This window comes from Cohnella lupini (assembly GCF_003386205.1).
Taxonomy (GTDB): domain Bacteria; phylum Bacillota; class Bacilli; order Paenibacillales; family Paenibacillaceae; genus Cohnella; species Cohnella lupini.
The window spans coordinates 519,044-634,386 of the sequence record NZ_QRDY01000002.1 but is presented as its reverse complement, the minus strand read 5'-3'; the positions used below and the strand labels follow the sequence as shown (position 1 = coordinate 634,386).

Annotated in this window: 94 protein-coding genes (2 of these 94 running past the window's edge); 15 read left to right on the top strand and 79 right to left on the bottom strand. The window is 51.0% G+C overall.

The window, feature by feature from the left end:
* The 8 genes in view from DFP95_RS06850 to DFP95_RS06815 are tightly spaced (at most 30 nt apart) and all read right to left on the bottom strand, a layout consistent with a single transcriptional unit that may run on beyond the window.
* On the bottom strand, positions 1–1,131 hold the 5' portion of the coding sequence (locus DFP95_RS06850; RefSeq protein ID WP_115991815.1) for a UDP-glucose dehydrogenase family protein. 222 nt of this gene lie to the left of the window's left edge; only the first 1,131 of its 1,353 coding nucleotides appear in the window; the start codon lies at positions 1,129–1,131; its stop codon lies off the left edge, out of view.
* Between the two features lie 30 nt (positions 1,132–1,161).
* A complete protein-coding gene (locus tag DFP95_RS06845) occupies positions 1,162–2,376 on the bottom strand; it encodes a glycosyltransferase (RefSeq protein WP_245987412.1) in 1,215 nt (404 codons plus the stop codon).
* 12 nt (positions 2,377–2,388) lie between these two features.
* Positions 2,389–3,855, bottom strand: a complete 1,467-nt coding sequence (locus DFP95_RS06840) for an MOP flippase family protein (protein ID WP_115991814.1) — start codon at positions 3,853–3,855, stop codon at positions 2,389–2,391.
* A 9-nt stretch (positions 3,856–3,864) separates the two neighbouring features.
* A complete protein-coding gene (locus DFP95_RS06835; protein ID WP_115991813.1) occupies positions 3,865–5,157 on the bottom strand; it encodes a hypothetical protein in 1,293 nt (430 codons plus the stop codon).
* A gap of 22 nt (positions 5,158–5,179) precedes the next feature.
* Positions 5,180–6,328: a glycosyltransferase family 4 protein gene (locus DFP95_RS06830; protein WP_115991812.1), complete on the bottom strand. Its 1,149-nt coding sequence runs from the start codon at positions 6,326–6,328 to the stop codon at positions 5,180–5,182.
* Positions 6,325–7,413 carry a glycosyltransferase family 4 protein gene (locus DFP95_RS06825; protein ID WP_115991811.1) on the bottom strand — a complete coding sequence of 363 codons (1,089 nt, stop codon included), beginning with the start codon at positions 7,411–7,413 and terminating at the stop codon, positions 6,325–6,327. The genes DFP95_RS06830 and DFP95_RS06825 overlap by 4 nt, the downstream gene beginning before the upstream one ends.
* Positions 7,414–7,422: 9 nt before the next feature.
* Positions 7,423–8,382, bottom strand: a complete 960-nt coding sequence (locus DFP95_RS06820; RefSeq protein ID WP_115991810.1) for a glycosyltransferase family 2 protein — start codon at positions 8,380–8,382, stop codon at positions 7,423–7,425.
* Complete coding sequence (locus DFP95_RS06815) at positions 8,330–9,310, bottom strand: polysaccharide pyruvyl transferase family protein (RefSeq protein ID WP_115991809.1); 981 nt, start codon at positions 9,308–9,310, stop codon at positions 8,330–8,332. Before DFP95_RS06815 ends, DFP95_RS06820 begins: the two co-directional genes overlap by 53 nt.
* Before the next feature lie 220 nt (positions 9,311–9,530).
* Here DFP95_RS06815 and DFP95_RS06810 point away from each other — a divergent pair, with 220 nt between their 5' ends.
* Complete coding sequence (locus DFP95_RS06810; protein WP_115991808.1) at positions 9,531–10,805, top strand: hypothetical protein; 1,275 nt, start codon at positions 9,531–9,533, stop codon at positions 10,803–10,805.
* A gap of 78 nt (positions 10,806–10,883) precedes the next feature.
* Here DFP95_RS06810 and DFP95_RS06805 read toward each other — a convergent pair whose 3' ends face one another.
* The 23 genes from DFP95_RS06805 to DFP95_RS06695 form a co-directional block, all read right to left on the bottom strand.
* Positions 10,884–11,555 (bottom strand): CpsD/CapB family tyrosine-protein kinase, encoded by a 672-nt coding sequence (locus DFP95_RS06805; protein ID WP_115991807.1) that lies wholly within the window; start codon positions 11,553–11,555, stop codon positions 10,884–10,886.
* Positions 11,536–12,285, bottom strand: coding sequence for a YveK family protein (locus tag DFP95_RS06800; RefSeq protein ID WP_115991806.1), 750 nt, complete (start codon positions 12,283–12,285; stop codon positions 11,536–11,538). Before DFP95_RS06800 ends, DFP95_RS06805 begins: the two co-directional genes overlap by 20 nt.
* Before the next feature lie 109 nt (positions 12,286–12,394).
* Positions 12,395–13,966, bottom strand: a complete 1,572-nt coding sequence (locus DFP95_RS06795; RefSeq protein ID WP_181907296.1) for an S-layer homology domain-containing protein — start codon at positions 13,964–13,966, stop codon at positions 12,395–12,397.
* 81 nt (positions 13,967–14,047) lie between these two features.
* Positions 14,048–15,145, bottom strand: coding sequence for a glycosyl hydrolase family 28-related protein (locus DFP95_RS06790; protein WP_181907295.1), 1,098 nt, complete (start codon positions 15,143–15,145; stop codon positions 14,048–14,050).
* A gap of 301 nt (positions 15,146–15,446) precedes the next feature.
* Positions 15,447–16,808, bottom strand: a complete 1,362-nt coding sequence (locus tag DFP95_RS06785) for a glycosyl hydrolase family 28-related protein (RefSeq protein ID WP_115991803.1) — start codon at positions 16,806–16,808, stop codon at positions 15,447–15,449.
* 14 nt (positions 16,809–16,822) lie between these two features.
* Positions 16,823–18,445 (bottom strand): glycosyl hydrolase family 28-related protein, encoded by a 1,623-nt coding sequence (locus tag DFP95_RS29100; protein WP_220376339.1) that lies wholly within the window; start codon positions 18,443–18,445, stop codon positions 16,823–16,825.
* A 126-nt stretch (positions 18,446–18,571) separates the two neighbouring features.
* Positions 18,572–19,756, bottom strand: coding sequence for a glycosyltransferase (locus DFP95_RS06775; RefSeq protein ID WP_147304142.1), 1,185 nt, complete (start codon positions 19,754–19,756; stop codon positions 18,572–18,574).
* Between the two features lie 34 nt (positions 19,757–19,790).
* The gene (gene murJ, locus DFP95_RS06770) at positions 19,791–21,365 is read right to left on the bottom strand and encodes a murein biosynthesis integral membrane protein MurJ (RefSeq protein ID WP_115991801.1); all 1,575 of its coding nucleotides are present in this window, start codon (positions 21,363–21,365) and stop codon (positions 19,791–19,793) included.
* On the bottom strand, positions 21,362–22,795 hold the full coding sequence (locus tag DFP95_RS06765) for a hypothetical protein (protein WP_115991800.1): 1,434 nt from the start codon (positions 22,793–22,795) through the stop codon (positions 21,362–21,364). The genes murJ and DFP95_RS06765 overlap by 4 nt, the downstream gene beginning before the upstream one ends.
* Positions 22,796–22,820: 25 nt before the next feature.
* A complete protein-coding gene (locus DFP95_RS06760) occupies positions 22,821–23,981 on the bottom strand; it encodes a glycosyltransferase (RefSeq protein WP_115991799.1) in 1,161 nt (386 codons plus the stop codon).
* A 41-nt stretch (positions 23,982–24,022) separates the two neighbouring features.
* Positions 24,023–24,778: a YveK family protein gene (locus DFP95_RS06755; protein ID WP_115991798.1), complete on the bottom strand. Its 756-nt coding sequence runs from the start codon at positions 24,776–24,778 to the stop codon at positions 24,023–24,025.
* A 96-nt stretch (positions 24,779–24,874) separates the two neighbouring features.
* Entirely contained in the window at positions 24,875–26,005 is a 1,131-nt protein-coding gene (locus DFP95_RS06750) for a polysialyltransferase family glycosyltransferase (RefSeq protein WP_115991797.1), read from the bottom strand.
* A 21-nt stretch (positions 26,006–26,026) separates the two neighbouring features.
* Positions 26,027–26,986, bottom strand: a complete 960-nt coding sequence (locus DFP95_RS06745; protein ID WP_115991796.1) for a GNAT family N-acetyltransferase — start codon at positions 26,984–26,986, stop codon at positions 26,027–26,029.
* Positions 26,987–26,998: 12 nt separating this feature from the next.
* Positions 26,999–28,036, bottom strand: a complete 1,038-nt coding sequence (locus tag DFP95_RS06740) for a GNAT family N-acetyltransferase (RefSeq protein ID WP_115991795.1) — start codon at positions 28,034–28,036, stop codon at positions 26,999–27,001.
* A gap of 12 nt (positions 28,037–28,048) precedes the next feature.
* Positions 28,049–29,227: a glycosyltransferase family 4 protein gene (locus DFP95_RS06735; RefSeq protein ID WP_115991794.1), complete on the bottom strand. Its 1,179-nt coding sequence runs from the start codon at positions 29,225–29,227 to the stop codon at positions 28,049–28,051.
* Positions 29,228–29,241: 14 nt separating this feature from the next.
* Positions 29,242–30,303: a pseudaminic acid synthase gene (gene pseI, locus DFP95_RS06730; RefSeq protein ID WP_115991793.1), complete on the bottom strand. Its 1,062-nt coding sequence runs from the start codon at positions 30,301–30,303 to the stop codon at positions 29,242–29,244.
* Positions 30,290–30,964 carry a formyltransferase family protein gene (locus DFP95_RS06725; RefSeq protein WP_115991792.1) on the bottom strand — a complete coding sequence of 225 codons (675 nt, stop codon included), beginning with the start codon at positions 30,962–30,964 and terminating at the stop codon, positions 30,290–30,292. Before DFP95_RS06725 ends, pseI begins: the two co-directional genes overlap by 14 nt.
* Positions 30,958–32,019 (bottom strand): UDP-2,4-diacetamido-2,4,6-trideoxy-beta-L-altropyranose hydrolase, encoded by a 1,062-nt coding sequence (gene pseG, locus DFP95_RS06720; RefSeq protein WP_115991791.1) that lies wholly within the window; start codon positions 32,017–32,019, stop codon positions 30,958–30,960. The genes DFP95_RS06725 and pseG overlap by 7 nt, the downstream gene beginning before the upstream one ends.
* Positions 32,019–33,218: a UDP-4-amino-4,6-dideoxy-N-acetyl-beta-L-altrosamine transaminase gene (gene pseC, locus DFP95_RS06715; RefSeq protein ID WP_245987409.1), complete on the bottom strand. Its 1,200-nt coding sequence runs from the start codon at positions 33,216–33,218 to the stop codon at positions 32,019–32,021. Before pseC ends, pseG begins: the two co-directional genes overlap by 1 nt.
* Complete coding sequence (pseB, locus tag DFP95_RS06710; RefSeq protein ID WP_115991790.1) at positions 33,215–34,195, bottom strand: UDP-N-acetylglucosamine 4,6-dehydratase (inverting); 981 nt, start codon at positions 34,193–34,195, stop codon at positions 33,215–33,217. Before pseB ends, pseC begins: the two co-directional genes overlap by 4 nt.
* 104 nt (positions 34,196–34,299) lie before the next feature.
* Positions 34,300–35,589 (bottom strand): aminotransferase class III-fold pyridoxal phosphate-dependent enzyme, encoded by a 1,290-nt coding sequence (locus DFP95_RS06705; protein WP_115991789.1) that lies wholly within the window; start codon positions 35,587–35,589, stop codon positions 34,300–34,302.
* Between the two features lie 14 nt (positions 35,590–35,603).
* Complete coding sequence (locus tag DFP95_RS06700; protein WP_115991788.1) at positions 35,604–36,491, bottom strand: aldo/keto reductase; 888 nt, start codon at positions 36,489–36,491, stop codon at positions 35,604–35,606.
* Positions 36,488–37,273 carry a cytidylyltransferase domain-containing protein gene (locus DFP95_RS06695; RefSeq protein WP_115991787.1) on the bottom strand — a complete coding sequence of 262 codons (786 nt, stop codon included), beginning with the start codon at positions 37,271–37,273 and terminating at the stop codon, positions 36,488–36,490. The genes DFP95_RS06700 and DFP95_RS06695 overlap by 4 nt, the downstream gene beginning before the upstream one ends.
* Before the next feature lie 136 nt (positions 37,274–37,409).
* On the opposite strand from DFP95_RS06695, the gene DFP95_RS06690 reads away from it, so the two are divergent.
* Genes DFP95_RS06690 through DFP95_RS06680 form a run of 3 tightly spaced genes read left to right on the top strand, consistent with a single transcriptional unit; the run spans position 37,410 to position 41,650 of the window.
* Positions 37,410–38,738, top strand: coding sequence for a DUF4910 domain-containing protein (locus DFP95_RS06690; RefSeq protein ID WP_115991786.1), 1,329 nt, complete (start codon positions 37,410–37,412; stop codon positions 38,736–38,738).
* Positions 38,735–40,321 carry a hypothetical protein gene (locus DFP95_RS06685; RefSeq protein WP_115991785.1) on the top strand — a complete coding sequence of 529 codons (1,587 nt, stop codon included), beginning with the start codon at positions 38,735–38,737 and terminating at the stop codon, positions 40,319–40,321. Before DFP95_RS06690 ends, DFP95_RS06685 begins: the two co-directional genes overlap by 4 nt.
* A gap of 18 nt (positions 40,322–40,339) precedes the next feature.
* A complete protein-coding gene (locus DFP95_RS06680) occupies positions 40,340–41,650 on the top strand; it encodes a DUF4910 domain-containing protein (RefSeq protein ID WP_115991784.1) in 1,311 nt (436 codons plus the stop codon).
* Positions 41,651–42,287: 637 nt separating this feature from the next.
* Here DFP95_RS06680 and DFP95_RS06675 read toward each other — a convergent pair.
* From DFP95_RS06675 to DFP95_RS06615, 13 genes are all read right to left on the bottom strand, one after another.
* On the bottom strand, positions 42,288–42,890 hold the full coding sequence (locus DFP95_RS06675; protein WP_115991783.1) for a putative colanic acid biosynthesis acetyltransferase: 603 nt from the start codon (positions 42,888–42,890) through the stop codon (positions 42,288–42,290).
* The gene (locus tag DFP95_RS06670) at positions 42,887–44,158 is read right to left on the bottom strand and encodes a glycosyltransferase WbuB (protein WP_220376337.1); all 1,272 of its coding nucleotides are present in this window, start codon (positions 44,156–44,158) and stop codon (positions 42,887–42,889) included. The genes DFP95_RS06675 and DFP95_RS06670 overlap by 4 nt, the downstream gene beginning before the upstream one ends.
* Before the next feature lie 30 nt (positions 44,159–44,188).
* Positions 44,189–45,544: a sugar phosphate nucleotidyltransferase gene (locus DFP95_RS06665; RefSeq protein ID WP_115991782.1), complete on the bottom strand. Its 1,356-nt coding sequence runs from the start codon at positions 45,542–45,544 to the stop codon at positions 44,189–44,191.
* Positions 45,545–45,596: 52 nt separating this feature from the next.
* Positions 45,597–46,739 carry a glycosyltransferase gene (locus DFP95_RS06660; RefSeq protein WP_115991781.1) on the bottom strand — a complete coding sequence of 381 codons (1,143 nt, stop codon included), beginning with the start codon at positions 46,737–46,739 and terminating at the stop codon, positions 45,597–45,599.
* Complete coding sequence (gene gmd, locus DFP95_RS06655) at positions 46,736–47,773, bottom strand: GDP-mannose 4,6-dehydratase (protein ID WP_115991780.1); 1,038 nt, start codon at positions 47,771–47,773, stop codon at positions 46,736–46,738. The genes DFP95_RS06660 and gmd overlap by 4 nt, the downstream gene beginning before the upstream one ends.
* Positions 47,774–47,781: 8 nt before the next feature.
* Positions 47,782–48,735, bottom strand: a complete 954-nt coding sequence (locus tag DFP95_RS06650; protein ID WP_115991779.1) for a GDP-L-fucose synthase family protein — start codon at positions 48,733–48,735, stop codon at positions 47,782–47,784.
* A gap of 16 nt (positions 48,736–48,751) precedes the next feature.
* Entirely contained in the window at positions 48,752–49,405 is a 654-nt protein-coding gene (locus tag DFP95_RS06645) for a sugar transferase (RefSeq protein ID WP_115991778.1), read from the bottom strand.
* A gap of 24 nt (positions 49,406–49,429) precedes the next feature.
* The gene (gene galU / locus DFP95_RS06640) at positions 49,430–50,317 is read right to left on the bottom strand and encodes a UTP--glucose-1-phosphate uridylyltransferase GalU (protein WP_115991878.1); all 888 of its coding nucleotides are present in this window, start codon (positions 50,315–50,317) and stop codon (positions 49,430–49,432) included.
* A gap of 107 nt (positions 50,318–50,424) precedes the next feature.
* Positions 50,425–51,096 carry a CpsD/CapB family tyrosine-protein kinase gene (locus DFP95_RS06635; RefSeq protein WP_115991777.1) on the bottom strand — a complete coding sequence of 224 codons (672 nt, stop codon included), beginning with the start codon at positions 51,094–51,096 and terminating at the stop codon, positions 50,425–50,427.
* 199 nt (positions 51,097–51,295) lie between these two features.
* Positions 51,296–52,102: an ABC transporter permease gene (locus DFP95_RS06630; protein WP_245987406.1), complete on the bottom strand. Its 807-nt coding sequence runs from the start codon at positions 52,100–52,102 to the stop codon at positions 51,296–51,298.
* Positions 52,086–53,006: an ABC transporter ATP-binding protein gene (locus DFP95_RS06625; RefSeq protein WP_115991775.1), complete on the bottom strand. Its 921-nt coding sequence runs from the start codon at positions 53,004–53,006 to the stop codon at positions 52,086–52,088. Before DFP95_RS06625 ends, DFP95_RS06630 begins: the two co-directional genes overlap by 17 nt.
* A 258-nt stretch (positions 53,007–53,264) precedes the next feature.
* Positions 53,265–54,359, bottom strand: coding sequence for an LCP family glycopolymer transferase (locus DFP95_RS06620; RefSeq protein WP_115991774.1), 1,095 nt, complete (start codon positions 54,357–54,359; stop codon positions 53,265–53,267).
* Positions 54,360–54,376: 17 nt separating this feature from the next.
* A complete protein-coding gene (locus tag DFP95_RS06615) occupies positions 54,377–54,835 on the bottom strand; it encodes a PilZ domain-containing protein (protein WP_115991773.1) in 459 nt (152 codons plus the stop codon).
* Positions 54,836–55,082: 247 nt separating this feature from the next.
* On the opposite strand from DFP95_RS06615, the gene DFP95_RS06610 reads away from it, so the two are divergent.
* Positions 55,083–55,454 carry a helix-turn-helix domain-containing protein gene (locus DFP95_RS06610; protein WP_115991772.1) on the top strand — a complete coding sequence of 124 codons (372 nt, stop codon included), beginning with the start codon at positions 55,083–55,085 and terminating at the stop codon, positions 55,452–55,454.
* 76 nt (positions 55,455–55,530) lie between these two features.
* Here the strand turns inward: DFP95_RS06610 and DFP95_RS28835 are convergent, their stop codons facing one another.
* Together DFP95_RS28835 and gltB are read right to left on the bottom strand one after the other, a co-directional pair.
* Positions 55,531–55,668 carry a hypothetical protein gene (locus DFP95_RS28835; protein WP_181907294.1) on the bottom strand — a complete coding sequence of 46 codons (138 nt, stop codon included), beginning with the start codon at positions 55,666–55,668 and terminating at the stop codon, positions 55,531–55,533.
* Between the two features lie 266 nt (positions 55,669–55,934).
* Positions 55,935–60,539: a glutamate synthase large subunit gene (gene gltB, locus DFP95_RS06605; RefSeq protein ID WP_115991771.1), complete on the bottom strand. Its 4,605-nt coding sequence runs from the start codon at positions 60,537–60,539 to the stop codon at positions 55,935–55,937.
* 292 nt (positions 60,540–60,831) lie between these two features.
* On the opposite strand from gltB, the gene DFP95_RS06600 reads away from it, so the two are divergent.
* Complete coding sequence (locus tag DFP95_RS06600; RefSeq protein WP_181907293.1) at positions 60,832–62,097, top strand: SGNH/GDSL hydrolase family protein; 1,266 nt, start codon at positions 60,832–60,834, stop codon at positions 62,095–62,097.
* A gap of 81 nt (positions 62,098–62,178) precedes the next feature.
* Here DFP95_RS06600 and DFP95_RS06595 read toward each other — a convergent pair whose 3' ends face one another.
* The 3 genes from DFP95_RS06595 to kapB all read right to left on the bottom strand — a co-directional run bounded on the left by DFP95_RS06595 (position 62,179) and on the right by kapB (position 65,199).
* Positions 62,179–62,346: a YjfB family protein gene (locus tag DFP95_RS06595; protein ID WP_115991769.1), complete on the bottom strand. Its 168-nt coding sequence runs from the start codon at positions 62,344–62,346 to the stop codon at positions 62,179–62,181.
* A 15-nt stretch (positions 62,347–62,361) separates the two neighbouring features.
* Positions 62,362–64,620, bottom strand: coding sequence for a hypothetical protein (locus DFP95_RS06590; protein WP_115991768.1), 2,259 nt, complete (start codon positions 64,618–64,620; stop codon positions 62,362–62,364).
* A gap of 198 nt (positions 64,621–64,818) precedes the next feature.
* Entirely contained in the window at positions 64,819–65,199 is a 381-nt protein-coding gene (gene kapB, locus DFP95_RS06585) for a sporulation phosphorelay system protein KapB (protein ID WP_115991767.1), read from the bottom strand.
* A gap of 103 nt (positions 65,200–65,302) precedes the next feature.
* Here kapB and DFP95_RS06580 point away from each other — a divergent pair, with 103 nt between their 5' ends.
* Positions 65,303–66,418 carry an MGDG synthase family glycosyltransferase gene (locus DFP95_RS06580; protein ID WP_115991766.1) on the top strand — a complete coding sequence of 372 codons (1,116 nt, stop codon included), beginning with the start codon at positions 65,303–65,305 and terminating at the stop codon, positions 66,416–66,418.
* Positions 66,419–66,529: 111 nt separating this feature from the next.
* Here the strand turns inward: DFP95_RS06580 and DFP95_RS06575 are convergent, their stop codons facing one another.
* From DFP95_RS06575 to DFP95_RS06560, 4 genes are all read right to left on the bottom strand, one after another.
* Positions 66,530–67,669: a C40 family peptidase gene (locus DFP95_RS06575; protein WP_115991765.1), complete on the bottom strand. Its 1,140-nt coding sequence runs from the start codon at positions 67,667–67,669 to the stop codon at positions 66,530–66,532.
* 252 nt (positions 67,670–67,921) lie between these two features.
* Positions 67,922–68,797 carry a cation diffusion facilitator family transporter gene (locus DFP95_RS06570; protein ID WP_115991764.1) on the bottom strand — a complete coding sequence of 292 codons (876 nt, stop codon included), beginning with the start codon at positions 68,795–68,797 and terminating at the stop codon, positions 67,922–67,924.
* 296 nt (positions 68,798–69,093) lie between these two features.
* Positions 69,094–70,722, bottom strand: a complete 1,629-nt coding sequence (locus DFP95_RS06565; RefSeq protein ID WP_115991763.1) for an ABC-F family ATP-binding cassette domain-containing protein — start codon at positions 70,720–70,722, stop codon at positions 69,094–69,096.
* Entirely contained in the window at positions 70,719–71,693 is a 975-nt protein-coding gene (locus DFP95_RS06560) for an MBL fold metallo-hydrolase (RefSeq protein WP_115991762.1), read from the bottom strand. Before DFP95_RS06560 ends, DFP95_RS06565 begins: the two co-directional genes overlap by 4 nt.
* A 244-nt stretch (positions 71,694–71,937) precedes the next feature.
* On the opposite strand from DFP95_RS06560, the gene DFP95_RS06555 reads away from it, so the two are divergent.
* Positions 71,938–73,083, top strand: coding sequence for a virulence factor (locus DFP95_RS06555; protein ID WP_115991761.1), 1,146 nt, complete (start codon positions 71,938–71,940; stop codon positions 73,081–73,083).
* 48 nt (positions 73,084–73,131) lie between these two features.
* Here DFP95_RS06555 and DFP95_RS06550 read toward each other — a convergent pair whose 3' ends face one another.
* From DFP95_RS06550 to DFP95_RS06490, 12 genes are all read right to left on the bottom strand, one after another.
* A complete protein-coding gene (locus DFP95_RS06550) occupies positions 73,132–75,735 on the bottom strand; it encodes an Ig-like domain-containing protein (RefSeq protein WP_115991760.1) in 2,604 nt (867 codons plus the stop codon).
* Positions 75,736–76,289: 554 nt separating this feature from the next.
* Positions 76,290–78,335 carry a hypothetical protein gene (locus DFP95_RS06540; protein WP_147304140.1) on the bottom strand — a complete coding sequence of 682 codons (2,046 nt, stop codon included), beginning with the start codon at positions 78,333–78,335 and terminating at the stop codon, positions 76,290–76,292.
* Positions 78,332–79,171 (bottom strand): carbohydrate ABC transporter permease, encoded by an 840-nt coding sequence (locus DFP95_RS06535; protein WP_115991757.1) that lies wholly within the window; start codon positions 79,169–79,171, stop codon positions 78,332–78,334. The genes DFP95_RS06540 and DFP95_RS06535 overlap by 4 nt, the downstream gene beginning before the upstream one ends.
* A 30-nt stretch (positions 79,172–79,201) precedes the next feature.
* Entirely contained in the window at positions 79,202–80,095 is an 894-nt protein-coding gene (locus DFP95_RS06530) for a carbohydrate ABC transporter permease (protein ID WP_115991756.1), read from the bottom strand.
* Between the two features lie 108 nt (positions 80,096–80,203).
* Complete coding sequence (locus tag DFP95_RS06525) at positions 80,204–81,541, bottom strand: ABC transporter substrate-binding protein (RefSeq protein ID WP_115991755.1); 1,338 nt, start codon at positions 81,539–81,541, stop codon at positions 80,204–80,206.
* A gap of 102 nt (positions 81,542–81,643) precedes the next feature.
* Entirely contained in the window at positions 81,644–83,266 is a 1,623-nt protein-coding gene (locus tag DFP95_RS06520) for a response regulator transcription factor (RefSeq protein ID WP_115991754.1), read from the bottom strand.
* Between the two features lie 3 nt (positions 83,267–83,269).
* A complete protein-coding gene (locus tag DFP95_RS06515) occupies positions 83,270–85,054 on the bottom strand; it encodes a sensor histidine kinase (protein WP_115991753.1) in 1,785 nt (594 codons plus the stop codon).
* A gap of 543 nt (positions 85,055–85,597) precedes the next feature.
* Entirely contained in the window at positions 85,598–89,197 is a 3,600-nt protein-coding gene (locus DFP95_RS06510; RefSeq protein ID WP_115991752.1) for a glycoside hydrolase family 31 protein, read from the bottom strand.
* Positions 89,198–89,200: 3 nt separating this feature from the next.
* Positions 89,201–90,025, bottom strand: a complete 825-nt coding sequence (locus tag DFP95_RS06505; RefSeq protein WP_115991751.1) for a carbohydrate ABC transporter permease — start codon at positions 90,023–90,025, stop codon at positions 89,201–89,203.
* Positions 90,015–90,926, bottom strand: coding sequence for a carbohydrate ABC transporter permease (locus DFP95_RS06500; protein ID WP_115991750.1), 912 nt, complete (start codon positions 90,924–90,926; stop codon positions 90,015–90,017). The genes DFP95_RS06505 and DFP95_RS06500 overlap by 11 nt, the downstream gene beginning before the upstream one ends.
* Positions 90,927–91,031: 105 nt before the next feature.
* Positions 91,032–92,387 carry an ABC transporter substrate-binding protein gene (locus DFP95_RS06495; RefSeq protein ID WP_181907292.1) on the bottom strand — a complete coding sequence of 452 codons (1,356 nt, stop codon included), beginning with the start codon at positions 92,385–92,387 and terminating at the stop codon, positions 91,032–91,034.
* A gap of 109 nt (positions 92,388–92,496) precedes the next feature.
* The gene (locus tag DFP95_RS06490) at positions 92,497–93,531 is read right to left on the bottom strand and encodes a LacI family DNA-binding transcriptional regulator (RefSeq protein WP_115991749.1); all 1,035 of its coding nucleotides are present in this window, start codon (positions 93,529–93,531) and stop codon (positions 92,497–92,499) included.
* A gap of 939 nt (positions 93,532–94,470) precedes the next feature.
* On the opposite strand from DFP95_RS06490, the gene DFP95_RS28830 reads away from it, so the two are divergent.
* Together DFP95_RS28830 and DFP95_RS28825 are read left to right on the top strand one after the other, a co-directional pair.
* The gene (locus tag DFP95_RS28830) at positions 94,471–94,977 is read left to right on the top strand and encodes a hypothetical protein (protein ID WP_181907291.1); all 507 of its coding nucleotides are present in this window, start codon (positions 94,471–94,473) and stop codon (positions 94,975–94,977) included.
* Positions 94,974–95,237, top strand: coding sequence for a hypothetical protein (locus DFP95_RS28825; RefSeq protein WP_181907290.1), 264 nt, complete (start codon positions 94,974–94,976; stop codon positions 95,235–95,237). Before DFP95_RS28830 ends, DFP95_RS28825 begins: the two co-directional genes overlap by 4 nt.
* Positions 95,238–95,239: 2 nt before the next feature.
* On the opposite strand, the gene DFP95_RS06480 is transcribed toward DFP95_RS28825, so the two are convergent.
* Entirely contained in the window at positions 95,240–95,887 is a 648-nt protein-coding gene (locus DFP95_RS06480; RefSeq protein WP_115991748.1) for a TVP38/TMEM64 family protein, read from the bottom strand.
* A gap of 276 nt (positions 95,888–96,163) precedes the next feature.
* Between DFP95_RS06480 and DFP95_RS06470 the strand changes: the two genes are divergently transcribed.
* Positions 96,164–96,742: an RNA polymerase sigma factor gene (locus DFP95_RS06470; protein WP_115991746.1), complete on the top strand. Its 579-nt coding sequence runs from the start codon at positions 96,164–96,166 to the stop codon at positions 96,740–96,742.
* Entirely contained in the window at positions 96,735–97,526 is a 792-nt protein-coding gene (locus DFP95_RS06465) for a DUF4367 domain-containing protein (protein ID WP_115991745.1), read from the top strand. Before DFP95_RS06470 ends, DFP95_RS06465 begins: the two co-directional genes overlap by 8 nt.
* A 68-nt stretch (positions 97,527–97,594) precedes the next feature.
* Here the strand turns inward: DFP95_RS06465 and DFP95_RS06460 are convergent, their stop codons facing one another.
* The 5 genes from DFP95_RS06460 to DFP95_RS06440 form a co-directional block, all read right to left on the bottom strand.
* Positions 97,595–97,939: an Ig-like domain-containing protein gene (locus DFP95_RS06460; RefSeq protein ID WP_115991744.1), complete on the bottom strand. Its 345-nt coding sequence runs from the start codon at positions 97,937–97,939 to the stop codon at positions 97,595–97,597.
* Positions 97,939–98,442: a hypothetical protein gene (locus DFP95_RS06455; protein ID WP_115991743.1), complete on the bottom strand. Its 504-nt coding sequence runs from the start codon at positions 98,440–98,442 to the stop codon at positions 97,939–97,941. Before DFP95_RS06455 ends, DFP95_RS06460 begins: the two co-directional genes overlap by 1 nt.
* A 185-nt stretch (positions 98,443–98,627) precedes the next feature.
* On the bottom strand, positions 98,628–100,301 hold the full coding sequence (locus DFP95_RS06450; protein WP_115991742.1) for a ribulokinase: 1,674 nt from the start codon (positions 100,299–100,301) through the stop codon (positions 98,628–98,630).
* A gap of 33 nt (positions 100,302–100,334) precedes the next feature.
* On the bottom strand, positions 100,335–101,039 hold the full coding sequence (gene araD, locus DFP95_RS06445) for an L-ribulose-5-phosphate 4-epimerase (RefSeq protein ID WP_115991741.1): 705 nt from the start codon (positions 101,037–101,039) through the stop codon (positions 100,335–100,337).
* Positions 101,040–101,150: 111 nt separating this feature from the next.
* Complete coding sequence (locus tag DFP95_RS06440; RefSeq protein ID WP_115991740.1) at positions 101,151–102,245, bottom strand: GntR family transcriptional regulator; 1,095 nt, start codon at positions 102,243–102,245, stop codon at positions 101,151–101,153.
* Positions 102,246–102,423: 178 nt separating this feature from the next.
* On the opposite strand from DFP95_RS06440, the gene DFP95_RS06435 reads away from it, so the two are divergent.
* From DFP95_RS06435 to DFP95_RS06425, 3 genes are all read left to right on the top strand, one after another.
* Positions 102,424–102,612, top strand: a complete 189-nt coding sequence (locus tag DFP95_RS06435) for a hypothetical protein (RefSeq protein WP_115991739.1) — start codon at positions 102,424–102,426, stop codon at positions 102,610–102,612.
* A gap of 46 nt (positions 102,613–102,658) precedes the next feature.
* Positions 102,659–103,156 (top strand): YcxB family protein, encoded by a 498-nt coding sequence (locus DFP95_RS06430; RefSeq protein WP_115991738.1) that lies wholly within the window; start codon positions 102,659–102,661, stop codon positions 103,154–103,156.
* A gap of 947 nt (positions 103,157–104,103) precedes the next feature.
* Positions 104,104–105,612 (top strand): hypothetical protein, encoded by a 1,509-nt coding sequence (locus tag DFP95_RS06425; protein ID WP_147304139.1) that lies wholly within the window; start codon positions 104,104–104,106, stop codon positions 105,610–105,612.
* A gap of 106 nt (positions 105,613–105,718) precedes the next feature.
* On the opposite strand, the gene allB is transcribed toward DFP95_RS06425, so the two are convergent.
* The 8 genes from allB to DFP95_RS06385 all read right to left on the bottom strand — a co-directional run.
* Positions 105,719–107,131, bottom strand: coding sequence for an allantoinase AllB (gene allB / locus DFP95_RS06420; RefSeq protein WP_115991736.1), 1,413 nt, complete (start codon positions 107,129–107,131; stop codon positions 105,719–105,721).
* A 210-nt stretch (positions 107,132–107,341) separates the two neighbouring features.
* The gene (gene corA / locus DFP95_RS06415; protein WP_115991735.1) at positions 107,342–108,295 is read right to left on the bottom strand and encodes a magnesium/cobalt transporter CorA; all 954 of its coding nucleotides are present in this window, start codon (positions 108,293–108,295) and stop codon (positions 107,342–107,344) included.
* A 63-nt stretch (positions 108,296–108,358) separates the two neighbouring features.
* On the bottom strand, positions 108,359–109,390 hold the full coding sequence (locus tag DFP95_RS06410) for a glycoside hydrolase family 88/105 protein (protein WP_115991734.1): 1,032 nt from the start codon (positions 109,388–109,390) through the stop codon (positions 108,359–108,361).
* Positions 109,391–109,414: 24 nt separating this feature from the next.
* Positions 109,415–110,191, bottom strand: coding sequence for a carbohydrate ABC transporter permease (locus DFP95_RS06405; protein WP_425453252.1), 777 nt, complete (start codon positions 110,189–110,191; stop codon positions 109,415–109,417).
* A 70-nt stretch (positions 110,192–110,261) separates the two neighbouring features.
* Positions 110,262–111,161 (bottom strand): carbohydrate ABC transporter permease, encoded by a 900-nt coding sequence (locus DFP95_RS06400; RefSeq protein WP_115991732.1) that lies wholly within the window; start codon positions 111,159–111,161, stop codon positions 110,262–110,264.
* A gap of 190 nt (positions 111,162–111,351) precedes the next feature.
* Positions 111,352–112,704 (bottom strand): ABC transporter substrate-binding protein, encoded by a 1,353-nt coding sequence (locus DFP95_RS06395; RefSeq protein ID WP_115991731.1) that lies wholly within the window; start codon positions 112,702–112,704, stop codon positions 111,352–111,354.
* Positions 112,705–112,808: 104 nt separating this feature from the next.
* Positions 112,809–114,371, bottom strand: coding sequence for a response regulator transcription factor (locus DFP95_RS06390; protein ID WP_115991730.1), 1,563 nt, complete (start codon positions 114,369–114,371; stop codon positions 112,809–112,811).
* Between the two features lie 2 nt (positions 114,372–114,373).
* Positions 114,374–115,343, bottom strand: partial view of a cache domain-containing sensor histidine kinase gene (locus DFP95_RS06385; protein WP_115991729.1) — the 3' portion only. It continues 776 nt past the right edge of the window; 970 of the gene's 1,746 nt are visible here — the last part of the coding sequence; the start codon falls outside the window, past its right edge; the stop codon is at positions 114,374–114,376.

The following is a 115,343-nucleotide window of genomic DNA, read 5'->3' as shown; positions in this document are numbered from 1 at the left end:
GTCCGCATTCTCTGCCGCGGAAACCGCGCTATCGCACCAAATAATGCTCGAATGATCGAACAATCGGCGAAAATTAGCGGTAGCCACGGGATCGTAAGCTCTTACGAAAGCTCCTTCGGCGACCAACTCTTCTATGATATCCAGCGAAGGCGCCTCTCGAACGTCATCGGTATTCGGCTTGAACGCCAGTCCCCAAATCGCGATCGTGCGTCCTTTCAGGTCGCCGACGAAATCATGCAGCTTGCGGAGTACGTTATTCCGTTGGTCTCTGTTAACCTCCACTACAGACTTCAGCAGCTTGAAGTTATAATCCACGTTTCCGGCGATCTGGATGAGCGCTTTCGTGTCCTTCGGAAAGCAGGAACCGCCGTAACCGATGCCCGCGTTCAAGAACGCGGGTCCGATGCGCTTGTCTTGTCCCATACCTTGAGCCACCTGGCTGACGTCCGCGCCTACTTTCTCGCAAATATTCGCGATCTCGTTAATGAACGATATTCGGGTCGCTAGGTACGCATTCGAAGCGTACTTGATCATCTCGGCGCTGCGAACGTCGGTTACGAGAATGCGATCGGTCAAAGGCCGATGCAATTCAACGACGATTTTCGCGGCTCGTTCGTTATCCGTCCCGACTACGATGCGATCGGGGTTAAACGTATCCCGAATAGCGGAGCCTTCCCGCAGAAATTCGGGGACGGATACGACATGAAACGGATGGCTGGTCCGATCGTAGATCCAGGATTCGATTTTGCCGTTCGTTCCAACGGGCACCGTGCTTTTGGTCATGATCACTTTATATCCGTTTAGCGCTTCTCCGATGGCCGATGCCGCTTCTTCGATATAGCTCAGATCGGCTTCGCCGTTTGGCAGCGACGGAGTTCCGACCGCCAGGACGACGATATCCGCGTTTCTCACCGCTTCCGTCGTATTCGTCGTGAAAGCGATACTGCCGGTATCCAAGTTACTCCACAGCATTTCCTGCAGCCCGGGCTCGTAGATTGGGATTTCGCCTTGTCGAAGCTTATTTATTTTCTCCATATCCTTATCCACGCATATGACTTCATTCCCTAATTCGGAGAAGCATACCCCCGTTACCAATCCGACGTATCCTGTTCCTATGACAGCCAGTCTCATATCCGAGCTCCCTTCCATCATCTCTCTATATCACGCGCCCCGAAAGGATCGGGCTTCTTCATTGGCCAAGCTCAATCCGAAGGTCAGCAACAGCTCGGCTTTAGCCTCCCATGACTGCATTCTTGCCGCTTCTATAATCCGTTCCTTCACGATCCCGTTCGTTGCTATCTTCCGAAGTACCTCGTCGACCTGCTCGATGAATTCATGCTTCTCCTTGTAGAAGAAGAGAAAATCCTCCGTTCTTCTTAGAAGTTCCGCCGTCGCGGTGACGACCGTCGGCAATCCGGCAGCCGCGTATTCGTACAGCTTCATCGGACTCCTGCCGGCGTTAGCGGCGTGATCGGACATCGGTAGCAGAGCCAGATCGGCATGATGCAAGAAGGAAGGCAAACTAGCATACGGATGGGCGCCCATGAAAAAGAGGTTGGACAAGGTTGCCGTGCTTTTTGAAGTGGTATGGGGTCCGATAATAATGACGCTAAGCTCGGGACGAGCAACAGCTAGTTCCCTGATGGCGTCCAGATCTAGCCTATCGTCTACCGCCCCGATATAAATCGCCCTCGGCCTAGGAATATCCTTAAGCTCCGTCGGCTCTTCGCAAGATTTCGCGAAATGCTCGAACTCTACGCCGTTTTCCAGAATCATGCCCGGTAATTCCGGTCTATATTTTCGGATATTCTGATAAACCGGCCCGGAGGTGGCCACGATTCCATGCGCCCGGCCGACAATGTCTTTCTCCGCCCACTCCACCGTCCCATCGCCGAGCATGTCAGCGTAATTATCCGTCGGTCTGTACACGATAGCCTTGGCATTCAAATAACGATCGATTCCGGCGAAACAGGGCTGATCGATGAATAGCAGATCCACGTCTTGAAACCGGTGGAGCTTGAACATTTTCGATAAGCTTGGAAAGGCCGTGAAGGAGACGAACCAATTCCGTCCCCGTCTTCGGAGCAGATTTCCAGCTAGCTTCCAAGGAACCCAAGTGAACGGAACGCAATGAATAATCGATTGCTCGCCCGCCGTTTTCCCGGTGTTCAACCAATGCTTGAACCGGCTCTTAACCGACTTCTTGTACATTTGAAGCAAGTGGAGCGGCGTTACGGAGGTGCTCAGATGCAGCACCCGATGTCCCCTCTTAGAAAACTCTCGCGCCAGATGATGGGACCCGACAACGAACGGTCCGCCGATGTACGTGTGGCTGACGAACATGATGTTCAGCGGTTTCTCTCTTTTCTCCAACACGACCAGTCCTTCCTAGGCTTGTTTCTTGGAATACTTCAGCAGCGCTTTTACGACCAAGCGCCTGACCTGTTCGCGGTTAAAAAAATAGAGGATCAGTCCGTAAAGAACGGCGCCGAATACGATCTGCAACCCAAGAATGACTACTTGCGCATAATGAGCGGAAATGATCTGCCCTATTCCTAACACTCCAAGCGACATAATCATGCTATACGAGATTCCCGGAAGCAGACTTCGAGCGTAATCCGACAAGCAAGCGCCCAATAAACTTCTGATAGACAGTCTGTAATGTATTCCGAAAAGTATGATTTGAGCGGATAAGTAGGCGATAGCGACCCCTAAAGCTTCCCCGTAATAGGCTCCTAAAGCTAATGCTGGAAAAATAACGGTCAAACTGACGACCGTGTATTTAAAAGCGATATCCGCCCTGCCTTTGGCTAGCAGCAAGCTGGATGTGTACATAATAATGGAACGAATAAGCAGCATTCCCGCCAGTATTTGAATAATCGGAATGCTCGGAGACCATTGGGAACCGAACGCGAAAGGGACTAGATAGGGAGCCGTAACGATCAACCCTAAGAAGATAGGAGCGTTTACGTAGCTGACCACGCTCGCCATCCCAAGGAATCCTCTCTTTAACGCGTCGACCTGATCTTGCATCTTCGCGAGGAGAGGCAACGAGATTTGCGAAAATAGAGGATTCAGCTTCTGGACGGGCATCGAGCAAATCTGAAAAGCGAATGTATAATAACCGAGTTTTTCCGCGCCTAGCATTCGGCCTAAAATAATATAGTCTAGATTGGAAATGATCGTTTGAACGAGATTAGAACCCATTTGATACATTCCGAAGCTAATGTATCCTTTAAGATCTTTGCGGGAGAAATGCCAGCCGGGCTTCCACCGGCGCCAGCCTACGGCCGCTAAACAAACGGATTTCAACAGGGCGTTAGCCAGATGAGACCACACTAACGCGTATACCCCGTACCCTAAGTAAGCGCCTGCTAATACGACGAAGAATCCGATCGAAAAAGCGGCAATATCCACCTTGGCGAGATAGTCGAACTTTAGCTCTTTTTGAAACAGTACCTGAAACTGCTGGCCGATCGCCGGTATGAAGCACAGGAATGCCATGAGGTGCATAGGTCCGACTAGTTGGGGTTCTTGATAGAAGCTGCTGGCCACCGGAGCAAGAAACCATACAGCTAAGCAGGCAGCCGCTCCCGCGACCAAATTTAATAGATACAAGCTGGACAGTTCATTGCGCGTTACGTTCTGCCTGTGGATGATGGCGTTGGAAATACCCAAGTCGTTCATGGATAACGCAAGAAAAACGAATACCATGATCATGCCCATCAACCCGTAATGTTCCGGCTCTAACAACCTGGACACGATGACGATCTGCGCAAGCTGAATGACGATAGATATTAAAGTGGAGAAGCTTGACCACTTCATGGCCGTAATTCCCTTGATTCTTAACGACATGTCATTCCCTCATTCGGTTTTAAGTAATCTATTGAACCCGATTTTCTTGAATAATAGAAACAACGGATGGGGAATCCAATCTAAGAGCAGCTTCTTAACGTTTGTTCTCTTCGAGAACGACGGGATATCCAATCTCTGAAACCAATCGAAAAATTCGCGTGCCTCCGGAGAAATTAGCGATTGATTCTGAATGCTTCGCAAACGGATTTCATTCCAATATTCGATCTTAAGCACGTTATGCGGAAGCCAATGAGGCAATCTCTGCCGAATATCGCCGAAAACTTCGGGGTGAATATCGAATCCCGCGCGCCGCGGGTCGGTTCCTTCCGCAAGTAATGCGACGATCGTTCGATAACATTTCTCGCATCGGCAGCAATTGCCGTACTCTTTATTCATCCAACAGACCCTGATGCACACCTGTCGATCCGAATTTCCGATATATTCGGCTATCGAGGATACCTTCTCTTGTCTGGTGAATTCCTCGCCGTCCAATTGCACTTGCGTTCCCGCCCAACGGATATGGTTATTGATCATCGTATTGGAACCGTCGGGAAAAGATCTTGCCAGCTTCGGCGGCAACGCCGAAGGAACGTATAACCGTCCAATGCCGAGCAGGTGAGCGAGCGGCGCCACCAAACCGACCATTCCGATTCCGTGCTGAACTCCCGGCCACCACCCGTGCGTAAATCGACCGTAAGAATACGAGATTTGCTCTTCGTTCAGGAAGGTATGCAGGTTGGATTTAATAAACAAGCTTTGAATGCCGTTGGATTGCGCAAACTCCTCGTTATACTGCCTGACCCTTTGCCACATCTCTTGCTGATTAAATTTGATGTCGGCTCCCCATACCGTTATGAAAAAAGGATATTCCTCCTTCCTGTTTATGAACGTCCCCATGGAATCTACGCCTCCGCTAAAGAAGGTAGCCGACCTTGAGGACCGGGATGGCGACGAGCCGTTCATAAGGTTACTCACATGAATGTCTCCCGTGAACTTAATCCTGGGATACATCTTAGCGAACGATTGCTTAGCTATCATCAAGCTTTCGTGAAAGCCTGAATCCAATTGCTCGACGTAAACGTCCGCCCCCGTGATCCATGCGACCGGGCACAGGTTTGAAAGTAAAGGAATGACTAGAATATGTTGCGGAACCTGGCTGATGTCCTCGCCGTATTCAACGAAGAAATCTTCTCCGGAGAAAAATTTATTGGCATTGGAGCCGTACTCTACCGAATAACGAATCGTGTTCTTGTTCTCGACGATAACGTTTCGGATGTGAATTTGTTTATTTTCTCGTTTCATGGTTCATTCTCCCTTTTCCAACTCAACGGATTTCAAGAATGGCCGATTCCGAATAGAAGTATCTCTGTTGCTCACGAACGTGCCGGCTGAACTTCTCGCGGAACTCGGAAGCCGAGAACCGCAAAGCATTATGCCGACATTCCAAAGAGGAAATGCGATGATTGTTCTTCTCGAAATCGGAAATGGCTTCAACGAGAGACGAAACGGTCTGCTGGTTAAAAAACACTCCCGTAGGCTTCTCATGATCCAGCCCTCGGATCGTCTCCAAAACTCCCCCTTTGCCGTATGCGATCACGGGAGTACCGCAGGATTGCGCCTCTACCGGCGCTATTCCGAAATCCTCTTCCGCGGCAAACACGAACGCTTTGGCTTCTTGCATGTATTTTCTTAGCTGCTCCGAAGGCTGGTAGCCCAATAAAGTGACGTTCGCTTTCGCTTTCGCTTTGATTTTCTCGAAGTCGGGTCCATCCCCGATCACGAGCAATCTTTTATCCGGAAAAGCGGAGAAGGCTTCGACGATTAAGTCCATTTTCTTATAGGGGACCATTCTTGAAGCCGTTAAATAATAATCCTTTTTGTTTTCCTCCAATAGAAAGCGTTCGACATCCACCGGCGGATAGATTACCGTCGATTGCCGGCGGTATACCTTCCATATGCGATTGGCGATGTATTGAGAATTCGCGATCAGCGAGTTAACTCCGTTGGCCGTGCGACTGTCCCAAAGCCTCATGCGATGAAGCATCCACTTGGCAACGCTGCCCTTGAAGCCGCGAGTAAGGCCCGACTCCCTCAAGTATTGGTGCTGCAAATCCCATGCGTATCTAATAGGGGTATGCACGTAAGATATGTGCAGTTGATCCGGTCCCGTAATGACTCCCTTCGCTACCGCGTAAGAGCTTGAAATAATGAGATCGTATTCCGAAAGATCGAATTGCTCGATGGCGTACGGCATTAGAGCCAAGTAATGACGAAACTTATTTCTGGCAAAAGGAAGCTTCTGAATAAAGGATGTATTCACGGACTTGTTCCGTATAAACTCCCGCTCCTTGGCTGGGAGAAAATCGACTATGCTGTATATATCAGCATCAGGGTATAAGTGCAACAGCTGCTCCAAAACCTTCTCGGCGCCTGCATAGACGACTAACCAATCGTGAACGATCGCAATTCTCACGTATGCACAACCTCCTTTACCGCCTCCCAGGTTTCCTTAGCGCATTTGTTCCAGCTGAATTGAGCCGCGCGCCGCAATCCCTTGAGCCTAAGACTTTGGCGCAACTCCGAACTGGCCATGACCTGATCGATTTTCTCGGCGATATCCCTAGGATCGATTGGGTCGCAATATAGCGTAGCTTCCCCGCAGACTTCGGGCAGCGAAGCCGACCGGGAAACGATAACCGGCGCTCCGCAAGTCATCGCCTCCAAGGGCGGAAGACCGAATCCTTCGTAAGTGGAGGGAAAAATAAAACATGCGGCTCCGTCATACAAAGCTTTGAGTTGCGGGTCCGTAACGTAACCGACCCACTTCAGCTTATCGGAATGGGGAACATTAGCCGTTCCGAATACCTTGCCGTTAGTGCCGCCCGCGATCACGATTTGGTAATCGACCTCGTTCAGCATTTCGATCGCGCGTACGATATTAGGAAAGTTCTTGGTCGGGTTCATGCTGCTTACCGCCAAAACGTACCCTTTCGAAACCAATTCATGGAGACTCAACATCTCCCGATCCGAGTCGAGCTTCTGCATATGCTCCATCCCTAAGCTCACGACCCTTATCTTGTCTTCCTTGATCCTGCAATTGGCAATCAGACGGGATTTGGAAAATTGAGATACGGTCAGGACGCGTTGCGCTCTCTTTCCCAGGCTTTTCTGAATGAACCTGTACAGGCTTCGGAATAAAAAGGAATAAGCTTCGGGATGATCGAAGACTGCCGTATCGTGCATGGTAGCGATTTGTTTTCTTTTCCATATCGGTCCCGTATTGCACAAATTGATCAACAAGCCTTTTCGCGCATAATAAGGCAGGATAAGCTGTTCCCACGCGTGACCTCCGAACGACCCCACTCTTCTCACCTTAATGTGCTTAAGGTCTAATTCGTGAATTGCGCCCGGAGGCGATAATAGAGTGATGGAATAAAAGCGCCTATCATCCGGTTCTTCTTCCAATAGCTGATCCCACTGCTTGATCAGCTCGATCGCGTATCGCTGTACGCCAGTAACCGTCTGAGTCAGAAACCGCGCATTAACGTAAATATTCATCGCGTGTCCCTACGTCTTTCCCTGTTCTCGCCTATGTTCGAGGACATTCCCATCGGTAAACCTCCTACTTTGACTCTGGAGCAGGAAACGAATTCCCCTCCAATAACCGAATGCTTTGCCACGGTGCTTCTTTCTTAAGAGAGACCTGACCAGAAATCCGAATGCCGTCCATAACAGGCAGGCATGCCTCCAACTTTGGTCCCCTATCTCTTGCAGTAGATAATAATGGTTTACGATGTCCATATAGGCGACTTGCTCTACTTTGTCCCGGGACAGCGGCGATTGATGATGGATAACCGTTAGACCCGGATCTATCCACACAGGTCCATGACGTCTCGCGCAATGGGTCAAATAGTGATCTTCGCCAACGCTATAGCCGATCAGCCAAACCGCGGGCTGCAGATCTCTCAATGCTTGCTTCCTAAAAGACATATTACATCCCGCTAAATACTGCGTCTGGAACGGCTCGTTCATGTCGACCCAAGTCGTCATGGAGCCTCCGTACCCGCTCATAGACAATTTGCCGGGTTTTCCGGAACCGTAAAGAAATATCCTGCAAAACAGCCTCCATATGAAGCTTGTTCCCAGAAGAATATCTCTGCCTCCGATCCCTGCGGCATCCGGAAATTTAGCATATATATCGGACAGCCTGCAGAGATATCCGGTTGCCATCTCCACGTCGTCGTCGATAAACAGGATGATGTCGTGCTTTGCCTCGCTTAACGTTTCGATTCGCGAATTCAGCAACCCCGGAGAACGCTTTTTGTAATACCGAAACTTCACCGAGGGCGATTCTAGCATATCGGAGAATTCTTCCAATAACTTGCGCGGTATATCTCCGTCGTCCACGATCAGCACCTCAAGCGGGAAGTCGGGCTTTTGCGCGGCAACCGTGCGTAAGCAACGAGCTAAGTCGTCATGACGATTGCGGGTACATATCGCCAGAGTGATTCCCTCCCGACTTGCCATTGAATGATTCCTCCTCCAATCGATGAGTCCAAAGCCGCGAATAGCTTTTATTTTTCCCGTAGCTGTTATCAAGCAACAGGTTCGGTTTATCCATGAGGCAAGAAAGAATATGCCCGTGTAATCTGGAGGTCAGTATTCGATCGTATTGGTCGAAGAGAGCCATCGCTCTTGCGATATACTTGTCCGCCAGAAAGTACCATACCGGCCTCAACGGAATTTTATTCTTTAGCCGCCGATCAAGAGAGTAACTCGCTAGAATAAGCTTTAAGAGCCAACGATCCCACTTTGAGAATAATTGCGGCCAGTCCGCCTTATGATCGAATGATACGGAGCTCTCTTTCTGGCCGGATTCCTTGTCCGTTCTGAGCAAAGCCAGATTACGATGATTATTGGGAGGATTGGAGGGGAGCGGATATAATTGGTGGGCCATGTCGGGAGCCAAATAAACGTGGTTAATCTTGCTCTCGGCCTTCAAATACGAGGTTTCGTCTCGGACGAACAAGTGTAAATCCGGATGCTCGCTTAATTTCTTGAATGCACGTTGCTCCTCTAGGGGATCGTCGAAATGAATCGTCTGCGGCAAAATAACAACTCGGTTGCGTCGATAAGCTTTAACCGCTTTCTCCCTAAGCTGCTGATGGTGAGGATATAGGTCTCCGAAGTTTCCTCCTCCATGGCAAACAACGATCCAATCTTCTGGAATTATCGAGTCAGCCCGAAAGTTAACGTAGGAATACCGTTTCCGGACCGTAATCCCGTAATCTCTAAAAAAAGCTTCCGTCCCCTTCATGATTAGAAGATCTCCGATATTGCCATGAACGGGGTAATCCAAATAAACCACTTTCGAGCCCGGCGCTATGACTTCACTGACGATAGATAGTTTATTTTTTATTTCCTCCATCGAATGCAACTGTCCCTCTTCCTTCATTCGAAACCTCCTAACCTATCGAACGATACAATTTGTATCCTTATTACGCTCTAATTTACGATACAATATGTAACTTGTCAAGCAATACAAACATTTGTTTTACCCAAATGAAATAGTAAATCTCTCTTTCTTCATCTATCTTGACAATCAAGTGTTACGAATTGTATCATAAACTCAAATTCATTCGGCTTGATATTAATAACGGAACGGTGATGATCTCATGCAGTCGTTGCTCAATAAATACTTCAATATTTGGGCTCTGTTTCTACCGATTACTTCCTTCGTACTAAGCCCGTCGGTGCCCGGTACAACGCCAGGTCTAGTCATGGGGATCGCTTCTATCGGTTACCTGTTCTTTTTATTCTTATTGCCGAAATACCGATTTGCCTATGAAAGGATGGAGAACGGGGGATTCTTTCGGGACTTAGCGAATTTCTGCTTGATATTCATCGGTTTAGTCGCGGCCGCTCAATTAAGCTTATCCTTTGCAATAGATAACGGTGCCCATTTATCTTTGGAAAAATTGAATTTGGTATCTACGGAAAACGTTTCTTCCCTAATTCTCAGATCCTCTTTATATACCCAATCTTTTTATTTGGTCGCGGCGGTCGTTTTGGCCGTTTTCGTTAAAAACTTTTATGTCCCCTCCTGGAATCGATACATTCTTTGGGGCGCGATCCTGCTCTCGGCGTACGGGTTATACGAGTTCGTTTACTATTTAACTTTCCATGCGAACGGAGATTTCTTGTCCAATAGAATTTTTAATGCCGGGGACGAAGAGGATGCGCATGCCGGAAGCTTATTTCAAAGGATGACCCTTTTCGGGATTGAATTCATGCGATTAAAAAGTTTGACCGGAGAACCTAGCATGTATGCCTTTACCATGTTGCCTTTATGGATTTACTCCATTCACTTGCGAAAACCGAAAATTCAGATCTTCCTATTGCTCAGCTTGATTTTAACTTTCTCCACTACGGCGTTCGTCGGAATACTGCTCTATTTCGTCTTGCGAATTCTGTTCTTCAGGTTAAAGGATAGATATATGCAAGTCACGATCTCCGTTTTCGTTATCGCAACTCCTTTTCTATTCGGATACCTTGCGACTCTGTACAATTCCGTAATCGGCAAAAAAGACCAAACCTATTCGGGAATGGAACGGCAATCCCTAATGGATACCCATATGGAGTTCTTTAATCAGCTACCCCTGTTCAACAAGCTATTCGGAATCGGATTCGGGTACGTTCGATCGGCGGATCTCTTGTCCACGTTTCTATGCAATGTCGGAATAATAGGCACTTCATTATTCACGCTTCTATTCTTAGTGCCCCTGTTGAGGTTGAAGAACGACTATGAGAATATCGGTATCAAATGTATTCTTATCGTTATCTATACAACCGCTATGATTTCCGTCTCGGAGTTTGCCTATTTAACGGTTTGGCTGTTCGTGGGGCTTGCATACGCTAAGGCAAGAAAGACGAAGCCCTTTGCAAGCTAGGAACGAACGGTTAAGAGGCTATCCCGGTTAAACTGGGATAGCCTTTTATAATGATGCGAATTGAAGAAGGAGAGCCTTCTAATACGAGCTATAATATTGAGAATTCCTTGAGTTCGAGTTATTCATCACCGCGCCAATGAACCTGGCACCTACGAGCGAAAGCTTTTCCTTTGCTTTAATCAAGGACTCCCTGCTCGCTTCGCCGGCTTTCACGACCAACAGCACCCCATCGCAGCGGGCGGCGATGATTTGCGCATCGGCAACCGACAAGATCGGGGAAGTATCCAAGATGATAACTTCAAAGCTTTCTTTCAACTCCCCAAGTAGAGCCGTCATACGATGCGATGCCAATGCTTCCGGCGGATTCGGTAGAATCTGGCCCCCGGGTATAAGACCGATATTATACGCGCTTAAGTTGATAATGGCGTCCTTCGGCTCGCAACGGTCGCTCAGCAACGCCGACAATCCTAGAGAGTTCGGCACGTTGAATATTTTATGTTGAGATGGATGACGCAGGTTCGCATCGATTAGGAGCACCTTTTTGTTCGAGAGGGCGTAGCTTATCGATAGATTCGCGGCGGTAATGCTTTTCCCCTCCCCTTTGATCGAGGAGGCTATCATAATCGTCTTAATGTCCGAATGCTGGCTTGAGAATTCGATATTCGTTTTTAATGCTTTATAGGCCTCGGCAGCTCCTTTACTGCGCTTTTCTTCGCCGACCAAATAACTTTTAGGCGTTGATCGTAGCATTCGTGCTCCCCCTAACGGAATTCTCCTGATCCACGTGATTCTGATTCCTCGGAGCGTTCGCTCCTTTTATTCTCGGAATATAAGCCAAAGTAGGCAGATCGAGAATTTGCCTGATATCGCCTTCGGATTTGGCCGTATCGTCCAGATAATGAAGTAAAAAGATAAGACCTATTCCTATGAAAAAGGAAACGACAACGCTAAGAACGAGATTGATCGACGTATTCGGGGCAGTAGGATTTGGCCTAGCGCTCTCGTCGGCTTCATTAAGAATGTTCACGTTGTCTACGTTCATTAACAATGGGATTTCGCGTTGGAAGACTTGAGTGACCGCGTTCGCCACTTGGGCGGCTCTATGATAAGAAGTATCCTCGGCGATCACGGACATGACCTGGGTTCCGTTAACCGTGGAGACGCTCACTCTATCGATTAGATCCGCTACCGATAGGTTCAAATCCGGATATTGCTTCGTTACGGTATTCATGATGCGCGGAGTCTTGATGATTTCCTTATAAGTCTTGATAAGATTGATGTTATAATCGATGGCTCGCGGATCCTGAACGACGGCCTCCGGATATTCTTTCTGATTAACAATGATCTTCGTAGAAGCCACGTACTGTTTGTCCACAAAAAACTCGGAGTATATTCCGGATAACGCCGTTCCGAAAATAACGATTAACATAAGTACCCACAACCGTTGCCGGATTATGGACCAATAGTGCTTCAATTCCAATTTTTATTCCCCCTAATAAAAAAGATAATCAACGAATTCATGATACTAATTGTAACATTAACACTAACTTTAAGTTACATTTAGTATCATGTCAATAGTTGATTTTTGATTACATAGGGTTTGATTCGATAAAACTCTTCATCGTTCGATAGCCGGCTTTCTTCGTTATACCGTCGTCTTTTATCAATCCGTAATTCCCGTCTCCGCCATATTTCTTGTCATCGTACAAACTATATTGAACGACGCTTTGGATTCCGTATTCTTTGGCTAACGCTACGTATTGTCCAAGCATTCTATCCCCGATAAGATATTGAGCCACTTGTTCGTCGTTGCCGACTTGCGGACGAACCCCGTATTCCGTAAGCCATATAGGTTTACCGAACCGTTGCTTAAGTTCCAGAAGTACGTTGTAACATCCGCTGCCTCCGCACGCATTCGTAATGTCCTTCATATCCGAATACCAATGATACGAGGTAATATCCCACCTCACTGTTTTATCTCCTATCGTTCCATCGGGTTGGCTCCCGTTCCAGAGCATATCGATGAAAGCGAAATGCAGCCAACTGGTCGACGTGATAATGATCTTGCTGGTACTATCTTCCGATTTGATCCCTTCGATCATCCCTCTTATCGATCCCCTGGCTTTAAGGAACTTCGCATTATCGTAGTCTTTCGGCTTGACTCCGTCTTGGCCGGTTATAATGACGCTGTTCTCCATCTCGTTTCCGACCTCGTAATACTTCACTTTGCCCGCCAATGCCTTGGCAACGGCTTGACCTAGCTCGAATCCCTTTTGGTATGCGTCGTTCTCATCGCTCCGCGCTTGGGCGTTCGGCGTCAGTACGGGGAAAATTTGAACGCCGGAACCCGCGAAGAAATCGGCCATTACCGCAAGCTGGGAAGCGGTTGTCCCATCCCATACGTCATTTCGGTATACCGTAATGCCTAAGTCCTTCAATTGGGAAAGTTGGGTCTCGAAGCTGGAAAGCCGGTAAGCTCCGCCCTGGCTAAGGTGACCGTTCGTTCCGTAGAACAGCTTTTCCGATTCCAAGTATTTCAGTACGGATTCGTTGTAAATCCTGTTCTGCATTCGGACTTTCAACTCTTTGGTAGGTAAATAATCAAAGAGAAGTTTCAGAAACAGGACCGCTTCGGATCTGGTTAAGTTCTTGGCAGCCTCATACCCTTTGATCGTTTTCCCGGTTCTTCCGTTAGAGAGTCCCCTATCGAATAGAAACGCGATCGATCCATCCGTATCGTAGTTATAACCGAAGGTGCCTGCCACGATCTCCGCGACTTTCCCGCGGGTAATTGGCAGGCTGCGTTGCGCCGGCTGCGTTAAACCTTCAAGAGGCATATTGAAAAATAAACCCGTTGCGTAGTAAGGCTCCGTCCAATTCGAGATATTGAGGGTGTAGTTAGAAACCCTCTCCATCGAGTTCGTATATAGCCGAAGCAGCATGGCAAGGAATTCTGCTTCGGTAACTTCATTGTTGGGTCTAAACGTTCCGTCATTGTAACCCTTGACTAGCTGCTGGTTAACGGCCCAAACGATAGTCGATTCTGCTTGGTGCCCCCCGATATCTTTAAATAAACCCGTCGCATTGATCGATGAGACGGGCAACAGGAGTGTCAAAATCAATGTTAGCTTGATGATCAATTTTCGGCTTAATCGGAGCATGGATTTAGATCCCTCCAGATTATTGTGTGTTGTTACTATCATACATTTAGTTACATTTTGTATCAACGGACAAACACCTTATTATTCCGGATATGCATACATATTTCGAATTCTTGCTTCGTACTCAGTCCGCGAATAAGTAATCGGAATATTCGCGCTGATATCCCGAATGAACGCATCGGATTGCCGCGACGCAACGACCACGGCTTCTCCGCCGTTATCGGTCAATCCTACCTGAATACGTTGCAAATAGAGGTTAGCCTCCGGGCCGTCGGAGTGGAACAACTGTAATTTCGCCGCGTTGTCCGAGCTCCCCTGGAAGGACAAATTATCGACGCTAAGAGAACCGTTGGCGATATAGAATAAATTCGCGGTTCCGCCTTCGTCGAATACGTGATGCTCCGCATGTACATGCTTGACTACGTATTTGGGTCCCCCGATTCCGTAAAATATCGTATCGTGCCAACCTTCGATATCCAGATGCTCAATCTCGGCTTCCACGGCGGCAAATACGAATGCTTCCCCTTGGGATGCGATTCCTTCATCTCCCGTATTGATTACGCGAAGGTTCTGGTAGACGTGCATCGGCATCCCGATCGGCGTCGGCGGGTTAAAATAGACGATATGCTTGCTTATCGAATAGAACGAGCTATCCGCCACCTTGATATTCCATACCGTCTGCGTGCCGACCTCCTGATTGATTCCGATGCCTACCGCCGCCCCCCGAATGGACAGCCGCTCGAAGTTCAAGTGATAGAATCCGTTCGCGTTGCTTTCCGCGGAATGAAATCCGATACCGTAGGAGTCGACGTCTTCGGGGAACTGTTGGTTGGCGTAGGATATTCCAATGTCGTGCATATAGATGGTATGGGTATCGGGATGCGCAAATTGAAACACCGGTGTATTATCGGTATATTGCTTAACGGTGCTCTGTAGCGAGGTTGCACCTCGGATTTCCTTGCCTTGCATGTAAGGTATGATAAGAGGAGAAGTAATCTTGTATGTGCTCGGGGGGAAATATAGAACGGCCATTCCTTCGTTAGCCAGATCGTTTAGCGCCTTTTGGATAGCCTTCGTATCATCCGTTACATTATCGCCGACTGCTCCGTAATCCATGACGCTGATTTGACCGATATCTTCTTCGGATACTTTTATGGCCTCTCTTATTGGCTTGTCCACTATTCGGCTAGGTATGCTTTCGCTTATCGTTTCTCGAGCGTTGAAATGAAACCATTCATAAGCGACAAAAAATCCGATCGCGAACGATAAGCAGGCGATAACCGCACTTCCTCTATATCCTTTAACGAGTCTCTCCTCCTTACTTTCCGTTTGCGACATTAGAATACGTATATTGATATAAGTCTTTTCACAATGATACATTATGTATCAAAAATTATCTACATTCTTTCTCTACCGGCAAGGACGCCGCTATATCGATAGGATATGGCGGCTCCGCCTGTAAAAGGAACTTTTCATTGCGTTAAGGTAATAAGCTGTAAGAGATAGGCTGCCAATCCGTAGCGGAAGTTGCCGTGAAAGTTACGGTGGCTTTAGTGCCGGCCGGAAGCACGACATCGTTGTTGCTCGATAGCGCATCGTTGACGGTCAGGGTAAAATTTGCCCTGCTTGCCTTAATGATCGTGAATTCCAAGCCTGCGTATACGCCCGCGCTCGGCAAGGTAATCGTTCGGTTTGCCGCCAGCGTTTTGAATCTTTGATTTTTCGCATCCGCCGCCGTTAAAGTTACGTTCGTATCCGATCGGTCCGTCAAGTTCGGACGCTGCAACTGATCTACGTCCAATCGGGGTCCGCTTCCCGCTGCATACCTAGTCACCGGAGAGTTTGCTCTTAAATTGCAAGCCATCAGGTAATCATCCGCTCTAGTAGCCGTCACGGTTCCTCCCGCTCTCAGCTGAGCGTCCGTCATCAACCCGCTTACCGTCAATTTCCCGTTCGTGCCCGCATTGACCAGATAGGTCGTTCCGCCTCCGTTAATGGGAATATTCGTCAGTGTGCAACCGATGAGCTGAACGCTCGCGTTAGGGAAAGTCCATAAGGACATCGTGCTGCCCTTCGTATCTAACGTGACCAGCTCCGACCTGCAATTTAAGAGCGTGACGTTGTAGCAGCTCGTGATTTCCATTTGAGGAGTACCGGCGAAGCTGCCTTTATTGAATTCTACCGAATCCAGCAGAACGGTATCGCAATAGCCGATGAAGATGGCCCTTTCCTTCATTCCATCGCAATGGACATAACAGTCCTCCATCTTGATAATCGGCTGACCGACCGCCGGATCGGGAATCAGCTTCACCGCTCCGCCCGACATTTCCCCGAAGGTGCATTTCCGGATCGAGACGCCCCAAGCGGCCAACTGAATTTTAGGATTCAGAAGTATTCCGTAATAGGCATTCCTGAACGTACAGTTATAGATCTCGAAGTTAAAGAATCCGTCGGAAGTTCCCGACAACAGGTCGAAGTAGATCGGAGCCGACCTCGTATTCGCCGGGGGCTGCGCCGTATTGTAGTCCAAGGTCATGTCCGATATTGTCCATGAATGAGTCAAAGACGTTCCGAAAATAAAAATCGGCTTGTTATTCGTATATTGCCTGATGATCGTTCCGCCTTTGGAGTCGCCTTGAATGCGGAAACCCGTCATAAACGGAATTACGATTTGATCCGTAATCTTGTATATTCCCGCGGGAATATACAATTGCCCGTTCTGGATATTGCCGTCGCTCTTCAGCTTGGCGATCGCCGCGATAAATGCTTTCGTACAATCCACCGAACCGCCGGGCTTCGCACCGAAATCCGTTACGTCGATTACCGTTCTGTTTATCGCCATTACCGATTCCTCCCTCAGTCGATTTGTTTCCAATCATAGGTGTTGTCCGCGAGCTTTTTACAGATATAGGTCATATCGGCCACGTTAGTCGCTCCGAGCAACAATACGAGTTGTCCTCGGTTGGCAGAGCTTGCCGTCGGCAAAGAGGTCACAGATTGCGCTATCGTCGTAGAGCCGCCGCTTCCTCCGTCGATATTCCATTTTGCCTTTTCCGCGTCCGTTACGAAACGGCGAGAGGGATCTTCCACGATCATCGTAGCCGGATGAGTAGCGGGATGAACGTAATTGTTGGCTTTCGCTTCGATTCCGTCCAGCTTCGTTTTATCGGCGGAGGACATCAGCCCGGATTTCCCAGTCGTATCCGCGTTCGCTATAACGTCGGTTCCGCCGGTAATATGAGTCGACGCATGCGGACTAACGCCGTCTCCGCCGTCTCCTGTGCCATCCAAGTCGATTTTACTCCAGGCATACGAGTTATTCGTTTCCAGCGTGCATACGAATAGCTGGTCGCCGTTCTGCTTCGATTGAACATAGAACATCCTGCCCCGGTATTCCCCGCTTGCCGCGGGAAGGGAATAACCATCCTGAATGACGGGCGGCAATCCATCCAGAGAATAAACATTCCATACGTCATTCAAGTAACCGGCATACGCTTCAACGGGATCGACGTCGCTTCCCTTCTGCAAGCCCGCGGCCACGATTTTTTTGAAGGTCCCCAGAATAGACATGCTTCCCTGGACGGCGCCGGCGCCGGTATCGACCCGTATATTCCTTGCGTTGAGGGTACTGTTAGCATTCCCTTGAAGCAGCTTATGCTGGCTGCTCTTCCAAGCGACGATATTCGCGTCTATCGCGCTAACGTCATAAGCTCCGTCTTGAAGAATGAACAGGGAACAGAAGTCCTTGGTTATGGAGTGACCGTCTACATTCACGTAGCGAATGACGCAGTTGTAACCCCTATCGTTGATCAGAATCTCGTTCTTCCATCCGCCGATATCGAGCGCGTCGATCAAGAATTCGCATTGCAGGTCGAACGCGTACGAAGGATTGGCATTAGCGTCTTGAATAATCTTAACGTTCGCGAACGTATTCATCGGCCTGTCAATAGGTTGTCCCGAGCGAATTCTGAAGCATGTCGTTCCGATCTTTGAAAGGATAATGTCTTCCCATTTGAAACCCCATATCGGAACTATGCCGGTCGTATTCACGTTAAAACCATAAGTCGCGAACGTAATCCTTATTTTCGTGTATATATGATTGTTAAACCCGCTCTCGCCGTTCGCCGCGCCCGAGTATTCGATCGCGCTGCTATTCGGGTTCGTCTCTTTCACTTGCTGGGTTTTGTACTGCAAGTGAAGGTTCGAGAGGGTAACGGCATTCGTATCCTGGGCGATAAATTTAACAATGGGTTTGTTATTGGCATCCATGATGACGGCGACGCCTTCCCAATTCTCTCCATCGATCGCTAATCCGGGATAGTAGTCTATAAGAAGCGAGTCCGTAATACGATATTTCCCTTCGGGAAAAAACACGTTTCCTCCGGGGCCGGCAGCGTCGATTGCTCTCTGTATCGCTCTCGTATCGTCGGTTATTCCGTCTCCGACGGCTCGATAAGGGCTGCCTTTGATATTGATCATAATGTTCACCAGCCTTTTATTGGGGTTACTCCTTCATATGCGCCGTTAACGGCTAATGCGTGTACGATTTACCAATTTATACATAAAAAAAGCCCCTCTTTCCATTAGAGGGGTACAAATAGGGCATTAGCCGATTGATAAGATTTCCCGATATTGCTTAAGCAATCGCTCTCCGAACAAACCCGGACGCAGCTCTTTGATGCTTTCTCTTCCGCGTTCCCCTATACGCTCGGCTTCTGCCGCGTTAATCATTAAATAGCTCAAGGCGTCCGCCAGCTCTTCGACGCTCCTTGGCTCCACCAGCATTCCGTTGCTTCGATGGGATACGAGATCTCCGATCCCTTCTCCTTTGCAGCCGATCACGGGAATGCCGTAGGACATCGCTTCCGCGTAAACGACTCCGAAAGCTTCGTCCCAGCTAGGCAAACAGAAGATAGACGCGTCGGACAACTGCTCCATAGCCTCCAAGTGGCTTAGAATTCCTTCGAATTTGACCCTGCTTTGAAGGCCGAGTCGTGCCGCAAGCCTCGTCAGCTTGTCCCATTCATATCCGTTCCCGATAACCACGAGCTCGTATTCCTCGTCGCATAAAGCTACCTTATGGAATGCCCGAATCAAATATTCGATGCCTTTTCTTTCGATAAGAGATGCGATTGTCACGATTTTCTTGCTTTTCCCCGTTTTCCGGCCGTGGTCGTTATCCGTCCAGAAAGTGTTGTAAAGCAAGTCGATCCGTTGCTCGGGAACTTGCGACAATATATGGTTCTTTACTCTACTGCTAACTCCGAATACCTTTTTCGCGTGGCCGAGGATATGCCTGGACAAGGCTTTAAGCATTCCTTTATCCGCGATGCTGTTGTATTTATCCACGTCGTGAAGCGTAATGACGTACGGAATGCCGTACTTTTGGCTGAGCAAATACGCGGTCGCGCCGTCGGGAAACAAATTGTGCGCGTGAATGACTTGGAACTCCCGAATTTCCAGGGCCTTCTCCAAATTCGAGATAACCATCCTCGACTGCCATCCCGTCACCTGGAAAAGCAATCTGTCCAGCATCGAGCCCGGCACCGCCCGGAGAAATTTCGGATGATAGACGGTTACCCCGTCCAGCGTTTCCCGCTTGGGAATTTGCGAATATTTCTTGATCTTCGCGGATATCCGTCCGGCGACTTTAGGAATAAACGGCACGGTGCTCACGACTTCCACTTCCGCGCCAAGAGCGGTTAACGCCAATGCTTGCTGATGCGCCCATATTCCCAAATAGGGAGTGTTGCCCTTCGGATAAGCCCAGGAAAGAAACAATATTTTCACCCTTACAAAACCTTCCTTCTCCGCCCGGAATCTACTAGCTCTTGCCGACAACGGCTGCTCCGCTCTTTCGAAGCTTAAACCTCGATGCCAACTTCTCGTATACGTAATCGATTTCTTGGATCTTGAACAGCTTGATGAGAGCGAGATACAGAGCCAAGCTCAAACAGATCGATAAGATGACCAGAACGAAGTCCATCATCTGGTGGTTCTCCATTGAACGCGAGCATACGTAATAGAAACCGTAACCCGCGCCGGCTCCGACCGAAGAGGATATTCCGATTTTAGCGAAATACAGCGAGGATACGCCGGAGCGTATGCCGGAATCCAGCTTGCGGTAATGGTAGAGCAGGAACAGGAACGAGCTTAGAGAAGCTACCGTACTGGCCGTGGCGATTCCCGTATATCTCATTCCCGGAACCAGAACAAGGCAACTGACTATAAACACGGCAAGATAGAGAGTAGACGTAAGAATCGGAATTCTCATGTTCTCTTTGCTGAAGAAAATTTTATTAAAGAAATCGCGCATCGGTATGATGACGATTCCCGCCGACAAGATCATGAAAGCCGTGGCCGTCATATGCGTTGCTCTTGCGTCAAAAGCCCCTCTTTCTAGTAAAATCCTTATGATATTCTGGGAGAATAAGATGCAGATCAACATGATCGGCGTTAAAATAAGCGCCAAACTCTTGATGCAATTCATAACGATCGCATTAAAGTCTTTCATCTTCTGTTCCGCCAGCATCTGGGTGGCCGCGGGATAGCTCGCGCTGACCAGAGCAGTGCCGAACAACGTAACCGGAAGCATGATGAATCGGCTGGCGTAATTCAAGGACGAAGCGCTTCCCGGATCCAAATAAGCCGAGAAATATCGGGTAGCGAACATCACGCATTGCGTGATGACGACCAAGCCGACGATCGGCAAGGACATCGCCAACAGCTTGCGCATGTCTTCGTCCTTCCATCTCATGTACGGCCTATATTTGACGCCGAGCTTACGCATGACGGGCCATTGCACTGCGACTTGAAGAATGGTCCCGATGACGAATCCCCATGCCATGGAATCGATACCTAACCATCTGTGGAATATCACCATGAACAGAATGATGACAACGTTGTTCATAACGGTCAGAAACGCGGGCGTCGCGAAATGATTCATGCTGTTCAGCACGGATGTTTGGACGTAGGAGACGCTGAAGAATAGTACGCCCGGCAGCAGAATCCATAACAGATGCTCGATTTGCCCGTGAGCGATTTCGTTGATGGCGAAAAATCCGGACAAGACGTGGCTGAACGCGTAACAGACCGCCATTATCGCAAGTACCGCGACAATGAGCCAATTCACCATATTACTGAGCATTAACGACGCTTCTTCCGCGCTGTGATTCACTTTCTTCTTAATGAACAAGGGAATGAAACCCGCCATCAGAATGCCGTCGATGAAGGAAAGCAGGATTGAAGGAACCGTATTCGCGAACAAGTACGAATCCATCTGCATATCGGCCCCGTAATAGGCCGCTGAAATCACTTCCCTGGACAGTCCAAGCACGCTGCTCAATAAATTGCCTACCAATAAAATAAATGCTCCCGAGAAGATGACTTTAGAATTCATATGTTGCTCCTAACCGCGGTCTGGTAGTTAAAACCCATTTCCGTCTTCTCTAGCCTCGATCCGGTGGCGTATTCTGCTATGGGATCCCGCTCGTCGTGACGAACCATTGCGAATGAAATGATGAAGATGGCATAGAAATTACCGATGATATCGATCGTGGAATATGCTTGGAACAATAAGCCGACGCTGCCTAAGAAAGCATAATCGTAGACGAAGCGATAGGGCGTCTTCTTCAACAATCTCACGTTCCGGTTGACGAGATAGATGATGTAGCCCAGCAGAAGGATGCCCATGACTCCGAAAGCCGACAGGAACGTAAATACGAAAGCCCCGGATCCCGGCCACCCTCCCTCTCCGTAATAAAGCTCCGTGGATTCAACGGATTGGAAGCCCCAGTTGGGAAAGTATTTAATATAATAAAAGCCCTGTATTCCGTTCCCGACCCCGAGCAGCGGGTAATCTTTCAACGACTGCATATTCGTATAGATGGAAGTCGTCCGATGCAACGTGGACAAATTTTCGGTATCGACCGCCTTAAGAAACGTTCTTTCGAAAAAGTCGGAGCCTTTAATGGCATTGAAATTGATCGTCGCGATAAGAAGCGTAGACAAGATAAGCAAGATTCGAAGGTTCCATATCGGTATACGCTTGCGAAACGGAAGCAAGTAGAGGAAGCAGGCGATGCAGATAATAACGCCGAGAAACCCGCTGCTACTGTTGTTAAAGATGATGATTGGAATATATGCCGCGATAAGTCCGATTCCTAATCCCCTGCCGATTTTCTTGTGTTTCGTTAGCGATAACAGCAACGGGAGGATGAAGCAGGCAATCTGCGCTCCCGCCGTGGAAGCTTCCGGTGTCAGCAAATTCAATTTGGGCACCCTTAGAACGTATACTTCGTCCATTACCGTAAACCGCGTTACCATCTCGGCGATGGCGGTCGTCAACCCGTTGCCCGTAAGGATCGTGATGATTTGCGAATAACCGACGATCCCTACCGTAACGAAGGAGAAGATGATAACCCGAACGACCTTCTTGAGCTCGAGCTGAGAAAAAATATAATCGTTGTATACGAGCGCCAATATCATCTGAACGTAATACATGATCTGGGGCGAGGCGGCGATGATCGTATTCCTTCCGAACAGCGTGCCCAGCTCTTTGAACTGAATAATCGCCATGATCAGAGTCGATAGGTTGAGCAGCAAGATGATGAATGCCACTTTCTTAACGACCGCGGAAGGCCGGTAATCCCGCTTTCTGCTAAAGATCAGCACCGCCATCAACGCAATCCCCAGCAGATGCGGAATGAAGGAAACGGAGGAGGATAGGGAGTGCAAGGAATCCTTCATAATGCCGCTATTGAAAGGCAATAGGAATAAATAAGCGTACATGATCGCGACCTCTAACCTGTTGGATGGCTTCTTTTCCATTACGACTCCCCCTCTCCCTATCCGCCTAACCTCCGCTGAAAAATTGCGCGTATCGCTTCACGAACCGATCGATATTGATCAGAGGGGCATAAGCGTTAGCGTTCTCCGTCGCCGGGCGCGGTTCTACGCTTCTTCCTTTTCTGACCGAATTTACTTTTTCGATCGTAATCGCAAGCTTGTCCGTTAAGTCCTGCTCGTTCTCGGATTCGAACGTCTCGCCCAGCTCGTAGGTGCGAATCGTATGCCCGATCTCTCCATGACCCGGACCCAGAATATACTTATTGCGAGCGGCACCCTCCGTCAGCGGACCGCTTTGACCGGAGAAGAGCTTGCGGTAAGGCAAGACGACAGCGTCGCATAAGTCGAAGTAGTACTCCATCGCATCGTCGGGAATAAACCTGAGATCCGCGAACAATTTATCCCGAATTCCGTATTTCCCCGATAATCGCCTAATGTCCTCTTCCTTGAAATCTCCTTCCGAACCGGCAACGATTAAGGTGAATTCCCGATCCCTTAGAGATGACATAGCTCCGAGAAGGAAGTCGATTCCCTTGTCGTGCCGCAATCCGCCGAAGCAGAGAAGATAAGGGCGAACGTATCCGGCCAACCGCGCTTCGATATGCTTAAGACCGACTTCGTCCCTTCGTACGGATGCGGGAAAGTTGGGAAAATGAATGTTAACGATCTTGTTTTCATCCCCGGTGCCCAGAAGCTCGATAAACTTCCGTTGCGTATAATCGCCATGAACGACCATCTTGTTGACCAAGGATGACTTAAGCAGCAAAAGGAGAAACCTCCGCTTCCACTTGCGCGTAGGCGACCAATGCAGCGTACCCGTCAATTGAATGCCCAACAGTAACGGCGCTAGGAAAATCAACGATACGATATTGCTGTCCAGATGGAATAAATGAACTCTCTTAAATCCCCGAATTCTTGCGAACATCAGCATACGCAGCAATAGAATCGTTCGGCGGCCTACGCTCAAATACCGATTCGGCTTTCGTTTAATTTTGATATTAAGAACTTCGATTTTATTTTCTTGGAGCCCTTCGATAATTTTCTCGTCATCGGTCGCCGTATAGTAACAAGCTCTATCGTACTGATTCTTAATTTGGTTCATAACCGTAGAATTATAGACGTAATGATGACCGTCATTGGAAAGATCATATAAGAGAATGTTTTTCATGGGTAATATACAACCTTCTCTCCCTGCTCCAAGTTTTCTATTTATGGATTGATTCCGATCTGAAACGCGTCGCTAACCGATTTTTTCTTAGAGTTCCTCGTATCGCCGATCAAGTCGTTTTTCTTAATCCGGGAAATAATCGCCAAGGTGGGGACGCCGATTTCCAAAATATCCTTTTCCGTCTTGATCGTATCGTCGAGGTACTCCCAAATGAATATGATGACGATGGATAAAATCAAGGCGAGCACGAAAGCGATGATTACTTTGAATAACACGCCAGTCGAGACTTTCACCGGCGGATCCGTAATATCCGCTTTGCTCAGAATCGTAACATTGTTGACGTTCATGATATTAGGAGTCTCCCTTTGGAAGACTTCCGCGATTCCGTTAACCAGTTGCACAGCCGTGGCGAAGGAGCTATCCTTTACCGTTATGGACATGACTTGGGATCGGGAAGTGGAGCCGATGCTTACTTTAGAGCTTAACTCGTTAACCGCGGTCACCAGGTTGGGGTACTCCGCCGCCACCTTCTCCAAGATGGTTCGGGATGTAATGATCTCTTTATAAGTTTCGATTAACAAGAGGTTGGAAGTGATCTGATTAAAGTCAGGCCCCACCGTCCCCTCTTGGCGATCGGAAGTATTCACGATTAACTTGGAGCTTGCTTCGTAGACCGGAACGTCCGTTAAATAGCTATAAACCCCGGTCCCGCTGCAAAGCAACAAGACCATTCCGACGATTACCCACGCCCGCTTCCACAAGACCTGGAAGTATTCCTTCATTTCGGATTCCATCATAAGCCTCCCAGCAATTCTAGTTTCGAAACACTTTGTATCACCTTTACGTCCAATTTATGATACGATATGTAACATTGTCAAGCTATTTTTTCCGTTTTATAACGTTTGAAACCGAATTTGATGCTTTTCGGCCAAGTCTACGAACCGCGTCGCGATTAGCTTGACGTCTTCCTGCATGCTCATGCTGTCGATGATAAACACGGACATGCACTCGTCCGCCCTGCACAGGTCGTATAGATTCAAAATCGCCGTGCTCCCGAAAGAGACCAGATTGATTTTGCGGATTTTATTTTTCTGGATTATCAAGTAAAGGAGCTCGATCGGCAATTTCTGCGGAAGAATCGAGATTTGATCGTCGACTATATCGATGGGCTGAACTTCGCCCGGATGCTGCTTGAAGAAGATCGGATTGTTGTCGTTGCCGGTCGCCGCGTTGATTTTGTCGATGATGGTGCGGAAATAAGCGTTCCTATCCTCGACATCGTCGACGAATTGATCGGTGAGCACGACCGAAAGCTCCTCGTAACCCCGTACAAGCGCGTCCACGTCGTGTAGCTCGGGATAGATTTCGTAGCATTCCTTCTCGATTTCGGGCGACTGCATAAAATGTTGAAATGTGACGGGGAGTCCTCGAGTTTTACGGTATATCGGATTATTTCTATTTGAAGTGATCAATTCGGGCCGTTGCAGCCAAATGGAATCGATCCATCTCAGACTGCCGAAATAACCTCCCGGCAATCCGAACCAAGGGGCCATTTTTTTCAACATTCTCATATACCATTTCTTATGCGTGCTATTGTTGATGTAATTACCCGAGCCTTCCTCGTACAAAGTCGTTTTTTTTCCTTCGCTGCTGAACTTCCGGATAACCGCATACTCCAATGCCACGAAATCGTGGGCGACGAAAGCCTCCGAATAATCCGATATGTCTTTGAACGCAGCCGGAATAAACCTTCTCCAAGAATGATAGAAGAAATATTTCTTCAACGGATTCAACTGCAGCTTCATCTGATCGAGCATTCCGTCGTCGATGAATAGAACCCGGTTCCAAACACCGGTGCTTCTTACGCGTTCGCTGAATTCTTCCGCTTTGTAGAAATGATTCAGGATCACGAGATCGCACTTGTCGAACCGGCATCCCTGCTTGATCAATCTGGCTATCAAATATTGATAAGGCTTCGTGCAGACGAATAATTTCTTGCTGTTCGCTTCAGCCCCGATCTCCACCTTAAGACTGCTCCTTTCTCGTCAACGAACGGCTTGTTTCATATAATACGCGAATTTAAACAGCTTCCCGTTCATTTTCGATATCTGGAAATACGGCTTTTGCTCCGCACCGAAAGAACGAAAGAAGCCTTCGATCGTTTCGTGCATGCCTCCGTAGAAATCGAACTGTTCGGCTACCCGCGACATATCCTGAATCGCATGCCAGATCAATAGGGAATGGGATCCGCCGTGCTCCAGATTCGGATTGGCGCCGCCGAGCAGATTATAGGCGCAGCCCGAATCCCAAACGATATAAACCGCGCTATGGGCCTGACCCGATTCGTCGACGGCGAACAAGATTTTACGACGATTATGCTTAAGCAGAGCCGCGTCTAATGCTTTTAAAGTCTCGTAGCTATAGGGAATCGGAAATGTTTTCGGATGAAAATTCTTTCGATGGAGCTCGTAGAACTTCTCCACGTCATCGCTTTCTACCACTTTAAACCGGGTCGCGGCGAGTTGGATCTCCTCTTTGACGCGATCCGCGAACCGTTGATAGATCGAATCAAGATCGCTCAAATCATCGATCACGTAGGTATACCGGGTAGTCTGCCGGAATCCCCTCCAATAGAACGTGCTCCAATTCGTAATGTGTCTGCTGAAATGATGATACGAATAATCGGCGGCAGGCAATTGGTCAATGATCTCCAGATAGATTTCGCGTTCGTAGGCGAGCCTTGTCGCATACTTCTGGTTGCTCGGATACCGAATCCATATCCCCATCGTTAACGTCAACTGCGGCATTTGAATCAAATTGAACCCGAATTTCCTCGTCTTGTAGTATGGTAAGCTGGCCACGATCTCGTTGCCTTTCTCCACGATGCACACGTCCCAATTGTTCGGACCTCCGCATGCAATATCTAGCCACCAATCTTGATCGAATAGGGGCAACTCCGGATTTCCCCGGCATAGCTTCCGGTATTTGCTCTTCGCGTCATTCATTCGATACTCCTCCTATAGGCAGTCGTATATCGTAGAGACGGTGATGACCGCCGTGATTTGACTTAAAGCTTGCTTGACGTAATAAGCTAACTTAAAGAGTCTCCCTTTGATTCGGGTCACTTGGAAATACGGCTGTTGCTTGGCCCCCAACGCACGGAAAAACCTCTCGACGGGCTCGTGCATCCCGCCGTGCAGATCGAATTGTTTCGTGACCTTCGACATTTCCTTGATCGCGTGCCAGAGCAGGAACGAGTGGGATCCGCTCTTCCTTAATTCGGGATCGGCCCCGCCAAGCAAATAATAGGCGCAATTCTCGTCCCATATCATATAGATCGCGCTATGAATTTGATTTTTTTCGTCGACCGCGAACCAAATTTTTCGACAACCGCGCTCGCGGCAAGCCTGATCCAAGGACGTCAATATTTCGACGTTATGTGGCAGCGGCACGTTCTGACGATCGAAGGTTTTCCGATTAATCTCGTTGAAGCGTTCCAAATCGTCGCTTTCGATGACCGTGAGTACCTTCTCCGCTTTGCGGATTTCCGCCCGAATGTTGTCCCTGAAGTTCGCGTATATCCGGTCCAAATCCCGAAGATCCTCGAACACGAAGGTATAACGGGTCGTTTGCCGAAATCCTTTCCAGAAGAAAATACTCCAGTTCGTAATATTCCAATTGAAGTGTTGGTAAGAGTAGTCGACTTGCGGCAGTTTATCGATAATCTCCGAATATATCTCCCTCTCGAAGGAGAGCTTCGATTCCATGCTTTGGTTATCCGGATATCGAATCCATATCCCCATCGTGAGCGTGAGCTCCGGCATCTGGATGACGTTGAACAAATACCGCTTCACGATATGATAGGGCAAACTCGCGACGATATCGCCGTTTCGCTCCACCAGACATACGTCCCAATTATCGGATCCCCCGCAAGCGATATCGAGCCACCAGTCCTGATCGAATAAGGACATATCCTTGCGGGATCCGCATAACTCCCGGTATTTGCTTTTCGCATCCTTCCCGACGACCTTGTCGGCGATCGTTCCCTTGCCCATCGTAAGCACTCCTTAAGCTTTGTTTAATTGGCGTCTCTTCGAACGGAACATTTCTTCGTATAGAGCCGCAGTTCTGCCGACGTATTGCTCCTGGGTGAATTCTTGCAAATACAACGCGGTTGCATGATGCCCCATTCGTTCGACGTCCATCGTAAAAATGCGAATGATCGCTTCCTTCAATGCCTCGCTATCGCTTGCCGCGACTAAAATCCCCGTATTACCTCTGACCATCTCCGGTACTCCCCCCACGTCCGTCGCCACGACGGGAAGCCCCATGCTCATCGCTTCGAGAATGACGGTAGGAAAAATATCGTAAACGGAAGGGAGAACGAGTACGTCGCTCTGGCTCAGCAATTCCGGCACGTCCCTTCGCAAACCGAGCATAAACACCGTCGTATCCAGCTCTAACCGTTCGATTAATCGCGCAAGGCCATCTTTATAAGCTCTCTCATGGTCGAACGCGACATCGCCCACGATAACGAACTTGATGGTCGGATCCGACACCCTGATTCGGGCTGCAGCCTCGATGAGATATTCCAATCCCTTCATTGGCGAAAGCCTCGCGATCGTGATGACGATCCGATCACCTGATGATAGCTGCAGCTGCTCGCGAAGGGACTCCAAGCGGCTCCCGCCCCGTGTATCTTGAGAAGTCTTGGAGATCCCGTTGTAGATTTTAACGATTTTGCCGGATTCCTTCCGGAACCAGCGGAACATGATCTTGCTTCGTTCGCACAGTACGATGACCTTGTCGTTGAACAAGTGATTAAGGCCGGCAACGAATTTATAAGCGATTAACGGCTTGCGGGCCAATTCGTGAACCGTTTGAATGGTGGGAATGCCTAACCACTTACCGATGATATTCGCGCCGATAACTTCCATTTTATGAGAATGGATCAGGTCGATTCGATGCTGCTTCACTATCCGGTTAATGACGGCAAGAGACTTGAAAAGCACGTATAGATTGCGGAAATAATAGCCCGGATCGGTGGGCTTGCCGAAGACGGCAAGCGGACCGAACAGAACGGTCGCTCCCAAAGCTTCGTATTTTTCTACGTATGCGGTCGGAGCCGACAGCAAGACGAAGCAACGGAATCGACCGCCGTCCAGCCCCTGTATCAGTTGTAGCAGAACGGTATCCACGCCTCCGACCTGGCTCGCGTAAGGTTGAACGAAAAGGATGTTTTTCATGTCCGCGTCCTCCCTCACACAGTCTCGAGCAGCAAATCCCATCCGACCGGCGTACCTGCCTTGATTGCTCTTGTAACTTTCTTACCGATCAACTGATTCAAGTATTTAGGAGAAAGCCCATAACCTGGGCGTATGATTCTTACGTTATCCTCGCTTAGCGCGTCGCCGCTTTCCACGTCCCGGCTAATGTATAGGGATCGGCGGAACTTCAGCGACGACTTCTCCTTCTCGCTCAATCCGTAATGCACGGAGCCCATAGCTTGACTCGCCGTCAAAGTCTCCGACACGAGGAGCTTGAGCTCAGCCGGCTCCAACGAGAAGGCCGCGTCGACTCCGCCCTCGGCTCTCGATATCGTGAAGTGCTTCTCGATAACCGATGCCCCGAGTACCGTGCTGGCAACGGCGGCTCCGATTCCGAGCGTATGATCAGATAGCCCGACCTCGCATTGGAACAGCTCCCGCATATGCGGAATGGTCAGTAAATTGCTATCGACAGGCGACGCCGGATAGGTACTCGTGCACTTGAGCAGCACGAGCTCCTTGCAGCCGGCTTCCCTTGCTGCCGTTACAAGCTCCTCCAGTTCCGCAAGCGTCGCCATTCCCGTCGATATAATGAGAGGTTTGCCCGTTCGCGCCGCATGCCTGACTAACGGAAGATCGTTATTTTCGAACGAGGCGATCTTGTAGAAGGGAGTATCGAGCTCCTCCAGGAAATCGACCGCCTTCGGATGGAACGGCGTGCTGAACGGAATGATTCCGAGCTGGCGGCAACGCTCGTATATCGGCTTGTGCCACTCCCATGGCGTATGCGCTTGCTCGTATAAGCGATAGAGCGATTGGCCTTTCCAGAGGCTGCCGGAATCGTTGATGAAGAAATCTCCGTAGTCCAGATCAAGCGTCATCAAGTCCGCCGTATAGGTTTGCAGCTTCAAGGCATGAGCTCCCGCCTCCGCGGCCGCTTCCACAATCTCGAGCGCTTTCTCGAGCGATTGGTTATGGTTTCCGGACATCTCCGCGATTATGAACGGAGGTTGGCCGTTTCCGATTGGGTAATTTCCCAGTTTAATTACGCCCATCGATTCCCTTCAGCTCCTTCTTTCTTTCCACTTTAATCTCGAAAGTGCATCCATCCAATTCGAAGTAACATGGATAACGGGCATTATCCGCTACTCGCATTAACCTGAATTGCTCGCGAATCGTGCGGTCCGGGTCAAGCTTGCTGTCGTTAGGCGTTCTTCGCGGATAATAGGTGCTCTCTCCCTGCTGGCTCTCCGCCGTGGCGATAACGGAGGGATAACCTTGCAGGAATTGATTGCATAGCGAGATCGTCGTTTTTCCAAGCGATTGCCGCATCTCGTCTATTAACTCGGTTCCGCGGAATTCGAGCATCTCCCGAAGGTAGATCGGACCGTCGTCCACTTTCTCCGCGGCTTCGAACAGCACGACCGGAATTTCGTTATCGCCCTCGAGAATCCGCCAGGTCAGGGGCGACCACCCCTTCCCCTTCGGCAGATCGCTGGCGTGTACGACAAGGTTATGTAAATTCAACGCGAGCAATCGAGGCGGCACGATCTGCTCGCAACCTAAAAAAAACGCGATATCGCCGTTCGTTAGATCGGATACCTCATGAGTCCACACGATTTCTGCCGCGTATTTCTTTAAGGAGGGCAGCCAGGGGGGAATATGTTCGTTAATCCAATTTTTACGATCGGATACGACCGTTATTTGCTTCAGCATGTCAACAGCTCCTTAAGCGTCCGCTCGGCTCCCAAACCATCTACCAAGTTCATCCCTCGCTCGGACATGTCTAGTAACTCCTCGGGCTTTTCCATGAAGCGAACGATACGAGCTTGAATGTCTGCCATACGGACTTGCTCCGAGCGTCCGATCAATGAGATGACGCCCAGTGCCGCTGCATTCTCGGACAGCTCGACCTGATTGTCCGCCGTCATGATCACGATTGCGGGAAGTCCTAGGCAGCATCGTTCCCAAGTCGTCGTGCCTCCGGATCCGATGGCCAGATCCGCTTCTCGCATCAGATCGGCCACATTCTCCGCATGGTCGTAACATTCCGCGTATTCTATCCTTCGGCATAGATCGCGAATGCGATCCGCATGCTTGTTGATTTTCCCCATGAGTACTTTGATTCGAAGCTTCCCAACGGCTTGCGCTTGAATTCGTTCGATTGCCTGCAGCGATTTGACCGTCTCTCCGGTAGAATCCGCGCCTCCGAACGATAGGAGCAGATTTCGGATCCTGCCGGATCTTGCCGATTCGGTTCTCGCGGCGAAGAAGTCCGGTCTAAGCAGGGCGTATTCCGGACCAAGCAGCATCACGCAGCCTTGACCGACAAGACCTTCGTATCGCTTGCTTCCGTTGCCGTAAGGATTCTGATCGAGCAATAGATCGCATGCGTGAGGCCTATTCGCCAAATCGTCGATAACCATCACTTTGCGGACGTGATTTCGGATGGCCGTTTCGTATTTGGCGTCTAACTCGTAATGGTCGACGATAAACCAATCCACCGGCGTTTCTACCGATTCCGCTTCCGCTTCAGAGATTAAGTCGGAAATCGTCGAATCGGCGTCGATCTCCCAGCGGCTATGGCTTAAAGGCAAGGAGCGTGCTTCGAATCCGCGGCTACCGATATAATCGATTAAATTTCCTTCTCGCTCCTGACAGAGGAAGCTCACCTCTCCATGAGCCTTCAAACGATCGGCCAATGTCAGGCACCTCATCACATGACCCGTTCCGATATGTACGGATGCATCCGTTCTTATGATGATCTTCATCACGAAATCGTCGACTTCATGCTTTGGCTTACGACTAGGCGAACCGCGTGAATAACGTCCTCGACGTCCTCATCCGTCATGGCTGGGAACAATGGGAGCGTAATCATGCTCGAGTATAGTTCCTCGGCCTTCTTGCATAAGCCTTGCGGATAGCCTAACCGTTGATAATGAGGGTGAAGATAAACCGGGATATAATGAAGGTTCACGCCGATATTCAATTGGTATAGACGCTCGAATATCTCGTCCCTTCCCGCGTTCAGCTTACCTAGATCCAAACGAATAACGTATAAATGCCAGCTGGAATCCCCCGTATCTTCCTGATAAGGAGTATGAATGGCTTCCCATTCGAGGAATGCATGGTCATACGCTTGCGCTATCCTTTTTCTTCTAGCGACGAAATCGTCCAGCTTATCCAATTGGCTTACGGCAAGAGCAGCGGATATATCGGTTAACCGGTAATTAAAGCCCAAAGACTGCATTTCGTAGTACCATCTGCCGGGACTTTCATTCTCCAATAAGATCGGATCGCGAACGATGCCGTGGTTGCGAAACTGAAGCAGCTTGAGATGAAACTCCTCGCTATCGGTCGTAATGACGCCGCCTTCTCCAGCGGTAATATGCTTAACCGGATGCAAACTGAACATCGTCATGTCGCTAACCGAACCGATCGGTCGCGAACGATAGGTTGCGCCCAGAGCATGCGCGGCATCTTCGATCACGATCAGGCCATACTTATCCGCGAGCCGCCGGATGGCGGACAAATCAGCGGGCTGACCGGTGAAATCGACCGGTATAATCGCTTTCGTTCTCTTAGTGATGAGCCTCTCGACCGCATCCGGATCGATATTGTAGGTTCGCTCGTCGATATCGGCGAACACGGGCGTTCCTCCCTGATAGAGAACGCAGTTGGCGCTGGCAGCGAACGTCATGGGAGTCGTAATCACTTCGTCGCCCGGCCCGATACCGGCTGCGTAACAGGCAGCGTGCAATGCAGCGGTGCCATTAGAGAACGCTACCGCGTAGCGCGCTCCCGCCTTAGCGGCGATTTTCCTCTCGAATTCGGGAACGAGCGGTCCGGTCGTTAAGAAATCACCCCTCAACGCGGACACTACGGAGTCGACATCCCGTTCATCGATCCATTGCCTTCCATAGGGAAGCAATGACTTCCGCATAGGTCTTTGGACGAATACCTCCGTCATGCATATTCACCGAGATATTGCCTGATTTCTTCGTCCGACAGCCAGTGGCTATTCGTGTGGCTGCTGTAGCTGAACCTCTCGTGCAAAGGAGCCCCGCCGTAGAAATCGCTCTCATGATCGTCCAGCCAGACGGGATACTCCGGCTTAATGACGAAGTATTTGTCGAACTCTACCGTCTTGCGGGCGTCGTCTTCCGTGATCATCGCCTCGTGAAGCTTCTCCCCCGGACGAATGCCAACGTAATCCATCGTGCAATTCGGGGCGATTACCCTGGCCAGATCAACGATCTTGACGCTGGGGATCTTCGGAACGAAAATTTCCCCGCCCTTCATTCGGCCCAGGCAGTCTTGAACGAATTGAACGCCCTGATCCAGCGTAATCCAGAACCGCGTCATTCTCTCGTCCGTAATCGGCAAATGCCCCGAGTCTCTTAGCTTGTGGAAGAACGGGATAACGCTTCCCCGGCTCCCCGCCACATTGCCGTACCTGACGACGGCAAATCGGGTATCCAAGTCCCCTACGTAGGAGTTGGCCGCGACGAACAGTTTGTCCGATGCGAGCTTCGTCGCCCCGTATAGATTGATCGGATTGGCCGCCTTATCCGTGCTAAGCGCGATAACCCGCTTCACTCCGCGGTTAATGGCCGCGTCGATAACGTTCTGGGCGCCGAGGATATTCGTGCGAACCGCTTCGAATGGGTTATACTCGCAAGCCGTAACATGCTTTAACGCCGCCGCGTGAACGACGATATCTACTCCGTCGAATGCCCGGTTAAGCCGTTCCTGATCCCTCACGTCCCCAATGAAAAAACGCATTCTTGGATCGGTGAACTCTTGGCTCATCTCGTATTGCTTTAATTCGTCCCTGCTGAGAACGATGACCTTACGAACGTCGTATTCCAGCATTTTTCGGACGAATTTCTTGCCGAACGAACCCGTGCCTCCTGTTACAAGAACAACTTTCCCATTGAAATCCATGAAGAAATCTCTCCCTCTTTCGATACACTTTGTTATTATAAATCAATAATATGTTACACTTTGTATCATGTCAAGCAGTAAAATGTCATTTATTGTTTCTTTATCTATCTAAGCTTGAATAATGGCTCCAGAGGCCTGCAGCGAAGCTTGGATTCCAGATTTCTTTCGATTAGGGCCGAGCTTAATTGATCCAATATTTCATCGTAAGCTATAAGTAATCGGGCGACGTCTTGGTCCGAATGGGAATAACTCATATTATGGGAACCCACCGTCAAGATGCCCCGTTCCAGCATTTCTTGTAAATAGAAGGTTTTGGTAGTCCAAGAACTGTACTCGGGCGTGTCTTGAATAACCAAGAACGACCAGGCCGGGCTTCCGGCCACGGACAGAACGCGCTCCAAGCCGTGCTTGCGGATTCTTTCGCGTATTCCATCCATAACCTTGGTTCCTTGAACAAATAAAGTCTCCAGCACGGGCTCCGTTTCCATTCGCTGCATAGTCGCCAGCGCCGCCGCAAGAGATAAAGTTTCCCCCCCGAAGGTAAAGGAGAAGAAAATATCCTCCATCCCCTTCATGATTTCCCTCTTGCCGACGACGGCCGAGATCGGATAACCGTTGGCCATTCCCTTTCCGAATGTCGCCAGATCCGGCGTTATTCCGTAGAGCTTCTGGGCGCCGCCCAGATGGAACCGAAATCCCGTAATCGTCTCGTCGAACACCAACAAGGCTCCATTCTGCCCGCACAGATCCCGAACGCCCTCCAGAAACCCGGATTCCGGCGCGACCATGCTCATCGGTTCGAGAATAACGGCCGCGAATTGCCCCGGATACTCGGTAAATAGCTTTTCCAATGTATCCAGTCGATTGTAGGCAAAGGCATGCGTCAATTCCCTAACGGCTCGAGGAACGCCGAGATGCCTTGCCGTAGACCCGATATACCAATCCTGCCATCCATGATAGCCGCATACCGCCACGCGCTCTTTGCCCGTATACGCTCTAGCTAACCTAATCGCTCCCGACGTGGCGTCCGAACCGTTCTTGCCGAACCGTACCATCTCCGCGCAAGGAATCAACTCGACCATTTTTTCCGCAACCAACATCTCGAGCTTATGAGGCAAGCTGAAGGAAACTCCGTTATCCATCTGGCTTCTTACGGCGGCATCGACGGCATTGTCCCGATAGCCCAGCGTCACCGCTCCGAGGCTGTTGACGAAATCGATATATTCGTTGCCGTCGGCGTCCCACACATGGCTGCCCGCTCCTCTTTCGATAAAGTAAGGCGATACCTCGAGCGGATATTGGGTTTTGCTTTTGCTGAAGGTCTGGCTTCCTAATGGAATCGTGTTCAGCGCTCTCTCTAACAGCTCTTCCGATCTGGCATATCTAGTGGACATATCGATCACCTTTTTCAACTGATTTTCCATAAGGATGGATTGAGAAGCGATGGTTCCGACGACGCAAAATCCGAGTAATCGAACCCGTGGGAAGATTTGCTCGCTAAAGCAATCAACTGAAGCAATTGTTCTTGACGGTTAACGCCGCAGACGAACGTGTCGATGACGGGCAGATCGTTCACGTAAGACATAGCGGCCTCGACGGGGCTCATCCCTTTCTCCTTCACGAAAGAATGGAATCTTAGTATTTGTTCGGTATGCGGCCGGAAATAGGCGGGCAATTCCAGCGGATCCATGCACAGTAAACCTTGCAGAAATACGGATCGAGCGTGCACTTCTATTCCTAGCGACTTGCAACGCGATAACAATCCGTTCTGGACGAGTCGCTGATCGAAAAGATTAACCGGCACTTGAATGAGGTCTATCGGATATCGGCTGATCAATTCTTCAACGCGGTCCTCGGCATAGACGGAGATACCTATCTTGCTCGCGAGTCCTAACCGTTTGCACTTCTGCAGTCCCTTCATGACTTCGTCTCCGTATACGGAAAGCAAATCCTCCGCACGGTGCAGAATGACACCGTACACGCCCTCTTGCCTCAGTCTGAGCAGCGATTCCATGAGCCGATTAACGACTTCGTTCGATGAAATACCCGAACCGTCTTGCGGAAGGAGTCCGGGTAACTTCGTAATAATTCGGAAGGTATGCTGATGCTGCTTAGGCAATAACATCCCGAGTACCCTCTCGCTGTCTCCGTATACGGCCGCCGTATCGATGACCGATATTCCGTTCAGCTCCGCCGCCCACAATATTTCCCTCGCTTCCGCCATCGAGGTTTGTCCGTTCCTGTTCGCGACTCCGTAATCCATTCCGAGCTGTGCCGTCCCCAATCCAAGCTTCACGGTTCTCTCCCCCCTTCGACTTCGACTCCGGCAACGATTTTCGATCCTTCGTTTCGCTCGATGTCGCGAATAATTTCCGGAAGGTCGGGATTCCGTTCCAAAATATCCAGCCAATGCTCGAATGAGGCCATCATCGGGTCGATGCCATGTTCGACGGCTTTAGCGACGAGCGCGGACAGGAAAGCGTAATCCCTCTCCTCGTCCAACGTCCACCGAAGCCCGGAATAATCCCTGGTCGATTCGATATTCGCTTGCGGAAACGAATGGGGTCGTCCGCGAATGAACGGAGTGACGTGTTCGCGCTCGAAACGGGAATCCGATTCTTTCCAAGCTCGCTCCAATGCATCGTAGGAAAATACTTCAACGTCCAGTCCGTCGGGAAAGGTCGGAGGATGGATATTCGACGCGTAGCGGATCGACGGATACCGTTCGACGAATTCGTCCACGACGGCATCGACGATTTCGGGGTCGATCAAGGGACAATCGCCGGTAATCCTGACGACGACATCCGCCATGGTCAAACTTGCGACGCGATAATACCGGTCGAGAACGTCATGCTCGTCGCCGCGGTAAACCGGGATCTTCAATCGTTCCATCGCTTCGGCTATGGCATCGTCGTTGTTCGACAAGCTCGTGGCGATGATGATTTCATCTAACGTTCGGCATTGCGAAAGACGCTCGTGTATCAGCTCCAGCACCGTATTTCCATTCAATAATCGCAGGACTTTGCCGGGCAGTCGGGATGAACCCATGCGGGCTTGGACGATCGCTACGACTTTCATTTTTCTCACTCCTAGTCTAGTAATCGAATAACAAAACCGGGATTGACTCTCCTTGATTTGTAGTATAAAGTAAAATTATTGCCGATACAATATGTAACATAAATAAACCAAAACGTATACAAAAGGAGGTCTTCACATGGAGCTTTCCATGTTAAGCCGACAAAGAATGAGAGAATTAATCGAGCCTTACTTTATGCTGAACCGAGTGACCGTCGGAGACGATACGACCTTATTCGCGCGGGGTTTGGCGGAGCTGCTCCAGGTGGACTTGCTGTCCGTTCCCTCCGGAACGAAGTGCTTGACTTGGACGATTCCCGATAAATGGGTCGTGAGGGAAGCGTATATCGAAAGCTTGGACGGGGAAAGAATCGCGGATTTTGCCTGGAATCCCCTCTATTTGAACTCCTACTCGGCTCCGTTTATCGGAATTCTCTCCAAGGAAGAGCTGTTGACGCACATATCCTTTCATCCGGACCATGAAGATCGCTTGATCTATCTCAACCGTTGGCAGTATCACAAAAATAACACGAAGTGGGGATTCAGCGTTCCGAGAACGACCGTAAACGGCTTATCGGATGCCTATTACCGGGTTTGCGTCGATACTTCTTTCGAACAAGGCCAAATGGAAGTCGTCGATTGGATATTGCCGGGAAGGTCTCCCGAGACCGTCTTCTTCTCCGCCCATACTTGTCATCCGGGTCAAGTGAACGACGGGATCGCCTGCATCGCCGTTCTCGTCGAGTTATTCAAGTATTTGGAATCCGTTCCCGACCGTCATTATACTTACCGCCTCATTCTAGGTCCGGAATATTACGCGGCAGCCGCGATTTTGGAGCATGGCAAAGACGTCCGGCAGCTGAAATACGGCTTCTACCTGGACATGATGGCCAATTCCTTGCCCATCAGCTTCTCCCGCTCCTTCCATGGGAACAGCTATGCGGACCGGATAACCCGCAGCGCGCTGAGCTTGTATGACACGGGTACGTTAGATGCGCCTTATCGCAGCTTGTACGGCAACGACGAAATGTTCTACGACGGACCCGGCTTCGATATTCCTACGGTTTGCCTAAGCCGTCATCCCTATACGTACTACCATACGGACTGGGATAATCTCGACAATTGCGATTTTGATAAATTGGAGGAATCGTTAGCCATGCTGAAGGATATCGCCGAAATATTCGAGACCGACGTCATTCCGGAGCGCAATTACGAAGGACCGCTTTATCTGACCGACTACAATCTGTATATCGATCCAAAGCTCGATCAGCGGGGCTATACCGCACTGCAAGAAATTCAAATCTTGATGAACGGCGAACGTAGCTGCCTAGATATCGCGGAGAGCATCGGAGTAGGCTTCCTCTTCGTTCGAAGCTTCGTTAACGAATTAAGCAAGCACAGACTGGTTACTATCAAGCACCCGGCTTCATCGGCAACATCCTTAACCGTAGCGGAGGCGATCAAATGAGAAGCTACCGCAGTCATCTTCTTCATGCCGCGCCGTCTTCGGCTGCCTCTATCGTTCGCAAGCCGACGTTTCGTTCCTCCGCTATTTTCCCCGTGTTTCGGACGGCGGGAATAAAGACGCGCATCTGTTATCTCGGTTATTGGATGGTCAAGCGAAGCATTCCGGAGATACAGTCCGTCGTCACGCTTAGATCCAAAGAAGGCACGATTCTCTTTCGGACCTCCGAACGCATTACGCAGGCCAGAGCCTACCGGGTAGAACTGGACGACTTGCTGGTTGGAGCGGGTAAGCAGGATCTGCCTGAATTCACCGGAAGCTTGGAGGTTGAATTTTTTTCTTCCCGCGACCTAGTATTCTCTTATCCCGCGGTCGTCGTTAATTATTACGGCGCCGAATTCAGCAGCCTCGTACATACCGCGCAACGCGTGTATAACGATTCGGAAGACCGCAACAGCAACCAAGAAGCGCTAGTCGCGGAAGCGGGATTTAACGTGTACGCGGATGGCGACCGCGAACCTTTCTTCTCTTTCATCAACGGATTCGAGCCGGTAAGGAACGGGCGAATCTCGATGAAGTTCTTTAACGCCAAGAAAGAGACGATGGACTTCCCTATCGAAGTTCCCTATCTCGCTCCATACGAGACGATAGTCGTTTACCCAGCCCGGCATACCGATCTGCAGGGCTTTCTGGACGGAAAACCAGGAACGGCCAGAATCGGCTTCGACGTGGATTGGGTATTTCCCCGGATTATCGCGGGAAATCTTCAGCGCTCGAAGGAAGCGATCAGCGTGACGCATACGTATTACGATTGCTCTTCCAGGTCCGGTAAAGACGATTATTGGCAGGATCCTCAGCCCGGCTGGCATTCGGCTAGCATGCTTATCCCCGTATCCCTCCAAGGGGATCGTTACACGCACGTGAATTTCTATCCGATCTATTCCCCATGCGAGCTAGAGATCGATGTGGAGCTCTATGATTCGGACGGCAATCTGCTAGGCACGAAAAGCAATGCCCAGACCATCTCGCCTACGGATAACAGACTTCAGACTCTCGATATTCGCTCGCTCTGCCTGGAGCTCGAGATCGCCGCATCCGAGCAATCCATGAGCGCCAATCTCGTCGCCCGTCCGATTCGCAGCAGCAGACTTCCGACCAGACTCAAGGTCGGCTTAGATTACGGATTAAACGCGAGCTCGCTGTCCAGCAACATTTGCAAAAGCATGGATGTCTTCAATCCGGCGCTCGAACAAAAGAAGAGCAGCTTCCATTGGGCTCCGATCGTAACCGACCAAGAAGACGGCATCGTCTGGATCATGAACAGCGGGCCGATGAATCCCTATACGCGCTTGGCAACCGTTACATTAACCTTCTACAGAGAACAAGATACGGAAACCCTGAGCCGCCGATTGACCCTGTCGCCTAACGGCAGCTATTGCTTGCGGGTAAGCGAAGAGCCCGAGCTTCGGGATTTTTTCGACAATCGAATCGGCTGGTACACATGCGTTTCGGATAACCCGCATATCAAAACCTACTATTTATGCGAAAGCAGCTCCGGCATCGTTGGCGGAGACCACGATTTCTAATAACGGAGGAAACGAATCATGCTTATGGATTTATTCGACCGGCTGTTCCCTATCAACCGCAGCATCACAGGCGACGGCGTCAGGCAATCGCTTCGCATTCTGGGCGAGATTGTGCCTATCAGGCAACGCGAGTATTCGACGGGCACGGAATGCTTCGATTGGACGGTTCCGAAGGAGTGGAACGCGAGGGAAGCTTACGTGAAGGACAGTCAAGGGCGCAAGCTGATCGATTTCGCGGACAGTAACCTTCACCTCATGGGCTACAGCGTTCCTTTCCGGGGAAGCGTTTCAAGAGAGGAACTGCTGGAGCATCTGCACACCCGACCAGACCTTCCTAACGCCATCCCATACATGATGTCCTACTACAAGGAAAACTGGGGTTTCTGCATAGAACATGACCGTTTGCCGGAGTTTACCGACGAACGGTACGAGGTCGTTATCGATTCCGAGCTGAAAGACGGTCATATGACGATCGGCGAGGGATTTATTCAAGGAGCCTCGGACGAAGAAATTCTGCTTTCCACTTATGTATGTCACCCCTCCATGGCTATTAACGAGCTATCCGGTCCGCTGGTCCAAACGATGGTCTACCGTTATCTATTGCAGAAGAAAGATTTGAAGTACAGCTACAGATTCCTCTACTTGCCGGAAACGATTGGCTCCTTGCTCTATCTGAGTCAACATGGGGAAGAGCTTAAGCGGCGGGTTGCGGCGGGATTCGTCGTAACCTGCGCCGGCCATGGAGAATCCTTTACCTATAAGAAGAGCAAACGCGGGGACACGCTTTCCGACAAAGCCGCCATACATGTCTTGAAGCAATCCGGCAAGCCTTACAAAGTCGTAGACTGGAACCCTTTCGGAAGCGACGAGCGCCAATATTGCAGCGAAGGCTTTAAGCTTCCGATGGGAAGCCTCATGCGCACGATGTACGGGGAATATCCGGAATATCATACCTCGCTCGATAACCGCTCGCTCATCTCCGAAGAAGCGCTATTGGAATCGGTACAGATGTACGTGGATGTCATTGAAACGCTGGAAGCGAACGAAACTTACGAATGTACCCACGTTCACGGCGAGCCGAAGCTCGACAAAAGAGGACTGTACCCTTATACGGGCGGGAACCGAACGGATGCGGAGAAACGTCGTATTGCCGCGGTAACCAACCTGATCGCGTTCAGCGACGGCTTTGCGGATTTGATCGACATCGCGGAGAAGCTTAACGTGATGGGCAAGGACTTGAGAGACCCCGCTTTGCTCCTCGAGCAGCATGGCTTGCTCCGCAACGTTAACGTTGTCGATCGATTGGATCTCGCCGCTCACTGGGGTTAAAAACGTAAAGATGCCGCCAATGAAAATCGGGCGCGCATCTTTTTTCGCTCCTATGCGTAGTACCTTACCTCGGATACCGGACAGGTAAACGGAGGGAAATTCGGCAAACGAGCGAACCCGATTATTGTGCCGGCATCCTAGAGGTTCGCTCATAGTCGGAAAAAATCGACTATCGCGCGGCATCCGTTCATCTTTCTTATCTAATCTAGTAAAACGGCTTCGCTATCTTTGGGACGGCAATATACGTCAGTATCACGCTAATCAGATTCTGATATGCTAGAGAAACGGCTTCGCCGTCCATCACTTCGAGGTTAAAGCATGCTCCGCTGTGAAACTTGAACAAAAGTAGAATGGTAATCATTGCTATTGGAGTTATCCAGCGCTTTTCCGATCAAAGAAAGATGAAGAACATCACTATCGATCGATTTTTATGAAAGGAATAGGTCAAACGGAGACCATTAGGAATAAAAAACATCTCTATCCAGCTTAATTTTTGAACGAACTTCAAAAATACATTGAAATACATCGTATTTGAAGGCTTCATGAATGTCTGATCGTTTTATCGTAGACGATTCAGGACAAGCATAGAAATTTTATACCTTCTGAATCGTTAACAAAAAAACAGCTTTATCAGCTGTTATCGTTTCAAGAGATGAAGCTTGGTTCTCTGCGGTACTTCTTCTTCCATCGTTTCGAACCTATGCTTGATGTATTTGGCCGGCGTACCGGCATGGACCTCATTGGTCGGCACGTCCCGCAATACAGTGCTTCGCGCCGCTACTACGGCCATAACCCCTACGGTCACTCCCGGATAAACGAACACGTCGCTAGCTAACCAAGCCCCGTCCTCGATTCGAATCGGATTAACGATTAACGAGAACTGCGGATCCGAAGCATCGTGGCTACCCGTGCATAGATAACCGTTTTGTGAAACTACGCAATGGTTTCCGATCGTAATGCTGTCCAAGCTATACAACTCCGCGTGGTCGCCGATCCATGAATGTTCCCCGATTTTCACCTTCCAAGGGTAAGTGATCGTGGCTGTGGGACGTACCTTGACGCCGATACCGATCTCGGCCCCGAATAACTTCAGCAGCCAGTTTCTCCATGCGTACATCGGCTGCAACGACCATCGAAACGCCGTGGATTGCACGAGCCACCACAACAAGACGATGAGCCCGCTTCTGCCTCTCGAATAGCCCTCTTGAACATACAAATCCAGGCGAACGCGATTTTTCATTCCATGCCGACCCCTATTTCGTACATAGTTTGTTGAAACTTGTTCATTACCGAATTGTAGCCTAGGTTCGCTACCGCATATTCCCTGGCGAACGTCCCGCATTGATTGCGATCGTCCGCGCTGCCCGCCAAGGACAGTAACGCTTCCGCCAGCTTGCCCGCATCTTCGGGCGGTACGATAATACCCGCTCGCGATTGCTCGATGACATGATAGACGGCGGTGGACTCCTCGGCCATTGCGATCACCGCTCTGCCGCTAGCCAGCATGCCGGTCAACTTCGAAGGCATGACGAGATCCGACGCGTTTTTCTTCTGCATAAGAAGATGGACGTCCGCCATATTCAGAAGCTCGTTGAGCTTCTCTGCCGGCTGCAGGGGAAGGAAGCGCACATGGGACAAGTTTTTCGCGAAGGCTTGCTCCATCAGCTTCTTCTTGACCACGCCTTCCCCGCACAAGATATAATGCACGTTCGACATGAGACGCAATTGCTCGGCCGTCTCCAATATCGTGTTCAGGCCTTGCTTCTCTCCCATGTTTCCCGAATAAAGCACGACCAAATCTCCATCCTTGAAGCCCATATCCCGCCTAATATCGTTTCTGATATTTTCCGGAAGCGGATGGATCTCCGAGATGTCTACCCAATTCGGGAACAGCCGGATTCTCCCCTGCGGCACTCCCTTCTTCAGAAGTCTCTTCGTCATGGGTTCGCTAATGGAGGAGACCGTATCGAATCGCCGCATTAGCCATCCTTCCAATCCGGTTACCAGCGCCTTCAATCCCCTTCGATCGGGGAGAATGCCCAAATCGAAAGCGGCGTCCACCTCGAAATCCTGTACGTGGAGCCATGTCTTAATTCTCAGAAGCTTAGACAATAAGACGACCATTGGAGACAACGCGATCGGGGGTTCGACGACTAAGCACACGTCCGGCCGCCATATCATATGCCTGATCAGCACGGGGATACTAGAGAGCGCGAACGAAAATAAGTGCAGCAACCGTTTCGTTCCCGAATCCGCCTTCGGGACCCACAGCGGGCAGCGCCACACCTTGGCCCCATTCCAATGCTCCATGCCGTATCGGTAAGCGGAGTATCCCTTCTGTATCTTCCAATGCGGATAATAGGGAGGGGCGGTTACTACTCTTACATCGTATCCATGCTCCGCTAGCCATTTCACCATCTCTCCGTTGTACTTTCCGATTCCCGTCAGTTCGGGAGCGAAGTTGATGCTATATAGTAACAGCTTGATTTTTCGTGAAGTTCGCGCCATTTGCATTCATCTCCCGAATATTCCTTAAACTTATACGGCGGCTTCTCCCCATGAGAAGGCAAATTCTACGACGTCCCCTTGATGCAAAGTTCCGCCCGTCTGGATTTCGATCATTTCCAGGTTCGTGATTGCCTTTAATCCATGCTTCGCTCGCGGCGGGATCTGGCAGATGGAGCCGGCTTCTACGGAAATCGTCTTTCCGTCCAAGTAGATTTCACCGCTTCCGCTGAGGATGTTCCATACCTCGGTCCGTTGGAAGTGAACCTCGATTCCCTTCTCCTTGCCTGCGTTTACGGATATTCGGGTCGTTAGGATTTCCTTATTCTCGTCGAGGACGTAATGATCGATCACCTTAGATGTACCCCATTGATGTTCCTCGTACATCGGCCTTTGTTCGAATAGAATCAATTCCTTCAATCGGGTGCTTGCCGCTTTGTCGGACACGAGAATGCCGTCCGGACTCGCAGCGACGACCACGTTGGATAAGCCGAGCACAGTGATCGGGATGTGCAGCTCGTTAATCACGTGCGTGTTCATCGAATCCTCGCTCATGACGCTTCTGCCGATTTGGGAAACGGCCATCTCTTCGGTTAACGTATTCCATGTCCCAAGATCTTTCCAATAGCCGTCGTAAGGCAGCATAACTATGCGGTCGCCCTTCTCGACGATCTCGTAGTCGAAACTGGTCTTCTTCAGCTCGCGATATTGCTTCGAAAGCTGCTCGTATTGCAGCGATATCCCTTGCTCGTACATTTGGGTAACCAAGTAATCGAGCTTAAACGCGAACACGCCGCAATTCCACATCGCCTGTTCGTTTTCGATAAGCTTCATTGCTTCTTCTTCCTTCGGTTTCTCGCGGAAGCACTTCACCTTCAGATACCCGTCGTTGCCGTCTTCCTTCTCGGGCACGATATATCCGTATTTGGATGAAGGATATGTCGGTTGGACTCCGATAAGAGCAAGGTTAGCGGCCGACTTATTCATCAATCCGTCCAATTGTTTTAATTGTTCGAAAAACTTATCCTCCACGAACGGATCTACCGGCAGTACGACGATCGTCTCGTCCAGATTGACGCCTTGAACCGAGTATAAGTACGATGAAGCCAGCGCGATGGCCGGGAACGTGTCTCTACGCTCCGGTTCCACGATAATGGAGGCATCCGGCCCGATCTGTTGCTTGATCATATCCACTTGGTTCGAGCTGGTAGCGAATAGAGTGCTCTCCGCTAATCCCACGTTGTTCAATTGCCTCCACACTCGCTGCAGCATCGATTCCATCTGCCCTTCCGGGCTTCTCATGATTTTCAAAAACTGCTTGGAGCGCGCTTCGTTCGATAGAGGCCATAGCCTCTTGCCGGATCCTCCCGACAGCAAAATCAATTTCATAGCCGCTTCCCCTCCCTCGCATTCCGTCCACTCCCCGTTAAATAGGAATGACTTAGCCGGTCCGCTCTGTTTCTGTAATCGAGTCCAATGATTTCCGGAAGGTCTCGAAGCTCTCCATATGATTGGCCGCCATCTTCTTAACCGTGTAATCACCCGATTTGATCATGCTGGCATCGCCGAACTCGCGACGAATCCGATCCTGCTTAAGCAAGAATTCGCAACGTAGCATGATCCCGTCCATATCGTTTTCATCCACGACATATCCATTCGTCCCGTTCTCGATCAGGGTATGCGCGGCTCCGGCCTTCGAAGTGGCAATAACCGGCAACCCGAAAGACATCGCTTCGTTAACGACTAGCCCCCATACGTCATAGCGCGTAGGCAGAACGAATATATCGGCCGCTTTGTAGAATTCGATCAATTGCTCCCTATTCATAAAGCTTTTAAGAACAACGTTTTTTAACCTCAGCTCCGCTATGATTTTACGGTATTCTTCCTTGAGCGGTCCTCCTCCGACGATGACGAGGGAAGTATCCCCTCCGTCCAGCCTCTCGAAGGATTCGATCAGCTCGGAGAAGCCCTTGCGCGGTATGAACTGGCCGACGGACAAAATGACCTTGCTCTTCAAGCTCTCTTTGAGCTTGAATTGCTTGAGCTTGGAAGGAGACATTGGAACTCTCTCTTCCTCGGAGTAAGACAAGGACGAAAACGGATATTCGTAAATATACTCGGGATTCGCTCCGTAATGCTTTAAGTATTCGGTACATTGGCTGCCGGATGAGAGCCACCCGGAAGCCGACGAAATGAAGTACTTTTTAAGCCTGAACTTCCATTTGCTCTCTTGCGGCACGAATCCTCCGTCCGAATTCAGCAGGAACGGAATACGGTTCGATTTCAGCCATCGGATCGCCGCCATTTCAGTCGGCGAACTGTAACAGCCCATAATATAAATATCGAACTTGCTCTTTTTAAGTTGCTTGATAATCGACCAATTCACGTGCTTATCCAGTCCAACGGTTATTCCCTTGAGAAATTCGCTCTTGAAGCTCATCTCTTGTTTATTCACGTTCCATTGACGGTTGGCTTCCGACTCCGCCTCGAACCATACCGTCAAGTTGCAACGCTTGCCGAGCTCATTGAAGAACTCTACTCGGTAGGGCGAAGGAATATTCGTGATGAACAAGACGTTCATCATACGACGTCGCTTAAGCTTGCCGCGACCATCGGATCAGAGAAGTCATATCCTTGATCCTTATAAGTACCGTACAATCTCGCTTGGTTATGCTGCAGATCCGAATCTACCATCATCTGAATCAGTTGCACGAATCCGACTTTACGTTCCCAACCGAGTTGTTTCTTTGCCTTCGAGCTATCGCCTAACAACAAATCCACTTCCGCCGGACGGTGGAATCTCTCGTCGTTCACGACGTAATCCCGATAATCCAGTCCGACGTAAGAGAACGCGACTTCTAGAAGCTCCCTGACCGAGTGGGTTTCGCCGGTCGCGATCACGTAATCCTCCGGCGACTCCTGCTGAAGCATCAGCCACATCGCTTGAACGTAATCTCCAGCGAAACCCCAGTCGCGACGCGCTTCCAAGTTGCCCATTCGAAGCTCCTTTTGTAGACCGAGCTTAATACGGGCTACCGCATTCGTTACTTTGCGGGTTACGAATTCGATGCCTCTCCGAGGTGATTCATGATTGAAAAGAATGCCCGAGCAAGCGAATAAATTGAAGCTTTCGCGGTAGTTGACCGTCATCCAATGCGAGTACACTTTGGCGACGCCGTAAGGACTTCTCGGGTAGAATGGCGTCGTCTCTCTCTGCGGTGTCTCCAACACTTTGCCAAACATCTCGCTGCTCGACGCCTGGTAGAAGCGCGTAGTCGGCTTTACCAATCGTACGGCCTCCAGCATATTGGTTACTCCGATCGCGGTAAGCTCGCTCGTTAGGAGCGGCTGCGGCCAAGAAGTCTCCACGTAGGATTGCGCGCCGAGATTATAGACTTCGTCCGGGTCGGAAATTTGAAGGGCCCTGATCAACGAACTGAGATCCGACAGGTCGCCGTCAATGATCTCGATTCTATCGACAATATGTTCTATATTCGTGTAATTCGGAGTGCTCGTTCTTCTTCTCAAGCCGAACACCCGGTAACCCTTATGTAATAAAAACTCTGCTAGATAGGAGCCGTCCTGTCCTGTAATTCCGGTTATAAGAGCTCTCTTCATATATCCTCCTAATATTCGCCCGTCAGCGCTAATTTTTTCTCGCTCTCCAGGTACCAGGAATACGTATTTTCGATTCCCGTCCTCAGCGGCATGCTTGCTTTCCAACCTAGCTGCGTGAGCTTTGATACGTCCAGCAGTTTTCTCGGCGTGCCATCCGGCATGTCGCCGTTGAAAATCAAGTCGCCGCCATAACCGACGATATCTCTCACTAGATGCGCTAGCTCCATGATGGTTAAATCGTTGCCGGTACCGATATTAATGATTTCGTTGTCGCTATAGCGATGCATCACGAACGTGCATGCTTCTGCCAAGTCGTCGACATGCAGAAATTCGCGATAGGGTTTACCCGTCCCCCATATTTCCACGCTTTTCTCGCCGTTCGCTTTGGCGTCATGCATTTTCCTGATTAACGCTGGCAGTACATGGGAGGTTTGCGTATCGAAATTATCGTGGGGGCCATACAAATTCGTGGGCATGACGGATACGAAATTCGTACCGTATTGACGGTTATAAGACTGACACATCGTAATGCCGGCAATCTTAGCTACCGCATATGGCTCATTGGTCGGTTCTAGCGGACCGCTCAGCAGAAACTCCTCTTTAAGAGGTTGCGGGGCATGCTTCGGATAAATACAGCTACTACCCAGAAACACCAGCTTTTTTGTTCGGTAACGATAGGCGGCGTCGATTACGTTCGTTTGAATAAGCAGGTTATCCCGGATAAATTCTCCCGGATAATCCCGGTTCGCAACGATTCCCCCTACTTTCGCCGCAGCGAGAAAAACGTATTCGATGTTGTGTTCCCCGAAAAATTCATCGACCGCGTTCGCATCCCTTAAATCGAGCTCTCCGCTCGTCCTGCACACGACGTTGGTATATCCGTCGGCTTGCAGCCTCCTTACGATTGCCGAGCCTACCATCCCTCTATGTCCGGCTACGTAAATCTTTGAATTCAAGTCCATAAATGGATACCTCGTCTCAATAAGCGTCTTTTGTTCGGATCAGAACGCTAATCGTTCTGAGAATCAATTTAATATCGAACCAAATGGAACGTTGCTTTATATATTTAAGGTCAAGCTCCACCATCTCTTTGAAGTCGATCGAGCTCCTGCCGCTGACCTGCCACAAGCCCGTACAGCCCGGAACGACTTGAAGTCTCTGCCTATCGTAGGTAGAGTAAGATTCGACTTCGCGCGGCAGGGGCGGCCGGGGACCGACCATGCTCATCTCGCCCTTCAGAACGTTAATGAATTGGGGAAGCTCATCCATACTCGTCTTTCGAATGAATTTGCCGATTCTCGTGATACGGGGATCCTCTTTCATTTTGAACATGGCACCGTCGATTTCGTTCAGATGTAAAATATCTTTCAGCTTTTCGTCCGCGTTGCTAACCATCGATCGAAATTTATACATTTTGAACGTTTTTCCGTTCTTCCCCACACGTATTTGGTGAAAAAAGATTCTGCCTCTAGGATCATCCAGCTTGATGGCGATCCCAACGACGATAAAAACCGGCAATAAAACAATCATTCCGAATAAGGCCATCGTTACGTCCAATGCTCGTTTGGCTAGCTCGTGATGTAATCCAATTCGAGGCGCGCTTATTTCCAATTCGGCTTCTCTTGAAATCATCAACCACCACTCCTATGAATCTCTTTATATTTTTTGCGTTTTCAATCCGTTCACGATTTCTTCCAGAACGTTGATCAACGGATACTTCAACTCTTCGTTGCGAAGCGCGAAATCTATCGTCGTAAGGATGAATCCAAGCTTATCTCCGACGTCGAATCTCTTCCCTTCGAACTGGTACGCGAATACTTGATCGAGCACGTTCAATTCCTGGATCGCATCGGTTAACTGAATTTCTCCGCCTGCGCCGGGCGATTGATTCTCTAGCAATTGAAAAATATCGGGCGTTAAGATATACCTTCCCATAACGGCGAGATTCGATGAGATCGTTCCCCATGGAGGCTTTTCTACGATCTGGGAGATGGAGGATAATCTGCCTTGGCTGTCTTCGGGAACTACGATTCCGTATCGATGCGTTTCGACCATGGGAACCGGTTGTACCCCGATCACTGATTTACGCGTAAAATCGTATTGCATGATCAACTGTTTGAGGCAAGGTACTTCGGCCTCCACGATATCGTCTCCGAGCAATACCGCAAACGGCTCGTTTCCGATAAACTTGCGAGCGCACCATATGGCATGACCAAGACCGAGAGGCTCGCGCTGCCGTATGTAGTGAATGTCCACTAGATTCGAAGATCGCTTTACTTCCTCAAGCAATTTCAGCTTGTTTTTCTCGAACAATGTGTACTCCAATTCGAAGTGGCTGTCGAAATGATCCTCGATCGCCCTTTTTCCTTTTCCCGTGACGATGATGATTTCTTCGATTCCCGATTGAACGGCCTCTTCCACGATATATTGGATGGTAGGCTTGTCTATAATAGGAAGCATCTCTTTAGGCATCGCCTTCGTCGCCGGCAGAAATCGAGTCCCTAATCCGGCTGCTGGAATAATCGCTTTCTTGACTCTTTTCATTTGATTCATGCGCAATCCCCTCCTCGCTTTCGACGTTAGACACGTTATGTATCGCACCAATTCAATTTATGATACAAATTGTATCATGTCAAGCATAACTTTACCGCTTACCCCCCATAACCATATTGAATTTCTCGTTTCATGTTTTTCTGATCGTTAAGAACGATTCCAAGAATATGGGCATTGGCATATTTCAGATAAGATAATGCTTTCTTGGCCATTTCCGTCTTGGTCTTTCCCGAACGGATAACGAATATGACTCCATCGCATTTAGGAGCGAGAATGTGAGCATCCGTAACGACCAAGGCTGGCGGAGAATCGATGATCACGACATCGAAGGCCGTTTTAAGCTCCTCGAGCAACTCGACCATTCGATAGGATTCCAATAGCTCCGACGGGTTGGGGGGAATCGTCCCGGAAGGAAGCAAAGTAAGATTCTCGATATGCGTATCCACCAAACATTGCTCAAGCTGATAATGACCGGCGAGAAGATGCGATATTCCGTTACGGTTCGATTTCATAAAATACTCGTGCTGCGTCGGCTTCCTCAGATCGCAATCGAGGAGAACGACTTTCTTTCCCAGCTGTGCGAATGAAACGGCCATGTTAACGGCGGTGAGGGATTTACCGGTATTCTTCTCGGTGGAAGTTACGAGAATGGTTTTTACCTCGCGATTCATCGAGGACCAATGAATATTCGTCCGCAGAGTTTTGAACGCTTCGGAAATGGGCGAGCTCGGGTTTTCGAAAGTGATGATTTTTTTATTATTGGGCGGCATATTCTCTCCTCCTGGAGTAGCGGAATTAATTCTAACTTTAAGATACAAACTGTAGCATGTCAATACGTTTTAGTATAAAAAAAGATCTTTTTGCGACATTTTGTTTCAAGAACAAAGAACCTTACAGCTAATGCTGCAAGGTTCCCATTTGTTACCGTTTTCTTTTTCCGACTTTATATCATTTCTTTACAAACCCCGTTTAAGCCGCGATATCCCTTTTCCGGAATACGGTCCAGGAAATCAAGTTAAATAGAATAAAGTACCCCGCCAGCACGGCCAAAGAGAAGCCAAGTGACATCGGGTGGTTGATAAACGGTCCTTCCTTGTTACCGATGTAAGTCGTAAGATCCAGATGCATGAATAGGATATACTCGACCCACGCCTTGTCCGTCATCGAGAACAATCCCGTGATGATCGATCCCATGAAAAGCAACGATATGGATATTCCGATCGCCAAACCGCTGCTGCGGAATGCCGAAGACATCATGAATCCGAAAGTAACGATAATCACGAGGCCAAGAAATTGAAGCAGATAATATTGCAGCATATATTCAATCGCGGACAAACCGAAGAACCTTGATAGTATTTCCGATTGATCCATGGAACCGAATACCGCCATATTAATGAGCATCGTAACGATGAACGTTACCACCGCAAATAACAAGGCGAACAACAAAGTAGACAAGTACTTCGACAACAGGATTGCCGAGCGGCTCCATGGCCTGATCAGCAATAGCTTGATCGTCCCCCACGTAAATTCTCCAGCCACGGTTTCCGAAGCGACCACGACCGTAAATATCGTGATAAGAATGAAGGAGATCATGGACTCATTAAGCATCATCTCCCAGCTCGAAACCGAATCCGACCCTGACGCGGCCACGACGCCCAACGAAATCAAGATCGGCAGGCCAACGATAATACCGAGCATGATCCACGTCCGAACCCTGCGATAAATCTTCATGTTTTCGTTCTGGACGAGCTTCCAGAAGTTAGCCAATCGTCTCACTCCCCGTCATCTCGAGGAATTGGTCTTCCAACGACTTCGTTTTCACACGAATTCCGTAGACGTTAATTCCTGCTTCTACTAACCTGCGGTTTAACGCGGCCACTCCTGCACGGTCGGAAGATAGATTCAACAAGCCATCCACGATCTTCCCGTTTCCTAGCCCTTCCAATATTCCAAGCGCGGCATCCGGATGATCGACGTCGAATGAAACCTCTTCCAACGTCTTGACATCATTATCCTGGCCTCTGATGGAGCGAACATCGATAATCTTGCCGTTCTGCAGAATCGCGACCCTGTCGCACATTAATTCCATCTCGGACAGTAAATGCGAGGATACGACCACAGCCGTTCCTTCATCCTGTGCCAGCCTGCGCAAATAATCCCTGAGCTCGCGTATGCCCGCGGGATCAAGTCCATTGGTCGGCTCGTCCAACACAAGCAGCTTCGGCTTATGCATGACCGCTTGGGCTACCCCAAGACGCTGGCGCATGCCAAGAGAATACTTCTTGACCTTGTCGTGGATGCGTCCTTGAAGGCCTACTAACTCGACTACCTCCTGAATGCGCTCCTTGGTGATCGAAGGGTTCATTCTGGCATAATGCATCAGATTCTGGTAACCGGTCAGAAACTTGTACATCTCCGGATTCTCTACGATCGCTCCAACCTGGACGATCGCTTTCGGGAAGTCCGAGCGTACGCTGTGTTCACCGATATGTATATCCCCTGCCGTCATTCCCATCAATCCGACTATCATTCTAATCGTTGTTGTTTTTCCCGATCCGTTCGGACCTAGGAAACCGAATACTTCGCCCGGGCGCACTTCGAAAGATACGCCGTCGATAATCGTTCGTTTGCCGATGACCTTGGTCACGTTCTGCAAGCGAACGACGGGTGCCTGTGACATGAGCTAACCTCCGACATTAGGATGCATACGGCTTCATTATACCAATCATAGATAAGAAAAACCGGATATTTATGTAAAATTAATGAATAGGCATCCGCCTATTGAGGCTTGCTATGATGCTCGCATTGAACGCAACAACCTAACGGATACGTAACGCGATAATAACCTGTGCGGAATAAAACACCAGCTTGCTCCATTGTTTTCAATTGGCTGCATTTTACGCAGAAGAATAGCACGGATTGTTCCATGGTTACCTCCTTATGAAGTCGCGCCGAGTCGACTCAGCAGCTCCGTTTGAATTCGTTGACGTTCCTTGGTTGAGACCGAGTAATAATAAATGCCGTTCGTCGTTTCCCCGATGCCCTTCAAGGACAAAGTTTCGACGTTTTGAATCAGCGGACGGTATTCCAATGCCAAGTCAAGCATGTTCTGCATAGTCAGATTCGTTCTTATGTTCGTCGCCAGATGCGACATCAACTTGGGAAGCTTCGCAATCGAGTTTAATTCGGTAACCCGATCCACGGCATTGGACAATACGGCACGTTGCCTTTCCGTTCTTCCGAAATCTCCCTGCGGATCTTCCTTCCGCATGCGAATGTAGGCCAGAGCTTGATCGCCGTCAAGATGTTGAGCCCCTTTCGGGAAATGATACACCGACGTAAAATCGCGATTATTCGTCACGTCTACTCCTCCTAACAAATCTACGATCTTCACATAGCCCTCCATGTTCGTTTTCATGTAGAAAGCGATAGGCACTCCGAATAATTGCTCAACGGAATCCACCGACAATGAGGTTCCGCCGAAAGCGTATGCATGATTGATTTTGTCGTATTTACCCGTATTCGGCATAAGAGTTTTCGTGTCCCGGGGGATGGATATGGCGATTGCGGAATTTTTCTTGGGATTGATCGTCAGTAGAATCATCGTATCGCTTCTTCCCCTGTCGCCTGCGCGTTCATCCACTCCCAGCAATAGCAGGCTGAAAGGTTCTTTTTTCTTCAGGCTCGGATGCCTTAACCGCTCCGCCGTTTTATTATCGATCGCTAGCTCCCTTTTAGGTTGCTCTTCTATAGAAGCATTCGTTAGTCGACTAGGCGACGGTTCGGCGTCATGAGTGATTTGGACAGGCGCGGAGTTTGGCGTACTTTCCGTTTGCGGAGGCGTGCTCTGCATTTGCGAGGCCGGTTCATTCTCGAACAGCGGCGCAACCCATGCTTTAGATGGAAGAGGCTCGTACATCGCATCCATCGTTTTGTCCATCGTATACCACACATACCCTCCGCTAAGCAAAGCAATAACCAGGAGAGATAAAAGAGAAAAGACAGCTATTTTGATTACAAGTGCCCGTTTCATCTCTAGTAGCCTCCCGTTTATGAAGTAACGTCCAGCTTCTTGAAGAAATCATCGTTATGACGATCCGCGATCTTCTTGTATAAGGTTACAATATGAGGACTCGATACTAGCACCAATCTCAAGTACTCGCTCAATCGGTACTGAAAGGCTTGCTTTTCGATGCCGGTCATGAGCCATTTCACTCCGTACGCATTGAGGCCTTCTTCTTCGCTTTCATGAAGGACGACCGCCCGTTGCTTCACGAAATAATGCCCCATCTGCAGCTTGATCTGCCACTCCACGTCATCCCGGATCGGAATTTGCAGACTCGTCGTGAATCGGCAACCTCCCAAGCTGATATTCCCGAGGAGCACCCGCTGATTCCGGCTTCTTATTTCCCTTTCGCCAACGCGAAGAAGAGACAGTTCTCCGAATAAAGGTACGTTCAAGGAGAAGCGAACATATTCGCGGCGGTTCTCTATCATTTCCTCGTCCATATTTTTACTAAACCTCTTTAAGATACGTTATGTATCGTCATATTTGAATTTAATGTACGATACATTTTGTAACATGTCAATAGGCAACTTGCCTCCCTTTAACACCCCATGTTTATGGATCTTCTAGCAAGGCAATACTATGACAATACTAAATTTGAATATTTATTTGCGACATTTCGTCGCAAATAATGCATTTGTTTGCTTTCCATATTATGATGAAATCATAGACCATCCTGGGAGGGATCTGATGAATATCGGCAGTCGTCTCGCATTTCTAAGAGACCAGCGCGGTTTAACTCAAGAAGAATTAGCATCTTCCCTCGGCATCTCGCGTGCGGCATTGTCACACTATGAGAAAAATCGGAGAGAACCCGATACCGAAACATTGGGTAAAGTCGCCGATTTATTCCAAGTGTCAATCGACTATCTAGTCGGAAGGACGCATCAATCAACCGCTACGTTAGATGCTGACGTACGGCAATTCGCGGACGAATTGGAGTTGGCGGACGATCAATTGCTGGAGCACTTCGCGCTGACGATCGACGGGCGCAAGCTGACGGCAGACGAAGCCCGCCGCTTTATCGCATTCGTTCGAGCCGAGCGGAATATGAGCAATTAAGTAAAAATTAAAATAAAACCTCCGAAAGAATAGGATGCCTGCATCCCGTTCCTTCGGAGGTTTTTGGTATGTTCGCTCAATTATGTATGGTAGATGAAGACTTCTGTACCGAATTTCCGTATTCTTCCGGCCATTTATCCTTCTGAATGCCTAGTTGTTCCAGAATCCTGCGGATGTCAATTTCCAACGGTTGCTTGTTTGCATGAGTTCCCATCGGTATATCCTTCTCCATATCCGCACCCAAACCCTCTCTTTGATTCCGGTAATGAAACACTAAATTCAGTATAGGATATAGGTCTTGCGGAGGGTGTCGAGAGTTGGGGTCTACCCAACCATTTTTTAATGGAGGTTTTGTCGAAAAGTCGATATTTTAAACGAAAGGTATGCCAATGCCCAATTAATATGGCGATCACCATAAAAAACGCCGAAAGCATGCCCACAATAAGGGACGCTTTCGGCGTTATTCGCTTTTTTGCTAGATTAGTTTCCGCCTACGCGGGACAGATCGCGCATGTTCGCCTCGAACGCGGCAAGCAAGGCTTGCTCTCCGCTAAGACCCTGCGCTTGCACTTTGGCGATCTGCTCCATCATCCTCTTATAATCTTTCGGAATGATTTTAACGATCTTGTTAACCGTATTCTTCCAATCCTCCAGAACGCGTCTGCCGAGATCGCTATTCGTATACTGAACGTGGTTGCCGATCATTCCCCGAACTTGCGCGATTTCTTCGGCATCCTCCAGGGATTCCAGTCCAACCATCTCGAAGTTGCACCGATTGACGAAGTTGCCGTCCCAATCGATGACATACGCGATACCGCCGGACATTCCGGCCGCGAAATTGCGGCCCGTCTTGCCCAACACGACGACTCGCCCGCCCGTCATATATTCGCAGCCATGATCGCCAACACCTTCGACGACGACGTTTACGCCGCTATTGCGAACCGCGAACCTCTCGCCCGCGGCGCCGCGGATAAAGGCTTCTCCGCCTGTAGCACCGTAAAGCGCGGTATTGCCGATAATGACGTTATCTTCCGCCACGAACGTGGACTTCTCGGAAGGATATATCGCGATCTTGCCTCCGGAAAGTCCCTTGCCCACGTAATCGTTGGAGTCGCCTTCAAGCGTCAACGTCATTCCCTTAGGCAAGAACGCACCGAAGCTCTGACCGGCCGTGCCTACGAAATGGAATTGAATAGTATCCTCTGCCAATCCGTCCTTGCCGTATCGTTTCGTGACTTCCGACCCTACGATCGTACCGACGACGCGGTTCGTATTCTTGATCGGGAAAGTACCTCTGACCGATTGTCCGTTCTCCAATGCCGGAGCCGCGGCCGCAAGCAAAGCTTGCATATCCAACGATTCTTCAAGCAAATGGTCCTGAGATTTGGCATTGTAACGGAAAGAGCCTTCCGGCAATTCCGGCATATGAAGCAACGGCGTCAAATCGATGCCTTGCGTTTTGTAATGTCCGATCGCGAGTTTCGTATCGAGCCGGTCGACGCGTCCAACCATCTCTTGGACGGTACGGAAACCGAGCTGCGCCATGATCTCGCGGAATTCCTGACCGACGAATTTCATGAAATTAACCGCATGGTCCGGATCGCCCATGAACTTCTTGCGAAGCTCCGGGTTTTGCGTTGCCACCCCTACAGGGCAAGTATCCAACTGGCAAACTCGCATCATGATGCAGCCGAGAACGACGAGCGGGGCCGTGGAAAATCCGAATTCTTCGGCGCCTAGCAACGTCGCGATAGCAAGATCGCGTCCCGTCATCATCTTCCCGTCGGTTTCTACGACGACGCGGTCGCGCAAGTTGTTCATGATGAGCGTTTGATGGGTCTCGGCAAGACCGAGCTCCCAAGGCAATCCCGCATGGCGGATGGATCCGATAGGAGAAGCTCCCGTTCCTCCGTCATATCCGCTGACCAAGATAACGTCCGCGCGGCCTTTGGCTACGCCCGCGGCGATCGTGCCCACGCCTACCTCGGATACGAGCTTCACGTTAATGCGAGCTCGCGGGTTGGCATTCTTCAAGTCGTGAATCAGCTCAGCGAGATCTTCGATCGAATAGATATCGTGGTGCGGCGGCGGCGATATCAGTCCGACTCCCGGCGTCGTTCCGCGAACTTCGGCTACCCATGGATATACCTTGCGCCCCATGAGTTGGCCGCCTTCTCCGGGTTTAGCGCCTTGAGCCATTTTAATCTGGATTTCTTCCGCGCTGGATAGATAGTAGCTCGTTACGCCGAAACGGCCGGATGCTACTTGCTTGATCGCGCTGCGGCGAGAATCGCCGTTCGCATCCGGAATATAACGCGCCGGATCTTCTCCGCCTTCGCCGGAATTGGATCTGCCGCCGATCCGGTTCATCGCGATGGCAAGCGATTCATGGGCTTCCTTGCTGATCGACCCGAACGACATCGCGCCGGTTTTGAATCTCTTGAAGATCGATTCGATCGGCTCTACTTCTTCGATCGGCACCGGCGGTTGATCGAAGTTGAATTGCAATAACGCCCGTAGGGTACGAACTTGCTCGTATTCGCCTTGGACTAGCGCAGAGTATTTCTTGTACGTATCGTAATTGCCGGTCCGCGTCGCCATTTGCAACGTATGGATCGTCTGCGGGTTGAACAGATGATCCTCTCCGCCTTTGCGCCACTGGTAATCTCCGCCCGAATCCAGCTCGCGCTCCGCTCCTTCTTGCTCGGAGAAGGCACGCAGATGCGAAGCGAGTACCTCTTGCGTAATGACGTCGAAGCCGACGCCTTGAATTCTCGAAGCCGTACCCGTGAAGTATTGGGCGATGACCTCCTCGTTCAAGCCGACCGCTTCGAAGATTTGCGCTCCGCGGTAGGACTGAATCGTGGATATGCCCATTTTGGACAATACTTTCACGACGCCTTTAGTAGCTGCCTTGATATAATTCTTAACCGCTTTTTCGTGCGAGATGTTGCGCATCATGCCTTGACGGATCAGGTCGTCGAGCGTCTCGAAAGCAAGGTACGGATTAACCGCGCTTACGCCGTATCCGAGCAGCAAGGCGAAGTGATGAACTTCCCTCGGTTCGCCGGATTCAAGCAAGATGCTGACTTTCGTCCGCGTACCTTGTCGAATCAAGTGGTGATGCAAAGTCGATACGGCTAACAACGAAGGAATCGCCGCGTTGTCCGCGTCTGTTCCCCTATCGGAAAGAATAAGAATATTGTGTCCTTTGCCGATCAGACGATCCGCCGCATCGCAGAGAAGCTTGAGCGCTCCGCGTAAGCCCGCTTCACCTTGTTTAACGGAGAAGAAGATCGGCAACGTGATCGATTTGAAACCGGGACGATGAACGTGCCGCAGCTTCGCGAAATCTTCGTTGGATAGGATCGGCGAATACAAACGAATTTGTCTGCAGCTTTCCGGTTCGGGATTAAGAAGGTTCCGCTCCGGGCCAACCGTCGTATAGGTCGAAGTGACGATTTCTTCGCGAATCGCATCGATCGGCGGGTTCGTCACTTGCGCGAACAGCTGCTTGAAATAATTGAACAATCGTTGAGGCTTCTCGGAAAGCACGGCCAGAGGGGAATCGTATCCCATCGAAGCTAACGGCTCAACGCCGGTCAGAGCCATCGGTTCCATCACTTTGCGGATATCCTCGAAGGAATAGCCGAACGCTTGCTGGCGAAGCTGAACCGTATCATGGTCCGGCTCCGGCAATTCCGGCGCTTCCGGTAGTTCCTCCAGATCGACCAAATGATCGTTCAGCCAATCGCGGTAAGGATGCTCCGTTACGATCGAACGTTTCACTTCTTCATCGGAGATGATGCGTCCTTCTTTCGTATCTACGAGCAGAATCCGACCCGGGCGAAGACGATCTTTAAGCACGATGTCCTCCTGCGGGATATCGACGACTCCTGCTTCGGATGCCAAAACGATCAGATCGTCCTTAGTCACGTAATAACGCGCGGGGCGCAAGCCGTTCCGGTCGAGAATAGCGCCGATCTGAACGCCATCCGTGAAGCCTACCGCAGCCGGTCCGTCCCATGGCTCCATCAAGCAAGCATGATACTCGTAGAACGCCCTTTTCTCCTCGTCCATATGCTCGTCGTTCTGCCAAGGCTCGGGAACCATCATCATGGCGGCATGAGCCATCGAACGGCCGGACAAATACATGAATTCGAACGTGTTATCAAACATGGCGGTATCGGATCCATCCGGTGCTATAACCGGCTTGACCTTCTTCAGATCGTCGCCGAACAACTCGGAAGCGAACAAAGTCTGACGAGCGCGCATCCAGTTCACGTTACCTTGCAAGGTATTGATTTCGCCGTTATGAATCAAATAATTGAAAGGATGCGCCCGCTCCCAGCTCGGGAACGTATTGGTGCTGAACCGGGAATGGACCAGTGCCATTGCCGTTTTCAACTCTGGATGATGCAGTTCGGGATAGAACAGGCCGACCTGCTCCGTCGTCAGCATCCCTTTGTATACGATCTTCTTGCTGGAGAAGCTCGGAAAATAGAACATATCCGCGCCGTCTATACCGGAATAACGAATCGCTTGCTCCGCGCGCTTGCGGATGACGTACAGCTTGCGCTCGAACGCCATGTCGCTTGCCAACTCCGCCGAGCGTGCAATGAACGCTTGACGTACGAACGGCTTAACCTTCTTAGAAGATTGACCTAACGACTCGTCATTGGTCGGAACCGTGCGCCATCCGATCAAGGATTGACCTTCCTCGGCGATAATCGATTCGAATATTTGCTCATGGTTTCGGCGTGCTTGCTCCTCTTGAGGCAAGAACACCATGCCGACCGCGTAATCGCCTGCTTCAGGCAACGTAAAGCCCAGCTTCTCCGCCTCCGACTTGAAGAAGTCATGTGGAATTTGAAGTAGAATTCCCGCGCCGTCTCCCGTGCTCGGCTCGCTTCCTTGACCCCCGCGATGCTCCATATTGAATAGCAGCGTTAACGCCTGCTCGACGATCTCATGAGATTTTTGGCCTTTGATATGCGCGACAAACCCCATGCCGCATGCATCTTTCTCGAACTGCGGGTCGTACATCCCCTGCTTGACAGGAAGACCTTTACGCATCTCTATCATATATATCAACCTTTCTTTACGCAGTGTTTGAGGAAAATTAAGCAATATCGGCTTCAAATCCCATCCCAAATGACCTAGAATATAAGATGCTGGAGAGACGCAACGGGAAACATCCGGGGATCGGGAGGTATTCGAGGACTAGTAACGGCGGAAATTCATAATTATTCATTTTATTATTCAATTATTTTACCACCCTCGCGAGAAGAATGGCAATTTAATATTTTTATGATGTCGATAAGCAATGCTATGCGAAGTGTCTAACAATGAAGAATTAAGGGAGGAAACAGCTTTTATGAAATCTCGATTACGTAAACCGCTAGTATTCATGCTATCGGCGGTTGTGGCAGTAGGTCTGGCATCTTCCGCCGGTGCTGCCGTCAACGATCCCAAGGGGCAAGAAATTTACCGCATCGTGGCGCTAGGAGACTCGATCAGCGTGGGGTACGAGCCCGGCATGGATTTAAGCTCAGTCGCTTACGGTTATGCCGATCGCCTATACGAGCAATCTCTCTTTCACTCCAGATCGGAGTTTGCCAATTACGCCATTATGGGATTGACTACGCCTGGGCTCGTTAATTTACTTAAAGGTTCAGCCGAATCCAAGCCGCTAACCGCGGTTGATTTGCAGGATTTCTCTATGTACCCGGACGGAGTGGACGATCAAGCTAATAGCGTTGCGGCGAGAGCACCGCAGCTCGCAAAGGACTTGACCAACGCGAATCTCGTCGTAATGACGATCGGAGCGAACGATTTCGGCCCGATCATAAATGCGGCCAAGGACCAGTCAGTAGATGCAGCACGTCAAATTATACAGGACAGCTTCGTTAAAACAATGAATAAATATACAGAAGATTTAGATGAAATGATGACTATTTTGCATAAACTCGCTCCGAATGCTCAAATCGTTTTGGCCGACCAATACAATCCGCTGAGAACCGAGATATCTCTATACGGGGATATAGCCAAATTGGCGGACGAAGTCGCCGAAAAGCTGGATCTGTTCAAAGATAATCTCAACAAAAAGGGAATCCCTTTGCAAATCGCGCACGTATCTTCGAAGTTTAAGGGCGATCCGTTTCTTACCCATCTCAATCCGCTCGAGATGGATACCCACCCGACTCAGGCGGGATACGAGACCATCGCGCAAGTCTTCGCCGATGTCGTCTGGAAGCAATATTTGAACCCGGCACCAAGAGCCAAAGGCGTTCCGATATCCGTCGTCATTAACGGCGCCGAATCTCCTAACAAAGCCGTTATCGTGAAGAATACGACCTTCTTGGCCATTCGGGACGTCGCCGATGCCGTGGATGCCGAATTCATTTGGAACCAGAAAACGAAAACCGCTTCCTTCTCTAAGAACGGAAGGAAAGTCGTCCTTACCATCGGAGCCAAAACGATTCAGGTGAACGGCGCCGTTCAGCCGCTGGATACGCCGGCTTACTTTCAGCAGTCGGGCAAAGAACTAAAAACCTACGTGCCGCTCGCGGTCATCAGCGAAGGTTTGGATTTCCAGGTGGTTTTCCGCAAGCAACTGCTGACCGCATTTATCAATTCCTAAACAAGTACGACTAGCATTCCCATATTAAGCAAATAAAACGGGCTTCCCTCGCGAATTTGAGGAAGCCCGTTTTTATTCGCTTTAGACTTTGATATCGAGGTTGCCGCCAACGTTCGGCTGCACGCTTTGTTGCATCATTTGAATGAGCTGTTGGCCATTGGCTTGCACCACGTCGAGGGACTTAGCAAGAACCGCCAGTCCAACCTGTTGCTTAAGACCGGCGACTCCTAATCCGCTAATGCTACTCATGATTTCACCTTCCTCCTACTTAACCGAAATGCGAATCGTCACGTATTTACCGCCGAACAATCCTTTAATGGACGCGCTGCCTTTACCGACGACCGATATCCTGCCGTCGATAACGGTGGCGACGGATGCCTTCGACGTCGTCCACGCGGCTTGCGATGCTACGCTGGCCGTCTTGCCGTTCTCGTAGTTAGCGGTGACGCTAATGCTGATTTGATCGCCTATTGCGGATTTGAACGAAGTATCGGAAGCGGTAAGCTTAGTCAGCTTTGCCGTAACGACAAAAGGAATCTCTAGCGTTTTGCCTTGAACCGTTGCGGTAAGCTTGCCGCTGCCTTCCGCAAGTCCTTTGGCAGAAGAGCCATTGATGGAAACAAGCTCTTCGTTCGAGGATTTCCAGTCGATCCGGGAACCTAACGTCACTTTCTTTCCGCTCTTCGTCGTTCCCGTTACTTTAATGGATTGCGATCGATTCAAAGTCACGCTGACTTTGGTCGGAGCGATCAGGAACGAAGTGAATTCCTCCTCGACGGTCACTTTGACTTTGACCGTTTTACCCAAATACGTTCCGGTCAGCGTAGCCGTGGCCGCCAGCAAGCCTTTAAGCTTCGTAGGTTTGACCAGCAAGTTCGGCGTCGAAGACTTCCATTCGATTTTGTCGGAGATGGGCTCTTCGTCCCCGTTCTCGTAAATTAGCTGAACGACCGGGAAATCGACTTCCTTGCCGATCACTACGCTAATCGTATCCGCGGAGGGGATCAAGGCCAATATTTTGTTGTTAACGTTGATGACGATAGTATCCAAGATAGGCGCCCCGGCTGTTTCCGCTTTGGCCGTCAAGGTTACCGAGCCGTTCTTTAACGCCTTCCATTTGCCATCCTCAATGGATACGATATCGTTATCGCTGGACGTCCATTCCACCAATTTGCCGACATCCAGCTTATCTCCGATCAACGTCTTGCCGGAAACCGCCGGGAGTGCTTCGGTGTCTTCCACGAATACATCCAACTTTTCCTTCGAAATCTCTATGGTGCTGATCGATGGCAACACGGTAATTGATATGTCTTTCGATAGCCCTTTGTAACTTGCCGTGATTTTGGCAGTGCCCACGGCTTTAGGTACAACATAGACTTTATTCGTAACTGTATCTTTTAATATGACGGCAAAGGCTTGTTCCGCATCCGCGATTTTCCAATCCGTGTTCATGGACACCACTTCTTGTTTCAAGCCGGTATATGCGGTTGCTTCCAATTCCACTTTCGATCCGGACACGGTAACGTAAATAGGCTTTTCGGGCGTAATTTTCAATGCCTCGAATTCCGTTCTCACAATAACCGTTACGGTTCCCGATAAACCGTAGCGGTTAACGGTAATGACTGCCGCTCCTGCTCCGACCGCGGTGATTTTACCTTTGTCGTCGACCTTAACGACGGGAGAGCTGCTTGTCCATGTCGCCGTCGAGGTAATATCCTCGTCCGGCTTTACTCCGGACTTCAATTCCGCTTTTGCGCTCAAATTCAAATCCCCGCCGCCGACTACCATTTCGATCGGAGCGGTATAAGCAGCTCCCGTCACGGAGTTCGTAATGAGTATTTTCGAATAAGGCGATGCTACCGTCAAAACGATGGAATCGGTTTTGCCCTTCGATTTGACCGTAATCGTTACTTTTCCTGCCGTAAGTAACTTAACGGTGCCCTTGGTCACCGTAGCTACGTCCGCATCCGAAGTCGTCCATACGGCCGTTGAAGTGATATCCAACGTGCTCCCCGCTCTGATCGCCTCTGCCGTGAACTTAATATCCGGTCCAAGATTTACGTCCAGCGTTTCTTTATCTTCTGTGGAATTTACTTTCAGCTTAAGATCGGAATAATAATATTCGGACGAAACGCTATAGGTATCCGTCTTTTCTTTATATTTGGCCGTAATCGTTGCGGAAGTGACCGCGCCGGTTGCCGTAACGACACCCTTGACTACCTTTACCGAGCTAGACGTGGATGACCAGACCGCGTCCTCGGTCACGTCTCTGGCCGCCGTAATGCCGGAAATGTCCGCATAGGCCTTGAGGATAATCGTATTGTCCTCTACGAAGAGCTTGCCGTCGGGCGAATCCGATGTGATGTCGACGTCAGTCACGACTTCGTCCGCCGCGGATACGGCTCCGGCGAACAGGGCGCTAACTAAAGCAAAAACCAAGAATATCGAGAGAATTCGATTATAAATGCTGCTGGGACGGGACGACAGTGACTGATGTTTCGCAGTATTGTTCCACATTTTCATTTGTAAACGGATCCTCCATAGATGCTTATTCTTATGATCATTCTCCTTTTATAACGGCTTTGGCGCATGAATCGTGAAGACATAATCGGAATTTCTCATCTTTCTAACTAAAAAAGGCTACCCCTTAGGTCCGATGGACTAGAAGGCAGCCTTCCTAAAATTAACCGCAACGTCCCGATAAGGAACGAACTCGTTTTATTATAATCCGTAATCTTTCCTTAACGTTTCAAGCTTCTCCAACGAGAGCTCCGACCAACGCTTTAACCTGTCGATCTTCTCCATTTCGATTCCGAGCGCCGTGTTCAATGACTGGCGGTATTCCGGAATTGCTCCTGTATACCTATGCGCGGTTTGGATCGGTACCCATACCTTCTCCGTGTAAGCGAGCGCCCTTCGTTCATGAAATATTGCCGCGTCCGGGTCGTAAGAACTGTGCAGATCGCCTTGGGTAGGATGTTGAAGCACCGCAAGCACCTTTACCAAAACCCGCCGATCATCGCGCTCGCAAGCTTCTCCGACATAATCTCCTGTTTTATACGAAATTTTCACAATTTCCGGGATGGAATCGACTTCGTCCATTGTAATCATTTCCTCCTTTAGCTAGTTTCTTCTCATTGTACCACTTGTTCCGAGTCCCGCTTCAGCGTAATATGGAAGTAGGTAAAGTGGAGGATTATTTCTTATGCGTAAAAAACGAGTTCTGCTGCTTTCCGAAGGTTTCGGTACCGGACATACGCAAGCCGCATATGCGCTCGCAGTTGGATTGCGTCAGCTCTCGCCGAGAATCCAAACGCGCGTCATTGAGTTGGGTACTTTTCTTAATCCCATTATCGGCCCCCTGATATTGTCCGCTTATCGCAAAACCGTAAGCAAACAGCCCAAGCTGGTCGGGAAAATGTACCGTAGCGGCTATCATAAATCACTGAACAGAATGACGCAATTCGCGCTGCACAGGTTATTCTACAATCAAGTAGCGGACGTCGTCCGCCAACTAAAGCCGGATTCCATCGTGTGTACCCATCCGATCCCCAACGCCGTAGTCAGCCGATTAAAAAGGCTGGGTCTCGATGTCCCTTTGTATACGCTCATTACCGATTACGATGCCCATGCCACTTGGACAAATCCCGAAGTCAATACTTATTTGGTCAGTACCCCCGCCGTTAGGAACAAACTCATCGCACGGGGCGTGCCTCCAACTTCCATAGAAGTGACGGGCATACCCGTCCATCCGAATTTCTGGCATCCGCACGATCGGGCTGAAATCCTCTCGCAATTCCAATTAAAGGACATGCCGACCGTTCTCATTATGGGCGGAGGTTGGGGTCTTCTATACGGCGAAGAGCTCGTGGAGTATATGGCTGCTTACGCGGACCGGGTTCAACTCATCCTCTGCATGGGGAACAACGAGAAAGCCAAAGAAAAGCTGCTCTCCGATCCGCGCTTTCAGCATGAGAACGTTCACGTTCTCGGATATACGAAGGAAATCAGCAAACTGATGGACGTCTCGGATCTGCTCGTGACCAAGCCGGGGGGCATGACCTGCACGGAAGGCATGGCGAAAGGGATCCCGATGCTGTTCTACGAGCCTATCCCTGGTCAAGAAGAAGAGAATGCCGATTACTTCGTGACCCATGGGTTCGGAGAGCTTATGAAGAACAACGACACGATCGACCGCTGGTTCCGCCTGATTCAAGAGCCTTACGCGGCCTACCGGCATCGCGATACGCTGCTTGCCCTGCGCAACGCGGAATATCACCCGGCTAAGTGCTCGGAGGCGGTACTGGCGTTGATGGAGTAGATCCGGCTCAGATCAGTCAGTCATGCGGAATTGAATATCGACGATACGAAAAAGAGTCCGCAAGACGCTCCTGGGTGGAGAGTCCGCGGGCTCTTTATATTAGTCACAATATTAAAGCGCGCTACCGCCGTATAGGAACCTGAACTCCCAATGCTTCCCTGCGATATTATCGATCCGGACCCCGCCGGACTCGACCGAATACGTCTGCAGTATCTGACCATTACCGAGATAGATGCCCACGTGCGATACCTTCTCGGAGAATGGCTTCTTGTCTTTGTAGCTCGATGCTTTCGTTCCCTTGTAATCCATGAAGAACATAAGGTCCCCGCGTTTCAGCGAATGCCAATCCGTCGTCACCGATTTCTTCCCGCGCACGTACGTTCCTTGCGTGCTTGAACTCGCCGGCAGCGTTATTTTAAGCGCGTCCTTGAACGCTTGGCGTACGAAGTCGGAGCAATCGAACGTCTTCGTATTATTCCGATCCGAACCGAACTCGTACGGCGTTCCCAGGTACTTGAGACCTGCCGCGATGACTAGCTCGACTTGCTGGCTCCCACTAGGCATTGGAGTTGGCGTTGGTGTTGGCGTTGGTGTCGGTGTCGGTGTCGGTGTCGGTGTCGGTGTCGGTGTCGGTGTTGGTGTTGGTGTTGGTGTTGGTGTTGGTGTTGGTGTTGGTGTTGGTGTTGGTGTTGGCGTTGGCGTTGGCGTTGGTGTTGGTGTTGGTGTTGGTGTTGGTGTCGGAACTGGGTTCTGTGGCAACGCCGCCGTTAGCTTTAAGTATTCCTTGGAACTGCTCACGAATCCGGCAACGCCCGAAGCATCCTTGGCAGCGTACCAGTAGCTATTCACTACGCTCGTAATCACGATTTGTTCGTTTTTCTGAAGATAACGAATACGCGCTCCGTTCGTCGACGGCTCCTTGCGAAAAGAAACCGAAGACACGACAACCGCGTTAGCACCGGAATTCCCTTCGTCCGGGTTATAGTCAACGTATTTATCGCTCGATGAAATATAGCCGACTGCACCTTTGCTATCCCTCACCTTCAACCAATAGCTATTCGGCTGTTCCAATACGGTTACGGATTCTCCGGCTTTCAAATATTTCAGTACGCTCGCGGACGTGCTAGGTCCTGAACGAAAGCTAACAGAGGATACGACTTCCGCATTTCCCTGCTGAGCGGCTGCGGCTAACGACGGAATGAACGCAAGCAGTAACAATGATGCCAGTAACAATAGCATTCCTTTTCTCAACTGTCTCTTCCTCCAATGGAACTTTAGATTGGGGCGTCATACGCCCCTTCTTGTCCATTATAGGAGGGATTAAGCCTACTTCCATGAGTCGCCAATCTCAGACCCTTTTCCCGCTATAGGAATAGAGTTCCACGCGGACCTAGGCACTGAGTATGGGAAGTACCGTCAATCACGGGAAAACAGGCACGGCTTCTGCGACGATAGACTTTATTTACCACGTCATACTAGGAAGTTTCACGCAGACGGGGAAATCTATTCGCGTGCTTCCTCGGGCTCCACATGGACATGGACGTTCTCGATATCGTGCTTTCTCTTCATCCGTCTTTCGATCATATCCGATATCTCGTGGCTTTCAACCAATGATATAGACGGATTAACGACGACTACGACATCTACTAGAACCGTGCTGCCGTGAATTCGCGCCCGAATGTCCTTGATGGCTTTCACGCCCTTCGTCTGCTCGATCGTCGTCCGGAGGCTCATTAACTGTTTGACGTCGAAACCGTCGGTTAAAGCTAACGTCGACGTCGTGAAGATGACCCATGCGGTTCTGAGTATGATGAGGCCGACGGCGATCGCGGCTACTCCGTCCAGCCAGGGAATGCCTAGCTTGGAGCCGAAAATGCCGATTGCCGCCCCGATGCTGACGAGAGCATCCGAACGATTGTCTTGCGCCGCCGCCAATAACGCTTGGTTGTTAATGCGTCTGGCGAGTCTGACGTTATAGGCGTATATGCCGAACATTATAGCGGCTGCGCCGATAGCGACCCAACCGGCGTTTAAGTCCGGGGAGACGAACTCCCCTTTCCATAAGTTTTTCCCTGCCGCGATCAATACTTGCAAGCCGACCGTACCCATGATGAAGGATGCGATTAACGCGGCTATCGTCTCCGCTCTCAAGTGTCCGTACGGATGATCCTGATCGGGAGGTTTGCGAGAGATTCGGAGGCCGATAAGCACGGCAACGGAAGCCACGATATCGGTCGTGTTATTGAACCCGTCCGCGGTTAACGCCTCCGAAGAGAACAACCAGCCTGCGGCCAGTTTCAAAGAAGAGAGGACCAAATAAGCCGCGATGCTAACCCAGGCTCCCTTTTCCCCTTGCTTGATATCCCCGTAGACATCCATAACCCAAACCTCCTTATTTCATTAAAGACGGACGCTAGTCGTTTCTATCATCGCAATAGTTTAACCTTAGATTATGAACGCGAAACGTATCCTGCGATTAGAATGTGCTATGAGGTACGATCTGATCAAAGAGCTGTCAAAGGTGAACCCAAGGTAAATAGAATGATAATCATCGTTATTGGAGCTAATGGCTTAATTTCTATTACCTACTTCGCCGTCTTTGGGATAGTACTTCATACTTCTTCCGATAATACAAAAAAAACGCCTGCCGATTAGCCGGCAGGCGCGATCAAGACTTATCTATCTTCTTCGGGTATCATTTTGGCGCGTAGAGCCTGCACTTCAGGATGCTCCAAGTACTCGTCGAAGGTCATCATCCGATCGATGACTCCGTTCGGAGTAATCTCGATGATCCTATTAGCGATCGTTTGCATGAACTGATGGTCATGGGAGGTGAAGATGATCGGCCCGTCGAAATCGATCAGTCCGTTATTGAGAGCCGTGATGGACTCCAAGTCCAAATGGTTGGTAGGCTCGTCGAGAAGAAGCACGTTTCCGTTCGTTAGCATCATGCGGGAAAGCATGCAACGCACCTTTTCTCCCCCGGACAGGACCGAGCCCTTCTTCAGCGCTTCATCGCCGGAGAACAGCATCCGGCCAAGGAATCCGCGGATGAAGGATTCGTCGGGATCTTTGGTGTATTGCCGCAGCCAATCTACCAGATTCAAGTCTACCCCGTCGAAATAATCGGAATTTTCTTTAGGGAAATAAGCTTTAACCGCCGTAACGCCCCACGAAACTGAGCCCTCTTCGGGTTCTTTTTCTCCGATGAGGATTTGGAACAGCAATGTTTTCGCGTGGCCGTAAGGTCCAACCAATGCGATCTTATCGCCTTTATTCACGACGAAGTTGATACCGTTTAATACCTTCGCTCCGTCGATGGACGCGGATAAGTTCTCTACCGTTACGACTTGTTTGCCTACTTCGCGCTCGGGCTTAAAGTTAATGAACGGATATTTGCGGTTGGAAGGACGGATATCGTCGAGCGTAATTTTGTCGAGCGATTTCTTACGGCTGGTCGCTTGCTTCGCTTTGGATTTGTTCGCGGAAAACCGCTGAACGAACTCCTGAAGCTCTTTGATCTTGTCTTCTTTTTTCTTGTTCTGGTCGCGCATGAGCTTCATCGCCAATTGACTGGACTCGTACCAGAAGTCGTAGTTACCCACGTACATCTGAATTTTGCCGAAGTCGATATCCGCGATATGCGTACACACTTGGTTCAGGAAATGCCGGTCATGGGATACGACGATAACGGTGCCTTCGTAACGGGAGAGAAACTCTTCCAGCCAGTTGATGGACACGAGGTCCAAATGGTTGGTAGGCTCATCGAGAAGCAGAATATTAGGGCTGCCGAACAAGGCTTGCGCCAACAATACGCGAACCTTCTCGTTGCCGCTAAGCTCAGCCATCTTCTTGTCGTGGAGCTCCGTCGTGATACCGAGACCGTTCAGCATGCCTGCCGCTTCGCTCTCCGCTTCCCAGCCGTTCATTTCCGCGAAATCCGCCTCGAGCTCGCCCGCGCGCATGCCGTCTTCGTCGGAGAAGTTTTCCTTCATATAGATAGCGTCTTTCTCTTTCATTACTTTGTATAGGCGATCATGGCCCATAATGACCGTCTCGAGCACGTTGAACTCATCGTACTCGTAATGGTTCTGCTTCAATACCGCGAATCGTTCTCCGGGCGTGATGTGTACTTCTCCGGAACTGGACTCCACTTCTCCGGAAAGAATTTTGAGGAACGTGGATTTACCCGCTCCGTTCGCGCCGATCAGGCCGTAGCAGTTGCCTGGCGTGAATTTGATATTAACATCTTCGAACAGGGGGCGTTTGCCGAAACGCAGGCTAATGCCGGATACGGTAATCATGAGTCTAATCCATCCTTTTCTTTGGGGGTTTCTGAATTATGGCTTTCGAAACGCATTGTCTCGCCGTGCTGAAGCAACAATAATTTCTCCTCCGGAATGCCGAGGCTTGCTCTAGCCGTTTCCAAGCGTTGCAAGGCTTCCGCCGGCGTGTCGTCCGAAAGCTTGAATGCACCGTAATGCATGGGTACGAAATACTTGGCTTTAACATCCAAGAACGCTTGAAGCGCTTCTTCGGGGCTAACGTGCTGGGAGGCCATGAACCACTCGGGATCATAAGCACCGATAGGAAGCAAGGCGACGTCGATGTTGAATCTTCGTCCGATCTCGCTGAACCCGCGGAAATAACCGCTATCGCCCGCGAAATAGATCGTCGGACCGTGATCGATTTGCAATACCCATCCGCCCCAGTGGGAAGTATTCATGTCCCAAGGATTGCGACGCGTCCAATGCTGCGCGGGAACGAAGGTGAACTTCACCCCGTGAAACGACGTATCCTCCCACCAATGAAGTTCTTGCGACTGCAAGAAGCCTCGCAGCATGAGTTTGCGACGCAACCCGGCGGGCACGATCATTTTCTTGGGACCTCTTAGCCTTCGCAGGGAGGAGACGTGGAGATGGTCGTAATGGGCGTGAGAGATGAGCACGACGTCTACCGAAGGCATGTCCGATAATTCGATGCCTGGCGGTGCCAGCCTCTTCTGAAATGCCATTCGACGCGCCCACACGGGATCCGTGACGATGTTCAGGCCCGCCATTTGTATAAGAAACGTCGAGTGTCCGATCCAAGTTATGGACGGCTCGCTTCGGTTATGCTGAAGAAATCGTAAGTCTGGCGCCACGCTGGGAACGCAATTATCGTAGCCCTTGTTGCGGAGCTTGCGGAAGCGATCCTCACGCCAACGGTCGAATTGATCCTTAGATGCTTTGCCCGCACCAATGGAATCCAAGTTGCCGAAGCGTTTTCTAAGCATGAAATCCCTCCGATGATGTGTTCATGTATACTATATCAGGAAACGCCGAAATGTACCAAGGACTTGAAGAAAAAAAGCCCTGCCCGCATGGGCAAGGCGTCCGTCGACGCTTCCATTAAACTATTTACCCGTATTCGGCAGAGGATAACCCCCTTGGTTTCATTTCCCTTCTAGGAGCACTTTTTTGGTATTTCGGTCGAGTTGCGGTATTGTGGAATTAAGAAATATTGCGAGGAGTGATCCCATGAAATTATTATCCATCGAGCCGACCCCAAGCCCGAATACGATGAAGCTGAACGTGGACGTTCGGCTCGATCCTGGCGTTCAGTTGAATTACGGCGGTAAAGACGCGACGACGACGTCTCCTCCTCCGCTGATCGCAAGACTGCTTGAGGTTCCCGGCGTCAAAGCGATTTTCCATACATCGGATTTTCTTGCGCTCGACCGTAAAGGAAACGCGGATTGGGCTACGATATTAGAAGGCGTAAAAACTGCGTTCGGAGTCGCGGCGGGAAGCGGCTCGATCGCGTCGACGGTTCCCGAGGCCGAGAGCTTCGGAGAGTCTCACGTGCGCGTGCAGATGTTCCGCGGCATTCCGATGCAGATCCGAGTGCGTAGCGGAGGGCAAGAGTTTCGTGCGGCAATGCCGGAACGCTTTACCCATGCCGTATCGGAAGCCGCAGGATCCACGATGATCCGCGAGCGCATGCTGGAGGATCTCGGCGTTCGTTACGGCGACTCGCAGGACGTGCTGGACGAGGTGCAACGGGAACTGGAAGCCGCCTATTCCGAAGCGCGGCTTAGGGATTTGATCGAGCAGGCGAAAGCTGCCGGCCCCGAAGGCGCGCCGCCTGCGCCACCGGCACCGCTGACGGGCGCCGAAGTGATGCAGGCGCTTGATTCGCAGGATTGGCGAGAACGGTTCGCGGCGCTGGAACGTCTGAAACCGAAAGCCGAAGATTTACCAGTATTGGACAAAGCGTTGACGGATAGCCAAATGTCGGTCAGGCGTCTCGCCGTAGTCTATCTCGGAGATCTCCGTACGCCTGAATCGATGCCGCTTTTGTTCGCAGCCCTCAAGGATTCCTCGGGATCCGTTCGGCGGACCGCCGGGGATACGTTGTCCGATATCGGAGACGTCGCCGCTATTGGGCCGATGATCGAAGCGCTGGAGGATTCCAACAAGCTTGTCCGCTGGCGCGCCGCGCGGTTTCTCTACGAAGCGGGGGACGAGACGGCATTGGACGCTCTGCGGAAATCCGCCGCTAGCGAATCGGAATTCGAGGTCAAGCTTCAATCCGAGATGGCGGTCGCGCGTATCGAACGCGGCGAAGAAGCCGCCGGCTCCGTATGGCAGCAGATGACTCGGATGCGGGAGCAAAGCGAATAGAAAAAAGGCTGTCAGTTAGGTCATGGAGACCTTTCCGACAGCCTTTTTCTACAAGTAGGGAATTGCTATTTCTACGTCGAATCTGTAGCTCTTCCGATGGCCTAACGTATCGGTTAATACGATAAAGTAATGGTAAATCATGCTGTCGTTTCCGTGAGCGAATTCTAACCGATACTCCCCATCGGCTGTCTGAATGATCTCTTCGTTTTTGTCGAAAAGATCGACGCTTGTTCCCTCCGGAAGCCCGACAAGATTAAGCGTGGCCGAATCTCCCGTTGGAATACCAACGAATCTCCTTGGCCCGACGGAGTCTATGTCTGAAATTATTACAATAGCTTGGGAGTCGTGAACAAAGGAAATATTATTATTTATCAGCTTCAAGCTAGTATTTTGCTCCGATGTTTCTAAATAGATATGAATAGGCATGATTATGACTTGACCCAGCGAATCCTCTACCTTGAGCTTGTAGACATTATCGAGAGAGTTCACGATAATTGGAATATAGGTCGCGCCGGAAACGGAAACGTACTCCCCGGAATCATTCGTCAGGGAATAGGTATATTCGAAATCGTTGCCGAATATTTCAAGCCCCACCGAGTGTGATCCAAACGCCAGAGTATCCCAGTACGATTTGGATTGGCGTACTGCGTTAGATCCATAAATCGTACCCTGCGTTCCCTCGTCTTGGGATTCGACATACACCCCGACATCCTCGAAAAGATGATTGTTCCGCGCAACGGTAAAATTCACGTATCCCACGTAGGATTGGGCGTTTCCGTCGGAGACGGTGTAATTAAAGGAATCCGGGCCGCTATAATTCTCCTCGGGAGTATACGTATACTCTCCCGTATTCGGGTTGAAATCAAGCGCTCCGTGAAGAACGTCCTGCTCAAGCCCGAACGTATACGAATCTCCGTCCTCGTCGTATCCGGTAACCGCAGCCGATAGGGAATGATTTTCCATTAACTCTTCATTCTCTCCATCTGTATACGGCGGCCTGTTCAACCGAACGGAATAAGTCTTCTGCGCCCCGTTCCCCGCCGTGACCTTCAACGAAACCACATTGCTCGAATCTGCTTCCAGAATCACCTCGCCGCTGTAGCTGCCGCTGACCACTGGTCCTTGATCTAGGACCTCGACCGTGGCCTTGGCGTCCTTCACGGTCGGCTTCACCTTAACCGAATGAATCGTTCCGCCAACGTTCGCGACATATTGCACGACCGAAGGCTGAAACGACGGGCTTAGTTCAACCGGAATAGGGTCTCCCTCCTGCTGTACGATACTCGAAGTATGAACCTCGCCCGAGCCTTCCCCATTCAAGCCTACCACCATGGCCAATCCCTCTATTTCTAGTCCCGACAAAGTAGCATCGTCGGATTGGACGGTTTCCGACGGGACTTCCGTCGAACTCCCGGTATTCGAGCTTGGCGTCTGCCCCGCTGCCCCGTTCGCTTTCTTATCCGCTTCGAAGCGTTGTTTCTCGGCTTCGCTTAGTTGCTTGTAGTACTCCTCTTCCGCCTTCTTCTTAGCTTCTTCCAGAGCCTTCTTCTTAGCTTCTTCTGCTTTCTTCTTGGCGTCGTTCGTCTTCTTGACGACATCCTCAGGGGCTTGCCGGGCTTCTTCTTCTTTCTTGCGCCTATCCAGCGCGCGTTGCTCGCCTTCGTCCATCTTCCGCGATTTGATTTCTTTCTTCTTGCGATCCTCTTCGCTTAATTCCAGCTCGCGCTTGGATAGATCGATCGAGGAGCCGTTCCCGTTCTTGATCGCTTGAATGATTTCCAGAACTCTTTCAGAGGATATCAAGCCTTCTTGAATCGCCTTATTGGCTAACACTCCGATCAGACTCTCCGTGTTCTTTTGAAATTTAACCAAATCTTCGTCCGTATCCCCGAGCTCGGAAGGCAGCCCTTGCGAATCGTATTTTTTCACGAACTCGCCGTTCTCGTCGTTAATGTCCGCCGCGCTTTCCAAAATCGTCTTCGCGATGGAGGCGTCGCTTTGGTTAAACAATCTTTCCAGATCAAGCAGGGCGATCGTGATTTCCTTCTCGCCTTCGGCGTTTGTCCCGATATAAGCGTTCTGCGTCGGATAAACGTCCTCCTCTTTAGGATTGTCCGGATCGGTCGTCTTCGTGTTCACGACGCCAGCTGCGACGACCAGATGCGTCGCTCCGGTAATCGGATCGACCTTGACGAGCAGATGCGTTCCGCGGACGCCCATGACGGCCGTCGGCGTCTCGAGCGAGAATTCGTCTTCCTTGTTCACGATCGATTTCACGTCGACCCATGCCGAGCCGTTGAACATGCTTACTTTGGTTTTCGTGCCGTTCCGGTCCGACAGCTTGGAGAACGAAAGCGTCGTGTTCTGCGAGACGGTCATTTGGTCGTCGGTCGAAGTTCCGTTCGCGAACTGCAGCACCGCCGAGCTCTTCCCTCCCGTCATCAGCAGGTCGCCTTCGTTCAGGCTCATTTTCGCGAACGCGGTGAATTCCTTGGTTCCCCCGCTCTTCTTCACCTTAACGGCGCCGCTAACTTCCTTGAGAACGACGACACGAGAAGTTGCGGCCTCGGCCGTCTTCGGCCCGATTACCAGAACTGGCAATACCGCCAGCAACAAAGCTATGAACGGTATGAATGATTTCTTGATCATCATTTCGACTCTCCTGTCTGTTATTCGCCAAAAATTGCCCTGCAAGAAAATCTTTCCAACCCATTATAGACGATGAAATGGCCCAACTCTATCAATTCATGTAAAAAAATGTAGTATACCAACTGGCCGCTTCCATCCCTACAGCCAAATCGAAACGTAATGTAACGAGAACGTAATATCCCCTTCATCTTCTCTTCATGTTCAAAGGTTAAGATACATACATGACCCCCCTTTGAAATATAAAACTTGAGGCATGCGGCCCGTAGCCGCATGCCTCCCTTTTTTTTATTCGACCGTATCCATGCTCGGCTTGACCTCGGCTCCCGCGCCTGAATGACGGACGCGACTCCGGGACTGCCCGTCACGAAAGCGAGGATTTACATATGGAGGCGATGGAGTCCATGATACCGCTTTCGCGATTGTAACGGAACCGTAATATGTCCTTCATCTTCTCTTCATGTTCGAAGGTTAAGATACATACATGACCCCCCTTTTCAATAATATATCTTGGGCTTGCGGCTCCGTTGCCGCAAGCCTACTTTTTTTGTCCGGGAGTTTCAGAGCTTCGAACGGAACTCCGCCAAAGAAGCGGAAGCGGCCCCGCAGCCCCAATCGAAGATCGTGAATTCGCCAAGCCCGTCTACCGGAGTTCCGTCATGGTGATTGAAATTTTCCATGTGGAAACCGTAATCCCTCTCGTCGAAGTGAGGATGCACCCTCTCGTAAATTTCCTTGACCGCCGGATTCTCGGGGCAATACATCATATAGAAGGATGCCTTCATCGCCCATAAGGAGCGCGCGCGATAGCTTTCGTTGCCGGTCAAGCGGTAATAGTCCCAATACGTTAATGCGAACAAGCTCTGCCTCGCGTCGTTCCATTCGTCGTCGCTGTTCATGACCCCGAAGCCTCCGACGGTAGGGATCGGAAAATAGGAAGGCTGCCATATTTGCTGATACAGCGACGCTTCCGCGAGCACTTGTTCTCCGTGATCGAGCCATGCCATATTTCTGGTGACGGAATATAAATCCTTCAACGCCTCTGCCGTCCAATACATTCCGAAGTTGCATTGGTTGTATAATCCGCTCCGGGCATCCGTCTGTCCGTATTGCTTCCCTTCCCATTGCTTGGAACAGGACCAATACGTTTCGAAGTCCTCCCAGCGGCCTTCCGGCACGATGTTCCCGACGACGAACCGGGCGGCGTCCTCCGCCGCGGCCACCAAAGCGGAATCCGGACGCATCTGATGCAGTAAGCACATCAGCAGCACATGAACGGACGATTCCGGACTTGCGAGCAGAAACGGCGATATTCCATCTCCCGACGGATCGACCCAAGCCGGGAACGATCCGTCGGGCCGCTGCAGCTCAAGCAGCCTCTTCGCATACTTGCTCACGTAAGGCAAGATTCTCGCATCGGGATTTACGTCCCTATACCATTTCAGCAGCCAATAGCAGGTCCACGAGGAATCCAGAAGATGAACGTAAGTCTCGTGACCCGCCGGACGGCGCGGGCCGGACATCAGCCATCCGCCCGTCTCCCAACGATTGTCCTCTCCCGCTTGGTAGTACCCCGGGAACAATCCGTTCGTCTGCGGCGCGGATAATGCGAAATTCAAAGCCAGCTCCGCCTTCTCCACCCAATCGGAGCGCCCTTTCTCCCGGCCCCATAGAGCGTATCCGTAAGCCGTCCGCAGACTGCAGAACCACGCTTGGTTCCACAAGCTCTTCGGCTCCCGCCATTCCTCTTCGCTACCGAACCCGGGCTTCTGCTTCGCCCTCGCAAGGAATACGACTCCCCCGACTTCCGTGCCGTCGTCCGTCTTGAACTGCTGCCAGGTTACGTCCTTCCACCGATCGAGCGCCCATTCGTAAGCATGGTTAGCGTACGGCTCAAGCGCGGACAGTTGATTTTTCGTGTCTTCGACCGCAGGTACCGCCATTCTTTCGGCCCCGAACCGGTTCCATAGAAAACTCTCGACGTCCCGGTAATCCTTGTCCCGTTGCCCGCTTTCCTTCTTCCACTCCACCATGTAAAACCGGAAGTCGAGCGCTTCGGATAGCATTCTGGGCGTAGGGGTCAGTTCGTAATAAACATGGCCCGTTTCCGCGTAATCGCACAGACCGTATATCAGAGTTCGATCCTGCGAGGAGTAATCCATCATTTGCGGAACGCTTCTGCGATTCTGAATATGGTCCAAATCCGGTACGAGGGCAGCCATGCTCTCGCTATCCTCGAATATCATCGCGGGAGAACGAAAGCTCTTATCCCCTACGACCGTATTCTCTACAGGGGAGAGGTGCGGCTTCCAGACGCAGCGAAGCGGAGAGTCGTTGAGCAGGTATAATTGGACGCCGGCGAATTCCCCGCCCCCTCCTATCGGGGTTAACGAAACCTCGAAGGAAGCGACTTTGCCATCCCTCTCCCGACCCTTCGGCTCCCAATCCAACTTAACCTCTATGCGAAAGTCCCCCGCGTCCGCTGTCCAGATCGCCTTGTCCGCCATGTATTGGGCTTTGTCGAACTCCAGCTCGTTCCAACGCCCCTCTCGATGCCATCGCATTCCGAGCTTTTCGTTCAACCATTCGGGAAGCATTCTTGTCACCCTTTCACTCCGGACATCGTGATGCCTTGCACGTAGTAGCGTTGCAGAAACAGGAATAGAACCAGAACGGGAACCGAGCTGATCGACGTCGCCGCCATGATCTTGCCCCATGAGATGTTGCGCAACGATTGGAACGAGGAGATCGCGACCTGGATCACCTGCTTCTTCTCTTCGTTGATGACGACGAGCGGCCACAGGAAGGAATCCCATTGGTTAAGGAACGTCATAATGCCTAGCGTAATCATGGCCGGTACGGCGGTAGGGAGCACGATCTTGCCGAAGATGCGCAACCACCCCGCGCCGTCCATTCTGCCCGCGTCCAGAATGTCCCGCGGAACGTCCGAGAAAAACTGGACTAGCATGAATATGCCGAACACCCACACGATCTGGGGAACGATGAGCGCCGTAAACGTATTGATCCAGCTCAAATCTCGCATAAGCAAATACTGCGGAATCATGATGACCTCGTACGGAATAACGAGAGAAGACATGAATATCGTCAGCAGGAGCTTCTTGAAGGGAAACCGCAGCTTCGCGAAAGCGAATGCCGCCATCGCGTTGACGACGAGCCCGCATGCCGTGACGAACGCGGCCACGAACAAGGTATTGAGCATGTACCTGCCGAAAGGCTTGCTCGGGTCTAGAAAGATATCCTTGTAATTTTGCAGCGTCCACCTAACCGGCATAAACAATTCGGGACTCAGGGTCGTATATTTGAAAATTTCTTCATGCGTACGAAAAGAGCTCATGACCATCCAATAAATCGGAAATAACGCGACTACCGCTATCGCGATCATGACGACCGTACGCACGATGACGAGTAAATTCTTGTTCATTGCGACCGCCTCCTTGCTAATCTTATCGTTCTAGTACTCGACGTCCGTACGGAAAATCCGCAGCTGCACGACGGAAATCGCCAATACGAGGAAAAAGAACAGGAATGCGGCGGCTGCAGCGTAGCCCATGTTCATTTGCTTAAACGCCGTTTCGTAAATAAAATGGACGACCGTGCTCGTGGATCCCGCCGGCCCGCCGCTTGTCGTGATATAGATCGGAATGAATATTTTGAGCGCGTCCATCGTCGTGATGATGACCACGAACGCCATCGTGCGTTTCAGCAGGGGAATCGTGATCAGATAAAATCTTTGCAGGGGATTCGCCCCGTCCACGTGAGCCGCTTCGTACAACGATTCCGGGATGTTGTTAAGTCCCGCCAGAAAGATGATCATGACGAAGCCCATCGCGCGCCAGATGCACAGGATGATGATTCCCCACATGGAAATGTCCGGATTGGACAGAAAATCCACCCCTTGCAGCCCTATCCCCTTCAAAATCACGTTCAGCATTCCGTAGTCCTTGTTGTACAACAATTTGAATATCGTCGACGCGATCGCGAAGGACACGACGACGGGGATGAAGTATACGGTACGAAAAAACCCGACTCCCCTGAATTTTCTCTGAACGAGCAGCGCGAGCCCGAGAGAGATCGCGGTTTGCACGGGGAGGACGACGAGCGTGAAGTAAAACGAATGCCACAGGCTGGCTCCGAAATCGCGGTCGGTGAACAGCTTTGCGTAGTTGTCCAAGCCGGCGAAGGCGGACCGCGTCGAGATTAAGTTATAGTTCTGAAAGCTGATGAGCAGCGCCCGGAACATCGGATAGAAAATAAACAACGCAAGCAAGAGGAACGCGGGGAAAATAAACAGGTAAGCTGCCCGAGATTCTTGCTTATCGTAAGCGGCGAACTTCAGCCGTTTCACAGGAAATCCCTCCTTGTTTTCCGTTCGGAACGCGATTTCGGGAATAGCAAAGGGGAGTAAGGATTTTGGCTTCCCTCTCCCCCGCCATAACCTAGCTATGATCGAAACTTATTGTTTCTGCAACGCGATCCCGTCTTCTATTTTTTTGACGGCTTTGGCCAGCGATTCGTCTACGTCCGCGTTGCCTAAGCCCACGTCCTCGAACAACAGGCGAATGGCTTCGCTTATCGCGGGATAGGCCGGCGTTACCGGACGAGGATGTCCGTACTTGGCAAGCTGCTCGGCGTAAATATTCATCGGATATTCCTTCAATTCGGCGAAGGAATCGAAAGTCGACTGACGCGCGGGCAGGTTCTTCGTTTCCTCGTACCACACTTTGGAGCCTTCGACGCCCGTAACCCAGTTCACGAACTGCCACGCTTCGTCCGGATGCTCGGATTTGGACGTAATCGCCATGCCCCAGCTTCCCGTCGTACCGATCATGTTCTTGTCTTTCCACAACGGGGCAACGTCATAATCCGTGCCCATCTTGAAATCCGGGAAGTTCTGCTCCTGATAGGAGAAGGCGAACGGACCGTCAACGTGAATAGCCACCTTGCCGTTCCAGAACGCGTCCTGCGGCAGCTCCTTCGGCGATACTTTCTCCGTGTTGTATAGCGACTTCCAGAAGGTCATCGCTTTTTTCGCTTCCGCGGAATCCAGATATCCCTTCGACGTCGTCAGATCGGGGCTCAGTATTTCCGCGCCGGCCTGCCAGAGGAACGCCATTTCCGAATAAGGAGCGCCTTCGTGTCCGGCGAATCCCCACGGTGTCGGACTCCAGCCGTAGACGCCTTTCGACGGATCGTTCAGCTTCCGCGCCGCGTCCAGAACTTGATCCCAAGTCCAAGCTTCGTCAACGTTCTTAGACGGAAGGGGAATTCCCTTCTCCTCGAACATCTTCTTGTTGTAGAACATGACGATCGTGCCTTCGTTATTCGGCGCCGCGTACATCTTGCCGTTAAACGTCAAGCCTTCGATGACGGGCTTAAGCAGATCGTCCTTGTTGCCGTCCTTCGCGAAATAATCGTCCAGAGGAATGATGGCTTCCTGATTGGCGTACGAGGCAAGAGTTGGCGCATCCAACGCCATAATATCCGGCGGATTGCCTCCGGCCAGCGCGGTGCGGACTTTCGTTTCGTACTGGTCGTTAGGGATCATCTGAAAGTCGATCTTGATGTTGGGGTGCTTTTCCTCGAAAGAAGCGATCAGCTTCTTCAGCGCTTCGGCTTCGGGAGCGTAATCGTGCCGCCAGAAGGAGAGCGTAACGGTTTCCGCTTCGGGCTCTCCCGCCGCTTCCGATCCCGAGGCCGAATTCGTACCCGAGCTCGAGTTCGAGTTCGACGAACAAGCAGCCAACCCGATCGCTACCAGAATAGCCAACAAAAGCAACAAACTCTTTTTCATGTAACCCCTCACCTTTTCGGTTGATTTGTTTGCTTCTCTAAGCTAGCATCCGGAAGGCGTACCGCGGAATTCAATCGTTTTGGAAGTAGGCATATAAAATAATCAGGTAGGCGGATCCGCCGGATGATTACGATATTCGTTCGGACTCACTCCGTAGTGCTTCTTGAAGACGATGCTCAAATAGCTCGCGTTGGCGAAGCCGACCAGCTCCGCGATGTCGGACAACCTCAGCTGCGGGTTCTGCAACAGCTCCGCGGCGCGGCCGATGCGGACTTGCGCGATATATTCGCTGAAGGTGCTGCCCGTCTGTTTCTTGAACAGCTCCGATAGGTAAGTCGGGTTAATATGGAACCGATCCGCCAGCATCGTTAAGCTGATCTCGTTCATGTAAGAAGCGTCGATATAGCGGCGCATCGCTTCGACGGCTTCCACGCCGCCCGACACCTTCGAATTCTTGATCCGCTCGATGACCTTGGCCGCCGTACCCGTTAGATAGGCGAGCACGGAAGCTTCGGATCGATGCTTCCAGAGCATGTCCGGGAACATCCAATGCTGCGTCTCGGGAACGTCCAGCCGGTATTTCCCCGCTACTTTATCCATGAGCAGAATCACCCGCAATAGGAAGGAAGCCGTTCCTTGGATCGGCGTATTGCCGGAATGGAGGACGGACTCCAACGCGGCGGAGAAGCGATCCAAATCCCCGTTCTCCAGCGCTAACGTCAGCCGTTTCTCGGCCTCCGGGAAAAGCTCCGCGAAGTCGTCTTGGCCGGAATGGGAAAATACGACTTGGGTACCGGAACCGGAATGGCTCTGGCTCCACGCCAGCATCGCGGATAGGAAGCCCTGCCTGACGGAAGCGAGCCCTTGAGCCGACGCGCCTATGCCGATAACCGCCTCCGCCTTTAAGTAGCGATGAATATGCATTTGTATTTGCCCGCACAGCATTTCGCTCAGCGAAGCTCCCTCTTCCGCGGTCGGAGCAGCTACGAGAAAATGCATCATCTGCGGGTAGCTGCGATGGTAGAACGCGAATGCTCCGCGCTCTATCGCCGGATCCTCCGCCGTCTCGCGGCATACGAGCTGAAACGCGAGGAGGAACAGATGGTTGCCCTCCTCCCGTTCCCCGAGCCTTCCGCGCGGAACTCGAATCTCTACGCTTAGAAACCTGATATGAAGAGTTTCGTCGAGCCACCCTTCCATGCCCAACCGATGGATCTCGCTTCCGAGCGACGGTACTTTCTCCGGATCGTCGTTATCGATCCATTCCAGCACAAGCTGCTCTTGCATCACAGAATGGCTCTTCTTGAGCTGATGCTGCAGCGAATGCTTATGGAACATCGCTTGTTTCTCCGAATCGAGCTCTATGCGAAGCTTACCGAGAATGCTGGACAATTCGCTTCTTACGACCGGTTTAAGCAAGTAGTCCCTCGCGCCGGATTGCATGGCCGCTTTCACGTAATGAAAATCGTCGTGTCCCGACAGCACGATGACTTTGAGCTCCGGATAATTTTCCGCGCATTGCTTCAAGAGCTCCAATCCGCTCATGATCGGCATACGGATATCGGTCAGAACGAGATCGTATCGCTCGTTTTCCAGCAGTGCCAGAGCTTCCCTTCCGTCCTGGGCTTCTCCGGCAACCTCGAAGCCCAAAGCCGTCCATTCGATCTTCAGCTTTAAACCGCTGCGGACCTCCATCTCGTCATCCACCAACAATACCCGATACATCTCTCATTCCTCCTTCAACGGGAGCTCGAACCGAATACGGGTACCTTGATCCGGCGCGGATTCCATCCGGACGACGAATCTCTTCCCGTAATGCAAGCAGCATCTCGCCAGTACGTTGCGCAAGCCGACCCTGCGACCTTGGGCTCCAAGCACGTCCGTCATGTCGCCTTGCGACATTTCCCTTTGCAGCTCGTCGATGAGATCCGGGGACATTCCGCTGCCGTTGTCCGATACCTCTACGATAAGGGTGTTTTCGTATCCGCTAGTACGTATGGCTACGCGGGCGCCGCCGGGATTTTCCAAGCTGAATTTTATCGCGTTCTCGACGAGCGGCTGCAGGATGAACTTTACGATTTCAGCCTTCTCAAGCTCTGGGCGATCTTGAATTTCGATCGTTAGCCGTTCTCCGAAACGGATTTTCATGATCGAAACGTAATATCGGATATACTGCATCTCTTCCCCGAGCTTGACCAAATCGCTGTCCACGCGGAGAGAATAACGCAGCATTTGTCCCAACCACTCCGTCACGTCGATAACCTCGCCGCTTCTTTTCTGGGCGGACAAGCTGCCGATCGCTTCCAGCGTGTTGTATAGAAAATGAGGATTGATTTGCATGAGAAGCGCCTTGTATTCCGCGTCTTTGCGGCGCATGTTCGCTTGAAATTCGGTTTCGATCAAGAAGCGAAGGCGCTTCACCATATTTCGGAACACCTTGACGACGTAACCGACTTCGTTGCGGGGAATCGGCATCCTCGCCAACGCCTCGTCCTCTTCCTGGTTGAAATCGCCTCTTTCCACCAAACGCATCGAGCCCGCCAATCTCGTCAGCGGACGGGCGATTCCCGACGACAGCCAGAATGCCGCGGCTATCGTCATGAGAAGAAGAACGGCGCCTACGGCCATCATCGTCTGCTGAACCTTCTTCATTTTCTCGAACAGCTCGGATTCCGGAACCTCGCCCACGAGAACCCAATTCGCCCGTTTGATCTTGCGGTACAAAATACGGTGATCCTCTTGCTCCGCCGTCAGCTTGCCGCCGGAATGCTTGTCCGTCCGGATCGACGGCATAAGGGAAAGGAAGCCCGACATATTGTCGTCTATTCGCTGCTCTAGCACCGGATTTCCATCCATGTCGAGCAAGTATACGCGTCCGGTTTCGCCGAATTTTATTTTCTCGAGAGAGGTTTGAATGAGCGAGGTTTGAACGTTCAGCTTCAGTACGCCGATCTTGCGGAACGAGCTTAGCTGCACAAGATTGTAGACAAGGCTATTCATGCCGATCGATTGCAAATATCCCGGCTGGTAGGCGTCCATGTGCGCGGGCACCCAGCGTATGCCGTCCTTTTCGAAAGTCCTGTACCATGGGCTGTCCAGGAACGACGGATCGTTGAATACGTTATCCCTTATGCCGACGGCGGTCCCGTTTTCATTGAATAAAGTAATGGATGATATCGAGGAATGATTTAGCGCGATGGAGGATAGGAATTTGCGTATTTCCGAATCGTGGGCGATCCTTTTTTCCTGGGGAAGATCCTTGTCGAGTTGAGCGGCCACCCATTGCTGCGTAACTTCGTTGCTAAGCACCTGGTTTGCTACGTCTTCGACTTGGGTCGTCAACGTATTGACGAACGACGCGTATTGATCCATCGTCTGCGACGTGGATTCTTCGATCGAGGTACCGATGACGGAATTGGACACTTGCGTCAGAACGACGACCATCGTAATAAAAGGAATAATGAGCAGGATAATAAAGGTGACGGACAAGCGGGTTCTTAGCGAGTAGAACATAGGCGCCCCTCCGGATATGGAAATACTCCCTCCGGACGGAGCCTGAAGGGAGTATTGTGAATAGTCATTATGGAAGTCCGAAACCGATAATGCATCTATTACTTTACCAGTTATGGATGGGCTAAGGAATATATTTTTTTCGGGTCGAGGCCTTTAAAATATTCGGATTTTTCCGAGGGGCAGCGCGGACGGCAGGGGGTGCCTCCGTCAGTTTGGGAAGAGAACTGCATAAGGTGATACGAGAACTTTATTTGTTGCTCTACTAGCTCGCTTATCCTTTTAGCGTCTTGCCATCGCTTTATTTCCTGGATTGAAGGCCACTTGCAGTGAATTTCGCAAAGATAACGTTATCGCATCATCTTAATCGCTACGTACACCTTCATTCAACCGAAATAGAGCGATGGCATAACGCAAAGAGCTCCAATTGAATAGCGATCATACGCAACCAATGTTCAAGCTTCCACTTCCACGCAATAACAGCTAAAAACCCGGTCTCGAGAACCGGGTTTTCCATGCTTTATCTTGCAAGCCGCCGAAATGACGCTACAATCCGAACCCGATAGCCAGCTTGCCGCTGCTCGCCGGAACGACGATTACGACTTCGTCGCCCTTCCGTCGCAGCCATCGTCCGGCTGCCAGCTCGCCGATTCCGTCGACGCGATCCAAAGCTTTCCCGTTCCAAGTCGCGCTCGAGGCATCGCGGCTCAATCCCCGGAAGAGGAGCGTTATCGGACCGTTTCCCTTCGCCTCGACGTCCGACTCGATTCTGTCTTCATGCTTCGCGGCGGATATGGCGACATCGTAACCCAAGTCGTCCACGAACCGATAGTGCAGTTCGCTCGTCAAGAAAATCATCAAGCAAAGCCGTTCGTAACGATCCGTCCGGTTTCCGACATCGTCGGCAAGCTCGCCATTCGCGCCCAGATTCAGCGGGATGACGCTGTTCTCCTTTAAGTAAACCGGAATATGCGACAACTCGGCAGCGACTTCCCTCCACTCCCCGCCTTCCATCGTTTCCGGCTCGAATAACGATAACCATTGCCCTTCGGGAAAATAAACTCGTACCCTTGTCGTGCCTTCTTCCGTCACTGGCGCCACGAGCATGCACTCGCCGAATAGGTACTGCATCGTCAAATCGCGGCAGCGCGCAGCGTCCGGATACGCTAGCAACATGGCTCTCATCATAGGAAAGCCCGTCTCGGAGCTGATCCTTGCCTGTTCGTAAATGTATGGCAGCATATTCATCCGCATATCGGCGAACCGCTTGTAGATAGTCAGAACCGACGGCTCGCCCGTCCGTTCCGCGATATTCCACGGCGTTCGATCCATATTGAATTGTCCCTTGCTCTCCGCATGGTACTGCATGACGGGACAGAACGCCGCCATTGCCGCCGACCGAACGAACAGCTCTGCCGTCGGGATATCCCCGGAGAATCCCCCCAGATCCCACCCCCAGAAAGGAATTCCCGACATCCCGCAGCTTAATCCCGCGATGATCGTCGCGCGGAAAGCTTCGAAGGTCGACTTCTCGTCGCCTGCCCAGTGCAACGGTGCGCTTTGCGCTCCCGTATATCCGGCTCGGCTGAACGTGATCGCCCCTCCCCGCACGTACCGGTCGGCGTATTGCTGGAAAGCCCCGACGTAAACGTTCGGATACTCGTTGCGCATCTCCGCGCCGGTTCGTCCGTCATGGAAAATCAGATCCGAGCCGTATATGCATTCGCCGCCATCCGTTTTGAACCCGTCGATATTCATATCTTCCAGCAAGTATCGTCGTTTGCCGAGCCACCATTCCGATGCCTCCGGATTCGTGAAATCCGGTACTAGACTTCCCCTGAACCACTCGTAATTCGGAATGCGGTACAGACTGCCGTCTCCTTTGCGAACGCCGTAACCCTTATCGACCATAAAAGCCTCGTCCTTGTCCCGTTGCTCGTGCGCGATTCCGTCCATGAACTTCATGACAGGAGCTTGCCAGAGGAGGACGCGGATGTTCCGATCATGGATTCTCTCCACCAGTTGCTTCGGATCAGGCCACCTTCCCCATGCCGGGAACGTAAAATCGTCGTACGTAAAACGCGACTCTCCCGATTTGCCCTCGTAACCCGCATCGTTGAAAATATAAAAGGAAGACTCGTCGCTCCATTGCTCCAGCACCATTACGGTCGACGGAATGGCATGCTTGGACGTTTGGTCCAACTGCGCGTCGACTTCCTTCTCGCTGTCCCAGTTGTTGCTGGACATCCATGGGCCGAATGCCCATTTCGGCGGCAGCTTCGGCTTGCCGGACAAAGCGGCGAAAGTACCGACCAGTTCCATAGGCTTGCCGGCAAACAAGCTAAAATCCATTTTCTGATGCATCGGATGGACGTCCGCCTCGATCTGCATCAATTCGGGAATCGTCGTTGATCCAAAACGGAACACGGAGTAAAGACAGCTTTGCAGGAATAGGCCATAGCCGTCCGAGCTGTATACCACCGGAACCGGCATGTAAGTGCGATACCCTTGGTCCTTATATTGGTTGAATACGTAATTGTCCAATTCGCAGCCGCGAAACTCCATACGCGCGAATCGCTCGCCCATTCCGTAAAGCCTCTCGTCGGCCGACAGCTCGAAATTCAGTCTTAGCTTCGATATCGTCCCGTCTTGATTCGCCAGAAACTGGAGGAACGGAATGTCCGCCGTCCCGAAGCCGCGGCCAACCCGCTCGCCGCTATCGTTCAGCAAGCCCGATTCCATCTTGCCATCAGTTACGCGAAATGACGCATGACCGACGCGAAATTCCCCGCTTACCGCTTCCGTCCGGCTTGCATTATCGGAGTATCCCTCGTCATTCTCGCTATGCGTCATCGTCAAGCCGAAGCCGATCGCTCCGCTATCGTGAACGGCGAGCTTAAGAACGGGATCAATCAACCCGCCTCCAGCACTGAGAGCTTCGAACCTTACGGTTAGTTCTCCCTCCTTGGAGCCTCCTACTTCCTTAACGCGCTTAATGTTCTCCCAGCGAAATACGTCGAAGCCGAACCAATCCGAGGTCGTCTCGTGCTCTCCGGAATCTCTCGCCGCAAACCGATATCGCACATGCTCTAATTGCAAGATCGGCTCAATCGAAGCTTCCCAATACCGCTCCCCTTCGTCCGTCTGCATGGCCTCCATGGGAATAAGGATCGGCGCTGCCCGACCGATGACGTATTCCAGCGCAACCGATGCTCCCGGCTGAAAGGGAGAGGAATACGTCCGAAACGCAACGGGATCCCCGACCGTAACTAGCCTAGGATACCGTTCGTTGTTGGCAAAGCGATAGGGACTCTCCCCTCCCGTCGGATCATGGATGAACCGTATCCCGCGTTCAACCCGTTCGTCCGATTCCGTCTCTTCCATAACGAATCCCGGCGACTTCATCTCCAACTGACCGGATGCCCACTCCAAGAACGCCGAACTATCCGCTTGCCCTTGCCGTTTCTCTTCGTCCCAAGTCGCTATCGCCCGGTCCCGGAGCGTTCTCGCGCGGGCGAGCGAACCGATCTCGCTATAATAACCCGACAGAAGCGCCGCCGTCTCCGCGCGAACGTTCTCTTCCTTCAAACGATCGATCGCCTCAAGCATGGCAAGGTCTCCCGCGCTGACGAGCCCGAACGGAACGGCCGCCGCGAATATATCCTCGCCGACCTCGTCGGAACCTTCCCGGCTAACGAAATGCTTGCCGCGCATGAAGGAAGCGAACGTTTTTTCCCGGATCAGCTTGCATAACATCTGGGCATTCTCCGAGCGGTAAACATTATTAATCGATCTCAACGCCGCGTAATGGAGCGCTAAATTGCTGAAGAAAACGCCCGGCCCTTCCTCCCACAACCAATGCGAATCCGGCTCGTTCCAAGCCCTCTCGATTTTTCCGACGCATTCCTCGATTAACCCGGAATTATCCGTCAATATCGAACGGTCTCCGCCGCGGTTGGCGAATTCTCCTAATATCCATAACCAGTACGATCCTTGCCGGGCATCGTATCCGTCGACCGCAAACCCGCGTGCCGCTCTATCCAACCACGGCTGCGAATCACGCACCCTTCCTCTTTTTAGACGGCCGAATAGAAGGATCGCGGTATCCCTTATCGAATCCTGCGCGAGCTGTCTCGTCGAGTTCATGGATTATTTGATTCCTCCCATTTGCAGACCTGTTTTGAAGAACCCCTGCGCGAACATGTAGAGAATGATAATAGGAAGCATGGAAATGAGACTGCCGGCCATGAGCGTGTTGTATTCGCTGCCGTACTGGCCGTTCAACGAGCTTAACGCTAGCGGGAGAGTCATTAAATCCCGATCCGATAACACGATCAGCGGCCAGAAGTAGTCGTTCCAGGAACCCATGAACGTGACGATTCCGAGCGTCGCGATAATCGGCATCGAGAGAGGAACGATGATCCGGAGAAAAATATTCGGTTGGGAAGCTCCGTCAATGAACGCGGCGTCCACGAAATCGTTATGGATCGTCTTGATAAATTGCCTGAGCATGAAGATCGCGAACGGATTGAAGACGGTCGGCAGCAGCAAACCCGTGAAGGAATTGAGCAATTGGAACTCCTTAAGCACGAGAAACACGGGAATCATCGTCACTTGCCCGGGGACCATCATCGTCGCCAAGAAGACGGTGAACACGATCTCTCGGCCTTTGAACTCGATCTTCGCGAATACGTAAGCGGCCATCAAAGCCGATGCAAGCACGAGCATCGTACTGGCCACGGAGATGAACAGGCTGTTGAAAATCGCTTGGGCGAACGGAAATACGGTGAAAATTTTCTCGTATCCTTCGAAGGACACCTTCTCCGGGATCCACTCGATCGGGATGCTTATCAATGCGCCTTTGCTCTTAAGGGAGGTGCTGACCATCCAGAAGAACGGGATGAGCGCGAATATCGCGAGGATCGAAGCGAATACGTAGAATAACAGCGGCTTGATCAACCGGCTACGAATCATAATGCACCCACTTTTTCTGAAGCTTCATTTGAATCGCGGTGAACGCGAAAATGATCACGAACAGGATCCACGAGAAGGAGGAGGCGTAGCCCATTTTGTAATATTTGAAAGCGAACTTGTAGATTCTCTCGACCATAACCTGAGTGGAACCGTACGGCCCAGCGTCCTGCGTCATAATCATGACCTGAGGGAACAGTTGGAAGGAATTGATGATGCACATGATGAGAACGAAGAAGAGCATCGGCGATAAAAGCGGGATCGTGATCCGGGTGAACCTCTTCCAGAAGTTAGCCCCGTCGATATGCGCCGCTTCGTAATACGCCGGATTGATCGCTTGAAGTCCGCCGAGCATGATCAACGCGAAGAAGCCCATGTCCTTCCATATGCTGGCGAAGACGATGCCGGGCATTGCCCAAGTCCGATCCTGCAGCCACGCGGGACCGTCGATGCCCGCGACGAACGAAAGAATCGCGTTAACCGGGCCGTAATCGTCGCTGAGCAGCCACTTCCAGATCAATGCGGCCGCCACCCAAGAAGTCAGTACGGGAATAAAAAAGATGACTCGATAGAGGCCGATCGCCCTGTACGCGTTGTTAAGCAAAATCGCCGCCAGCACCGACGCGGCCAGTATGAGAGGAATGTATAGCACGATGTAATACATCGTGTTTTTCAGTACGCGCCAGAATTCTTCGCCTTCCAATATTGCCTTGAAATTACCGAAGCCGATGAAATCCGGGGTTCCGGCAGCCAGATTCCAAGGATTCAAGCCGTTCCAGTCCGTAAAGCTGATGATCAACGAGTAAAAAATCGGAATGATGCTGAATACCAAGAGACCGATCGTCGAGGGCAACAGGAATAAGACGATTGTCAGCCACTTCATGCGATCGCGTTTGTTTCGCATCGAATCGGAGCACCTCGCAATAGGAAAAACAGCTACCTCCGCGAAAAATTCTAACCTATAGAGGTAGCTGCCTATCCGTATCTTTTTATGAAAAGTATCGTCGCGTTATTGCAGCTTGATTTTGTCCGTTAATTCCTTCTGAGCGTCGTCGAGTGCTTCTTGGGCGGATTTGGCGCCTTCCGAGGCGGCCGTCAGATGAATGCCTAGAATGTCGGCCATCTCGGTGAATTGTTCGATGACCGGAGGCGTCACCAGGAATTCAAGCGAATCGAATACGGCTTGGCGATTGGCGGGCGGCGTCGTTTTCAAGTAGGCTTCCAATACGTCCGGATAGGTGACCGCCGGCAATTCCCAGCCCGCATCTACGCGAATCTTCGCGGCTTCCTTGCTGGAGGACAGGAATTTAATCCATTCGAATGCCGCTTCCGCGACTTTGCTGTCTTTGTTGATGACTAGCCCGTTGGAGAAAAAATGCGTCGCCTTCTTCTTATTGCCCGGCTCGACCGCGACGTCCCATTCGAATTTCACGTTCTGCATGAAATCGGAGAAAGCCCATACGCCCGTTACGATCATTCCAAGGCGACCGGCCTTGAACAGATCCCAATCGCCGACTCCGCTAAGCTGCGCTTGGGTAGGCATGACGTTCGATTTCAAGACGCGGTCGACCAAGCGCTGCAACGTCTCCACGTTCTCCGGGGAATTGACGGTGAATGCGGTCTTATCCGCGTTAAGCAAGCTGCCGTCGTTTTGCTGAACGAGCTTGTAGAATTCATGGAACTGGATCGGCTGGAAGACGCCGAACGTGTTCTTGTCTAGCGCCCTTATCTTCGCCGCGGCATCGTCGAACTCTTTCCAAGTCCAATCGTTGGTCGGGAGCTCGGCGTTGGCTTCGGCGAACAGTTCTTTGTTGTAGATCAACAGAACGTTGGAGAAGCTTCCCGGCATGCCGTACTGGGTTCCATCCGCGGAGAAGGCGTTTAATGCCTGCTGGTTTAAGGTCGATTTATCGAATTGCGTCGCTTCGAAAAAAGGATTGATATCGAGAAGAACGCCCTTTTTCGCGTACGATACGAAGTTTTCGTAGTTAAGCTCGTAGGCGTCCGGCGCCTGGCCGGCCGCGACCCGAGTTTGCATTTGGGTGAAATAATCCCCGTAAGCGATCGTTTCGATCTCTATCTTGATGTTCGGATGTTCCTTCTCGAACGCCTCTTGCATCTGCGTCAAATATTTAGCCGTATCGCCCGCGCCGGAGAAGTTGCCGAATTTGACGGTAACGTTCTCTTCCGGAGCTTCGGACGTCTCCTTAGGGGATTCCGAAGCTTTGGGCGAATCGCTCGCGCTCGGGGTGCCGCTGCTTTCGGCCGCGTTCTTGTCGTTACCTCCGCTGCATGCGGCAATTACGGATACCATTGCGATGATCACAATAATTGTAAGCGCCTTCACGAATCTCAACTTTACCATTGAATAAATCCCCCTAGAAATGGTTTGAAGATCATTCTTGCATGGACAAGCTAGATTAAGCGTTTAACTAACGATCGATTTGCAGTAAAATCTGCAAATGGACACTCGATTAATTCATTAGCTTCCGTACCGTTTCCCTGTCTACGATCTCTAGAGGAATCAATGATCTCGCGCTTTTCACGCTGACTCCGTTTTTCTCTTGGATTTGCTCGATAAGCATTCTCGCGGCCGTTTCACCTTTGAGGAAAATCTGTTGTTTCACCGTCGTGAGCGGGGGCAGGAACATATGCGCCATGGAAATATCGTCGAATCCGATGACGGAGATGTCGTGCGGGACGTCCTTTCCCGACTCCTTGATCCCGCGAATAACGCCGAATGCCACCATGTCCGCGACCGCGAATACGGCCGTAATCTCCGGAAATTTATCCGCGATCAATGCTCCGGAGCTGCGACCGTGCACGTAGCTGACCGAATTCTCGAACACGTAGTCCGGGTTGTAGAACAATCCGTTTTCCTGCAACGCGCGCTTGTAGCCTAGAAACCTCTTTTCCACGACCCCTTCCTTGCGGATCATGCCGGTTACGAGACCGATATTCCTGTGTCCGTTCTCGATCAGGTGCTTAGTCGCCAAGTAACCGCCTAGTTCGTCGTCGATGCCGACGTTAGCGAAGGAATTATCATTCACGTAGCTATCGATGAGGACGATCGGAATGTTCGCTTGCTTGCACTCGTCGTAGAGCTGCTCCGAATAAATGCCCATAATAATCGCGCCGTCAAGATTGCGCGAGGTCGAAATGTCGAGGTATGTCTTTCCCTTGTCTACGCCCGCTAGAATGATATGATAGCCGTATTCGCGTACGACGCCTTCGATGGCGCTGATCATCTCGCTGTAGAACGGGTTCTCGAATACAAGCTGCTTGTGGTCTTCCGTCTGGGGGATGATGACGCCGATGAGCTCCGAGGTGTTCTTGACCAGTCCCCGCGCCGTGATGCTTGGGATGTAATTCAAGTGTCTGATAGATTCGTGGATTCTGACGATCGTGTCCTGCGACACTTTGCTTTCCTTGCCGTTCAGCACGTACGAGACGGCTGCGATCGATACTCCTGCGTTGCGGGCTACGTCTTTTATCGTAATTTTCTTCATGATCGCGCGGAGATCATCCTCCCTTTTGGTTAAACGTTTAATGAAAATATAAACCCAGCCGCTTCTCTTGTCAACAAATTTTGAAAGCGCTTAATTATAGTGACGACCTTACCTTGCTCCGCTACCGCATTCCTCGCGGCTGCTCCTTTGGTACATACTCGTAAACACGCTCTCCGTTCTATCACAAACCCGGCTCTACCCTCATTACATCGCCCTTCTTAGTATTTTTCGGAGGCCGGAGGCCTTACGGAGCTGCAGACTTATTTTTTATGGTTAGAGCTCGGTGAGGGCGGAGTTTCCGGCTGTAGACATACTTTTTATGGTTAGAGCTCGGTGAGGGCGGAGTTTCCCGGCTGTAGACATATTTTTTATGGTTAGAGCTCGTTGAGGGTGGGGTTTCTCGGCTGTAGACATATTTTTTATGGTTAGAGATCGTTGAAGGTGGGGTTTCTCGGCTGTAGACATACTTTTTGTGGTTTGCGTACTTTGTCTAGGTTGCGGGGTTGCGGGGTTGCGGGGTTGCGGGGTTGCGGGGTTGCGGGGTTGCGGGGTTGCGGGGTTGCGGGGTTGCGGGGTTGCGGGGTTGCGAGGTTGCGAGGTTGCGAGGTTGCGCTTAGGCACCTGAAATTGAGTGGGCGCATATCTTGCATTAACCGTATTTCGCCCATGGGCACAAAGGAGGAACAACGATGCCGAAATCACGATCGCCGGAAGCCAAGCCTTTGCTGCGCAAGGCAACGGCCGATCCGAAAGCCAAGCTTTCATCGAGGCAAGCTCAACCCGCTCAACCCCAACCTAAAAGCGCATCCGTCAAAACTAATAAAAAAGAAACAGGGAAGAACGACATCGTGCATTTGCACCAAAACGAGGAACAACATCCTCCTGTACTAACTCGACCGATTCCTTGGTGGGTAGACACGCAAGAACGCGGAATGTTCGGTGGATTATTCGGTGGAGGAGGTGGCGCCGGCACCGGAGGTGGACCAGGAATGCTGCCGCCAGGACCTGGACCATTTCCACCTGGCCCCGGACCGTTTCCACCTGGCCCCGGACCGTTTCCGCCAGGACCTGGACCATTTCCGCCAGGACCTGGACCATTTCCACCCGGACCCGGACCGTTTCCACCTGGCCCCGGACCGTTTCCGCCAGGACCCGGACCTGGACCGTTTCCTCCAGGCCCCGGACCATTTCCGCCCGGACCCGGACCATTTCCGCCCGGACCCGGACCATTTCCGCCAGGACCCGGACCGTTTCCGCCAGGACCTGGACCATTTCCGCCAGGGCCTGGACCGTTTCCTCCAGGACCCGGACCTTTCCCACCAGGGCCAGGACCGTTTCCGATCCCGGTACCGATCCCGTTTCCCATTCCGGGACCGCAGCCATTCCCGCCGCAGCAAGCTTTCATCACGGTGCGAATTAACGGAGGCGCTGCATTTCCTAGAGTGAATTATACGAACTACATCCCGTTTTACCCCGGTATCACCATTCGCCGGGCACTAGAATCGACTGGACTCGTGGACTTCGGCCCAGCGGGATTCATTCGCAACGTAGCCGGAATTCCGATAGGACGTACCACCGAGGTTCGTCTTCGTTATAACGGGCGAGTCGTACCTCAAACGATACTGAACGTTCCCGCGGAGCCGGGAAGCATCGTCGGCCTCGAGCTCTACTACTCCGTTACGGGCGCGGTTCCCATTCCGTTATAATCTCAGGCTCCGTCCACCTCTTGCTGCACCTTGCGACGGAACAAGAACGGAACGGCCAAAGCGACCGCGAACACGCAGCAGGCAATCAAAATTTCCTTCCAGCTTCCCTTGGATAAGCTGGCTCCTAGAAAATTATAAGCGAACGTACCGGGTAACGTACCGATAACCGTTGCGGGCAGGAATGCCCGTAACGGTACCCGGGCAACGCCGGCCGCATAGCTGACCAAGTCGAATGGCACGAATGGAGCTATCCGAAGCAGCAGCACCATCATGAACCCTCGCCTCTCCATTGCTGTTTCGATCTTCGAAAGTCTCGGATCCGCTTTTCCCCGGAAGAAACCCCCTCCGATTTTCCTGGCTACGAGGAAAGACAGAACCGCTCCGGTTACCGCCCCGACTAACGTGTAAAGCATTCCGAACCACGTCCCGAAGGCAAGTCCCCCGGCCATAGATAAGATCGAAGCTGGAAATAAAATAAACGGGCGGGCGATATACATCGCGATATATAACACGGGTGCTATCCATCCGAAAGACAGCACCCATGTTCTTATGGATTCGGGATTAACCTTCAAATACTTGAAATCAAACCATAGCAGCACGGCAACGACGATGACGGCCGCCGATATTTTCCAAATCGTTGATCGACGCAATTGTACGAGCCCCTTCCTCGGATTTCCATTTCACTTCGTATCATACAAGAACTCGCGATGTAAGACAAAAACGGTCCTTAAAAGAATCCTCTGTTTATTCCCTGAAAAACGGCTGGGCAATGAGGTGATTAAAGTTAGCTTTTCTAACTTGATCTTTATTATAATTTTGTTAAATATTTGCTTCTCTCGCATGCGCATTTCGACTACACTGAGGAAAGGGAGCACGATTTTGCTCTTATTGAAATCTTGTCGTCAGAATAGGGTGAATCTTTCATCATGCAAACGAATCTGCTTCTACTGCTCGGTTCGGGTTTTCGTACGTTAAACCAATCTCTGCAGGAAGAGATTTACCGTGAATTTTACCATTTCCTCTACAAACCTATTCTATATATGATCAATGACCATTCGGCGACGGAGGATATTATACAAGAAGCTTTTATGGCTACGCTTAGCAAATGTCCTGCTGTCGAGAACGAAGAGCATATGAAGGCCTGGATCAAAGTAGTCGCCAAAAATTTCACGATCAATTACATCCGCAAGCGAAAAAAAAGCCGCAATGACGTCAGCTTGGAATTCACGGGGGATAATAGCCAGATTGCCCATACCGCGGCCGCCGTATCCGTCGAGCAGGAAGTCGAGGCGAAATCGCTGGAAGAGCAAATTTCTCTTCATCTAGAGGGAATGAAGCCCGATCAGCGCAACATCATCGAGCTCAAATGGAAGAAAGGCTTGACTTACAAAGAAATCGCCGTGGAAATTCAAGATACCGAAGTCGCCGTAAAGCACAAATTACATAGAGCCCGTAATTATTTGAAAAAAAAATTATTCAAGGAATGGGGAAGCCGGGATGATTAACGCGCAGTTCGATAGGTTGTTCGATTCCGCCTTCGAGGCTTCCGAAGCACTTGATCATATCGCGGTCGACCATGTCTCCTCTTGGCATAAAGTTCAAAAACGGTTGAATACGCGCGGCAAACGAAAAAAATTACGTTCGACGCTAACGAAACTCGCCGTAGTCGCGGCGTCGTTAATGATAGGAGCCGCCATTTTTGGCAATACTCGCGCGGTTAAGGCCATTGATCCTCTCTACTCGACCTTGAAGGAATATCCGTCGGGGTTGATGGCGTTTTTTTTCGGGCGAGATAGCGATTCTGACCCCACCAAAGCTTTGGGCGAACCTCCTCCCGCTTACGCGGAAGGTCTAAACGTCGAGAAGATCAACGAGACTACTTACAAAGTAACCGCCAACCTGCAACAATCCGAACGTCTCCTTTCTTTTCGCGCACCTTCCTTCGGCTTCATTCCCGACAGATACTCCTTCTACAGAGCCGAGCTGTTTTTCCGCGACGGCAAGGACAAGGCGGATAACGTAGCTTTCACTTTCATTAATGAAAAAGAGAGGCTTATGACGATTTCGATGGAAAAGCTCGCGCCGAATACGTCACTTGGATCGGTTACGCAAACCGGAGGAGCAACCAGCGAGAAGATAGATTTGGCCGGCGTTCCCGGGATCCTCTACCTCTCCGGTACTGGCAGCTTTTTGGAAGTCGTTAAGAACGGAATCTATACCAACATGGGAGGAGACGTACCTAGCGACCAATTGATCAAAATGTACGAGGAGTTTTATTCGGGCAAATAAAATAAAAGCTTGGCCGGGATTCCCCGTGCCAAGCTTTTATTGCATAAGGGTTACCCAGCTCGCACTGACTACTTAGTCATAAAGCGCAGATGAAACGGAATCCCCATTCTCACGTTATGATAGTTACTCACTCTACCCGTTATGATGACCTCGATTGCATTGTTGGAGCCAAGCCTATCCGCGTCGTCTTTCAAATAAATGAGCAGGTTTCGATTGTCCGCATCGTACCGGAACAAAAATCTGTTGGTTATTAGTGTCCCTCCCAGCTTTCCGTCGAGAATCAGAATATTTCTGGTGTTCAACGTATTTCGATTGATGTCTTGATTAAAGGTTATGGAAACCAACGTATCGTCCGGAACGTTAAAGGAATTGGGCTGCGGATTCGTTTCCTTAATCCATTCGTTAAGTCCCATTATATCGCCAGTACGGAATTGCTAAATCGTTCGCCTTCCTCGTACTTCCCGTTCTCGATAACCCAATGAATCGTACGAGCGCGGTAATATTGACCGGCCGTCGTGGATCTGACGACCGAAGTATTATACGAGTTGGTCAAATTCGTTCCCGCCGTCGTTCCAGATCCGATCGTTTCCCACGAGGTTCCATTCCACTTCTGCAAGTAAAACGTAATGCCGATCGAGTCCGTGATAACGTCTGCGGTCGTCGTTCCCGAAATAGTCAGCGAGCCCGCCGCTAAAATAATCGTGTTGGTACCGTTGTTTAGATAGATGTGGTTCGGATCAAACACGCTAAACGGAACCGCAGGCGGAGCCGCAGCCCCTATTTCGATGGCTTGAGCGGACGTCTGCCCTCCGGAAGCGGCGGCAATGCCTCCCGTATTTCCGACTGCCATGCTACTTGCAAACCATAGAATAACTATCAAGCCAATCGTCGCTTTTGCTGGAAACCGTTTTCCCATGAGTGATCAACCTTCCTATTCTGGTAGTCGTACAATAAATACACAATCAGAATCGGAAAAGGTTGCAACAAAATTCGACAAAATTCAAAATTTTTTTACATGTGAACCTTTAATATAAAAAAACCGCCCTACAACAAGCTTGTAGGGCAGTCCGAAGGAAACATTATTATTCGATTATCGTTTAATTAGCGCGATGCTTCGTCTTTCAAACCCTTAAGCCGCTTCATCACGTCGTTGGCACCGCGGCCGAAGTAATCATGGAGTTCGCTATACTCTTGGTAGAGCCTCTCGTAAACCGCCACGTTCTCGGGAATCGGCTTAAACGTGTCCTCGCGCACTCGAGCCATCGCTTTGGCTGCGTCTACGACGCTGTCGTAACCGCCTTTCGCGCTTCCGGCCGCTACCGCGCCGAACATAGCCGCGCCTACCGCCGGCGTTTGCTTAGAGTCGGCTACCTTGATCTCGCGGTTCGTTACGTCCGCATAGATTTGCATGAGTAGCGCATTCCGTTGCGGCAATCCTCCGCAAGCATAGACTTCGTCGACGGGCACTCCGTTATGATGGAACGCGTCGATGATTTTACGCGTGCCGTAAGCCGTTGACTCCAGCAACGTCCGATACACTTCCTCGGGCTTCGTCAGCAAGCTGTACCCGACGATCACTCCCGTCAAATTCGTATCCACGAGAACGGATCGGTTGCCGTTCCACCAATCCAGCGCTAGCAATCCCGTTTCTCCCGGCTTATAAGCGGAAGCTCGCTCGGTAAGCCATTGATGCACGCCTACGCCGGCTTTCTCCGCCTCGTCCTTGACGTATGCGGGTACCCCTTCCTCTACGAACCATTCGAAGATGTCTCCCACGGCGGACTGTCCGGCTTCATATCCGAGATACCCCGGAATGATTCCATCCTCGACGACTCCGCACATCCCTTCGACTTCCACTTCTTCCGTACCTAGAAGCATGTGGCAAATGGAAGTTCCCATCGCCATCACGAGTTTGCCCGGAGTGACCACTCCGACGGCAGGAACGGCGGCGTGCGCATCCACGTTGCCGACCGCGATCGCGGTTCCAGCTTTCAAGCCCGTCAATTGAGCCATTTCTTCGGTCAATTCGCCCGATTTAGTCCCCAGAGCGACGATATCGCCGCGTAGCTTGGTCTCGGTTATTTGCTCCATGCGTGGATCCAGAGCTTTGAAAAACTCTTTGCTCGGGTACCCATCCTGCTTATGCCAGATCGATTTATATCCTGCGGTACAGCTATTGCGGACGAATTTCCCCGTCAGCTGCGAGACGACCCAGTCGGTCGCTTCCGTAAACAAATCCGTAGCATCGTACACTTCCGGAGCTTCGTTAACGATCTGCCATATTTTCGCTACCATCCACTCCGAGGAAATCTTGCCGCCGTAACGCGGCAGGAATTTCTCGCCCCTCTCGGCCGCGATCGCGTTCAAGCGATCCGCTTCGTCTTGCGCGGCGTGGTGCTTCCAAAGCTTCACCCATCCGTGCGGGTTATTTTCCCACTCCGGCTTGAAGCATAGCGGAACCCCATGTTCGTCGACCGGAAGCATCGTGCACGCCGTGAAATCGATTCCGAGTCCGATCACGTCGGCCGGATCTATTCCGGCTTGCTTCAATACCTCCGGAACCGAACGACGAAGAACCTCTAAATAATCGTCCGGATGCTGCAAAGCCCAATCGTGCTCCAGCGCTTGGCCGGAAGTCGGCAAAGTTTCGTCGATTACACCATGCGGATATGGCGTGACGTGATCCGCGATTTCGTGACCGTTGGACAGATCGACGAGTACCGCGCGGCCGGATTGCGTCCCGTAATCGACGCCGATGGCGTATTTATGGCTCATGGTAAGCCTCCTAGGATAATATAGAGTATAACTTCAGTGACTCGATTGTCCGGGTTGGCCATAATAGGCGTTCGCCCCGTGCTTGCGTAAATAGTGTTTATCCAACAGCGTTTGGTTCATGGATGTTACGCCCGAGTTTAACTGCCTTGTGTGATAGGCCATCTTAGCGACCTCTTCGAGAACCACGGCATTGTGCAACGCGTCCATGGCGTCTTTTCCCCAAGCGAACGGCGCATGGCTGTTCACCAGAACTCCCGGAACTCTATTCGGATCGATACCGTGAAAAGCTTCCACGATCACGTTGCCGGTTTCCGCTTCGTAAGCCCCTTGAATTTCCGAGTCCGTCATCGCCCGGGTGCACGGAATCGTTCCGTAGAAATAATCGGCTTGCGTCGTTCCCAAAGCCGGAATTCCTTGTCCCGCTTGCGACCAGATCGTTGCCCACGGAGAGTGCGTGTGGACGATGCCTCCCACGTTGGGAAAGGAACGATACAGCACAAGATGGGTCGGCGTATCGGATGACGGACGCAGAGACCCTTCCACTACGTTGCCGTTCAGATCGACGACGACCATTTGCTCCGGCTGCAATTGCTCGTACGGCACTCCGCTCGGCTTAATGACCATAAGCTCCGATTCTCTGTCGAATCCGCTTACGTTGCCCCAAGTGAACGTCACGAGGCCGTATTTCGGAAGCTCCGCATTGGCTTGACAAACGGCTGCCTTAAGTTGTTCCAACAAGTTAAACACTTCCTTCTCTAGCATCATTCGCTATGAATACGCAGATCGGCTTTTTACTTGGCAACTCTTATTATATACTTGTACGTACAGGTGTGTCGATATCCATTTCCGTTAGCGATATTCCCTCGTGGATTGACGAACGATCAGCTTAGGGGGATACAGAGTCTCCTTATCGGAAGGCGCCATCCCTCTTTCCAACTGCGCGATCAACAGGTTGGCTGCTTGCTCGCCCAGCGCCGACTTCGGATGTTCGATCGTCGTCAGCTTCGTTTCCGTGGCCGTGGCCAGGAAGGAATCATCGTAACCGATCATGGACAAATCCTCCGGAATGCGAAGCCCCAATTCCCGAATGGTGTCCAGGAGCGATACGGCCAGTTGATCGTTATAACATACGATTGCGGTAGGCGGATGATCGGACAGGAGCATCTCTCTGAGCATGGCTTGCGGACGCTCCGCTTTATCCTCCGTGGAATAACGCACGATCGACGAACTTTCGGCTGGGATATGGTGCTCCCGGCATGCGCGAATGAAGCCTTTCATCCGCCTTACTCCTTGCAGATCATCCGTCTTGAAGAACCCGGCAATTGTTCGGTGTCCCAGCTCGAGCAAGTGTTTCGCGGCCATCATACCGCCGGCGTCATCATCCACTCTAAGGCTCGGACTCTCCAAATCCGAGTACGACTCGTTGATCATCAACATCGGAATTCCGTGATCCTCTATTGCGAGATAGTTATCGAAATTGGGATTTCCTTCGGCGCTCTTGGTCGGCTCCACGATAAGTCCGCATACGGCATGGCTGAGCATCATCTCCAAGCATTCCCGCTCCCGATCCTTGCGATGATCGGTACTCGAAAGCAACAGCCGATAGCCTTTATCCTTTAAGGCCGATTCGATCCCGCGTACGATGGACGGAAAGATATAATCCGATATCGAGGTCGTAATGACTCCGACGGTACGGTTAACGGTCGAGTTTCGGCGTTCTGCCGACTGCTTGCTCACGAAAGTGCCTTTTCCCTGTTCGCGGGAAAGCCACCCCTCCTGCACGAGCTCTCCGATCGATTGGCGCACCGTCTGGCGGCTCAGCGAGAACTGCTCGGCTAGCTCGTTCTCCGAAGGAAGCTTATCTCCCGGTCGGAATCGCCCTCCGGCAATCCAAGATAGAATCTCTTCCTTAAGCTGCAAATATTTCGGTGATTGCGTACTCATAAGGCGTTTTCCTCCACGTCTTAACGGCCACTTCTAATCTATAATGCCATTATATCATAGGAATTAACTTGTACGTACCTTTTCCAACTTGTCCTTCCGCGATCCAAGACGATCCATGATGCCCGATTTTTCCAAACTATGTTATAGTTTTTGTATATTCTTTATTGGAGGTTTTCCCGTGGCTAATCAAATCATCTACTCGACCGAATTTATCGATATAAGCTCGGATAACGACAAGAAACAGGTTCATATCGAATTATCGAGCAGCGGTTATCGTCCGAAATACGTATCCCTATTCATCGACAATCGCGAAGAGTTGGATCAAATCATCGACGCATTGCGAAAGGCGAAAGAAATTTTCGAATAGTTCGATTGCCCCATCTGCGTTCTATAACCGTTAGGAGGAAATTTAATTGGTCGAAGTCACTTTTAAGTATAACGAGTACATGAGCAGGGCGCTTAGGGATTATCATCACCATTCGCTTCGGTTTTGGATATCGAATATCGTCGGTTTGGGCATCGTCCTCGCGGAGATCATCGCCTATTTCATGACATCCAACACCACTCTGCTATGGATCGGGCTGTTCGTATTCGTGCTGATCGCCGTCTCGTACGTGACTTCTTGTTACCTACAGCCGGCCAGATATAATAGCGACCCTAGATATAACAAGATGTTTACGATGGCGATCGGCGACGAGGTCATCCGGTTAACGTCCGACGACGTTAATTCCGAAGCGACATGGGAATTCGTCAAGAAGGCCTGGGCAACGGATAAGTTTTATTACCTCTTCTTGGGCAAAAGGCAATTTTGGATCGTCCCGAGAGATAGCTTCGCGAATAAGGCGCAGGAAGAGCATTTCAAGCAGATTACCGAGCGTCACCGAAAAATCAACCAAGGGCTTATCCGATAAATAACGAAGGCCTCCGGCCGCCGCGGTTCTTGTGGCATCGGAGGCTTTGTCTATTCTGTCAGTGTCGAGTCGTTCGCCGACCAGCGGAATAACCATCAACCGACCATGACCGACCATGACGAGGACCAAATCCAGCCCACACCCTCCCATAGTCGAAATATCCGACCATAACCGAACATGACGAGGACCAAATCCGCCTCATCCCTCCCCTAGTCACAATAACCGACCATAATCGACCATGACGAGGACCAAACCCGCCTCACTCCCTCCCATAGTCGCAATAACCGACCATGACCGACCATGACGAGGACCAAATCCAGCCCACACCCTCCCATAGTCGAAATATCCGACCATAACCGAACATGACGAGTACCAAATCCAGCCCACATGCTCCCAAAGTCGAAATAACCGACCATAATCGACCATGACGAGGACCAAACCCGCCTCACTCCCTCCCATAGTCGAAATAACCGACCATGACCGAACATGACGAGGACCAAATCCGCCTCATCCCTCCCATAGTCGCAAAACCGAAGCCGCGAAGAGCTGAGTTAGCTCGATTTCGTTAATAATTCGACTCTATGATGCTTGATGATGGGCGAATAAACGAAGTAAGTTCGGTAACTGCGACATTTGCGGGTAGGATACGCTGAATAAACGAAGTAAGTTCGGTAACTGCGACATTTGCGGGGTAGGATACGCTGAATAAACGAAGATAGTTTGTTAACTGTAGTTTCTTAACTGCGACATTTGCGGGATGCGGAGAGCCGAGAGCAGAGTTAGCCCGATTTCGTTACTATTTCAGTCTCATATACTCGCGGAGAGCGGAGTTAGCTTGATTTTCACAATAATTGTTCCAGCCCCATCTAATAAGCCCAAGGTAGCATTGCGCGAAAAGTCGAAAAATCGTACGATGGAAGTAAATATTGATATTGGAGAGGATTCCCATGCCAGGTAGAGCTCGAAGCCATGCTGTTTCCAGCGGACAAGCACCGTTCCTCGGAGCTCAAAGATCGTCCGGACCCGCAAGAGCTCCCATGATGGGAGCCCATAGACAGCAGCAGGTACCGGAGCTGGACATGCAAGAGGCCGTCGGCAACCAAGAGACGCAACAATCGATGGCATCGGAAGCCTCCGGCAGAGGTTACGGCGCTTACGGTTCTCCCGAATTGGTCGACGCGTACGATGCATACAACACTCCCGAGTTAGCGTCCGCTCCATCCCTTCCATCGAATCCCGACGCATATGGCGCTCCCAATTCGGCGGACGGTTATGGAGTATATAATACTCCCCCTTTAGCCGTTGCTCCCTCGCTTCCGGCTTTGCCCGATAATTATAGCTCGTACGGTTCTCCGGAAGCCACGGCCGAGCACATCGCTTCCTCCGTTCCGGCTTCGCCAGATAACTATAGCTCGTACGGTTCTCATGGATCCGCAGTTGCGCCCATAGCTCCCGCCTCTTCCGGACCCGCATCGTCGACTACCGAGGATTTCGCGATGAAGCCGATGCTCCCCGGAATGACTAACTTCGATTCGTCCGTTCAGAGGCCGAATCCGCATATGCAAACCTCGTTGCCCTCCACGACTTATTACGCCGATACGGCGGAGAAGAGAGCTCCCTATGCGCGCGGTTTCGACGAGCAAGGGAAAATGTCCAATCTTTCCGACGGCGGCAGCCTGAACACGATCGGAGCCGAGAGACCAGCCGCGCACGGCGCCAAGGGCGACCGTCATATCTTCACGATGGACGGCCAAGGGCAATTCTACTCCGGCGACGCCATCCGGGAGAACAGGGAACGCGGACAAGTAGCAGCGGACAACGGAGCTTCCCAGCAGGAACGCTTCCACCATTCGAGCTTCTTAGGCGGTGAAGACGTTGCCGGCGCGGGCGAAATGCAAGTCAGGGATGGACAAGTAGAGCTTGTCTCCGATACGAGCGGGCATTACCAGCCGGGATCCAAGCAGATGATGCAGACCGTGCAGCAGCTGCAGAAGAATAACGTCCAGACGGAGCGGTTAGGCGTCGAATTCGTCGGTAAGAACGGCACCAATAACATGCAAGCATCGGCAACGGAGCTGTTAGGCTACGCGGATCACAGCCCGGAAACCGCCGAAACGCAGATGCGAGCCATGCACGGAAAGAAAAATTCCGTCCTGGGCGAGCTTCTGAGTAAAACCCGGAACACCCCGGACGGCCATAACGCGATACCTTCCGAACTCGGTCGCCGACCGGAGGAAGCAGCCTCCTCTAACGTTGCGCCGGACCAAGTGCCCGATCATAGCTACGCCTACAACAACGATGAAGACTACGTCAAATACGAAGAGATCGAAGAAGAACAAGAAGAAATCGGTTATAACAACCTCGATGAAATCGAAGACGAGGATGACGACTACTACTATAATGAAGACGAGATGGATGAAGAGGAAGACGAAGATAGCATCAAGTACATTTCGTAATTCGGACATGTGTATAGGCTCTATCGAAAGGCCGAATAAGGGAGCACCCACCGTTATTCCCATCGGGACGAACGGAAGGTGCTCCCTTTTATCTCTCTCCGTCGCGTTATAAAATCAGCCGTTTGCGAACTAACTCTGGCATGGAGCGAATCCATTGGCCGCCTCGCTTATCCCCAACGCCTTCTTCCGCCGTGTACACGATTTCGCCGCGACTCATGGTCAACTGGACTTTGCTGCGGAAATTCCGCCCCACGTAAACGCTCTGCTTATGCCGATAGAGCAGCTCCTCCGATTGAAGGACGCGCGGACGATCGGGATCGACGAGCACGATGTCCGCGTCGAATCCGACGGCCAGCCTGCCCTTGCGCGGATACAGCCCGAACCTTCTGGCCGGCGCTTCCGAAAGCAATCGGGACAAGGCGGGCAGCGGCAGTCCCCGTTCGAGGTGGCCTTCGTCGAACATCAGCTCCAACGTGCTTTGGGCACCGGAGATGCCGCCCCATATTCCGAAATAATCGTCATCCGCATTCGCTTTCATGGAGGGGGGGCAAGGAGAATGGTCGGACGCGATGAAATCGATCTTGCCGTCCGCGATCCGCGCCCACAGTCCGTCTCTCTCCCGGATGCCGCGGATAGGAGGGGCGCACTTCGCCAGAGCTCCAAGCCTCTCCGCGTCCTCGTCCGTGAAGACCAGATAATGCGGACAGGTTTCCACCGTCACGTCGACTCCGTTAAGCTTTGCCTCCCAAATAATATCGACGGCCTGAGGACTGCTAATATGAACAAGATGGAGCGGACACTCCGTGCGTTCCGCGAACAGCAGCACCCGTCGGACGGCATCCAATTCCGCGGCGAGCGGTCTAGCTTCTTGAAAATCCTTGGCCGTTCTGCGCTTGCGACCCTCGAATTTCTCGGACAAAGCGACGATGATTTCCTCGCTTTCCGCATGAACCGCCAGCACTTTATTTTTGCGCGCGATGATCTTCATTCCTTCGAACAAGGCGATGTCGTCGACTTCCTTAAAGCTGCCCTCCCCCATATCTCCCGGCGAAGACATGAAAGCTTTAAAAGCAACGACGCCGGCATCCGACAATTCCTCAAGGTCGTCAAGATTGGTAGGAACAAGTCCTCCCCACAAAGCATAGTCCACGTGGACTCCCGCGGCCTTCGCGGCATCCAGCTTTTGATTCATGGCATCGACGGTAACGGTCGGAGGCATTCCGTTAAGCGGCATATCGATGAACGCCGTGCATCCCCCTGCAGCCAGAGCCGCCGAGCCGGTCTCGAACCCTTCCCAATCCCCTAGCCCGGGCTCGTTGAAATGAACGTGCGCATCTATAGCCCCCGCCATCACGATGAGCCCTCGTGCATCTATCGTCCGTTTAGCGGACGTTTGGATATCCGGAGAAATCTCCGCTATTACGCCATCGCGAATACCTATATCAACGCTGTGGACCCGATCGGGAAGCACGACGCTTCCACCCCTGATCAAACAATCCAAAACGACTTCATCCTGCATCCCCATTCCCTCCAAACAAGTAAAAGCAATTCGCCTCATGTAATCAATACGCAAAAAACCAATAGCCTAGTTCATGTTATATAATATAACACATACTAGGCTATTGATTTCAAATGCGTCCGTTTTGTTATGAATATGTAACATTATATTACACAAAATCGTCATTTATTCCAAATGAAATGCTCGAGCGCAACGAAATTCATTCGTACGTTAATCGAACCAACCTTTGCGCTTAAACCAGAGAAACATTCCGATTCCCAATAGAAGCATCACGCCCAACACGAGGAAATATCCATCTTGCCATTCGAGCTCCGGCATGTGGACGAAGTTCATTCCGTACACGCCGGCGATAAAGGTTAAAGGCATGAAAATCGTCGTGATAACCGTCAGCGTTTTCATGATCGAGTTCATTCGGTTAGACCGTAACGAATCGTAGCTATCCCTCAGATCGGCCGTCATCTCGCGATTGGTCTCCAGCATCTCCGCCAGCTTAAGCAGGTGGTCGTAAATATCGGTGAAATAGGCAAGCTGAACCCTAACGCCCGCGATCTTCTCGGAATTAATGATTCGATAAAGCAAATCCCTCATCGGGAGCACCGTCCGTCGAATTCTCAACAAATCCGAACGTATATCGTAGACTTGCTCCGTCAGCGATTGAATATTCGCTTTATTTTCCCCCTGCGCCTCGAGATCGTTCAATTGGTCTTCGATCGTATATATGGTCGGAAAATAATTGTCGACAAGCTTGTCCATAACCAAATAAGCTACGTAGTTATGATCTTTCCCCTTGCGAATAACCGGGTCCTGAAGTCTTTTCCATGCTTCTTCCACCTCGTCCGAAGGCGCGAGATGAAAGGTCACGATTCCTCTGGGACCGAGGAAGAAGTCGATTTCTTCCGCTTTCAGCGTTTCCGGATGCAAGGCGTGCAGGACGAAGAAATGCGTATCCTCGTAATGGTCCACTTTGGGCCGTTGGAGAAAATGCATGCAGTCTTCGATCGCTAATGGGTGAAAATGAAAATAAGTATCCAAATAATGAATTTCGGTTTCCGTCGGACAGTCGAAATCGACCCAGAACCATTTCACGTTGCTATTCGTCAGGTTCTGCAAAGGAATGTCCGTCAGCAGTTCCTCGTCGTCCGTCATGGCCATGATACGGAGCACAATCCTCACCTCTAACGTCCATTATGCTCCGAAATCAATCCAATTGGCAACCGCCGAAGAAACTCAGTAAGGATTTTTCCGGACATTCAGAACGTCCGCGAGGAAAGCGAGCGTCAGTCCCTGTCCCCAGCCCTGGATACGTTTATCCGGGACCCCTTTATACCCTGCCGCATCCTTCATGACCGCCGTTCCCGCAGATACGCCGGTCACCGTTCCGTCCGCCGCGATCCTCGCTACGATGCCGTCGATCGACTTCTGCGTATACTTGTTGTACAGACGGCCTTTGGTAAGCAATGCGGCGGCAATGCCCGCCGATCCTGACGTCTCGAGCGGAGAGGTCGGATCGTCCGTTATCGTATGCCATAAGCCGGAATCATCTTGCAGACGTACGAGAGCGCTCAATTGATCTCGAAGAGAGCCTTCGATGACCATGAAGGAAGGCAAATCAACCGGTACGATATCGAGCGCGCGAGCCATCGTTAGCGCTGCCCACGAATTGCCTCTAGCCCAATGTACGCCCGACATATGGTTGCCGGCTATGTTGTCCCAACCGTGATAATACAAATTCGTCCGCGGATCCTGAAGCACGTTCTCGTGTCCGTGATATTGGCGTAACCCGTCCGCGAAATAGTCTTCGCGGTCCAAGAGCTTGCCGATCCTCAGCAGGAAGTATCCGGCCATGAACATCGTATCCACCCAAGCTTGCTCGGGGAAGTTATACGCTTCCGAATTGACCGTGTGCTGGAAGATTCCGTCTCCGAAGCGTACGGCTTTATGGGTTAAATACTCCGCCATCTCCTTAGCCGTTTCGATATAGCGCTCATCCTTCGTCACTTCGTAAAGCGTAAGCAGCGAATGGCCGATCGATACTCCGTTCACCGACAGCTTAGGCAAGCCTTCCTCCATATTTTCGTCCACCCATGCCTTCAAGCGGTCCAGATATTCCGCTTTCCCGGTCGCGGCGTATGCTTCGCATACCCCGTAGAAGGCGACGCCTCCCGGCCAATCCCAGCTGAAATCCATCCGGAAAGTCCGGTCTACCACGCGGTCGATGATTTCGATGATTTCGTTGTCGTTGAATTGCAATGCAGGCATGGTGTCTGCTCCCTCCAATGTGGATTACCCCTTTAGGCCGCTCGTGCTGATTCCCTCGACGATGTACTTCTGGAAAACGAAGAAGACGACGAAGACCGGTACGAGCGACAATGTAGACATCGCGAACATTCCGCCCCAGTTGTTCAAGGATTCGCCGTCGAGGAACAGCTTGAGCGCAAGCGATACCGGATAGAGCTCCGGCTGGTTCAAATATAAGAGCGGATGAAGGAAATCTTCCCATGTCCAGTAAAAGGAGAAGATGGCCGAAGTCATCAGCGCGGGAACGATAAGCGGCAAAATGATTTTGAAGAAAATACCGTATTTGTTGCAGCCGTCGATCTTCGCGGCTTCGTCGAGATCCGCCGGAATCGTCCGGATGAACTGCATGATCAAGAAGATGAAGAACGGTATTCCGAGAAACTGCGGTACGATAATCGGTTTGAACGACTGCAGCCAACCGAGCTCGGAGAACATGATGAATTGAGGAATAATGGTCACGTCGCGCGGCAGCATCAACGTCAGCATCATGCAAGCGAACCAGAAGCCTTTGCCGAAGAACGGAATGCGCGCGAACGCGTAAGCGACCAACGCCGAGCTGCAAACCGCTCCGATCGTAGAGAAGATAACGATGATGAACGAGTTTTTGAAAAAGGTGCCGAAGGAATTGCCCGCGAATCCCGCCCAACCGCTGACGTAGTTGTTCCATTCGATGCTGCTCGGGATCAGGCTGTAAGCCGTCGTGAAAATCTCGTCGTTAGGTTTAAGCGAGCTAACGATGAGCCAGAGAATCGGGTAGAACATGCAGAAGGCCAGCCCGCCGACAAGGAGATGATACGAGAACGATTTCCATCTTTTTCTCGAATGCGCCATGTTATTTCTCCCCTTTCGATTCGTAGTGGACCCAGTAGCGCGACGTTTGGAAAATAAGCAAAGTTACGATTCCGATGACGATCAGAGCCACCCAAGCCATCGCCGACGCGTAACCCATCTCGTAGAAGACGAACGCTCTTTTGTATAGATAGAGGGAATAGAGCAGAGTGTTGTCGAGCGGTCCGCCCTCTCCCCTGGAGATAATGTACGCGGGAGTAAAGGTCATGAAAGCCGATATCGTCTGCATGATGAGGTTGAAGAGGATGATCGGACTGAGCAGCGGCAGCGTGATTTTGAAAAACTGGCGGACTCTATTCGCGCCGTCGACGCTAGCGGCTTCGTAATAGTCCTTCGGGATGTTCTTGAGACCGGCCAGGAAGATGAGCATCGACGATCCGAATTGCCATACGGACAAGGCGATCAGCGTCCATAACGCCGTTGCGGGATTGCCGATCCACGACGTATCGGTATCGATGCCGATAACGCCGAGCGCGGAGTTGACCAGCCCTTGGTCTCCGAACACTTGGGACCAGAGAATCGAAACCGCGACGCTTCCGCCGATCAGCGACGGGAGGTAGTAAGCCGAACGGTAGAACCCGATCCCGGCTATCGCCTTATTGAGCAGCATGGCGACTCCCAGCGCGAAGGCTAGTCTTAGAGGAACGCTGGCGAAGACGTAATTGAAGGTGACCGAGATCGATTTCATGTATTTCTCGTCGTCCGTGAACATCTGGTTATAGTTGTCGAAGCCGACCCAATTGGGCGACTCGAGCAAGTTATAATCCGTGAAGGAATAGTAGAGCGAGGAGAGTACCGGATAGACGATAAAGACGAGAAAACCCAAGATAAACGGCGCGGCGAACAGGTAGCCGACCACATGGTTGTTATCGCGTAGTTTCATGATTTCAGCTCCTTGGGCGGATTCGTGCGGTTGCTTTATATTTCAATTATGAAGTTAGCGAACGCACATCAGAAGGTAAAAAACCGTTCTTTTTGTTCAATTAGCCGACTTGGTCTCCGTTGGGTCGGCTAAGCAGCAACGCAAAAAAACGGACCCGCTTAACCGCGAGTCCGGTTTCCTTCATGCTTCTTTAGTTTTTGGCGAGGATTTTGTTCGCTTCTTCGCGGAACTTAACCGCGCCTTCTTCTACGGTCAGCTTTTTGTACAGAATTTGCTCTGCCGTATCCTTAAGCAGCTTGTCGACTTCGACGGCTCCTACCGGGTTCGGAGGATCCATTTGGCTGCTGTTCTGCTCGGCCCATGCGACGTAATCGAATACTTTCGCTTGATCCGGAGTAAGGCTCGGCTTCAATGCTTCTTTGACTTTGGCGGAAACGGGAACTCCCCGTTCGCCCATGATGATTTGGTTCGCTGCGATATCGTTAACCCAGAAGCTGATGAATTTAGCCGCTTCTTCTTTGACCTTGGAGCTTTTGGAGATGGAGAAATACATGCTCGGTTTCAGGAACAGCGCTTTGTTCTCGTTCCAGCCCGGTACGGGCAGGATTTCGAAAGGACGCTTAGCTACGCTGGAGGAGAGAATATATTGGTTTGACCATCCCCAAGTGCTGACTGCGTTTCCAAGCTCGAGCTCGCCGTCTTCCGGCGTGCCTTTCTTCTGAGCCAGCTTATCGAGCGACAACAGGCTGCCTTCATCGTACCAGGATTGATACATATTATAGAAATCAATGAAAGGCTTGTCGTCGGTATAACCTAGGCTCTTTCCGTCCGCGGCATACATATGCTGGCCTTTGCTTCTCAAGTAGAACGGGAAGAATACGTCATGCCGAAGATCCTGCGTCAGGATTTTACCGTCGGACTTCATAACAGAACCCAGCTTGCCGAAATCTTCCCACGTCCAATTTTCAGTCGGCATCGTTCCGCCGGCTTTCTCGAGCATGGCTTTGTCGATTACGGCCAAGAGAGCATTCGATCCAAGGTTTATCGCGAACAGGTTATCGCCCAGTTTGCCCCCGGACAAAGACGCTTCGCTAACGTCGCTTACGTCAAGCAATCCGTTCTGCGTGTATGAATTCAAGTCTTCCAGCTGACCGCGACCGCCGTACTGCGACAGATAGGAAATGTCCATTTGAATGACGTCCGGAAGATTGCCTGCCGCCGCGTTCGGAGCGAGCTTCTTCCAATGGTCGTCGAACGAAGCGTATTCCGGTTCGATCGTTACGTTCGGATGAAGCGACTCGTAAAGCTCGATGACCTTTAATGTATAATCATGACGGGATTGGCCGCCCCACCAAGCTACGCGTAGAGTAACCGGATCTTGGCTCTCGCTTGCCGTAGCCGACGGAGACGCTTCTCCCGCGCTTGCCGACGGCGACGATGCCGCTGGCGCGGAGCTGGCAGCTTCTTTATTATTATTCGAGCCGCAACCGATAATGCTGATGACCAAAGCGAGCAACACTAGGCTTGTTAGCGCCTTTTTCATTTTTTAGTCCTCCCCTGAGCATTCCGTTGTATTTGGTAGTGCTTACATTTCCTATTATCAGCGGAATGGACCGAAAGCGTAATCCAAAAAACCGTGCTAATTGTTCAAAAACCAGAGTTGTCCGGGAGCTTCATGTACTCGGACGGGGTACATCCCATTTGCTTCTTGAACACTTGGCTGAAGTACTGGGGATTGTCCCCGAAGCCCAGCAACTCCGCCATTTCGAAAATTTTGATGTCCGGATCGCCGGCCATGAGGGAGGTCGCTTTCTTGATTCGCGCCTTCACCACGAAGTTGGAAAATTTCTCTCCGGTCTCCTTCTTGAACAGCTTCCCTAGGTAGTCCGCGTTCATATATAACATCTCGTGGGCAACCAAGTTCAACGACAATTCGGAGTTTCCGAGCTGCTCTTCGACGATATCGATTACCTTTCGAACGATCGTCGTATGCTTGACTACGTTTTTCTCGTAATGATATTGCGCCAGCTCCCGTACGGTCCCTTCCAGCAAAGCTTGAATCGACTGTAACGTGTTCATTTCGGCGAGCTTGGACATCTGACTGTAATACCTGTTCATCTGTTCCGGAGCCCCTAGCCGGATAAGCGACACGAATTGCTGGATGACGTACGATTTGGTCATGTTGATGTCCAGCTGAGCGCGTTTAAGCTCCCGCATGAGCTCCGCGAGCGCCAGTTCCGCTTCCTCGCGATGACCGGATTGAACCGGCATGGTCAGTTTTTCTTCTTCGAAGGAAAATTTGCCTGCCGCTTCGAGAGGCTGCGCGCCGGTATCCTTACGCGTAATTAATCCGCCTTCTCCCAAGTAAAAGCGGTAATTCAAATATTGCAGCGTTTCCTGATACAGGTTTCGCGCTCCGGTGATACGATCGGGCTCGCTTAACGCAATCGTGACGTCGAGTTTGTAATAATGCTGAAAGGTGTCCCGGATATCGTGAATTCTGCGGTAGAGCTCGTTCAATTCGAGAGAGTCCTCGATCAGAATCAATACGTGATCGCCGATCGTAGTGCCCAGTAGCGTAGTCTCCAGAATATCTTCTGCGATATTTTTAATAGCGAACAAGTGCTCGAACTCTCTGACTCCCTCGAGTTGGAACAGCAATAACCGGATCGGATGCTCGAACTCGAATCGGAACAGTTCCCGGTAGTAATCCCAATCCCGGCTTCCGTACGTCTTGTTCGTGACGAATTCCTTCAGCACCTGCTCCTTCACGTGGGGCATAACTTTCATTAAACCTTGCTTTATGTCGAGCACGAACCGTTCCCGGTGCTCGTCTAGCTTCAGCTCTCCCGCGATTTCCAAGAGCGCCTCGGCGATCTTGTTCTCGTTCGTCGGCTTTAGCAGGTAATGCTTAACCCCGTATTGCATCGCCCTGCTTGCGTAATCGAATTCTCCGAAGCCGGATAAAAGGACGAAGCGAACGTTCGGATACGAGGCATGCACGGCGCCTACGAGCTCCAAGCCGTCCATCCCCGGCATTCTGATGTCGCTGATCACGATATCGGGTTGGGAGCGCTTTATTTTCTCGTAAGCCTCGATTCCGTTCGGCGCCGTCCCGATCAGTTCGGTGCCGAGCGAGGTCCAGTCGATCATCTGCGAGATGCCGTCCAATATGATTTTCTCGTCGTCGACGAGCATGACTTTGTACATCGTTATTCCTCCTCTTCGCGCGGCAGGACGATCATGATGCGGGTTCCGCGTTCGCGACTGCCGTCGATTCGAATTCCGTACTGCTCGCCGAACGCGATCTTGATGCGCTCGTCTATGTTCAACAAGCCGATTCCTTTTCCTTTGGCTTTCATTTCCCCGTTGCGCAGCCGCTCGAGCGTATCTTGAAGCATGCCCGGACCGTCATCCTCGACTACGATGCAGAATCCTTCCTCGCGAAGCTCCGCTTTAACGGTAATCGTGCTCGTTCCGATCGTCGGCTCGAGAGCGTATTGGATCGCGTTCTCCAGCAGCGGCTGCAACGTCAGCTTCGGCAACCGGTGATGAAGCAGTTCGTCCGGAACGTCCTGCTTGAAGTTCAACCGATCGTCGAACCTGTACTTCTGAATCGTGACGTAACTCTTGACGACTTCCAGTTCTTCGCCCAAAGTCAGGATTTCAGCCTTCATATTGATGGAATTCCGCAACAAGAACCCAAGCGATTCTACCATGTTCGAGATTTGCGTCTGCTTGTTGACCTTGGCAAGCCAATTAATGGACTCAAGCGTATTGTACAGAAAGTGCGGATTGATCTGCGCCTGCAAGGCTTTGAATTCCGTTTCCTTGATCAGCAGCTGGTTCGCGTAATTTTCCGTTATAAGGGTGTTGATCCTTTCGACCATTAGCCGGAAGGTGCGGTGCAGCAATCCCATCTCGTCCATGGACATCGGAGTGTCGTCTACGGTTTGCAAGTGGGCGCCGGCGAAATTCCCTTTCTCCGCCATCTTCATTCGCGCGATCAAATTGTCGATCGGGCGGGTCAAGCTTCCCGAGAAACGGAATCCAAGCAATATAACGAGCGCGAAAATGGCAATGAACACGAATACGACAAGCTCTTTAATAAAGATAACCCGCTCGAAAACTTGGTTGAACGGCGTAATATTCATATAAGTCCATCCGGTGTTAGACGAGTTC

Excerpts from the sequence above, each read along its gene's own strand:
- DFP95_RS06840 (WP_115991814.1), bottom strand. The coding sequence starts at position 3,855 with ATGTCGTTAAGAATCAAGGGAATTACGGCCATGAAGTGGTCAAGCTTC.
- DFP95_RS06835 (WP_115991813.1), bottom strand. The coding sequence starts at position 5,157 with ATGAAACGAGAAAATAAACAAATTCACATCCGAAACGTTATCGTCGAG.
- DFP95_RS06825 (WP_115991811.1), bottom strand. The coding sequence starts at position 7,413 with ATGAATATTTACGTTAATGCGCGGTTTCTGACTCAGACGGTTACTGGC.
- DFP95_RS06820 (WP_115991810.1), bottom strand. The coding sequence starts at position 8,382 with ATGGCAAGTCGGGAGGGAATCACTCTGGCGATATGTACCCGCAATCGT.
- DFP95_RS06815 (WP_115991809.1), bottom strand. The coding sequence starts at position 9,310 with ATGAAGGAAGAGGGACAGTTGCATTCGATGGAGGAAATAAAAAATAAA.
- DFP95_RS06810 (WP_115991808.1), top strand. The coding sequence starts at position 9,531 with ATGCAGTCGTTGCTCAATAAATACTTCAATATTTGGGCTCTGTTTCTA.
- DFP95_RS06805 (WP_115991807.1), bottom strand. The coding sequence starts at position 11,555 with ATGCTACGATCAACGCCTAAAAGTTATTTGGTCGGCGAAGAAAAGCGC.
- DFP95_RS06795 (WP_181907296.1), bottom strand. The coding sequence starts at position 13,966 with ATGCTCCGATTAAGCCGAAAATTGATCATCAAGCTAACATTGATTTTG.
- DFP95_RS06785 (WP_115991803.1), bottom strand. The coding sequence starts at position 16,808 with ATGGCGATAAACAGAACGGTAATCGACGTAACGGATTTCGGTGCGAAG.
- DFP95_RS29100 (WP_220376339.1), bottom strand. The coding sequence starts at position 18,445 with ATGATCAATATCAAAGGCAGCCCTTATCGAGCCGTCGGAGACGGAATA.
- murJ (WP_115991801.1), bottom strand. The coding sequence starts at position 21,365 with ATGAATTCTAAAGTCATCTTCTCGGGAGCATTTATTTTATTGGTAGGC.
- DFP95_RS06765 (WP_115991800.1), bottom strand. The coding sequence starts at position 22,795 with ATGGAAAAGAAGCCATCCAACAGGTTAGAGGTCGCGATCATGTACGCT.
- DFP95_RS06760 (WP_115991799.1), bottom strand. The coding sequence starts at position 23,981 with ATGAAAAACATTCTCTTATATGATCTTTCCAATGACGGTCATCATTAC.
- DFP95_RS06755 (WP_115991798.1), bottom strand. The coding sequence starts at position 24,778 with ATGATGGAATCCGAAATGAAGGAATACTTCCAGGTCTTGTGGAAGCGG.
- DFP95_RS06745 (WP_115991796.1), bottom strand. The coding sequence starts at position 26,986 with ATGAATGACGCGAAGAGCAAATACCGGAAGCTATGCCGGGGAAATCCG.
- DFP95_RS06740 (WP_115991795.1), bottom strand. The coding sequence starts at position 28,036 with ATGGGCAAGGGAACGATCGCCGACAAGGTCGTCGGGAAGGATGCGAAA.
- DFP95_RS06735 (WP_115991794.1), bottom strand. The coding sequence starts at position 29,227 with ATGAAAAACATCCTTTTCGTTCAACCTTACGCGAGCCAGGTCGGAGGC.
- pseI (WP_115991793.1), bottom strand. The coding sequence starts at position 30,303 with ATGGGCGTAATTAAACTGGGAAATTACCCAATCGGAAACGGCCAACCT.
- DFP95_RS06725 (WP_115991792.1), bottom strand. The coding sequence starts at position 30,964 with ATGCTGAAGCAAATAACGGTCGTATCCGATCGTAAAAATTGGATTAAC.
- pseG (WP_115991791.1), bottom strand. The coding sequence starts at position 32,019 with ATGAAGATCATCATAAGAACGGATGCATCCGTACATATCGGAACGGGT.
- pseC (WP_245987409.1), bottom strand. The coding sequence starts at position 33,218 with ATGACGGAGGTATTCGTCCAAAGACCTATGCGGAAGTCATTGCTTCCC.
- pseB (WP_115991790.1), bottom strand. The coding sequence starts at position 34,195 with ATGGATTTCAATGGGAAAGTTGTTCTTGTAACAGGAGGCACGGGTTCG.
- DFP95_RS06705 (WP_115991789.1), bottom strand. The coding sequence starts at position 35,589 with ATGTCCACTAGATATGCCAGATCGGAAGAGCTGTTAGAGAGAGCGCTG.
- DFP95_RS06695 (WP_115991787.1), bottom strand. The coding sequence starts at position 37,273 with ATGAAAGTCGTAGCGATCGTCCAAGCCCGCATGGGTTCATCCCGACTG.
- DFP95_RS06690 (WP_115991786.1), top strand. The coding sequence starts at position 37,410 with ATGGAGCTTTCCATGTTAAGCCGACAAAGAATGAGAGAATTAATCGAG.
- DFP95_RS06685 (WP_115991785.1), top strand. The coding sequence starts at position 38,735 with ATGAGAAGCTACCGCAGTCATCTTCTTCATGCCGCGCCGTCTTCGGCT.
- DFP95_RS06680 (WP_115991784.1), top strand. The coding sequence starts at position 40,340 with ATGCTTATGGATTTATTCGACCGGCTGTTCCCTATCAACCGCAGCATC.
- DFP95_RS06675 (WP_115991783.1), bottom strand. The coding sequence starts at position 42,890 with ATGAAAAATCGCGTTCGCCTGGATTTGTATGTTCAAGAGGGCTATTCG.
- DFP95_RS06670 (WP_220376337.1), bottom strand. The coding sequence starts at position 44,158 with ATGGCGCGAACTTCACGAAAAATCAAGCTGTTACTATATAGCATCAAC.
- DFP95_RS06665 (WP_115991782.1), bottom strand. The coding sequence starts at position 45,544 with ATGAAATTGATTTTGCTGTCGGGAGGATCCGGCAAGAGGCTATGGCCT.
- DFP95_RS06660 (WP_115991781.1), bottom strand. The coding sequence starts at position 46,739 with ATGATGAACGTCTTGTTCATCACGAATATTCCTTCGCCCTACCGAGTA.
- gmd (WP_115991780.1), bottom strand. The coding sequence starts at position 47,773 with ATGAAGAGAGCTCTTATAACCGGAATTACAGGACAGGACGGCTCCTAT.
- DFP95_RS06650 (WP_115991779.1), bottom strand. The coding sequence starts at position 48,735 with ATGGACTTGAATTCAAAGATTTACGTAGCCGGACATAGAGGGATGGTA.
- DFP95_RS06645 (WP_115991778.1), bottom strand. The coding sequence starts at position 49,405 with ATGATTTCAAGAGAAGCCGAATTGGAAATAAGCGCGCCTCGAATTGGA.
- galU (WP_115991878.1), bottom strand. The coding sequence starts at position 50,317 with ATGAAAAGAGTCAAGAAAGCGATTATTCCAGCAGCCGGATTAGGGACT.
- DFP95_RS06635 (WP_115991777.1), bottom strand. The coding sequence starts at position 51,096 with ATGCCGCCCAATAATAAAAAAATCATCACTTTCGAAAACCCGAGCTCG.
- DFP95_RS06625 (WP_115991775.1), bottom strand. The coding sequence starts at position 53,006 with ATGTCACAGGCACCCGTCGTTCGCTTGCAGAACGTGACCAAGGTCATC.
- DFP95_RS06620 (WP_115991774.1), bottom strand. The coding sequence starts at position 54,359 with ATGAAACGGGCACTTGTAATCAAAATAGCTGTCTTTTCTCTTTTATCT.
- DFP95_RS06615 (WP_115991773.1), bottom strand. The coding sequence starts at position 54,835 with ATGGACGAGGAAATGATAGAGAACCGCCGCGAATATGTTCGCTTCTCC.
- DFP95_RS06610 (WP_115991772.1), top strand. The coding sequence starts at position 55,083 with ATGAATATCGGCAGTCGTCTCGCATTTCTAAGAGACCAGCGCGGTTTA.
- DFP95_RS28835 (WP_181907294.1), bottom strand. The coding sequence starts at position 55,668 with ATGGGAACTCATGCAAACAAGCAACCGTTGGAAATTGACATCCGCAGG.
- gltB (WP_115991771.1), bottom strand. The coding sequence starts at position 60,539 with ATGATAGAGATGCGTAAAGGTCTTCCTGTCAAGCAGGGGATGTACGAC.
- DFP95_RS06600 (WP_181907293.1), top strand. The coding sequence starts at position 60,832 with ATGAAATCTCGATTACGTAAACCGCTAGTATTCATGCTATCGGCGGTT.
- DFP95_RS06595 (WP_115991769.1), bottom strand. The coding sequence starts at position 62,346 with ATGAGTAGCATTAGCGGATTAGGAGTCGCCGGTCTTAAGCAACAGGTT.
- DFP95_RS06590 (WP_115991768.1), bottom strand. The coding sequence starts at position 64,620 with ATGAAAATGTGGAACAATACTGCGAAACATCAGTCACTGTCGTCCCGT.
- kapB (WP_115991767.1), bottom strand. The coding sequence starts at position 65,199 with ATGGACGAAGTCGATTCCATCCCGGAAATTGTGAAAATTTCGTATAAA.
- DFP95_RS06580 (WP_115991766.1), top strand. The coding sequence starts at position 65,303 with ATGCGTAAAAAACGAGTTCTGCTGCTTTCCGAAGGTTTCGGTACCGGA.
- DFP95_RS06570 (WP_115991764.1), bottom strand. The coding sequence starts at position 68,797 with ATGGATGTCTACGGGGATATCAAGCAAGGGGAAAAGGGAGCCTGGGTT.
- DFP95_RS06565 (WP_115991763.1), bottom strand. The coding sequence starts at position 70,722 with ATGATTACCGTATCCGGCATTAGCCTGCGTTTCGGCAAACGCCCCCTG.
- DFP95_RS06560 (WP_115991762.1), bottom strand. The coding sequence starts at position 71,693 with ATGCTTAGAAAACGCTTCGGCAACTTGGATTCCATTGGTGCGGGCAAA.
- DFP95_RS06555 (WP_115991761.1), top strand. The coding sequence starts at position 71,938 with ATGAAATTATTATCCATCGAGCCGACCCCAAGCCCGAATACGATGAAG.
- DFP95_RS06550 (WP_115991760.1), bottom strand. The coding sequence starts at position 75,735 with ATGATGATCAAGAAATCATTCATACCGTTCATAGCTTTGTTGCTGGCG.
- DFP95_RS06535 (WP_115991757.1), bottom strand. The coding sequence starts at position 79,171 with ATGAACAAGAATTTACTCGTCATCGTGCGTACGGTCGTCATGATCGCG.
- DFP95_RS06525 (WP_115991755.1), bottom strand. The coding sequence starts at position 81,541 with ATGAAAAAGAGTTTGTTGCTTTTGTTGGCTATTCTGGTAGCGATCGGG.
- DFP95_RS06520 (WP_115991754.1), bottom strand. The coding sequence starts at position 83,266 with ATGTATCGGGTATTGTTGGTGGATGACGAGATGGAGGTCCGCAGCGGT.
- DFP95_RS06515 (WP_115991753.1), bottom strand. The coding sequence starts at position 85,054 with ATGTTCTACTCGCTAAGAACCCGCTTGTCCGTCACCTTTATTATCCTG.
- DFP95_RS06510 (WP_115991752.1), bottom strand. The coding sequence starts at position 89,197 with ATGAACTCGACGAGACAGCTCGCGCAGGATTCGATAAGGGATACCGCG.
- DFP95_RS06505 (WP_115991751.1), bottom strand. The coding sequence starts at position 90,025 with ATGATTCGTAGCCGGTTGATCAAGCCGCTGTTATTCTACGTATTCGCT.
- DFP95_RS06500 (WP_115991750.1), bottom strand. The coding sequence starts at position 90,926 with ATGCGAAACAAACGCGATCGCATGAAGTGGCTGACAATCGTCTTATTC.
- DFP95_RS06495 (WP_181907292.1), bottom strand. The coding sequence starts at position 92,387 with ATGGTAAAGTTGAGATTCGTGAAGGCGCTTACAATTATTGTGATCATC.
- DFP95_RS06490 (WP_115991749.1), bottom strand. The coding sequence starts at position 93,531 with ATGAAGAAAATTACGATAAAAGACGTAGCCCGCAACGCAGGAGTATCG.
- DFP95_RS06470 (WP_115991746.1), top strand. The coding sequence starts at position 96,164 with ATGCAAACGAATCTGCTTCTACTGCTCGGTTCGGGTTTTCGTACGTTA.
- DFP95_RS06465 (WP_115991745.1), top strand. The coding sequence starts at position 96,735 with ATGATTAACGCGCAGTTCGATAGGTTGTTCGATTCCGCCTTCGAGGCT.
- DFP95_RS06460 (WP_115991744.1), bottom strand. The coding sequence starts at position 97,939 with ATGGGACTTAACGAATGGATTAAGGAAACGAATCCGCAGCCCAATTCC.
- DFP95_RS06455 (WP_115991743.1), bottom strand. The coding sequence starts at position 98,442 with ATGGGAAAACGGTTTCCAGCAAAAGCGACGATTGGCTTGATAGTTATT.
- DFP95_RS06450 (WP_115991742.1), bottom strand. The coding sequence starts at position 100,301 with ATGAGCCATAAATACGCCATCGGCGTCGATTACGGGACGCAATCCGGC.
- DFP95_RS06440 (WP_115991740.1), bottom strand. The coding sequence starts at position 102,245 with ATGAGTACGCAATCACCGAAATATTTGCAGCTTAAGGAAGAGATTCTA.
- DFP95_RS06425 (WP_147304139.1), top strand. The coding sequence starts at position 104,104 with ATGCCAGGTAGAGCTCGAAGCCATGCTGTTTCCAGCGGACAAGCACCG.
- allB (WP_115991736.1), bottom strand. The coding sequence starts at position 107,131 with ATGCAGGATGAAGTCGTTTTGGATTGTTTGATCAGGGGTGGAAGCGTC.
- DFP95_RS06410 (WP_115991734.1), bottom strand. The coding sequence starts at position 109,390 with ATGCCTGCATTGCAATTCAACGACAACGAAATCATCGAAATCATCGAC.
- DFP95_RS06405 (WP_425453252.1), bottom strand. The coding sequence starts at position 110,191 with ATGTTCTACCCGATTCTCTGGCTCATCGTTAGCTCGCTTAAACCTAAC.
- DFP95_RS06400 (WP_115991732.1), bottom strand. The coding sequence starts at position 111,161 with ATGAAACTACGCGATAACAACCATGTGGTCGGCTACCTGTTCGCCGCG.
- DFP95_RS06395 (WP_115991731.1), bottom strand. The coding sequence starts at position 112,704 with ATGAAAAAGGCGCTAACAAGCCTAGTGTTGCTCGCTTTGGTCATCAGC.
- DFP95_RS06390 (WP_115991730.1), bottom strand. The coding sequence starts at position 114,371 with ATGTACAAAGTCATGCTCGTCGACGACGAGAAAATCATATTGGACGGC.